81 protein-coding genes and 2 riboswitches (1 of these 83 cut by a window edge) are annotated in these 84,424 nt (G+C 40.0%); of the genes, 13 read left to right on the top strand and 68 right to left on the bottom strand.

Translation table 11 applies throughout. The features are described 5' to 3' along the window. Positions 1–191 (top strand): hypothetical protein (locus AC0NJP_RS13835; RefSeq protein WP_474700186.1); only part of this gene is annotated, 191 nt, incomplete at its 5' end. A 179-nt stretch (positions 192–370) separates the two neighbouring features. Further along, positions 371–2,350 (top strand): methyl-accepting chemotaxis protein, encoded by a 1,980-nt coding sequence (locus AC0NJP_RS13830; protein WP_474700185.1) that lies wholly within the window; start codon positions 371–373, stop codon positions 2,348–2,350. A gap of 72 nt (positions 2,351–2,422) precedes the next feature. On the opposite strand, the gene AC0NJP_RS13825 is transcribed toward AC0NJP_RS13830, so the two are convergent. The 3 genes from AC0NJP_RS13825 to AC0NJP_RS13815 all read right to left on the bottom strand — a co-directional run bounded on the left by AC0NJP_RS13825 (position 2,423) and on the right by AC0NJP_RS13815 (position 6,432). Next, complete coding sequence (locus AC0NJP_RS13825; protein WP_474700184.1) at positions 2,423–3,148, bottom strand: LytR/AlgR family response regulator transcription factor; 726 nt, start codon at positions 3,146–3,148, stop codon at positions 2,423–2,425. Further along, positions 3,138–4,826 (bottom strand): LytS/YhcK type 5TM receptor domain-containing protein, encoded by a 1,689-nt coding sequence (locus tag AC0NJP_RS13820; protein ID WP_474700183.1) that lies wholly within the window; start codon positions 4,824–4,826, stop codon positions 3,138–3,140. Before AC0NJP_RS13820 ends, AC0NJP_RS13825 begins: the two co-directional genes overlap by 11 nt. 133 nt (positions 4,827–4,959) lie before the next feature. Further along, a complete protein-coding gene (locus AC0NJP_RS13815; protein WP_474700182.1) occupies positions 4,960–6,432 on the bottom strand; it encodes a DASS family sodium-coupled anion symporter in 1,473 nt (490 codons plus the stop codon). A 259-nt stretch (positions 6,433–6,691) separates the two neighbouring features. Here AC0NJP_RS13815 and AC0NJP_RS13810 point away from each other — a divergent pair, with 259 nt between their 5' ends. Then, complete coding sequence (locus tag AC0NJP_RS13810) at positions 6,692–7,564, top strand: DMT family transporter (RefSeq protein WP_474700181.1); 873 nt, start codon at positions 6,692–6,694, stop codon at positions 7,562–7,564. A 39-nt stretch (positions 7,565–7,603) separates the two neighbouring features. On the opposite strand, the gene AC0NJP_RS13805 is transcribed toward AC0NJP_RS13810, so the two are convergent. The 3 genes from AC0NJP_RS13805 to argC form a co-directional block, all read right to left on the bottom strand. Continuing rightward, positions 7,604–7,798: a hypothetical protein gene (locus tag AC0NJP_RS13805; RefSeq protein WP_474040081.1), complete on the bottom strand. Its 195-nt coding sequence runs from the start codon at positions 7,796–7,798 to the stop codon at positions 7,604–7,606. A gap of 173 nt (positions 7,799–7,971) precedes the next feature. Further along, positions 7,972–9,699: an adenine deaminase gene (ade, locus tag AC0NJP_RS13800; protein WP_474700180.1), complete on the bottom strand. Its 1,728-nt coding sequence runs from the start codon at positions 9,697–9,699 to the stop codon at positions 7,972–7,974. Between the two features lie 179 nt (positions 9,700–9,878). Further along, positions 9,879–10,826 carry an N-acetyl-gamma-glutamyl-phosphate reductase gene (argC, locus tag AC0NJP_RS13795; RefSeq protein WP_474700179.1) on the bottom strand — a complete coding sequence of 316 codons (948 nt, stop codon included), beginning with the start codon at positions 10,824–10,826 and terminating at the stop codon, positions 9,879–9,881. Between the two features lie 844 nt (positions 10,827–11,670). Between argC and AC0NJP_RS13790 the strand changes: the two genes are divergently transcribed. Continuing rightward, a complete protein-coding gene (locus AC0NJP_RS13790; RefSeq protein WP_474700178.1) occupies positions 11,671–12,219 on the top strand; it encodes a helix-turn-helix domain-containing protein in 549 nt (182 codons plus the stop codon). Between the two features lie 4 nt (positions 12,220–12,223). Here the strand turns inward: AC0NJP_RS13790 and AC0NJP_RS13785 are convergent, their stop codons facing one another. The 6 genes from AC0NJP_RS13785 to AC0NJP_RS13760 all read right to left on the bottom strand — a co-directional run bounded on the left by AC0NJP_RS13785 (position 12,224) and on the right by AC0NJP_RS13760 (position 15,244). Continuing rightward, positions 12,224–12,631, bottom strand: coding sequence for a hemerythrin domain-containing protein (locus AC0NJP_RS13785; protein WP_474700177.1), 408 nt, complete (start codon positions 12,629–12,631; stop codon positions 12,224–12,226). 214 nt (positions 12,632–12,845) lie between these two features. Continuing rightward, positions 12,846–13,439, bottom strand: coding sequence for a MarR family winged helix-turn-helix transcriptional regulator (locus AC0NJP_RS13780; RefSeq protein ID WP_474700176.1), 594 nt, complete (start codon positions 13,437–13,439; stop codon positions 12,846–12,848). Positions 13,440–13,605: 166 nt separating this feature from the next. Beyond that, a complete protein-coding gene (locus AC0NJP_RS13775; RefSeq protein ID WP_474700175.1) occupies positions 13,606–13,749 on the bottom strand; it encodes a hypothetical protein in 144 nt (47 codons plus the stop codon). Positions 13,750–13,819: 70 nt separating this feature from the next. Continuing rightward, positions 13,820–13,984: a hypothetical protein gene (locus AC0NJP_RS13770; protein WP_474700174.1), complete on the bottom strand. Its 165-nt coding sequence runs from the start codon at positions 13,982–13,984 to the stop codon at positions 13,820–13,822. 450 nt (positions 13,985–14,434) lie between these two features. Beyond that, positions 14,435–14,845 (bottom strand): bacteriohemerythrin, encoded by a 411-nt coding sequence (locus AC0NJP_RS13765; protein ID WP_474040089.1) that lies wholly within the window; start codon positions 14,843–14,845, stop codon positions 14,435–14,437. Between the two features lie 15 nt (positions 14,846–14,860). Then, on the bottom strand, positions 14,861–15,244 hold the full coding sequence (locus AC0NJP_RS13760) for a bacteriohemerythrin (protein ID WP_474040090.1): 384 nt from the start codon (positions 15,242–15,244) through the stop codon (positions 14,861–14,863). A 289-nt stretch (positions 15,245–15,533) separates the two neighbouring features. Here AC0NJP_RS13760 and AC0NJP_RS13755 point away from each other — a divergent pair, with 289 nt between their 5' ends. Beyond that, positions 15,534–17,249, top strand: a complete 1,716-nt coding sequence (locus AC0NJP_RS13755; protein WP_474040091.1) for a methyl-accepting chemotaxis protein — start codon at positions 15,534–15,536, stop codon at positions 17,247–17,249. 136 nt (positions 17,250–17,385) lie between these two features. Here AC0NJP_RS13755 and AC0NJP_RS13750 read toward each other — a convergent pair whose 3' ends face one another. Continuing rightward, positions 17,386–18,900 carry a YifB family Mg chelatase-like AAA ATPase gene (locus tag AC0NJP_RS13750; protein ID WP_474700173.1) on the bottom strand — a complete coding sequence of 505 codons (1,515 nt, stop codon included), beginning with the start codon at positions 18,898–18,900 and terminating at the stop codon, positions 17,386–17,388. Positions 18,901–19,409: 509 nt separating this feature from the next. On the opposite strand from AC0NJP_RS13750, the gene AC0NJP_RS13745 reads away from it, so the two are divergent. Continuing rightward, complete coding sequence (locus tag AC0NJP_RS13745; protein WP_474700172.1) at positions 19,410–19,757, top strand: HAD family hydrolase; 348 nt, start codon at positions 19,410–19,412, stop codon at positions 19,755–19,757. A 278-nt stretch (positions 19,758–20,035) separates the two neighbouring features. On the opposite strand, the gene AC0NJP_RS13740 is transcribed toward AC0NJP_RS13745, so the two are convergent. From AC0NJP_RS13740 to AC0NJP_RS13725, 4 genes are all read right to left on the bottom strand, one after another. Beyond that, positions 20,036–20,944: a GGDEF domain-containing response regulator gene (locus tag AC0NJP_RS13740; protein ID WP_474700171.1), complete on the bottom strand. Its 909-nt coding sequence runs from the start codon at positions 20,942–20,944 to the stop codon at positions 20,036–20,038. A gap of 130 nt (positions 20,945–21,074) precedes the next feature. Continuing rightward, a riboswitch (cyclic di-GMP riboswitch) is annotated at positions 21,075–21,158 on the bottom strand. A 117-nt stretch (positions 21,159–21,275) separates the two neighbouring features. Then, a complete protein-coding gene (locus AC0NJP_RS13735) occupies positions 21,276–21,590 on the bottom strand; it encodes a carboxymuconolactone decarboxylase family protein (RefSeq protein WP_474040454.1) in 315 nt (104 codons plus the stop codon). A 68-nt stretch (positions 21,591–21,658) separates the two neighbouring features. Continuing rightward, the gene (locus AC0NJP_RS13730; protein ID WP_474700170.1) at positions 21,659–22,165 is read right to left on the bottom strand and encodes a ClbS/DfsB family four-helix bundle protein; all 507 of its coding nucleotides are present in this window, start codon (positions 22,163–22,165) and stop codon (positions 21,659–21,661) included. 146 nt (positions 22,166–22,311) lie between these two features. Further along, a complete protein-coding gene (locus tag AC0NJP_RS13725; RefSeq protein WP_474700169.1) occupies positions 22,312–22,731 on the bottom strand; it encodes a DMT family transporter in 420 nt (139 codons plus the stop codon). 398 nt (positions 22,732–23,129) lie between these two features. Between AC0NJP_RS13725 and AC0NJP_RS13720 the strand changes: the two genes are divergently transcribed. Next, positions 23,130–23,996, top strand: coding sequence for an EamA family transporter (locus AC0NJP_RS13720; protein WP_474700168.1), 867 nt, complete (start codon positions 23,130–23,132; stop codon positions 23,994–23,996). Between the two features lie 123 nt (positions 23,997–24,119). On the opposite strand, the gene AC0NJP_RS13715 is transcribed toward AC0NJP_RS13720, so the two are convergent. Together AC0NJP_RS13715 and AC0NJP_RS13710 are read right to left on the bottom strand one after the other, a co-directional pair. Beyond that, a complete protein-coding gene (locus AC0NJP_RS13715; protein WP_474700167.1) occupies positions 24,120–26,936 on the bottom strand; it encodes a PAS domain S-box protein in 2,817 nt (938 codons plus the stop codon). Between the two features lie 200 nt (positions 26,937–27,136). Next, on the bottom strand, positions 27,137–28,327 hold the full coding sequence (locus tag AC0NJP_RS13710; RefSeq protein WP_474700166.1) for an MFS transporter: 1,191 nt from the start codon (positions 28,325–28,327) through the stop codon (positions 27,137–27,139). A 294-nt stretch (positions 28,328–28,621) separates the two neighbouring features. Here AC0NJP_RS13710 and AC0NJP_RS13705 point away from each other — a divergent pair, with 294 nt between their 5' ends. Next, positions 28,622–29,572 carry a metal ABC transporter substrate-binding protein gene (locus tag AC0NJP_RS13705; RefSeq protein WP_474700165.1) on the top strand — a complete coding sequence of 317 codons (951 nt, stop codon included), beginning with the start codon at positions 28,622–28,624 and terminating at the stop codon, positions 29,570–29,572. 70 nt (positions 29,573–29,642) lie between these two features. Beyond that, complete coding sequence (locus tag AC0NJP_RS13700) at positions 29,643–30,599, top strand: Na/Pi symporter (protein ID WP_474700164.1); 957 nt, start codon at positions 29,643–29,645, stop codon at positions 30,597–30,599. Here the strand turns inward: AC0NJP_RS13700 and AC0NJP_RS13695 are convergent. The 42 genes from AC0NJP_RS13695 to AC0NJP_RS13490 form a co-directional block, all read right to left on the bottom strand. After that, complete coding sequence (locus tag AC0NJP_RS13695) at positions 30,585–32,975, bottom strand: SpoIIE family protein phosphatase (RefSeq protein WP_474700163.1); 2,391 nt, start codon at positions 32,973–32,975, stop codon at positions 30,585–30,587. The genes AC0NJP_RS13700 and AC0NJP_RS13695 overlap by 15 nt on opposite strands. Before the next feature lie 114 nt (positions 32,976–33,089). Continuing rightward, positions 33,090–33,941, bottom strand: coding sequence for a GTP pyrophosphokinase (locus tag AC0NJP_RS13690; protein ID WP_474700162.1), 852 nt, complete (start codon positions 33,939–33,941; stop codon positions 33,090–33,092). A gap of 85 nt (positions 33,942–34,026) precedes the next feature. Beyond that, entirely contained in the window at positions 34,027–34,389 is a 363-nt protein-coding gene (locus AC0NJP_RS13685; protein ID WP_474700161.1) for a YraN family protein, read from the bottom strand. An 18-nt stretch (positions 34,390–34,407) separates the two neighbouring features. Continuing rightward, positions 34,408–34,704, bottom strand: coding sequence for an EscU/YscU/HrcU family type III secretion system export apparatus switch protein (locus AC0NJP_RS13680; protein ID WP_474040105.1), 297 nt, complete (start codon positions 34,702–34,704; stop codon positions 34,408–34,410). 26 nt (positions 34,705–34,730) lie between these two features. Continuing rightward, complete coding sequence (locus AC0NJP_RS13675; RefSeq protein WP_474700160.1) at positions 34,731–36,881, bottom strand: hypothetical protein; 2,151 nt, start codon at positions 36,879–36,881, stop codon at positions 34,731–34,733. A gap of 288 nt (positions 36,882–37,169) precedes the next feature. Beyond that, positions 37,170–37,400: a prolyl oligopeptidase family serine peptidase gene (locus AC0NJP_RS13670; RefSeq protein ID WP_474700189.1), complete on the bottom strand. Its 231-nt coding sequence runs from the start codon at positions 37,398–37,400 to the stop codon at positions 37,170–37,172. Positions 37,401–37,515: 115 nt separating this feature from the next. Then, positions 37,516–37,986: a carboxylesterase family protein gene (locus tag AC0NJP_RS13665; protein WP_474700159.1), complete on the bottom strand. Its 471-nt coding sequence runs from the start codon at positions 37,984–37,986 to the stop codon at positions 37,516–37,518. A gap of 65 nt (positions 37,987–38,051) precedes the next feature. Beyond that, positions 38,052–38,861 (bottom strand): penicillin-binding transpeptidase domain-containing protein, encoded by an 810-nt coding sequence (locus tag AC0NJP_RS13660; protein ID WP_474700158.1) that lies wholly within the window; start codon positions 38,859–38,861, stop codon positions 38,052–38,054. A 199-nt stretch (positions 38,862–39,060) separates the two neighbouring features. Next, positions 39,061–40,863, bottom strand: a complete 1,803-nt coding sequence (locus AC0NJP_RS13655; protein ID WP_474700157.1) for a BlaR1 family beta-lactam sensor/signal transducer — start codon at positions 40,861–40,863, stop codon at positions 39,061–39,063. Positions 40,864–40,881: 18 nt separating this feature from the next. Next, a complete protein-coding gene (locus AC0NJP_RS13650) occupies positions 40,882–41,229 on the bottom strand; it encodes a BlaI/MecI/CopY family transcriptional regulator (protein WP_474700188.1) in 348 nt (115 codons plus the stop codon). 263 nt (positions 41,230–41,492) lie between these two features. Further along, on the bottom strand, positions 41,493–42,674 hold the full coding sequence (locus tag AC0NJP_RS13645; RefSeq protein WP_474700156.1) for a pyridoxal phosphate-dependent aminotransferase: 1,182 nt from the start codon (positions 42,672–42,674) through the stop codon (positions 41,493–41,495). 52 nt (positions 42,675–42,726) lie between these two features. Further along, entirely contained in the window at positions 42,727–43,860 is a 1,134-nt protein-coding gene (locus AC0NJP_RS13640) for a trans-sulfuration enzyme family protein (protein ID WP_474700155.1), read from the bottom strand. A 104-nt stretch (positions 43,861–43,964) separates the two neighbouring features. Then, a riboswitch (SAM riboswitch) is annotated at positions 43,965–44,068 on the bottom strand. A gap of 71 nt (positions 44,069–44,139) precedes the next feature. Further along, positions 44,140–44,979: a MetQ/NlpA family ABC transporter substrate-binding protein gene (locus tag AC0NJP_RS13635; RefSeq protein ID WP_474700154.1), complete on the bottom strand. Its 840-nt coding sequence runs from the start codon at positions 44,977–44,979 to the stop codon at positions 44,140–44,142. 25 nt (positions 44,980–45,004) lie between these two features. Further along, positions 45,005–45,673, bottom strand: coding sequence for a methionine ABC transporter permease (locus tag AC0NJP_RS13630; protein WP_474700153.1), 669 nt, complete (start codon positions 45,671–45,673; stop codon positions 45,005–45,007). Continuing rightward, a complete protein-coding gene (locus AC0NJP_RS13625; RefSeq protein ID WP_474700152.1) occupies positions 45,670–46,449 on the bottom strand; it encodes a methionine ABC transporter ATP-binding protein in 780 nt (259 codons plus the stop codon). Before AC0NJP_RS13625 ends, AC0NJP_RS13630 begins: the two co-directional genes overlap by 4 nt. 43 nt (positions 46,450–46,492) lie before the next feature. Further along, positions 46,493–47,275 (bottom strand): ABC transporter permease, encoded by a 783-nt coding sequence (locus tag AC0NJP_RS13620; protein WP_474700151.1) that lies wholly within the window; start codon positions 47,273–47,275, stop codon positions 46,493–46,495. 53 nt (positions 47,276–47,328) lie between these two features. Next, positions 47,329–48,000, bottom strand: a complete 672-nt coding sequence (locus AC0NJP_RS13615; RefSeq protein ID WP_474700150.1) for an ABC transporter ATP-binding protein — start codon at positions 47,998–48,000, stop codon at positions 47,329–47,331. A gap of 14 nt (positions 48,001–48,014) precedes the next feature. Beyond that, complete coding sequence (locus tag AC0NJP_RS13610; RefSeq protein ID WP_474700149.1) at positions 48,015–49,214, bottom strand: ABC transporter permease; 1,200 nt, start codon at positions 49,212–49,214, stop codon at positions 48,015–48,017. Then, positions 49,211–49,633 (bottom strand): DUF4418 family protein, encoded by a 423-nt coding sequence (locus AC0NJP_RS13605; protein WP_474700148.1) that lies wholly within the window; start codon positions 49,631–49,633, stop codon positions 49,211–49,213. The genes AC0NJP_RS13610 and AC0NJP_RS13605 overlap by 4 nt, the downstream gene beginning before the upstream one ends. A 14-nt stretch (positions 49,634–49,647) precedes the next feature. Beyond that, positions 49,648–49,794 (bottom strand): hypothetical protein, encoded by a 147-nt coding sequence (locus tag AC0NJP_RS13600; protein WP_474700147.1) that lies wholly within the window; start codon positions 49,792–49,794, stop codon positions 49,648–49,650. Positions 49,795–49,871: 77 nt separating this feature from the next. Further along, the gene (locus AC0NJP_RS13595) at positions 49,872–51,167 is read right to left on the bottom strand and encodes a homocysteine synthase (protein ID WP_474700146.1); all 1,296 of its coding nucleotides are present in this window, start codon (positions 51,165–51,167) and stop codon (positions 49,872–49,874) included. A 14-nt stretch (positions 51,168–51,181) separates the two neighbouring features. Continuing rightward, a complete protein-coding gene (locus AC0NJP_RS13590) occupies positions 51,182–51,547 on the bottom strand; it encodes a NifB/NifX family molybdenum-iron cluster-binding protein (RefSeq protein WP_474700145.1) in 366 nt (121 codons plus the stop codon). A 4-nt stretch (positions 51,548–51,551) separates the two neighbouring features. Continuing rightward, positions 51,552–52,286, bottom strand: coding sequence for an ABC transporter permease (locus tag AC0NJP_RS13585; protein ID WP_474700144.1), 735 nt, complete (start codon positions 52,284–52,286; stop codon positions 51,552–51,554). Between the two features lie 20 nt (positions 52,287–52,306). After that, entirely contained in the window at positions 52,307–53,308 is a 1,002-nt protein-coding gene (locus tag AC0NJP_RS13580; protein WP_474700143.1) for an ABC transporter permease, read from the bottom strand. Positions 53,309–53,382: 74 nt separating this feature from the next. Then, a complete protein-coding gene (locus AC0NJP_RS13575) occupies positions 53,383–54,225 on the bottom strand; it encodes an ABC transporter ATP-binding protein (protein WP_474700142.1) in 843 nt (280 codons plus the stop codon). A 24-nt stretch (positions 54,226–54,249) separates the two neighbouring features. Continuing rightward, positions 54,250–55,182, bottom strand: coding sequence for a cysteine synthase A (cysK, locus tag AC0NJP_RS13570; protein ID WP_474700141.1), 933 nt, complete (start codon positions 55,180–55,182; stop codon positions 54,250–54,252). 21 nt (positions 55,183–55,203) lie between these two features. Next, entirely contained in the window at positions 55,204–56,733 is a 1,530-nt protein-coding gene (locus AC0NJP_RS13565) for a nitrogenase component 1 (RefSeq protein ID WP_474700140.1), read from the bottom strand. Between the two features lie 28 nt (positions 56,734–56,761). Beyond that, on the bottom strand, positions 56,762–58,102 hold the full coding sequence (locus AC0NJP_RS13560; RefSeq protein WP_474700139.1) for a nitrogenase component 1: 1,341 nt from the start codon (positions 58,100–58,102) through the stop codon (positions 56,762–56,764). 271 nt (positions 58,103–58,373) lie between these two features. Next, positions 58,374–59,690 carry a nitrogenase component 1 gene (locus AC0NJP_RS13555; RefSeq protein ID WP_474700138.1) on the bottom strand — a complete coding sequence of 439 codons (1,317 nt, stop codon included), beginning with the start codon at positions 59,688–59,690 and terminating at the stop codon, positions 58,374–58,376. After that, positions 59,674–61,155 (bottom strand): nitrogenase component 1, encoded by a 1,482-nt coding sequence (locus AC0NJP_RS13550; RefSeq protein WP_474700137.1) that lies wholly within the window; start codon positions 61,153–61,155, stop codon positions 59,674–59,676. Before AC0NJP_RS13550 ends, AC0NJP_RS13555 begins: the two co-directional genes overlap by 17 nt. 28 nt (positions 61,156–61,183) lie before the next feature. Continuing rightward, on the bottom strand, positions 61,184–62,248 hold the full coding sequence (locus AC0NJP_RS13545) for an ABC transporter substrate-binding protein (RefSeq protein WP_474700136.1): 1,065 nt from the start codon (positions 62,246–62,248) through the stop codon (positions 61,184–61,186). 338 nt (positions 62,249–62,586) lie between these two features. Further along, a complete protein-coding gene (locus AC0NJP_RS13540) occupies positions 62,587–63,912 on the bottom strand; it encodes a nitrogenase component 1 (RefSeq protein WP_474040131.1) in 1,326 nt (441 codons plus the stop codon). Next, a complete protein-coding gene (locus AC0NJP_RS13535) occupies positions 63,905–65,362 on the bottom strand; it encodes a nitrogenase component 1 (protein WP_474700135.1) in 1,458 nt (485 codons plus the stop codon). Before AC0NJP_RS13535 ends, AC0NJP_RS13540 begins: the two co-directional genes overlap by 8 nt. 208 nt (positions 65,363–65,570) lie before the next feature. After that, complete coding sequence (locus AC0NJP_RS13530; protein ID WP_474700134.1) at positions 65,571–66,335, bottom strand: ABC transporter ATP-binding protein; 765 nt, start codon at positions 66,333–66,335, stop codon at positions 65,571–65,573. 10 nt (positions 66,336–66,345) lie between these two features. Next, positions 66,346–67,119: an ABC transporter permease subunit gene (locus AC0NJP_RS13525; protein ID WP_474040134.1), complete on the bottom strand. Its 774-nt coding sequence runs from the start codon at positions 67,117–67,119 to the stop codon at positions 66,346–66,348. Positions 67,120–67,137: 18 nt separating this feature from the next. Next, the gene (locus AC0NJP_RS13520) at positions 67,138–68,178 is read right to left on the bottom strand and encodes an ABC transporter substrate-binding protein (protein WP_474700133.1); all 1,041 of its coding nucleotides are present in this window, start codon (positions 68,176–68,178) and stop codon (positions 67,138–67,140) included. A gap of 147 nt (positions 68,179–68,325) precedes the next feature. Beyond that, positions 68,326–69,744: an FAD-binding oxidoreductase gene (locus AC0NJP_RS13515; protein WP_474700132.1), complete on the bottom strand. Its 1,419-nt coding sequence runs from the start codon at positions 69,742–69,744 to the stop codon at positions 68,326–68,328. A 107-nt stretch (positions 69,745–69,851) separates the two neighbouring features. After that, positions 69,852–71,033, bottom strand: coding sequence for a trans-sulfuration enzyme family protein (locus AC0NJP_RS13510; RefSeq protein WP_474700131.1), 1,182 nt, complete (start codon positions 71,031–71,033; stop codon positions 69,852–69,854). A gap of 224 nt (positions 71,034–71,257) precedes the next feature. After that, on the bottom strand, positions 71,258–71,464 hold the full coding sequence (locus AC0NJP_RS13505) for a hypothetical protein (protein ID WP_474700130.1): 207 nt from the start codon (positions 71,462–71,464) through the stop codon (positions 71,258–71,260). A 27-nt stretch (positions 71,465–71,491) separates the two neighbouring features. Further along, entirely contained in the window at positions 71,492–72,556 is a 1,065-nt protein-coding gene (locus AC0NJP_RS13500) for a uroporphyrinogen decarboxylase family protein (protein ID WP_474040139.1), read from the bottom strand. A gap of 407 nt (positions 72,557–72,963) precedes the next feature. Beyond that, entirely contained in the window at positions 72,964–73,368 is a 405-nt protein-coding gene (locus tag AC0NJP_RS13495) for an ExbD/TolR family protein (protein ID WP_474700129.1), read from the bottom strand. Next, positions 73,343–73,966 (bottom strand): MotA/TolQ/ExbB proton channel family protein, encoded by a 624-nt coding sequence (locus AC0NJP_RS13490; RefSeq protein WP_474040141.1) that lies wholly within the window; start codon positions 73,964–73,966, stop codon positions 73,343–73,345. Before AC0NJP_RS13490 ends, AC0NJP_RS13495 begins: the two co-directional genes overlap by 26 nt. A 320-nt stretch (positions 73,967–74,286) precedes the next feature. Here AC0NJP_RS13490 and AC0NJP_RS13485 point away from each other — a divergent pair, with 320 nt between their 5' ends. From AC0NJP_RS13485 to AC0NJP_RS13470, 4 genes are all read left to right on the top strand, one after another. Beyond that, a complete protein-coding gene (locus tag AC0NJP_RS13485) occupies positions 74,287–75,132 on the top strand; it encodes a sensor histidine kinase (RefSeq protein WP_474040142.1) in 846 nt (281 codons plus the stop codon). 7 nt (positions 75,133–75,139) lie between these two features. Then, complete coding sequence (locus AC0NJP_RS13480; protein WP_474700128.1) at positions 75,140–75,775, top strand: response regulator; 636 nt, start codon at positions 75,140–75,142, stop codon at positions 75,773–75,775. Positions 75,776–76,044: 269 nt separating this feature from the next. Continuing rightward, the gene (locus AC0NJP_RS13475) at positions 76,045–76,731 is read left to right on the top strand and encodes an energy transducer TonB (RefSeq protein WP_474700127.1); all 687 of its coding nucleotides are present in this window, start codon (positions 76,045–76,047) and stop codon (positions 76,729–76,731) included. A gap of 25 nt (positions 76,732–76,756) precedes the next feature. Next, positions 76,757–78,760, top strand: coding sequence for a TonB-dependent copper receptor (locus AC0NJP_RS13470; protein ID WP_474700126.1), 2,004 nt, complete (start codon positions 76,757–76,759; stop codon positions 78,758–78,760). Between the two features lie 86 nt (positions 78,761–78,846). Here the strand turns inward: AC0NJP_RS13470 and AC0NJP_RS13465 are convergent, their stop codons facing one another. The 7 genes in view from AC0NJP_RS13465 to AC0NJP_RS13435 are tightly spaced (at most 55 nt apart) and all read right to left on the bottom strand, a layout consistent with a single transcriptional unit that may run on beyond the window. Continuing rightward, positions 78,847–79,221 carry a NifB/NifX family molybdenum-iron cluster-binding protein gene (locus tag AC0NJP_RS13465; protein ID WP_474040147.1) on the bottom strand — a complete coding sequence of 125 codons (375 nt, stop codon included), beginning with the start codon at positions 79,219–79,221 and terminating at the stop codon, positions 78,847–78,849. 21 nt (positions 79,222–79,242) lie between these two features. Continuing rightward, positions 79,243–79,899, bottom strand: a complete 657-nt coding sequence (locus tag AC0NJP_RS13460) for a DUF1638 domain-containing protein (RefSeq protein WP_474700125.1) — start codon at positions 79,897–79,899, stop codon at positions 79,243–79,245. Beyond that, positions 79,896–80,957, bottom strand: coding sequence for a uroporphyrinogen decarboxylase family protein (locus AC0NJP_RS13455; protein ID WP_474700124.1), 1,062 nt, complete (start codon positions 80,955–80,957; stop codon positions 79,896–79,898). The genes AC0NJP_RS13460 and AC0NJP_RS13455 overlap by 4 nt, the downstream gene beginning before the upstream one ends. Before the next feature lie 18 nt (positions 80,958–80,975). After that, complete coding sequence (locus AC0NJP_RS13450; RefSeq protein WP_474700123.1) at positions 80,976–81,431, bottom strand: pyridoxamine 5'-phosphate oxidase family protein; 456 nt, start codon at positions 81,429–81,431, stop codon at positions 80,976–80,978. Between the two features lie 55 nt (positions 81,432–81,486). Beyond that, on the bottom strand, positions 81,487–82,803 hold the full coding sequence (locus AC0NJP_RS13445; RefSeq protein ID WP_474700122.1) for a nitrogenase component 1: 1,317 nt from the start codon (positions 82,801–82,803) through the stop codon (positions 81,487–81,489). A gap of 2 nt (positions 82,804–82,805) precedes the next feature. Next, complete coding sequence (locus tag AC0NJP_RS13440) at positions 82,806–84,275, bottom strand: nitrogenase component 1 (RefSeq protein ID WP_474700121.1); 1,470 nt, start codon at positions 84,273–84,275, stop codon at positions 82,806–82,808. Positions 84,276–84,297: 22 nt separating this feature from the next. Beyond that, positions 84,298–84,424, bottom strand: partial view of an ABC transporter substrate-binding protein gene (locus tag AC0NJP_RS13435; RefSeq protein WP_474040153.1) — the 3' portion only. Its footprint extends 884 nt past the window's final position; only the last 127 of its 1,011 coding nucleotides appear in the window; the start codon falls outside the window, past its right edge — the gene reads right to left on this strand; its stop codon occupies positions 84,298–84,300.

Here is an 84,424-nt window from a genome sequence, read left to right as displayed (position 1 = left end):
TCAAAGTTTCTTTTTTAACCGTTTCGCCTTCGTTTTTAGAAGCGATGATTCTTTTCTGTTTTCGTGTCGCTCAGCGGCGACTTGTATATAATAGCACAGCAGATTCACTTATGTCAACACTTTTTTCTTCACATTTTTATTCACTACTCTATTTCATTTTTATCTACGAAACCACTTATACAGCCATTTGAGTTTAAGTAATCTTAAACATTTTCATTCATTATATTAAATAAAACAGTATCTCACTTTTAATATCATTTTTCTTAGCTTTGATTCATAAAAATCAGCCTTTTAGCCTATGGATTTGAAACAATCCCTGTTATAATAAAAAAATGACCGATATAAATATGAATGAAGGAGGATGCATTTTATGAGTTTACGTACCAAACTTACATTGATTTTTTCACTCTTATCAGCAATCATTCTTTTAGTATCATCCTTAGCTGGGTACTTATTTACAAAGAATGAAATGACCGTACGAATTCATAGTGAATTAAAAAACAATGTAAACTCACAAGTAAATAGATTGGAAGGCTGGTTGCTGACTAAAGGAAAAATTCTTGAAACCACCGCCGGAACCATTCAAACTACTGTGGGTGATGGCGAAATCACGGTTCCAATGGTCGCCGGTTACAAAAATGTTGATCCAGGTGTTTCCGATCTATACTTTGGTAGTCAAGATGGCAAAATGATTGATGGCAGCGGTTGGGCTCCCCCTCCCGGCTATGATCCCCGAGCACGTGGCTGGTATAAAACGGGCATGGAGCAGAAGAAATTAGTCTTTACCGATCCCTATTTAGATTTAGTAACAAATCAAATGGCCGTATCTGTAGCCATGCCGCTAAAAACTTCTACAGGTCAAATTCGTGGTATTTTAGCTGAAGATATTTTACTTCAAACTCTTGTTGATACGATTAAAGAAATCAATATTTACGGCCAAGGATATGCTTTTCTCATGGATAGCAAAGGCATGATGCTGGCCCATCCCGACAACGAACTTCTATCTAAAAACGTCTTTGAAGTCGAAAAATTAAAACCCTATAGTGATATGATGAAAAAAATGCTTGCCAGCAATGATGGGTATAGCAGCTATGATTTAAACGGTACAACCTATTTAATGGTTTATCAAAAAGTTCCTTCTACTGGATGGACTTTGGCCATTACCGTACCGGAAAAGGTCGTTTTTGCTTCTCTCACCCATCTGAGTTGGCTTTTAACAATTATCGCTGTTCTTTCTATTCTAATTGTTATTGGCATTACCTATGTGACAGCCAATCGTTTGTCTAAACCGATCGAAGCCCTCGCTCAAGATGTCCAGGAAGTATCATCAGGAAATCTCACGGTTCAAAGTACCGTAACCGGAAAAGATGAAATTGGTATTCTTGCCAGCGGTTTTAACTCCATGGTGCAAAACTTAAGAGATCTGATTCTAAAGGTACATACAGGCTCCGAGCATGTTGCAGCATCATCAGAGGAACTGACAGCAAGTGCGGAAGAGTCTTCACAGGCTTCTAATCAAGTTGCAGTTTCGGTAACCAATATTGCAGAGAATGCAGCACATCAACTTCATGCAGTAGAAAGAACTAAGATTATTGTTGATAAAATGCTTGCCAATAGCAACGAAATTATCACAAATACCCGTGGCGCTGTTGATAAATCAGCGATAGCAAGCGAGAAGGCACAGGCAAGCGGCACATCGGTCTCACGAGCAATCAATCAAATGGAACTCATCGAAAAGACAGTAAATACTTCCGCAAAAGTTGTTGCCAATCTCGGCGAACGTTCCAAAGAAATCGGCCAAATTGTCGATACGATTGCCGGAATTGCCGGACAAACTAATTTACTTGCTTTAAATGCTGCTATTGAAGCTGCTCGAGCTGGCGAACAAGGCCGTGGCTTTGCTGTCGTTGCTGAAGAAGTTCGCAAACTAGCGGAACAGTCGCAAGAAGCAGCAAAACAAATTGCCGAATTAATCCATGAAATTCAATCGGATACGAATGAAGCTGTCACAGCAATGGATCAAGGCACACGGGAAGTTGCACTAGGAACGGAAGTCGTTGTATCTTCTGGTGAAGCGTTCCGGCAAATTGCCGAATTAATTACAGAAGTCTCCGGCCAAGTTGCTAACATTTCTGCCGCAATCGAAACAATGGGACAAGGAAGCCGTGAAATAGCTACCGCAATGACTTCCATTGATAATTTAAGTAAAACAACAGCTGCCGAGGCCCAAACTGTTTCCGCTGCAACAGAAGAACAATCCGCCTCTATGCTAGAAATTTCTTCAGCAAGTCAAAACCTAGCGGATATGGCGCAACAGTTACAGCAAGCTGTCAATCGATTCAAAGTTTAGTTAAAAAGCATATAAATTAAAATAAAAAGCACAGAAAGAAGGAATCTTCTCAATTCCTTTTTCTGTGCTTTTTTAACGAATCCCCAGAACGGTTTTCAACGCTTTTACTTTATTGCGGCTCACTGGCACTTCTTCATGCTTGCAATCAGACATACGCAAAAGAAAGGAACCGTGAAACCAGGGAACAACTTCCGCAATAAAATCGAGATTAATAATATATTGGCGATGCACGCGCATAAACGATCCATCGTTTAATGCGGCCTCGACCTCCTGCAAAGTCAGTGCAACAGGAAACTCCTTTTCTTTCGTGCGAATAAAAACGTCTTTATCTTTCACATAAGCTAAAACAATCGCTTTTTTATCAACGGGAACCAGATTTCCCTTTTCGATTGCACAGATCCTAGAAACAGGAGAAAGTTCAACTGTTTCCCGTGTTGATAACAGACGAATTTTATGCAATACCTTCGTAATTTTCGCCTGAGTCACCGGTTTCGTAATATATCCCACGGCTAAAGTGTTAAAAGCTTCGAGAGCATGCTCATGGAAAGCTGTTAAAAAAATGACGAGTGGCGGTTGACGCAACACATCTAGTTTTTGTACTAATTCCAGTCCAGTCATTTGCGGCATTTTGATATCAAGGAACAAAAGATCGCAATCGTTCTTTGCTAAGTAAGTCAAAGCATCCAAGCTATTGCAAAATTTTTGGGTCACTTCCATATCAATATGACTTTTTAATAGATATTCAATTTCATCACAAATTGGCTGCTCATCATCAACAATGACTGTTCTAAACGGCATACTGACGAGTCGCCTCCTTAAGTGGGATTTGCATTCGCACCGTAGTGCCTTGTCCGACTTTACTTTGAATCTGTAATCCTCTCTCTTTACCGTAAAGACCGATTAAGCGACGCTGGACATTCACAAGACCGATGCCATCTGTTTGTTCAGCGAAAACAGCCTCTACTTGCTGCCTTTCCATTCCTACGCCATTATCATAAACCTCGACAGACAATTCCTGCTGCGTTCGCCGAATTTCCACCTTCAAATGACACTCAGCAATTTTCGGAAACAGCCCATGTAAAATAGCATTTTCCACTATAGGCTGCAGAAATAGAACTGGCAGTTTCTCGCTTCCCTCACAATTAATTACATCAACACCCACAGTAAGCCTTGGTCCAAACCTCGCTTTGGCTATTTCTAAATAAGCATGAATCCCTTCTATTTCCTCGTTTAAGCTGATAAATTCACCATGTTCACTAAAATTGAACTGCATCATGGTAGCTAAATGACCAAGAAGTTCTCGTGCCATATTCGGATCGGTACGACAAAAAGAAATAATAATATTAATCGTATTAAAAATGAAGTGAGGATTAATTTGCGCCTGCAACGCTTTTAACTCGGCTCTTTCCCTCAGTTTTTTCTGTTGTTCAATTTCATCAAGCTCAATCTGCGCCGATAACAGACTTGCTAAGCCATCAACAATATGAGTGTCAATCGAAGTAACTGAATTTTTCTGCGTTTTAGCAATTTTTATCGTACCAACTACTTCGCTACCAACAATAAGCGGCGCCACAATCCCTGATTGCAGTGGACATTCGGGTACAATACAGCCTTGCTCTTCTGATGTGTTAAAAATAACGGGATGTCTACTGTCTAAGGCCGCCTGCGTGGAAGAAGCCAAAATTTTTTCACCCACTTTATGATGATCACTGCCTGATCCAATAAAAGCTAAAATATTCTCCTTATTGGTAATCGCTACCGCATCGACCTCAGCTAATTCATAAATAAACTGAGCTGTTTTTCCGGCCGATTGCACAGTAAGACCATTACGCAAATAGACACTGGTTCTCCGGGCGATATTTAATGCTAATTCGGCCGCTCTAGCACCTGCTAAATCCTGTTCAGCACGAATATCTTTAATGATAAGAACAAACACGACTGTTCCAATGACAGAAACAAGAGTTGTCGGAACAGCAATCGCTTTCTCTAACGCCCATGCAGCCTCAAAGGGTTTTGCAAAAGCAAGAACCATCAGTTTTTGAATCACTTCAACGAGAAAAGCAACCAAAGCCGCTGTTTTCCATGGCACCTGAACGATGCCAACTTTATGACGTACCCAACCTGAGATCAGACCTGCTAAAATAGTAGCAAAACCACAAGTTTCCGCCGTAAATCCGCCTAATACATAGCGATGAAAACCGCTGATCACCCCTACAGCAAAACCAACATAAGGGCCTCCCATAAACCCGCCCATTAAAGCGCCAACGGTTCGATTATTGGCCAAAGCCCCCTCTATTGGCATACCATTATAAGTTCCCATAATGGATAAACTAGAGAAAATTAATGTTAATACAAGTTGTGAAGAAAAAGTAGCCGGACGAATCATACAATTAACTAAGTACTTGTTACGCCCTATTAAATAAGCAACCATGGCAATTAAAGCCATTTCACTTAATAGTTCAGGAATTAATCCCATATTCCCCTCCCGTTTTCTTGAAAAAATCTAATCGATTTAAATTCTCTTTCGCCAAGAAAAATCCTGCTAATTCTGCAAAATAGGCCCTACTGTAACAGTAGGGCCTAGCACTTTCTATTCCGATAAAAAAGCCTTACACAATACCAATCCATTTCCAATAAGTTGCTCCGAGCAACAAAATTAAGCCGTAAGCAATTAAAGCTAGGGGAACTCCGGTACGAATAAAATCTTTTACTTCAAAAGTTTCCGTACCATAAGCAATCATATTCTGTGGTGCATTTACAGGAAGAATAAAACCAAAACTGATGACATATTGCAAGATCATAGTAAGACCAACTACGTTAATGCCAGTGATGGTGCTCCCTTGTAAAATTGAGATAATAATAGGAATCATCGCCGCTGCCAAAGCAGTCGCACTGGCAAATCCCAAATGAATAATGATCAAAAAAGCTGCCATAACTGCTAAGATCACCAAAGCGGGCATAGTCTGCAACCCAAAGAGCGTTACAATGATTTTCGCTAACCAAGCAGCTGCTTTTGTTGATAATAAAGCGGAACCCAAACTAATGCCAACACCGAATAAAATCAAAGTTCCCCAGGGAATCTTAGCCTGCGCATCTTTCCAGGTCATAATCCCGATCTTCGGTAACAACATTAAGGAAATCATTGCAATCGTTGTAGTTGACGTATCAAAAGGATGAGCAATCTTCTCCGTAGACCAGAAGAAAAGCAGAATAAAAGACATCGCCATTAACTTTTTCTCAGCAAGGCTCATGGGTCCAAGCTCAGCTAGAGCACGGGCAATGGCTTCTTTACCACCTGCGACTTCTTTTGTTTCCGGCGGCATCATTTTAATAAGAACATAATAAAGAACCACAGACATAATTGCCGCAAAAGGCGCAGCAGCAACAAACCAGTCCATCCAAGTAATATATACGCCTAATTGTTTTTCTATGAATCCAAGGGCAATCATATTCTGAGCCGCAGCTGTTTTAATCCCTACGTTCCATATACTATCAGCCTGTGCTACAGCAATCATCATAACGCCAGCAAAGCGGCTCTTCTTATCCACGCCAAAGGCGGTAATAATCCCCATAACAATCGGTACAAGACAAGAAACACGAGCTGTTGTGCTTGGTACAAAAAAGCTCAAAATAAAACCAACCGCAATAACACCCATTAAAACCCGATTTGTCTTAGCTCCTATTTTAGATAAAACAAACAAGGCAATCCGTTTGTCAAGCCCGGTTTGTGTCATTGCAGCGGCTAAAAATAAAGCACCGCCGACAAGGGCCAGAGCCGTATTAGAAAACCCACTTAACGCCGATGTCAATGCGGCATTTGTTCCAAGTAAAACATCAGGCTTTGCCGGGTTAGGCGCCGTCCCTAATAAAAAAGACATCAAACTTAAAATAACTGCCGCACTGACAGGATAGGAAATCGCATCAGTCATCCACACCACAATAGAAAATACCAAAATAGCCAACATCCGATGCCCCGCAACAGGCAATGTCGGCGACGGTGGCAACAGTAAGATAGCGATCATGGCAATAAGTCCAATTAGTAATCCATACTTCTTGGCAAAAGATTCTTGACTTGCATTCATTCGCTTATAAACCCCATTTCTATAGTTTTAAATAATTTATGGATTTAAGTATACTGTAATTTGCATAAAAGCACTATAAAAAGCGTCTCAACAGTTAAAATCTTTCACTGAGTGGCAAAAGATAAACACCGAAAAGTCCGATAATATTGATCAAATCAAATAGATAGTAAAATGCAAACAATTTTAAAACATCATAAAAACCCTGTTTTATAGTATAATCATTCATAATGATTCTTTACTAGAAAGAAGGTTTCCATCAATGAAAACATCTTATCTTGGCCCTTTTTATTTAACGATAGCAGCTAGCATCTGGGGTGGAACTTACGTGGTCAGCAAAGTAGTTCTAACAGTGATTCCAGCACTAGAGCTTATCTGGCTTCGCTATATAATCGCTCTAAGCGCCTTATTACTGCTCTGTTTCTTTTCGCGACAATCGCTTTCGATTCGCTGGAAAGACATTCCTCTCCTTTTTATAATTGGTTTTATTGGATATTTTCTTTCGATTTGGGCGCAATTTGTTGGAACTCATTTGGCCTCCGCTCAGATGGGAGCCGTAATCACAGCGGCAACTCCAGCACTCATGGTCGTCTTTGCTCGCTTTCTATTAAAAGAAACGATAACGTGGCGTAAAGGCTTATCCGTTCTTTTGGCCTCGGCTGGCGTTATCTTAATCGCTGGCTTTGGCAGTCAGCAAGATGCATCGCTAATTGGCGGATTGATTCTAGGCTTCGCTGCAATCACCTGGGCATTAATGTCCGTACTGATTAAGCTTGTCCCCGCTCGCTATTCATCTTTATTGATTACTACTTATGCTATTTTCACGGCTACTCTTACGCTAACTCCATTCGTATACGCTTCTTTGCCAAATATTCCTTGGCAGTTAATCCAAGAAGACCCTACCTTATGGAGCGGACTCTTCTACTTAGGCGTTATTTCTACGGCTGGCGCGTTTCATTTTTGGAATAAAGGCCTGCTGCTTGTGGAAGCAAGTAAAAGCGGCATATATTTCTTTTTTCAGCCGCTCGTGGGAACGTGTCTAGGCTGGTTGCTACTTGGCGAAGAGGTTACTCTTGGTTTTTGGGCTGGAACCAGTTTTATTTTATTAGGAGTGCTGCTAATTTTAAAAAAATAAGTCCGCCTGATTAACTCAAGCGAACTCGTTATTTCTTCTTTATTTTTGCATAAGATAAGGAAACTGCTCTTCTTTGCCCATTTCTTTTAACCGATCTTTCGCTTCCTGTACGGTATAGCCAATTCGCACAGGGCTTCCCGCTTTTAAAGGAATCAGCCAAAAGTCACCATTACCCAAAACAATTTTTTCTAAAGCATTTACGCTTACTAAAGGGTCCATCACTTGATCCATCATGATTTTCTCTCCTTCTCGCAAATTACTTGTAAATCAACACCCTTTATTTAGGGCACTAGTCAAAAAAGAAACATAAAACAATTATCTTATTATTTACTCTAATTCGATAATTCTACTTAATACTGCGATTTCCTTTTTCTTTCGTAAAAAATTTTTAGTCGAATCAACTGATCTTACAGTGAAACTGGTAGAATTTTGCCTTGCGCTACATCAACCAGACCACAATCCGTTAGTTTGACACTGGGAATTACTGGAAGACTTAAAAAAGCTAAAGTCATAAAAGGATCATAGACATCTCGAATACCAAGCTTTTTTGCTAAAAGCTGCAAAAATAAAAGCCTCTCTCTTACTTCTTCCACAGGAAGCTCTGTCATTAAACCTGCCAGCGGCAAAGCTAAAGATCCTAAAACTTTGCCATTATCTACAATGGCAAGCCCGCCTTGCAAGCGCTGTATTTCCTCTAATGCAAGCATCATATCATCATCGCTCGTGCCCGCAATAATAAGATTATGGGAATCGTGTGCTACAGTAGAAGCAATTGCACCTTGTCGTAAGCCAAAACCTTGCAATAAACCTACCCCAACATTTCCACTGCCATGATGCCTCTCCCATACGGCTAGTTTGATAATATCCTGTTTAACGTCAGGTAAAAACTCTCCCTTATAACTAGGAACAGGCAACGTCAATAAAGTGGTAACCAACTGCCTTGGTATCAGACCAATTACTCTAGCTTGAGTCGATTCAGCGGGAATTCTTAACTTCTCTTTTTTTATCGGACCTAAGCAAAGCGTATTCGTAACAACTTGCTGTTTCCTAACCAAATTATGAGATAAACAGGCGCCCTCTCTAGCAACAACTTTCCCATCCTTAATAACAACAGTCGGCTTCCAGGTAGTAGTATCAGAGAAAGCTAAAATATCGGCTCGATAACCAGTTGCTATGGCGCCAAGTTCTTTTAAGCCAAAATACCTAGCAGTATTGATGGTTGCCATTTTCAAAACCCAACTTAGATCAAGTCCTGCTTCAATAGAAAGCTTAATAAGATAATTGATATGACCAAATTCAATTAAGTCTTCCGGATGACGATCATCTGTCGCTAAAAGGCATTGTGGCAAAGTATGCGCTGTAACTGCCGCTAAAAGTGAACGAAGATTTTGGGCAGCGGAACCTTCCCGCAACATAATATACATTCCCTGTGCCAACCGTTCCATCGCTTCCGACGCAGTTAAACATTCATGGTCAGATTGAATGCCTGCAGCAATATATGCGGCCAAAGTTTTTCCCGTAACACCGGGAGCATGTCCGTCAATCATTTTCCCCTGCACCAGAGCTAGTTTAGCCAATACTTCTTCTTTACCAGTTATTACACCAGGATAATCCATCATTTCTCCCAAACCTAATACGCGAGGGTGATCGAGAAAAGTAGCAAGATCTGCTGCTAAGAGCTGGGCGCCAGCATGTTCAAACTCTGTAGCCGGTACACAAGAAGGCAGCATAAAATAAACATTGAGCGGTAGGTCTTCGGTTGCGTCGAGCATATACTGAATGCCTTCGCCACCTAATACGTTAGCAATTTCATGAGGATCAGCAATGACCGTCGTTGTCCCGATCGGAACAACAGCTTTCGCAAATTCACTTGGGCTGACCATCGAACTTTCTATATGCATGTGGGCGTCAATAAATCCAGGCGTTAAAATAAACCCCTTCATATCCAATTCCTCTTTAGCACGGTATTTGCCAATTCCAGCAATATACCCCTCAACAATTGCTATATCGCCTTCCATAAATTCGCCTGTAAAAACATTAAAAATTCTGCCATTTTTCAATACCCTATCAGGTTCCTCTTGGCCTAGTGCTGTAGCAATTAAGCGTTTTAACGGTTTTATATAAACCCCTCCCACATTACTCTTGCTATGATACAAGTCATAAATTATCTCTAAGCTTGCCTAAAATAAAGATAAAAGTCAAGCATTTGCCATAAAACCAAGTATTTTAGGTTTTGAATTACATAATTTCCCAGGAAATAAAATAAGAGATGCTATAAAAGCACCTCTTTACATACAAATAAAAACCAATAAAACTAAGCTTGAAGACCTGTATCCTCTGGTACACCGAGCATAATATTCATGCATTGGACAGCCGCACCAGAAGCGCCTTTCCCTAAATTATCAAAGCGAGTTGCAACTAGAATACGGTCATTATTGCCAAACACAAAAAGTTCTACCCGATTTGTATCATTGCAGTCTTCTACAGTAAAAAAGCCATTATCAAGAAAAGCGCTCGAATCGTAGGGCATAACCTTTAAAAAAGTTTCCCCAGAGTAGTAATCGGCAAAAAAGTCATGAACTTGTTCAGCCGTCATTTCTTTCTGCAACATGTGCGAATAGAGAGGCAGAGAAACTCCCATTCCTTTGAAATAATTTGCAACAATCGGTACAAAAACTGGTGGATAATTAAGACCGGATATAACCTGCATTTCTGGCAAATGCTTATGCTGCAGGGTCAACCCGTAAGGACGGGGACTATTCAATTGACCCGCTTCAGCACTTTCATATTTCCCAATTAAGCTCTTTCCACCGCCGCTATACCCTGTTAATGAGGTACAAGTTACAGGATAATCAGGCGAAACAATCCCCGCTTTAACCAGAGGATACATTCCCATAGCAAAGCCACTGGCATGACAGCCAGGTACAGCAACTCGTTTAGACTGTTTGATTTTCTCCCGATGCGCCGGGCTAAGTTCAGGCAACCCATATGCCCAATCAGGATTAGTTCTATGAGCAGTACTGGCATCAATTACTCGTGTATGATCATTTTCTATCAAAGCGACAGCCTCTCTGGCTGCGGCATCAGGCAGACAAAGAAAAACAATATCTGCCGAATTAATCAAGCGACTACGTTCTGTTGTATCTTTTCGTTTATCTGAATCAATACTGAGCCACTCAATATCGGAACGTTTCGATAAATATTCGTGAATTTTTAAGCCTGTTGTACCTTCCTGCCCGTCAACGAAAACTCTACTTTTCATTGTTTTGCCATCTCCTTATTTCATCTGTTTGTATAATTATAAGTCATTTTATATTTTTATTCAACGTAGCATTTTATACTTTTTTTAGCTCAAAATAAAAACTTCTGCCAAGGTTCTAGCAGAAGTTTTTAGGATTACTGGGATAACCTGATTTACTTATGTTTTCCTATTACCTATCCTATTGGCTTAACAAGTAGATGAACAGTCATCTGCACAACAGAATAAAAGCAATAAAATGATAATAATAATGATCCACCAGCTATTTCCGCGACCAAAATTCATAATACTGCCTCCTTATCACACTAGCCTTTATCAAGATCGGGGTTACTATAGACTATGTGCGCAAAGAAGAAGTGTTACAAAATTATGTTTTATTTATGCCGCAAGTGAATTTTTTCCATATGTGCTTTCCAACTATTATCCAATTAAAAGAAATCACAAAAAAATTATCGTTTATTATATTGAAAAAAACGCAATTTATGTTAGAATATATTTAACAAACAATTGTCATATTTTAGCGAAAGGAAGGAGAGAAAATGAATTTTTCAACTGTAATTACTTATTTTTGTAAAGACGGTTATCCCGCTTCAAAAGAATATGCATTCCGAAAACTAATTCGTATTTATGATCAAGACCAAAATCTATTTTCCTCCCGGCTAATTGTAAGGTTTTCCCTTACAGACGATTGGTAACAATACTCTTTCTATGGCATCGAATTGACTTATAATCGATGCCATTTTTTTATTTTCAACGCAACAAACAGGATTTTGGCCTTTTGGGTCATAATATTAATTTCATAGGATTGCCAAGATAAGTATTTCTTTATATAAACGGAGGCGATTTTTTGAATAAAATTAATATGATCATTAGCCAAAACCTGCTACGACTGCGCCAAGAGAAGAAAATGAGCCTTGATAAACTGGCTGAATCGTCAGGGTTAAGTAAAGCACTGCTGAGTCAGATTGAACACGGCGATGCCAATCCAACCGTAAATTCTCTATGGAAAATAGCTGTTGGTCTCAAAGTAAGATTTAAAGACTTAATTCAGGAAGCACAACCTCAGATCAGCGTCGCAAGGAAAAAAGAAATCATACCAATTATTGATCATCTGACAGGAATGAAATTATACCCCATTTTCTCCAATTCGAATAAGCTAATTGAAATTTTCATTGCTGAACTTGATCCAGGAAAAATCCACACAGCTCCTTCACATGGTGAAAATTCAGATGAATACGTATTTGTAATCGAAGGAATGTTATTGTTTAATATTAATGATGATGCTTATAAGCTGGAAGCTGGCGACACCCTATGCTTTCAATCAGATCAACCGCACTCCTATAAAAATATAGGTACGGAAAAAGTGCAATTTCAATGCACTTTACATCGCAAATAAAGTCTCATTTTAATAAGGGATATAAATCATGTTCTTCTTTATTCATTCTTTCGCGAATTGCTGCACAAATGCTCTGGGTTTCTTTTATAAAATTATCAGCCTGAGCCGCAATTTTACTGGCGCCCATATAAGACATCTTATAGGTTTCAAATGATTGTCCCAGCGTTCCCATTTCATTAATAAAAAGCTTAGCTGTTGTATGAATTGTTGCATCAGTATTTTGTAATAGCTTTGGATATAAGAATTTATCTTCAGAGGAAAGATGCATTTTTAATATCCCCGCTAATTGAGCTAAAGATTTTGCCACCGTAACCGCGTTATTTTGAAGTAAATCACCTGTTTTATACTTTTCAAGTTCTCCAACTAAAGCAAGAATATCATGATGCTGTCGTAATAAATTATCAATATCCATTTTTCTATTCTCCTTATAATATATTTTTAGCTGTTTTGCAAAAGAATCTTTCAATAACTAAAAATCATACTATAAATTTATCACCCTATAACTCTCCAAGCTGTAATAAATATCACATAATGAAAAAAATAAGCAGATTCTTATTTAAAAGAAAAAATAACCCAGCTACTACCATTGGTAATAGCTGGGTTTGTTATATATCGTATGGTTATTCTTATTTATGTTTCTGGTCGTCTTGACCTTCAAATTGATGATGATGCCAATGTTGCCCAGGATGGCCTTGACCGCCGCAATGATGGCCATGTCCTTCATGACATTCGTGACCATGATGTCCATGTGGCCCATGATGATGCTTTAACATTTCCTCTGCCTGCTCACCGAGTCCCTCTTTCAGTGATTCAATAAGCTTGTCCATATAGGAGGAAAGATTCGTTTTCTCTTCATCATTAAGGCAATCAAACAGACTGTTTTCTTTTTCCTGCGGTGTTTCGTCAGCAACAGCTGCCGCCAAACCTTGTTCGGTAAGTTCAATTTCCATTGCCCGGCGATCTTCTGCTGATTGGTTTCTTTTAATATAACCGGCCTGCTCCAATTTTCCCAGAAGTTCACCAATTGATTGGGGCCGAATCCCCAATAAAAATGATAACTTCTTCTGACTCATTTTAGGCTCCAGTTTCAGTAGAGAAAGAATACGACCTTGCCCACGATAAGGATTATGTGTTTGACAACCTTTCATATGATGATGTTTATGCATCATTAAACGGCTAAAAACAACAAACTGTTCAATTAAATTTCTATCTTGTTCCATAATTATCTCTCCTTTTCAAAATAATAAGGTACCTTCTGTTTTTAATTATATACAGGTACCTTATTAATGTCAAGGAACTTCTTAATTATTTTTCCAAGACGTTTTTATATCAATTAATACGATTTCGCAGCTTACTTTTCTAACCGCTTTGCAATTGGAACTTATTTTATTCTTGTTTATCCATTTTAGCAGCAATGCGTTTTAACGATTTTGCGATACTAAACAGCAAATATAAAAAACCGCCTGCAATCATTACATGAATAACCGCGCTAGCTATGCCCCAGATAAAAAAGCCGCCATGATGAAACATAAAATCACCTTCTTTATTTTGATACTTAAATCATACATAAAGATTGTGACTAACTCATGACAACTCTGTTTTATGCTCCGAGTAAAATTTTCTCGGACTGTGTGCCACAGCGCCGACACTTTACAGCTATTACAATCGTCTTACTATCATTTGAGACTCTGACAATCTCAAAATCAAAGCCTTCCATTTTGGCAGATAAACTCTCTGTATTTCCACACTTGCAGCTTAAACGCATAAAATTCCTCCCTTTAGTCGATTACTATGAACCAAATACCATTCTCATCAAACAGTTTGACTTTTTTATCGCAAATCCTGCAAGTCTATCGCATTCGTAAACGGTCAACCTTGATCAAAATAACCTCATGCGCCTCCATATCTTTATTATGTCCCGCTAATCCTTTTACAAAAACGCTTCCCGCCATATTCTATATTGTCATAAATTCTATAGAAACTTACAGGCAAATTTTTCTGCGCTATATCGCTTTTTCCTAAACAGAACATTTGTTCGTCTTTGATTATATGGCTTTTGATACAAAAAATCAAATGGAAGATATAAAAATAAAAGCAGCTACTAAGGAAATTGTCCTTCAATAGCTGCTTTTTAGGTTGTCTAATTGATTCTTTAACCATCTCACCTGCGGCAGATCGCCCGTAGTGTAAGGTTCTTCTTGTATCTAAATACACATCACTTTTCTTCTTTCATTGCCTTTAAGAAAAAACTAGAATAATGCATATCGGTATTACAAATATGATTGATCAACCACTCCCGTAAGATATTTAGAAGTTGATTTGCCTGCAACAAGTTTTGATCATGCAAACCACGAAGTTCTGTTACTTTTTGGGCAAATTCATCATGAATTTCTTTATGTTCTTTATATTTAGGGTAATTATACTGAAGCATCATTTTTTCTTCATGGGCAAAATGTTTTTGTGCGTACACAGTCGCTTTATCAAGTAAAGCAGCCATTGAATCCTTCCCTTTTCCGGATTTCATTGCCTCATGTAAAGAATTGATCATAGCAACCAATTGTTTATGTTCTTCGTCAAATTCAGAAAGATGCACACTAAAATTAGAGGTCCATTCGATTAAGGCCATATTGATACCTCCTCTTTATTGTTTATATTTCATATCCATTTGCATAATATGATTCAAAAACCAATTATTTAGAAATGGTAGTATCTGAATAGCTAAAATTGTATTTCCGGCCTCATAAGTTGATTTAAATTCATCAATTTTATTCAAAAAAGTGACATGTTGCTGTTTTTGAGTAGAAAGTTCCTGACTTGCTATTGATGATAAATATTTTTCTTCACTGGCGAAATGATCTTGAGCATAATGCGTTAAATCACTTAAAAGCGATGACAACATTGGTTTACTCTGGCCAGTCTTCATGGCTTGATGTAAATTACTAATCATTTCAATTAGCTTTTGATGATCCTTATCCATTACAGGAATATTAACGCTATATTTATTATCCCAACCTGACAATGCCATATTACCTCTCCCTTCCTGTTTACTTGTTTTTTCGACAAAATATACCATTTTCCTTCTTTTGTTTTAAAAATTTTTATCAATTTTTATTTTTACCTTTAATGATTGGCCTATTTTAGACATAATTAACAGATGAGTTAATCACTTATTTAGAAAACAAACAAAATCTAATTATATTTTAAAGCTCTTTTCCAGTTATTACGACAATAAATAACATTCGCATGTTAAAAATGTAGGTTTTTGATAATTACAGTCGAATATATGTAAGTAAAAATTATTTAGGAGGGGTACTATGAATTTTTTAAGGACTGTAACGGTTCGTTCTAAATTATTCCTTTTAAACGCAATCGCCTTTTTATCTTTAATTCTCTTCGGATATATTAGCTACGTCTTCCTACATCAATCAAACGATATGACAAACTATATCTATGATGACTGCCTTGTTCCCATAGCTCTCGTTAACGAAAATAGATCTTACATAAATAGAATGAATGCTGCCATTCTGGAATTAATGCTAACGACCGATGATAAAAAAAATTCAGAACTTAAAAACCTAATTGATCAACGAACTAGACAGCTCAATGATAATTTCGGATTAATTGAAAGTAAACCCCATGATACGCAGAGTCAAGAGTTACTCAACAAAGCTAAAATATCTCTCCAATCCTATTTAGCAAGCAGTCAACAAACACTAGCTCTTGCTCTGCAAAATAAAAATGAAGAAGCCTATCAACTTTATGTAAAAACTGTTGAAAAACAAGCTCAAGCTTCTATTGACGATATGAGACAAGTTTCAGAATACTATAATAAAGTATCATTACAAACGAAACAAAAATCCACGGATTCTTTTAATACATCAAATCGAATTACTATTTTTCTCGTTATGTTGTTAGGTTCTATTTTCTTAATAAGCGGATATTACATTTCCAAGCAAATTGTAAATCCTTTAAAAAGCATGGTGTCATTTTGTGAAGAACTCGCTGCCGGAGATTTTACGGATAAGCCTCGGCGCATCATGAATCAAGATGAATTTGGCCAAGTTTCAAACGCTTTACTTAACATGCGAATGAACTTACGATCCATCCTAAAACAAATCCATGAATCCTCGGAACAGGTGGCCGCTTCTTCTCAGCAATTATATGCTAGTGCTGAGCAATCTGCATTAGCTTCTACTCAAGTCGCCTCTTCAATCAATGATGTGGCTAAAAGCGCCGAACAACAACTACAAGCGGCATTAAAAACATCAAATATAGTAGATAATCTTGCAGGAAATATCCTAGAAGCAACGGATACAGCCTATACAGTTTCAACACAATCCGAAAACGCTTCCAATCAAGCAAACGAAGGAAATCACTCGGTAGAAAAGGCAATTACTCAAATGAATAATATTGAAAAAACCGTATTTGCCTCGGCTGAAGTTGTACAAAAACTTGGCGAACGTTCTAAAGAAATTGGGCAAATTGTTGATACAATCTCTGGCATCGCTGGCCAAACAAATCTTTTGGCCTTAAATGCCGCAATTGAGGCAGCAAGAGCGGGAGAACAAGGTCGAGGCTTTGCTGTAGTGGCAGAAGAAGTTCGAAAATTAGCTGAACAATCTCAAGATGCGGCAAAACAAATTGCTGAATTGATCACGGAAATACAAAATGAAACCGATAAAGCCGTTAATTCCATGAATTCTGGTACAAAAGAAGTAAAACTTGGTACTGAGGTTGTAACTCTCGCCGGGAAAACTTTCAAAAATATTGCAGAATTAATTATAGGAGTCTCTAATCAAATGAAAAGTATCTCTACAACAATGGATCAGATGTCAACGAATAGTGAAGAAATTGTATTTTCGGCCAAAATCATTGATGACTTGAGCCGTAAAACGGCAGAGCAATCGGAAACCGTATCTGCCGCAACAGAAGAACAATCGGCTACAATGGAAGAAGTTGCTTCTGCCAGCCAAGCCTTAGCAAGATTGGCAGAAGGAATGAGAAACGCCGTACTAAAATTCAAAATTTAATAAAGAGAGATAAGCCCACGAATACTCATAATAGTCTTGTTTCAAACTAGAATGGCTTGACAGTTTAAACGCTAAGATCTTCCTTATTTCGTATATTTGCGGAGATTTCGGGAACGTACCCATTACTAAACTATTTCTACGCTTTAAATAAAGGGTTGCGAAATTGAATTGCTTCAGCAATGTGACGATCTGTAATTTGTTCTTCTTGATCTAAATCGGCAATTGTTCGTGCTACTTTTAAAATTCGATCATAACCGCGAGCACTCAGCTCTAGTTTTTGAAAGGCGCCTTTAAGTAATTTTTGCGCACTTACAGTTAAACAACAAGTTTTTAACACCTGTTTATGGCTCATTTGTCCATTGCAAAAAATACTCCATGGTGCCAATCGCTCTTGCGTCAGATTTCTTACCGCGGTAACTCGTTTACGGATCGTTTCTGATGGTTCACCTTGCGATTTTAGGGATAAATCATCGTAAGAAACGGGTTCTACCCATAAATAGATATCAATACGATCAAGCAAGGGCCCTGAGATTCTATGTTGATATCGTCGAACCTCTTGTTCAGAGCAGGTACAGCGATCACTAGGAAAGAAGCCGCAATTGCATGGATTAGCTGAAGCAATTAATACGAATCTAGCAGGAAATGAAATAGTGGCATTTACTCTAGCAATAGTTACAATACCATCCTCTAAGGGTTGCCGCAATACTTCAAGCACCTGACGTGAAAACTCGGGCAGTTCATCGAGAAATAATACCCCATGATGAGCTAGACTTACTTCTCCCGGTCTAGGGATTCTCCCGCCACCAATCATGCTTGCAGCTGAAAGTGTATGGTGAGGGTGGCGAAAAGATCGTTTTCGTATAAGGCCTGAAGGCCTCTGCAATTCGCCGCTGACACTATAGATTTTGGTTACTTCTAATGCTTCTTCTTCTGTAAGCGGCGGTAAAATAGAAGGCAGTGCTTTCGCCAGCATTGTTTTTCCCGCTCCTGGTGGGCCGACCATAAGTAGATTATGGCCGCCAGCAGCGGCAATTTCCATAGCTCTTTTAGCAACAAGTTGCCCTTGAACATCAGCAAAATCGAACTCGTAATTTCCGCTAAGAAATGCTTCAGGCTCTGCCTCAATACAAGGCAGAGCCTGATTCTCTGTCAAATAGCCAACAAGCTGGCGTAATGTAGCGGCAGCTCCAACAAAAGGATTTCCCATAAGTAATGCTTCAGATCCGTTTTCCGGCGCTACATAAACAGCATTCAGTTCCTGATTTTTTGCGGCTATGACCATTGGTAAAATACCACTTATCGGCCGCAAACGACCTTCTAAAGATAATTCGGCCGAAAAAAGACAATTGTTAATTTTGTCCTGAGCGAGCTGTTCACTAGCGCATAAAATTCCCATAGCAATAGGCAAATCTAATCCAGAGCTATCTTTTTTGAGTTCTGCTGGAGCCAAATTTACAGTAATACGTTTTTGCGGATATATAAATCCAGAATTTTTTAAAGCAGACCGAACCCGTTCTTTTGATTCTCTAACAGCGGTGTCAGGTAATCCCACGATATCAAAACAGGGTATTCCGTTACTAATATCGACTTCTACGGTAATAATAATTCCGTCAAGGCCAAGCGTCGTAGCGCCAAAACTTTGTGCATACAATTTTGTCCCCCCAAGAAGTTCTTTATAGTTCTCTTTTCTTGCTTTCTTTTTTTTATAGAAAAAACCCTTTTTGTCAAACCTATAGCAATAGAGCATCTACTAGATGTTTTTTGGGTATACTTAGCGAATTTAACAATTCCTTGTCCTTAAAGAGCAACTAATATAACGTCTTCGATACCGGAATAAAGCGATTTTTCCTGAACAGATATTTAGTGACTTTGTGATGTAAAATTGTTACTAAAGTAGCCATTTCCAGAAATTCTTTTATCGATCGATTGGTAGAATAAGTAAGCTGAAAAGTAGCAAGGATTACAAATGCAAATAAAACTCTTATTAGAGAATTGCATAATACAATTCTCTAATTGTAAAGATAATTATCTGGGACAGTACCATAATGATTACTCTTGCTGTTACGAGGCTGTATATGTGCGGATGCCACAGCAAATACACTAGGTTCTGCCTTGCCCTGGGGGAAGTATTTCGAAATAAATCATAAGGAGCAAATAATAATGGTCAAAACCGTTGTACTTGATTTTGATGGTGTGATCCACAGCTATACAAGTGGATTTCAGGGAGTTGAAGTTATTCCTGATCCACCTGTTACGGGGATAAAAGAGGCGATTGAGGAGATTCGAAAGCATTATCGAGTTGTGATTGTGTCTACTCGCTGCCATCAAACTGGGGGAAAAGAAGCTATTAATACATGGTTAAAACAATATGGCATAGTCGTTGATGACGTAGCTGTACACAAGCCGCCCGCAATAGTGTATGTCGATGATAGAGCTATTTGTTTTGATGGTAATTCAAGGGGGTTATTAGGTAAAATAAGGCGCTTTAAAACCTGGTATCACAACTAAACTATCAAGCCATTTTTATTGTGAGAGACTATCCCGAATTCATTCCCAACTAGAAATATTTTGGCTGACAGACTTGAATACCTTGACAGCAAGGGGCTTTTCCGTATAATGCAAGCAAGGGACAACTAGCCAAGATGACTGTTTTTCCCCTATAAAAATATATACTCTTTTTATACCAGTTGCGTTTACACAAAATGAGGGACATTCCTCATATGCAATAAAAATCTCTAAGCTCATACCAGCTTAGAGATTTTTACAGAATTTAAGATATTCCCACTTCATTCTTCGATAGAAATATAGCAATTTCTTCCTTCTCTTTTCGCATTATAGAGTCCTATATCAGCGCGTTTAATGAGCTTAGCCGGTTTATAATCATCATTTGGTTTCAATGATGCAACTCCCATGCTAACTGTGATAAACTCACTTACATCTGACATCTCATGTTTTAAAGCTAATTTTTTTATATTTTCTTGAATCCTCTGGGCAACTACAATTGCACCACTAAGCGGTGTTGCTGGCAGTAAGACAACAAATTCTTCTCCACCATATCTACCGACAATATCGATTGACCTAGAAAGTGAATTTTTTATTGTTTGGCTAACTTTTCTCAAACACTCATCGCCTTCTAAATGCCCATAGATATCATTGTAGTTTTTAAAAAAATCTATATCAATCATTATCGCTGATAAATATTCATTATTACGATGTGAGCTAAGACATAATTTATTTAATGCCTCTTCTAAAAAACGACGATTATATATCTCTGTCAATTTATCAATCATTGACAAACTCACTAAAATGTCTCTTTGCTTTTTTAATTCAAGCTGACTCTCAATACGGGCTTTTATAACTGCTATGTCTGTGTTCTTCGTAATGTAATCAACCGCTCCCATTGAAAACCCTGTTGTTTGATGCTGCGGAGAGGAATTGGAAGAAATAAATATTACTACTATGTCTTGAGTAGCCGGATTTTCTTTGACTTGCCGACAAATTTCGTAGCCATCAATATCTGGTAGCATTATATCTAATAAAATAAGATCAATTTTTCGAGATATAATGATCTTTAAAGCCTGTGACCCGGAAGTTGCACAATAAACACTATAATTATCTTGCAAAATTTTCATTAATAAATTACAGTGAAATTTTTCATCATCAACAACGAGAACTGTCTGCTTACCAAAATTCATCTTATCGTCCTTTCTCTTCCACTTTAAAGTTCAGAAAACAAAGCCAACATGGAACGATAACTTTAGTGATAGCTACATCAATGATTTCTCATTTTATTGCAATAAAAAACCAGGTTATCATCGTAATTAATGATGTAACCTGGCAGTCTTAGAAAATTCCTTTAGACCCACGGCTTTGCGTCCCATCCTTTCGGGTGGTTTGCCTACCAAATATTTCTTTAATGAAAATTATACCATAATGATTCAAAATTTCAAAGGAGCCTGCCAAATGTATCCAATAATACATCTGACAGGTTTTCATTCCCTCATCTTGTTGAAATAAACAAAACGTCTACTTTCCTTTAAATTCACTATCATAGGCTTCAAGTGCTATCGGCAACGCAGTAATCACCTTATTTCCTACTGCGGGGAGCGCTAATAAAACTGCACTTTTAATCTCATCTCTAGTAGCACCTAACTCCTGAGCATGTTTTACATGAAAAGGAAGACCACTTAGCAGTCCAACCGCCGCTAAAACAGCAATATAAGCAATCTCTTCTGTTTTGGAATCAAGGCTGCTAGCCTCGTCTAATTTTTGAACAGTTTCTAACCATGTTTTCGATTGTTCCGGAGCTTCTTTTAAAAAGCAGTCAAATGCATTACTCATATTTTTCAAGTAAATCCCTCCCAAATAGCACATTATTTTGTTATTTATAGATTCCGATAATCGCTGGGTCAAACATTCTTTTTCCATTTCCTAATCTTGGTTCTAAAATTCTTAAAAGGCGCAACCGAATTTATATGTATCCACTTCCACATTGGCCAATTCGCTTTTGTTACTGTCCATTCACGCGCATTTGGAGTAAATAATTCTTCCTCACTTAATTGATCGATCCAAGCACACCATGCTGCAACGTTTTCCCCAAATAATTTGCGTAATTCCTGTAGCGAGTACCCGCTGTATTCATAATAAAATTTTTGATAAAGTTGTCCCAACTGATTCCATTTATAGTCCAGTGAGGGAGTAATAACTTTTTTCCCATTTAATTCATCTATTTCCCATCCCATAATAAGATTTAACCATCCGAGCTGATATGCTAGCATTTCCTGCGGCGTCTTATCCACTTGCGCAATGCGAACATTTCCTTTTTCATCTGGAATCTCATCAAATTCTTTGTCAAAAAGCAAATAAGTCTTTTGTATAGCGGCAATTAATTCAACTTTACTATTGTATTGTATCATTTATCATGGCACACTCCATTTTTTATAACCACTTCAAATTTAATAAGCAAAAAATATCTAAGGTAGATTAATGCCTCAAATTTGAACACGCTTTAAAACTAATTTGAAAAAAGTTACAGGATTTTATGAGCAGTTATTGACACTCTCTAAGATCTAGCTAGCCAATAAACCCCAGTCAGTATAAGTATGCAACTTCCTACTTTATTGTATGTTATCGGGGAAACTTCAACACCAACAAGTCCAAAATGATCAACGACAGCCGCAGTAATAATCTGAGCTGCTAATACTAAGGCAAATACCTTTAATGTTCCAATATTCGCTATAGAGTATGAAAAACCATACATTGCACAAATCCCCATCATTCCTGAAATCAAGGCTTTAGTAGATATTGTATCACTAATCTTTTGCTGATTATATAAAACAAATAATAATGCAAATAAAATCTGAAAAATAGAGACTCCTATAATCATAATAAATTGTCCCGATAACTTTCCTATTTGCGAATTAATAGCTCCTTGTATGGGTAAAATTATTCCAGTAATAATCGCCGCTAAGACGCTTAGCATTATGTTTCTCCCCTTATATTAGTAGTTTTCTCATTTCTTCTCTTTATATCTAAACCATATTTTGATTTACAAAATACTAACTCTATTATACAAAAAACAAATTATCTTAAAAATAGTCAACAGTTGAAACGGCTAAAAATTTAATTTTCTATAACGATCTACAATTTTTTCTTTCTGATTTAAATTCTGATATAAAGTGAATCATAAACCAAGTATTAACTATAATTCCCTTAGAATTTTCAGTTGTTGACGAACAAAAAGAAAACTGCTATGCTTAGATAAGCTTAAAACTGAATCATAAAACCATCTTTGGATGTGGATTTTTCTAGAGAAATCTATTTTCGCCACACAATATCTATTGGGATATTGTGTGGCGTTTTTTATTGGGAGGAGATATTTTGTCAAGAAATTCTTATGCATTTCTAGTATTTTTAGGTGGATGCAGTTATGGCATCCTTTCTACGCTTGTCAAGATTGCTTACGCAAGTGGTTTTACAGTAAATGATGTTTGTGGATCACAAGGATTTTTCGGCATGTTGCTTCTCTGGGCTGTCGTGTTGTTTCAGCGAAAACAATTTATCCCATGGAAAAAAACTTTGTTATTAGTTTTATGTGGTTCGCCGATTGGACTAACGACTGTTTTTTATTATACGTCATTACAAACGTTGGATGCCTCGTTAGCAATTATATTTTTATTCCAATTCATTTGGATTGGAGTATTATTGGAAGGAATATTTTTTCGGCGAATTCCTACATGGCAAAAAATTGTAGCAATTACTGTACTCCTTATTGGATCACTATTTGCTACTGGAATAAAAATGGGGACTAATAATGTCTTTGTTTCACCAGGAATGATCTGGGGCTCTGCAGCAGCATTCTCTTACTCTCTAGTGATTCTCAGTAGCGGAACCGTTGCGCGTGACGTTTCCCCCATTCTGAAAAGTGCACTTATGTCGATTGGCGCCACAGCAACCATCTTCTGTTTTCTACCACCATTTTTCCTCACAAATATACCTGTACTTTTACAATTGATGCCCTATAGCATATTACTGGGATTATTTGGTATTGCCCTGCCTCCATTGTTGTTCTCCATTGGGATTCCTAAAATTGGAGTCGGCCTTGGAAGTATCTTAACCTCATCAGAACTTCCTATAGCGATGCTTCTATCAGCCTTTGTATTGGGGGAGCACATCGCCACCTTGCAGTGGCTGGGGATTATCATGATTTTGGGCGGAATCATTGTAGGTAACCTACAAAAAACCTGATTGGTACTGGTTCAAATTAGTTGGCATTCCTGCTAACCATAGTTACACTTTAAAAAAGTTTCAGGCTCTGCCTCAATAGAAGGCAGAGCCTGATTTTCGGTTAAATAGCCCATGAGCTAGCACTCATCTAGTTAAATATTTAATTAGCATAACCTCATTCCCCTTGGCATTATAAATCATTTTATCAGTCCAAGATAACATAATTGGAATACCTCGTCCATTCTCACAGGAGATCACCTGTTCAAAAACCTGTGCTAAGCCACAATGGCGGTAGCGCATAATCTGTTCATTACCGCCAAATCCTGGCCCATCATCTTTTACCCGCATTACCAACGCTGCACCTACTTTATTCACTTTCACACAAATATTTGTGCCATAATGACAGGCATTACTGAGCGCTTCTCCTATAACGGCTTCTAACTTGCAAGCTTCGTCTCCTGCAACACGCTGAAAAATTGCTGATAATGCTATTAATATTTGCTCATATCTTTCTGCACTTTGAAATCGATATACGACAGGTAATTTTTCTAGAGTTCCTATTTTAAGACACAAAGCCGAGCAATCGTCTTCCCGTTGCGGCGAAGTAGAAATTGCCCGTAAACGTTCCATTGTAGCTGCAAAATCTCGCAAATCAGCCGTGGCTGCTTTAGGGTAAACATCATAAATACCATCTGTCATAAAATAAAAAGTATCACCTGATTGGATAGAAAAGGTAGTTGTTTCAAAATAGGGATTTTCTGCAGCCCCAAGAAAGAGACCAGGTACCGCAATAAGTCCCTTTTTCTCGGCAGTATCTGCTAATAAATAATTAATGCCGCAAGAAATACAAGTTAATTCCCTTGTGCTCAGATTTAAGGTAAAAGCGATCATTGCCGCAAAAGAATGATCTGGAAAATACTGATTTAAATAACGATTCAATCGAGTAATTGACTCTGTTGTCCAAGCCTCTGCCTTATCCATAATCTCATTTAACAAACTGCTAATCGCCGCGGTGTACAAAGCAGAAGCAACGCCGTGGCCAGTAACATCAATAAGATAGCCATGTAATACCGTCCCATTATGAAACCACCGATAGCCGTAGAAATCGCCGCTAATAAGGGTTGCTGGTTCAAAAATAGAACAAATCGTCACTTGATTCTTTTCATAATCAACTGGCAATAAGGATTTTTGGACTCGTCCAGCCATGTCAACTTGATGCTGTACTTCAGCCTGCAACCGCTGCTGTTCGGCTACGTCACGACACGATAACAGGATTAACTTTCTGTTGCGATGTCGAATCAATACGGCTGCTAATTCGACATAGATAACAGAAAGGTTCTGTTGTTGATAGCGCCAAACGGTATTGGGCGACCAACTTCCTCTTGTTTGTAACGCATGCTCGATCCCAGCCATATCGTTTGCTGTCAGAAGTCCAATCGTCTCGAATGATTTTTGAACTACGGTCTCAGCCGTACAGCTAAATAGTCGTGTAAAGGCTTCATTGACTTCAATAACCTGCTGAGTTTCCTTATCAATTACAGCAATTCCTTCTGACGATTTTTTCATTACGGCTTCATACCATTCCTGACTTTCTCGCAATAACTCTTCCGTCTTTTTACGTTCAGTAACATCTTCGCCAATTAAGGCCACATGACCGTTTTCCGGACTATAAATAGAAAAGCAATAATATCTTGCATGCATTTCTATATAGAATTCTTTCTGTGTCGCCTTACCGGACTTAGCTACATAACCAAGTACAGCAAACCAATCTTTCTCATTTTTTATTTTTGGTCTTACTTCCATAATTCTTTTGCCAATAATGTCTGCTGCCGTCAACTGAAATGCGTTTTCAAAAGATGAATTCACCTCTACATATTCTAAATCTGCTGCCTCACCTGCTTCATTAAAAACAACGCGATAATAGACAAAAATATTTGGCATATTTTCAAATAATCCACGATAACGCGCCTCGCTAGTAGCAAGAATATTACGACTATTTAACAGTTCATCCTGAATAGCCTGTCGTTCCATAACTTCTTCTTCCAACGTCGCATTGAGTTCTTGTAATTGACTGGTTCTTTCCTTGACTCGCATTTCAAGTTCATTGTTGAGTTGGTGTAAAGCAGTCTCAGCATTTTTCCACGCAGTGATATCATGATTAATTTCTAATATGGCAATAGGTTCACCATATTCATTTTTCCGCAGTGTCTGATGACTTTGCACAATAATTTTTTTGCCATCTTTAGCGGTATGAATAAGTTCGCCTTCCCAATGAGAATGCTCTTCGAGGACTTTCATAATCCCTTCGAGCGGCTCAGGAAAAACCGTCTGCAACAAATCATGCGTAATATTCCCGAGGGCATCCTTCGCTGTAAAACCATAGCCCTTCTGCGCTCCCTGATTCCAATAAATAATTCGGCTTTCTAAATCACGAACTAGAATAAAATCATATGCTAAATCAAGCAATTCGGCTTGAGAACGGTTATGTTCCTCAGCGTTGACCCGCTCCATACTCTCTTCCTCTAAGGCGGCATTCAGTTCTTGCAATGTAAAAGTCTGCTCTTGCAGCTTCACATTCAATTCTTGCAATTCTTGCAGTCCTATTTGAACTTTGATCCGATTCTGCAGCATAGTTTCGCAAATATATGAGATGGCTATACAAATCAGGAAAAATACGGCTAAAGAAATGCGATCAGCATTACTATTGATCACAAAAATTTGCCCAAAGGGCATTAACCAATAATAAGAAATTACGGCACTTGATAAAAAAGTAGTTGCTAAACCAGCCCAAAAGCCGCCATAAACAGCAACAACCATAACGGCTGGATAGAAAGTCAAATAAGGCACTGAAATTCCCAAATCACGCAAAAGAGAAAATCGCAAAAAAGCAGCGATAATTACGCTGACAGGGACTGCCATATATATCTTCCAATTCCCCCCACTTTCCCGGAAAGATCTCATAGCCCCCCCTCACTTTCCTCATATACTCAGTGAAAAAACTCTTATCTGTCACTGCACTTCCAATTAATACTTTCTTCGACATAATAAGTCGATATCTTGCAAGATCAAATTATTTTATTAAAATTATTTTCAAAGAAAAACCCGCAACTTTAAGTTGCGGGCTAAAAATTATTTTATATAAACAGTAGGAGTTATTCTTCCTATTCGACTTCACTTTGTTGTTGCAATGAAGCTTTTCTTGTCAAAACCATTTGTCCAACAAAAAACAGTAAAAAGAGCGCCATAGCTCCAGCAGAGAAAATATACATCTTTATAAAACCTATATGTTCTGCTACCATCCCCAGCAAAATTGCTCCGGCACTAGTACCAACATCAAGCATATTGTAAAAAGTTGCACTCGCCGCACTTCTACGGTCAGGCGCGACAATATTTAACATCCAGGTAATTAACGCAGGCAAGAGCAGCCCACCACCAAAGCCATATAAAACGGCTGCAGTCAGTAATAATGTAAAAGAATGTGTTTGAATCAAAATAACCAAGGCTGAAAATAACAAAATAGATCCCGGAATCATAATCCAGGCTGGCCCCTTAACATCAAAAATTTTACCGCCAATAGGTCGCGATAAAAATACGCAAAGGGTACCTACTACAAAAAAAGCTCCGGAATTATCAATATGCGCTTCTTGTGCCAACATAGCTACAAAAGTATTAATACTGCCGTAGCTCAGTCCAAATAGCATAGTCAGCAGAGAAGGCATCCCCGTCCCTTTTTCAAAGAGTTTATCTTTGAAAGAAACTTTTCTTCTCTGTTCGACTGGACGACTAGCAATAGCCGGTGCATGACAAAAACGTGTATTGATAACAGCAACCCCTGTTAATAAAGCAGAAAAAATAAACATAGCTATAAAGCCCTGTGCTTCCATGAGCCAAACACCTGTCGCTGGCGCCAACGCCATGGCAACCGTACTACCTAGGCCAAAATAACCAATTCCCTCACCACGTCGTGATGCTGGTATAATATCAGCAACAATGGCGGCTGAAAAAGTCGTAGTCAAACCGAACCCAATACCATGAAAAATTCTTGTAATGATCATACTTTCTACAGAATTAAACATGGCATAACTAATTGTGCAAAGAAAAGAAATAAACAAACCAACATAAAGACACTTTTTCTTGCCTAATTTTTCAACGCCCAAATCAGTAAATAAACGAATAAAAATTGCGGAAAAGCCAAAAATGCCAGTAATAAGCCCAATTTGTGAACCATTTGCGCCTTGTGCAGCGGCATAAACAGGCAAAGTAGGCAGTAAAATATGAAACCCGCCAAATAAAAAGGAATTTGCTAAAACAAGTAGTATAAAATTCTTGGTCCATAAACGAGTTGTATCCATATAAATCTCTTCCTTCCCATAGAAATAACAAACTGTTAAAATAATTCACTAGTTAACTAATTACTCAATAATTTGTATTTTACGCTCCTTTTAGCGCCTTGTCAATGAAAGCCTTTTATAGAAAAAGTCTATTGTTTTTTCTCCTTAACTGTTTTATACTAAATTTATTAGTAAAATTTAGCTCTAAAATAACTAAAGTCAATTAGTTATTTTTTCTTTGCATCCTAAATAAGAATATTCTTATTTAGGATGCGGCCCTACACTTCAAAATTCATCAAACAGGAGGCTCGTTTCATGAAAAAAATCTTACTTCCCCTACTTACTTGTCTGCTACTGACAAGCTTGCTATTAATAGCAGGCTGCAGCAGTAAGACAAATCAAAATCAAGCAACCCCCTCGTCAGAAAAAGTAAAGATAATTGCCACGGTTTACCCCGTCTATGATTTTACTCGCATTGTCGGCGGCGACAAAGTAGATCTTTCTCTTCTCGTACCGCCAGGGGCAGAACCACATGACTGGGAACCAAAAGCAAAAGACATTGCAGCATTAAAAACAGCAAAAGCCATTTTCTATCAAGGAAATGGTCTTGAACCTTATGCCGATAAACTCTTGACGCCAGAACAGTTGGGACAAACTAAGCCGTTTCAAATCGGCAAAGATATTACACTTCTACCAGCAAGCGAAGCAGAAGATGAAGATTCTGCTAAACACGAAAAAATTGCAAATGATCCTCACGTCTGGCTTGACCCTGTCAATGCCAAACAAGAAGTAAAAAACATTTTAACGGCATTAATTACAATTGATCCTGCCAATAAAGAATATTATCAAAAAAATGCTGATCAATTGACAGCAGACTTAGAAAAGCTTAATCAAGATTATACTACCACCTTGCAAGCACTGCCTAAAAAGGATTTTGTCACGACCCATGCTGCGTTTGCCTATTTAGCGAAGCGATATCAACTCAACCAAGTTCCCCTTATGGGACTAGCTCCTGATGCTGAGCCAACGCCTGATAAAATGGCTTCCATCGTACAATTCGTTCGCCAGCATAAAGTAAAAGTCATCTTTTTCGAGACTCTTGTCAGTCCTAAGCTGGCTGAAACAATTAGCAAAGAAACTGGAGCTACAACTCTTGTATTAAACCCGATTGAAGGGTTAACAGAAGAAGAAATGAAAGAGGGAAAAAACTATCTTACTATCATGCGAGAAAATTTAGACCATCTTAAAATAGCATTAAGTGAATAAATAAACTAAAAAACACGGCGCAAAGCCGTGTTTTTAGTTTTAAGCAAAGCACTCTTGTCATAAATTAAAGATGAGAGGAGATGAAAATATTTTTTACAGCTTTGCTTCGCTTTTTTTGGGTCTTTTACTGTTAATCAGTGGTTTGTTTTTGCTTCGTTTTAGCCTAAGTCAATTATTATCCCCAAGAATTAAAACATTTCTTGCCTGCCATCCCCTTAGTACCTGGCAGGGATTTTGTCTCGGAATCATCGCGGCGACGTTGCTACAAAGCAGTACAGCTGTAACACTAATTTTGCTTGGTTTCATCAGTGCTGGTTATCTCAGTTTTTTAGAAAGTCTCAGCATCATTTTAGGAGCCAATATTGGGACTTGCAGCACCGTTCAACTTTTTTCAATTTCCTTTCTACCGCAAAATCTCCTGTTTACAACATTCAGTATTTTATTAGCTTTTATCTTTGCTAAGATACTTCATTTACGGAAAACCACCTGGATTATGGCCGCTGCATTCGGTCTCTGTACCATGTTCAGCGGATTTTACGTGCTATCAACAGGGATTTCAGAAAAAACAGCCATAGCGGAATCCTTAACAGTCTTGCTACAAACCTATGATACTCCATTGGCGGGCATCTTATTAGGGCTTATACTAACCTTTCTGCTTCAATCCAGCAGCGCGGCAACAATTTTACTGATAGCCTTAGCAAAAAACACATCACTGTCACTTGTCATGGCAGCATACATCATCTATGGCAATAACATCGGTTCGTGCTTGTCTTCGCTTATTGTCAGCACAACAGCGCCAGTTAGTGCCAAACAAGCAGCTTTTTCACATTTTTTCCTAAATTTTTTGGGAATTTTATTTTTTTTTCCACTCACACCACTGCTCACAAACATAACGTCAGAGCTATTTTCTGATTATCCTAATCAAATCGCCTTCATTCATACTATATTTAATTTTATTTCTTCGTGTCTTCTTATCCCTTTTATAAAAAGCTATGCCAAACTGATCCAAATTTTAGTCCCCCGTTAGCCGCTTGATCAGGAGAACTTCATTGCCTTTTCGATTGTAAATTACCTGATCCATCGTTGAAAGCATAATGGGAATACCTCGACCATTTTCTTCTAAAAGCCGTTCCATAAAAACTGTTTCGATTCCACGCTTTTGAACCTCACGCACCGCTTCCTGCCCATTAAAACCGGGTCCGTTATCGCAAACCCTTACAACCATTTTATCGCCAAAGCGGCACAGTTTGACACGAACTTTTGTACCATATTGCAATCCATTCGTTACGGCTTCGGCAATTGCAATTCCCCAAACATGGTCATCTCTTCCCGTTAACTCCGTTAAAGTATGCAGCATGCGTAGCCGCATAACGGTCCGTTCTTGACTAGTATATTCAAAAATCAACGGTTTTTTCACTGTGTCCCTGATCTTGATGCAAATAGCCGAACAATCGTCATATTTTTGCGGATTATTTGCAGCCTGTCGCAAAAACTGAACGGTAGCATCAAAATCATGAACACTGACATTTTCGTGTTCAAAAATTAAATCAGCAATTCCATCTGTCAAAAAATAAAAAGTGTCGCCAAATTGGATTGGAAGCGTTATTTTACGAAAATCCGCTTGCTTGGAAAGCCCTAAAAATAAACCGGGCAAAGCAACCCAACCATTTTGCTTAAAAGTAGAAGACAAGAAATAATTAATTCCGCCAGAAATAATAGTAATCTCTCTTTTAGTAAAATCCAAGGAAAAGGTCATCATAGCAGCAAAAGATTCTTCCGCCAAATAATAGCTCAACTGAGAATTTACTTTTTGGAGCATTTTTAATGACCAAACTTGCTCTTTTTCTAAGGCTTCATTCAGTAAGGTACTAATGGCCATTGTCTGAATTGCTGTAGCAACGCCATGTCCCGATACATCGAGAATATAACCTGTCAACAATTGACCATCGTCACTCCATTTTATTCCGTAAAAATCACCGCTGACTAAATGCAAAGGTTCATAAATTGTTCGAATTAAAATTTTCTTACTTACATAATCGCTTGGTACCATAGCTCTTTGAACCTTGCCCGCTAATTTTACCTCTGACTGTATGACTTCTTGCAACCGTTTTTCCTTAGTCACGTCATGATAAGTAAAAATGGCCAATTTCTGTCCCTGATATTGAATTAAGGAACCGGTCCGTTCGGCAAAAATGAGATGACCTAACTTATGGCGATAACGAATAATTTCAGAAGGAACTAACTGCGTTTCCTCCAAAATTTTTTCTAAGATCTGATACTCTTTATCGGTGGTCTGAGAAAAATTCCGCCCGTTCATCATTAATAGTTCTTCTCGACTATAACCAAACATTTTTAAGCTGGCATCATTAGCGTCAATCACTTTCATAGAGGGAAAATCATAAATAATAATCGCCTCAGAAGCTTGTTTCACCAAAGTGCTATAACGGTGCTCCTCTTCATCTAAAACTCGATTTGTTCGCTTTGCTAAGAAAAAACAAAACAAAAAAATTACTAAACTTCCTAGACTTCCTAAGAAGATCAAATTTTCTTTGCGCTTTTCATAAGGTTCCAAGGCAACTTCCGTTGACTTTGATACTAAAATTACTAAAGGATATCCTGGTATAACGCGATAACTGGTAATACGCTGGATCTTGTCAAGGCCCGTATTAGAAATAAAGGTTCCTTCGGTTTGGCCACTCTGTACCTGCTGCCAAACATCACCCGCTCTTATATCCTGACCAAAATCCAGGTTGTCATCTATTTGGCGGGCGCGAACAAAGCCATCCATTCCCAATAAATTAATGATTTGACTCTTTCCTAAATCCATTCGTTTATAAAAGTCTAAAAAATATCCTATTTTAAGTCCCATAAAAACCACACCGCCGAAAGATCCGTCAGGTTTATTAATCCGTCGACTCAGTACAATAACGGAAGTATCAGTAGAACGTCCAACAAAAGGTTTACTTATAAACAAAACATCTTCCGAGTTTTCTTGGTGAAACCGGATAAAATCACGGTCAGAACTATCTATCCCCACCGTGCCGCTAAAGGTGCTAGCCCGGCTAACACCACTGGAATCAGCTATAGCTACAATATTGCGCGAAGGATCTTTTTCCTTAATAATTTTGTTGGCAATACCAGAAAATCCGATATTCCCCGCTTCCTCATAGGCCTTTCTTAAAATAAGCAAATCAGAATCATTTTGACTGATAATCCGGAAAACATGCTCTTCAAAAGCTTTGGCAAGATTCATGGTTTCCTTAGAATTTTCTGACAGCGTTCTATTATAATCATCACTTACTTGTTTCCAGATAAAACTCCATAAAGCAATAACCAAAACAATACCAATAAGCAAAATAAACCAAAGGTAGTTGGAGCACTTCAGAACATTCGGTTTTTTCAACTTATTCATCCCCCAAACGTCGCGCAATACAGTAATTATTACATTATATTCCCAAAAAGAACAAAAACTCCTGCTATCTTCCGAAAACAGGAAGAAGATAGTAAGAGTTTTTCTTTATACCATCGTATGACTACTAATAAACGCTAAAAAAAGCTTGGAATCAGAATGTAAAAAAGCTAAAAAGGAATGCCACATATAGACTTCGATCGGTTCATGAATCGCAAATATTGTAAGAATAATCCCCAGACAAAGATATGCCGCTACTTTATTTAAAGAAAAAATTTCCTGGAATGATGTGAACGATGCAGAAGAATCAACTGAAAGAGTAAAAGGAATTCTTCTTTGCCGCCCCGCAAAAGCGGCTATGGTTTTCTGCTCGCGACGCAATTTGCAAAATTCATCGTCAGCTACCTCTAACAAGCCAGCTACTCGGGAAAAACGGCGCCGTACCGCCGGAGAAACAGGAGTCTCGGTCTTATAAGCTAAATCATGTTCAATTTCCGCCCAGGCATGTTGTAAAACTGACCGAATTTGAATTTCCACTTTACAATTTTGAAAGCGCCTGTACGGCTCCTGCTGGATAACCTCGTCAGGCAAACTAGCTATAATATGTGACGACAAATAGCCAAATTGATTTGGTGCTAAAATCTTCCGCTTGTCAATAGAATTCACAGGATCAACCTGTAAAACCTTCGCAATAATTTTAGCCACTCGATCGATATCATCGGCAAAATATGTAATAATACGCAACCCGCAAACATCAGTAATATCTTCAAATTCTCGGTATTTGCCTCTTCCTTTATTAATTTTACCGCGCAAACTCTCTTCAGTTTTTAATCTTGATACTATTAAATGCACACTAATTTCCTCTTGCAACAGAAGCTGTTGAATGCGATCCTGTATATCTTGTATAAAAGCACTGCATAAATCGTAGTTTTCTCGATAAAAATCCAGGATTTCAGCCACAATAAAAGCCCCCTAAAATCAATTCTCACTATAAGATTTACTATAGAGGAAAATTGTGACAAACTAATGACAATAAATTTTGCAGCTAATTTTCCCCGAAAGCATCGGGAAGATGCTGAATCTTTACAATTTTTTCGTACAAAAAATATACTTCGATGATATCAAACCGCAAGGAAACATCGAAAAGCCCCTTACTTTGCAAATATAAACAAGCAGTTTGCATTATTTTTTTCTGTTTACGCCAATTTACAGCCTCACAGGGCTTACCAAACTTTTCACTATGACGGCTTTTCACTTCAACAAATACAATACTATTCTGCTTTTGGGCGATAATATCAATTTCGCCACACTTCCGCCGATAATTTCTTGCCAAAATCTGATAGCCCTGTCGCAACAAAAAAGAACAAGCTGCCGCTTCCCCTTCTTTGCCGAGAGCAATATGGTTCATGTTTATCCCTTCTTCACTTTAAAAAGGCAACGATTTGCTTTCCGGGTTTCTTTTTTGATCTAAACGATAAATAAAAGCGAGGACTTCCGCAACGACCTTGTATAGTTCTGGCGGAATTTCACGGTCTAAATCAACCGCCATAAGCATACTGGTAAGCGCTTGATTTTGATAAACAGGAATTAAATTTTGTTTCGCTGCAGAGAGAATATTTTCCGCAATAACGCCCGCTCCCTTAGCTACAACCCTTGGTGCTTGCTCTTTATCACGGTCATATTTTAAAGCAATCGCCTTTTTCAAACCTGTTTCTTGCTCCATAAGTGAGCTCCTTCACTAAATGATAATCACGCCGATAATACTTCAATATGCTGCAATGTAAAAACGCCATTCGCTAAAACCTGTCGGATATCAGGTAGCCACTCATAAAAATCATCGGCGGCTTCAGGATCAGAAAAGCCGACTTTTACTTCCACATCCTTTTGCCGTACATGAAATAAAAGATTTACTGTACCAGAGTAATCGGTTTTTATAAACATGCGCAACCACGTTTCCGATATCATTTGACCGCTACGTCTTTCTTTCTGACTCTGCTGAAAAATATGAATATGAGCTGGATACATCGTTTTCTCATCAAAAACTACTGGCATGAAAAAGCTAAATACTTTGCTACCGCTGCCACTTTCACTTTGAAAAGACTGAGAGGTTACTAGCGACTTTTGGAGTGATTCAGCCAATCGACTTACACTATCTTTAGCTGCTTTTAATTGATCCGCCGGTTCTTCCGTATACCGAGAAATCTCACTCATTTTTTGATATACATAAAGATCTTTCAATGCTGGAAATTGTTCAGCATGCTGACGAATAAGGCTGGGCAACTGTTGCTCAAATTGCTGCTTCATGCTGTCCATAATCAGCTGATCCTTCGCCGATAAATCATTAAAACGCGCTTGCCATGCTTTTAGTTCCTGTTGCAAAGACACCTCGACCGCGTCACCAGCATTACTTTGATACATCTGCTGGGCAATCCAATTAAAAAATTCATCGAGGCCTACAGAACTTTTGGGTAAGGGGGGATTATTCAGCATTGTTAAGGCTTGACCTGCTGCAGCTTGCAAAGATTTAGCCCCCTGTTCCACTGCCTCATCCTTGCTGTATCTACTCTTACTATCAGATTCTTGTCCTTCTAGGGAAGCTTCTTGTAACGCCGATTTTTGCGATGCTATCGTATCCACTTCATTGGTCATCGGCTTATTTGCCGTATTTGCTTCAATCTCAGGAGATCTTGTTCCTCCAAACTGAACCTCAGAACGCTGTGTAGCTGTTGTTAATACCTCGCCTTCAGAATCCATCAAAATGCCTTTTTGTTGAATAGCTTCGCTTGTTGGATCTTCTATCTGCTTACCTGTAGGTGAAACATTCTTTGGCTGATCTAGCTGCATTTCTATGTCTGACGTCATCGCTAAGTCTGCTGATAACTTTGGTCCTTGCTGCAATTTTCCTTGTTCTTGATCCTCGGCTAAAGGAATTGCAGAACCTTTAGATCCCAAAGCAAACTCAGAGTCATGTTTTGGTAAGTTTACGCTCTCATCCTGTGACGGCTGCTCCAAAGAAGTAGACATATTCTGATTCTTTAGACCCGCTTGCCCAAAGGAATCTTTTATTTCCTGATTAATCGATCCAGCCGTTTGTTCCGGCAAAACAGTTGTTTCTGTCTGTCCTGGTTGGGACGGCTGTTTTTGAACAAAGTTTTGCTGCGAGGAAGTATTTTTCAGGCCTTGCTCAACATTTTTACCTTGTGACTCTAGCTGATTTTTCTCAGGATTTTTTAGTTCAGGATTTTTTAGTTCAGGATTTTTCAGTCCCAGTTTTTGCAGCCCAGGCTCTTGCAGCAAAACATTTTCGCTCGCAGTTTCCCCGCTACTTGTTGGCTCTTCAAATAGAGTTTGTAAATATTGCATAAGCTGCTTAAGCTGCGGCTGTTGCTTTTGTAACGTTTGTTGCAACGTATCAGACATAATCATCTGATACGCTAATGCGGTTGAAAGCGCTTTGGATAACTGCGAAAAAGCATCTACCGTGTCTTTATTCGTCTTAAGCATAGCGATAAGCCCTTGCTCCATCTTATCAGGCGTCGAGGCCAGTAGCTTATCTGATAAAACTTGTTCTAAATCGGCACGAATAGAATCCGCTAGCATATCTGTCATTGTTTCCGGCATCGCTAAAAGTTGGTCAAGCTGCTCTAAAACACGCACAATGGTTTGTTCAATCATAATCTTTACATTAAAAGTCGGCCCAGCCGGATCTTGACTATCATCAAACAACCCCGTATTTACCTGGGACTTAGGCAACGAAACAGAAGATGCAGCTCCTGATTGAGCTGCCCCTACAGAACCAATAGCCTGCTGTTCGCTTTCCTCTCTTACCGCAGGCGCTTCCTTGCTAGCTGGTATTTTCGACACTGGCGATGTGCCGGAAGAAATTGTTGTTGCATCCATGCGTATTCTCCCTTAGATTGGATTCCGTTTATAAAAAAAGCTTCTATAGTAATATATCGTAAAATTAACTCAAAACGTTTACTCTTATTCAATATTTATTTGTAGTAACACCCATTCTAAGGGGTTCTTTCTTAATAGTCTTATTTCTAGATTATTCGGCTTTTTCCTACTCACTAAATAAAATTCCCTAGGACAACAAATAAAAGTACTAACACTGTTGATTTGATTATCCTCCCCAAAATGCCTGTTATAGTTTGTAAAAATCACTTTTCACAAGATCTTTTTGCATCAATGCTGACGAGTATTACTAAGAAACCAATCATAAAGTTCTTTGTTTTTATATATACCAGCAATATTATGTCCTTGGTCAGGCAGAATCGTGAAGCGAGGCGTACTGCCTTGATTCCGTAGTGCATGAATCATTGCTGCATCCTTTTTCAATGGAGCAATAGAATCTTCTGCTCCATGAAAAGCCCATATTGGCATAGAAATCATTTGCGAATTCCAAGTAGTAGGGATTATTGGACTAGCGGCGGCGATAGGAGCTATCGCTGCAAAATATTCTGGATGCTGACAAGCTAGAAACCAAGTACCACTCCCCCCCCAAACTTACCCCAGTCAAATAAACTCTATCCTAATCTATACGATATTTCTTGAAAATTTCATCAAGTAGTGCAACAAGAAGATCTGATTTATTTATCCAATCATCGTGTTCGGCACATTGCGGTGCAAGAACAACAAAAGGAAAATCACTGCGATGTTCTGAAAACCAAGTTGGCCCATATTCTTTCACTAAATCTAAATTTTGTCCACGCAGTGAACTGCCATGTAAAAATAAAATCAGTGGCCATTGATTTGTCAGTTGGGTATATTGCGCTGGAAAAATAAGCAGGTATTGAATTCTTTGACCTCGATATGTAAAAGTACTTCTTCTTTCTACAAAGTCATCAGATGGTTCGATATTTTTAGGTGTCTGTATCACTGCTGCTGGTGCAATAGGTACAGTCTTTATTTCATTATCCCTAAAGTCTTTTTGAAAAAAGTAACAGAACATGAGAAATATCAAAAAACTAGTAATACTAACTGCCTTCTTCAAGCTCAACAACCCTTTCTATCTCCTAGAACGCTCTTTGTTCTAATTTAATAATCCATCAGCCAGTGTCCTCACATTTACATATAAATTCGAAGATCTCTTAGTATTAATTTTGTAATTTCTCTGGCCTTTCCGCCAGTGGCACCATCCATTCCCTGAATATTAGTCGCAAAAAAATAACGATTTCCGTCCTTCTCGATACAGCCAACAAACCAACCTAAAATCCATTTGTCATCTTGAAATCCAGAACCCGTCTTCCCCATAAAACGCATGCCATTGCCTTCAGAGATCGTAATATTTCTTTTTACTATGGCCACATTTTCTGAAGCAACAGGTAACTTGCCAGCATATAATTTGTGCAATAAGTCGACTTGTTCACGAGCTGATATCTGTAAGGAAGATCGTAGCCAAAACGTGGTTAAACCGCCAGATATATCCTGATTCCCATACTGTATCTTGTCAAGAAACTCTTGCATTCTCTCCTTTCCGATCCGTCTGGCAAGTTCCTTAAAGTACCAGACAACGGAATCTCTCGTAGCCGATGATAATGTTTGATCATGATTCCAGGCAGGAAAATCATACCTCGTTCCATCCCATTTAAATAAAGTATATACATCCTCCTGATCAACAACGCCTGTTTCTAGCCCCGCAAGCGAATTATAAATTTTAAAAGTAGAACACGGCGATAAGCGCTGTACACTTTGCATTTTATTGAAAACGGTATACTGATTCTTCGCCTCATCATACAGAACAAAGGTGCCTGTAGTAAAGCCATTAAAGTACTTCCCCCAGTCTTCCCGTTCAACTAAATCTGCCGCACTCAGTTTAGTCATAGAGTTAAAACACAAAAAAGTAACGACCAAGCATACTAAAGGCCATTTTTTCATATCCAACATCCTTTCTTTGTCGGTGGTTCTATTTTTAACATCTTCCTTATCGCAATAAGACTACATTTGTAGTCTATAAGCAAAATATTACACTTGTAATCTATCTGTGTCAATGCAAATTCTGAGAAATTAAAAGTTCCGTCTACTAAGTACAGACAAAGAAAAAACGCAAGGTATACTGACCCTGCGTTTTAAAATTCTATAAAATATTTTCAGCTTTTAGGATAGCTAAAGTTATATTTTTAGCATTAGCGCCATCGGCTGCTTCTTTTCCTTGAATATTTGTTGCAAAAATATAGGTTCTGCCATTATTTTTCACAAAACCAACAAACCAGCCGTTAATGTTTTTGCCATTCACATTACCAGTACCGGTTTTACCATATAAAGCGAAATGGTCCTGCTCAAATAGCTTGATGGCATTTTTGACGATATCAATATTTTCCGGCGAAAAAGGCATGTCGTAAGTACATAATTTTTTAAGGATTTCAACTTGTTCTTGAGGAGAAATTTTCAGAGAAGATTCTATCCAAAAATCCTTAATGCCTCCAGAAAGATCGTGATTACCGTAACCAGTTTGCTTTAAATAGTTCTCAAGTCTCGCTTTGCCGACTGACGAATCAACCCGCTGAAAATACCAATTCACAGAGTACCTCATAGCCGAATTTAACGTCTGATCTCTATTCCATGGTTCAATCGGGAATAAAGTTCCATCCCAGGCTAACAGCGTATTGTCCTTTGTTAAAACTCCCGTCTCAAGACCAATTAAAGAGCTAATAATTTTATAGGTTGAATCTGGCGATACCTTTTCATTATTATTGTTGTCATGATATACCAGATAATGGTCTTTTTCTAGATCAAGTAAAACAAAAGCCCCATTATAACCTTGAAAATAACTGCTTAAATCCTTATAAACGATACTTTGCTTTTCTTGTGGCGGTTCGACGAATGAAGCTGCCCCAGATACATTATTGGCGCTTGTTAGAACAAAACCACTAAACAGCAAAAAGAAAAATACTTCCAAAATCAATTTGGCTGTAGTCCTTTTTTGATAGGATGCAATCCTTAATAATCGATTCTTAATATGTTTCTTGCCACTAATCAGTCCAGCTGTTGTAAAAGAGTACCCTTGGTAAGAGTATCTTTCCAAAAAAGCAATAATGGCGACACCATAATGGTGGCATTCTTCTGGTTTCAATAAACTGAGTACCGACGCATCGCAAGCTAATTCTCGATCCTGGCGCATTTGATAAAACGCATACCAAATAAGCGGGTTAAACCAATGAATGATCTGGAAAAACGCGATAATCCAATTGACATAAAGATCTTTGCGTTGAAGATGGGCTAGTTCATGGAGAAAAATATAGCGTAGATCCATCTTACTCAAAAACTGAACCATGCCCATTGGCAAAACCAAATGCGGCTGCACTACGCCAACAATTCTTGGACTTTGAAATGCTTCTGACTCGACCAAAATTGGATTGTGCCTTACCTTTACCACCTTCTTGCATTCAATCAATAGCTTTAGCACGTCTTTATCTCGAACTTGTGGACTATTCTTTATGATAGCTTGCAGTTTCATAGTGGATCGGATCATATAGCAAGTAAAAATAACTACACCAATGAGCCAAATTAGAAATATCATTTCATTTTCATTATCAAAGAAAGCCCTGTTCACTGATACATAATAATCATCACTATCGTTCGCGAATTTGTTTATGGAAAACTTTCTATTCACAGTCGACTCAACAGCTACAGATTCGCTAGGTTTAAAATAATCTGCACTTTGGGTAACTACATAGTTGAAAACATTAAATACACTTAAAGGGCTTTCTGGCGCAAAGGGGATTAACAATTTTGCAATCAATAGAAACCATATCAGGTACTGCCAATTTGCCCCTAAGCGATGTTTAGAGACCAAACGAACCACCAGTATTAAACCGACTAAACCACTCCCTAGCAGCGAAGAATATAGCAACCAATGAACAAAAGAATCGAGTCCCATAAAGAGACCTCCCTTGCTTTATTTTTTCTTTTGATCTAGGATGCGTTTCAGTTCAGCTATTTCTTCTTTTGACAATTGCTGTTCCTCTAAAAAATTGGCAAACATCACATTCAAAGCGCCAGAAAATACTTTGTCTAAAAAGGACTGGCTTTCCGCTTTTATACAATCGACTTCGGCCACAAGGGGATAATACACATATTCCCGGCCTTCGACATGAAAAGCGACGGCTTTTTTCTTTACCAGTCTTCCCAACATTGTTTTAACGGTCTTGGGCTTCCATGGCATAATCCCTTCGATTTGCTTAATGACTTGGTTGGCTGTAAGCGGTGCCTTTGCCCATAAAATCTTCATAACTTGCCATTCCATGTCCGAGATTTGCGGTAACGTTTTCAAAGCTTTCCACTCCTAAAGATTACAATTGTAATTATAAATAATATACCCCTTGTAAGACTTCCTGTCAAAAATCAAATATTGTTTAAACCAATGCACTATTTTTTTAAACACATAAGATGAACTGTTACGGTCAAATAAAAAACAACAGTAAAAGTTATGAATCAACCTGGACATAACAAAAGTGCATTTATGCCTTAGCGTAGGCACAAATGCACTTTTTATCAACAGTACGTTTTCTACTTATGCTGTAAACTTACTTTCTTCAATCTTGCTACAGCCGCTTCTAATGTTTCGATTTTTTTGCAGTAGCAAAACCGAATAAAAGTATGGGCATCAGCGCTGTCGGGACGATAAAAACTGGAACCAGGTACAGGCGCAACACCAATTTCTCGGGTCAGATAGAAGGAAAATTCTACATCATCGTACCACCCTAAAGAACGAATATCCGCCATAATATAGTAAGCTCCCTGCGGTTTTACACAACGAAGACCCACTGATTCTAACGCTCCTAGAAGCAAATCACGGCGTTCGGCGTAAAAATCTCCTAGCTCCTGATAATAGGAGTCAGGGAACCGCAAAGCTGCGGCAGAAGCAACCTGTAAGGGAGCAGCGGCGCCAACTGTCAAAAAGTCATGAACTTTACGAATCGAATCGGTAATTTCCGGCGAAGCAATCACATAGCCAATACGCCAGCCAGTCACACTATAAGTTTTTGAGGTGCTGTTAATAATAATCGTCCGTTCAGCCATCCCCGGCAGATTATAAAGCGGAATATGTTTAGCGCCATCATAAAGGATATATTCGTAAATTTCGTCAGTAATTGCCAAAACATCATACTTTTGACATAACTCAGCAATCACTTGCAATTCTTCCGCTGAAAACACTTTACCGGTAGGATTATGAGGCGTATTAATAATAATCGCTCTCGTCTTATCAGAAAAAGCTGCTTTTAATTCATCTAAGTCGAGGTGAAAATCCGGGGTATGGAGCGTCACATATTTTGGAGTCGCGCCGCATAGAACAGCATCAGCGCCATAATTCTCATAGAAAGGTTCAAAAACAATGACTTCATCGCCAGGATTAATCGTGGCAAGTAAGGTGGCGATCATCCCTTCCGTGGAGCCGCAGCAAACGGTAATTTGTTTTTCCGGATCAATTTCGATACCATATTCTTTTTTTACTTTTGCCGTAATGCCATCGCGTAAATCCTTTGTTCCCCAAGTGATCGCATATTGATTATGATCATTAAAAATTGCGTCAGCTGCAGCTTGTTTAATCGCGTCAGGCGCTGGAAAGTCGGGAAAGCCTTGCGCGAGGTTAATTGCGCCATGTTTTACAGCTACCCGTGTCATATCACGGATTACAGACTCTGTAAAATGACTTGCTTTTTCGGAAGCGTACTTTTGAATTCTCTGCATAATTTCTTCGTCTCCTTTTTCCTAACACCTATTAATAGTCATAAAACAATTTTTATTCCAGAGCCTGATCCAAATCGGCAATAATATCCGTCACATCTTCCACGCCAACAGAAAGGCGGAGCAAGCAATCATCAATACCTAATTTAGCTCTTGTTTCCACCGGAATATCGGCATGGGTCTGTTTCGCCGGAAAAGTAATCAATGTCTCAACACCGCCGAGACTTTCGGCAAATTGAATGAACTTCACTTTTTCGAGTACTTGCAGCACAAGTTCCGGTCGCTCCACCGTAAAAGAAACCATACCACCATAACCAGAAGCTTGCTTATCTTGAACCGCCTTGCCGGGATGCTCCGCTAGACCAGGATAATAGACTTTCGTTACATGACGATGCTGGTTAAGCCATTCAGCTACAGCCTGAGCATTCTCATTGTGACGCTGCATCCGAAGCGCTAAGGTTTTCATGCCGCGAATCAGCAGCCAACTATCGCCAGGACTTAAAATATTGCCTGTAGCGTTTTGGATATATTGAATTTTTTCAGCGAGTTCGGGATCATTAGCTACAACAAGGCCGCATAATAAATCATTATGACCTGCTAAATATTTCGTACCGCTGTGAAGCACAATATCGGCGCCCAGTTCTAAGGGGCGCTGTAGACAGGGCGTTAAAAAGGTATTATCAACAATCAAATGAATACCTTTCGCTTTCGTAAGCCTTGCTGTTGCCGCAATATCGACAATATTCATTAACGGATTGGTAGGCGTTTCAATCAAAACTGCCTTGGTATTAGCTTGGATGGCTGCCGCAATATTTTCTACGTCAGTAGCATCAACATAAGTTGCGGTCAAGCCAAAGGGAGCAAACACCTTATCAATGACGCGATAAGTTCCGCCATAACAATCCTGAATCACCACAATATGATCGCCCGCCTTGTACAGCATCAACACTGCCGTAATAGCCGCCATCCCAGTCGCAAAGGCATAACCGCCTGCACCATTTTCTAAAATTGCAATTCCCTTTTCTAAAACTTCTCTCGTTGGATTTTTTGTGCGCGTATAATCATAACCAGTACTTTGCCCCACTGCGGGATGGGCAAAAGATGCTGTTTGATAAATCGGCGTACTAATTGCTCCTGTTTTCTCATCGCTGCGTACACCAATGTGCACAATTTTCGAATTCAATTTCATGATTTTCCTCCATCCTGTTGTAAAACTCACTTTAGAAACATTTACTTTTACTGCAATGCATACAAAAAGTCCCTTTCCATGAGGAAAGGGACATAACTTCCTTTCTCTCATCTTTCAGGATTTCTCCTGCTGGATTTAGCACCTTACGCGTAAAAACGCCGGTTGCCGGGTGTCATCGGGCCAGTCCCTCGACCACTCTTGATAAGAGTTTCGCTATGAAATTGTTAATAGTGTAACATTGCTTTATCTTTCTGTCAATGGAATGGAGTATAATTTTTTCTAAAAAGCGGCAACTACGGCTACGCCATATTTATCTTGAATAAATTTCTTCACCTCTGGCGAAGTTAAATATTCAGCAATTTTTTTGATTTCCGGGCGATTTTCATCCCCTTTTCTTACGACAAGATCATTGGCATAAGGGGAATTAGCATCTTCACGAAATAAAGCTGTTTTAGGATCTATTTTTGCTTCTAGCACATAATTGGTATTGATAACAGCTCCGTCGACATCAGGCAAAGCTCTAGTCAGTTGTGCCGGATCGACCTCAACAAATTTTAAGTTTTTCGGATTTTCGACAATGTCACGCGGTGTCGCGGCAAAAGTAGCTAACCCTTCTTTTAATTTGATTAATCCATTGGCCTGGAGCAAAATAAGCCCCCGATATTCGTTGGAAGGGTTATTCGATATTGCAATAGTGGCGCCATTTTTCAACTCATCCTTTGATTTAACCTTCTGTGAATAAAAGCCAATTGGTTCTACGTGAACCTTAGCTGCCACTGTAAAGTCATAACCTTTTTCCTTCGCAACAGACTCAAGATAAGGCAAATGTTGAAAATAATTACCATCAATCTGTTTATTCTGCAGAGCAGGATTTAATTGCCCTTCATCATCTAAAACAACGACCTCTAAATTAATTCCTTCTGCTTTTAATTTTGGTTTAATAAAATTTAAGATTTCAGCATGAGGCACAACGGCTGCGCCAATTTTGACAGTTACTTCTGATTTTCCTGTAGTCTGAGTGCTTTCTTTTTTGTCGCTGCCGCAGCCTCCCATACTCGTGGCTAATGCAACAACACCAAGTATGATAATCAGTTTTTTCCAAACTTTCTTTGTGAACATCCCCATCATCCTTCTCTCTTATCCTTTATTCAAACTTATAACGTTTACGATTAATCCGCCTAGCGAGCCAATCACCTCCCCATTGAATGCCTTGTACTAAAATGACTAAAATAATAACAGTGGCAATCATCACATCATCACGATAACGCATATAACCAAAGCGAATCGCGAGACTTCCTAGACCGCCAGCGCCAATGGCGCCAGCCACAGCAGTAAAACCAGTAATCGCGATAATTGCCAGCGTGACACCCCGGACTAAAGAGGGCAGTGCTTCTGGAATCAGAACTTGCGTGATAATAGTAAAAGGCGTGGCTCCCATCGCTACAGCCGCTTCAATTTTTCCAATCCCCACCTCTTTTAAGCAATTCTCAATAATACGTGCTAAAAAAGGCGCTGCGCCAATCGAAAGCGGTACAATCGCTGCCGTAGCCCCAAGTGTCGTGCCAATTAATAAACGAGATAAGGGCAATAAAATTACAATCAGAATAATGGAAGGAAAGGATCGAAAAATATTAATAATCGTTCCTAATATTTTGTTAATCCTAGGCGATGCCAATAAATTTCCTTTCTCGGTAATCACTAAAATAACACCTAGCGGCAACCCCAAAACCAAGGCGGCTAAGGTCGACAGTAACACCATATAAACCGTATCGCCAAGACCGATAAATAATAAGTCTAATAAGTCATCATTCAAATGCCTTCTCCCTCCCGAAAAATCCGCTTTGATTGAAACCCTTGCAGAATCTGCACAAATTTTTTAGCCGTGTCACTTTCTGGATTCATAAAAAATTTATCCACAGTTCCTGTTTCTACGATCTTCCCTTGTTCAATGACAGCCATATGATTGCAAATATGCTTTAAAACATCTAACTCGTGAGTAATCAGTACAATTGTTAACCCCAATTTTTGATTAATAGCTTTCAATAATTCTAGAATAGAATAGGTTGTTTGCGGATCAAGGGCCGAAGTTGCTTCATCACTTAGAAGTACATCTGGTTCATTTGAAAGAGCTCTGGCAATCCCTACACGTTGCTTTTGTCCACCGCTCAATTGCAATGGATAGGCATTTGCTTTGTCTGTCAAATCAACGAGTTCCAGAATGGCGGCAACACGTTTGGCAATTTCTGTTTGCGAATAACCAGCCACCTTTAACGGAAAGGCCACATTATCAAAAACCGTCTTGGCATCAAACAAATTAAACTGTTGAAAAATCATGCCGATCTTGCGGCGAGCCAGTCGCAGCTGTTGTTTATCCATCGTAATAATATCTTGACTTCCAATTAAAATGCTGCCAGAATCCGGCTCTTCCAGTCGATTCAAACAACGAATCAGAGTTGATTTTCCAGCACCGCTAAACCCGATAATTCCAAAAATATCACCGTCATTAATCTCTAGATTAATGTCTTGAAGCGCATGAACAGTTGCTTGCGGTGTTTGATACATTTTACTTACATTCTGAATGCGAATCATCAGCTTTCAACTCACTTTACTTATAGTCAACTGCCTATGCTTTTCAGCTTCCGGTAACAGGATCTTCTTTCCAACGTGTCACGCGTTTTTCAAGAGCCACCAACGTATAATTTAGAGCCACGCCTAGCATTGACATGGTAATAATAGAAGCATACATTGTAGGGATTTGATATTTCACTTCTGCATCATAGAGTAAAAAACCGAGGCCGGCATTGGCGCCAATCATTTCCGCTGCAATCAAAATCAAAATAGAAGTGGTAGCACTTAAACGAATACCTGTAAAAATAGCTGGAATTGAAGCCGGCACAATGACTTTGCTAAAAATAGTCAATTGAGATGTCCCCATCGAGCGAGCCGATTTAATTAACAGCGGATCGACACTGCGAACCCCAGCAATGGTATTCAGTAAAATTGCCCACTGCACACCCCAGAAAATAATCGCAACCTTCGAAACTTCGCCAATCCCAAAGAGCAAGATAAAGACAGGAAACAAGGCTAACGTTGAAGTCTGCCGAAAAGTCTGCAGTAAAGGATCAATAAACCGTTCAAAACCTCTAAACCACCCGATTAAAAGTCCCAAAGGAATTGCAATCGCCAGACCAAGACCAAAACCAATGACCGAACGTCTAAGGCTCACGGCAATATGCTTAATTAATTCACCGCTAAGAAGCAAACTCCAAAAAGCAGCAAAAACTTTCGAAAAAGGCGGCAAAAAAGTCGGATCAGCCAGACCAATTCTTGGCGCCACTTCCCATAGCAGCAAAAAAAGCAAAACTGCTAGTAGCCGATAAAATACAGAAAAAATTCTTTTGAACCACTTTTTCACATGCGCCACTCCCTGTATACCAGTTAAAGAAAAGAAATATCATCACTTTGTACTCATATTAATTGAAGCAAGCCTTTTTTTAATTCAAATCTACGGTCAGCTAAAGCAGCCTGCCGACAATCATGGGTGACAATGACAACGCCGGCTCCGTTTCGTTGCGCCTTTTTTAGATATTCCATCACAGTGACAGCTGAATCTGCATCTAAATCATTTGTAGGCTCATCCGCCAAAATGATCTCAGGTTCTAAGAGCAGCGCCCTAGCCAGAGCAACACGCCGCATCTGCCCAATACTCAGTTGCTCCGGCAAATAGGTAAGACGATGTCCAAGCCCCAACTCGCGCAGCAAATGTTCAGCTCTAGCCGTTGTCGCCGTTTTTTCCGCTTTTTGCTGCTGAAATAGCCAAGAAGGAACCAGTACATTTTCCAGTGCCGTAAGCGATCCGACTAAACGCGCTCTTTGAAAAACAAAGCCAATATTAAAACTTCTCAGCTTTGCTCGCTCTGACGGGCTAAGCGCCCCGGCTTCTTGTCCTTTAAACCATATTTCACCTGCACTGGGGTTTTGCAATAAGCCTAAAATAGACAACAGTGTTGTTTTCCCTGTTCCAGATTCACCAACAATGGATATCATTTCGCCTTTTTCTAGCTGAAATGAAACATCATATAAAATAGTTTCTTGGCCATAGAATTTTTTAATCTGGCGAATTCCCAGTAAAGATTCCAATTTTCCATCTCCTATCAATCAAACTCTCCCCGTGTCATAACCAAACTTGGCTCCACTTTACTGCTCCGATATGCGGGAATCCACGCGGCTAAAAGACCAATCGCCAGCCAAACTAAAAAAAGCAGAACCCCTATTTTGCCAACGACAAGAAAATCCGGATAAATAAACGGGAAAGATTCATAGGTTAATATGAAGCGCACCGCTCCTAAATAAAAAAGGTAACCGCCAATGAATCCAATTAAGGCCCCTAGTGAACAAAGCAAGCTAGTTTCTACAATAATCATGCGGGCAAGCGCCTTCGTTGTAAGCCCAAGAGCTAAGTAAAGTCCCCATTCCCCCTGTCTTTCAAGCGTCAGAGAGTAGAGGCGGGAAAAAAGCTGAATGACCGCTGAAATTACAACAATTAGAGCCACTGCCCAGAGCAGTGATCCAATAACAGTAAGCTGTTCATAAGTATGACGCTTTGCCTCAGCAGCAGAATAGGCATGAACAGGTGCTATTTTTTCCAATTTTGCAATGATCTCACCAATATTAGCATCAGGCTCTACTTCCATTAAAATAGCAGAGATCAACTTGTCCGGCGTGCCTTTTTCTTGCCAAACAGCTTGTAGATATGGTGACTTTGCCGCAATAGCCCGTGCTGTTTTTTGATTCATCAAAATCGAATAATCGAGACCCGTGCCTGTCGGAGCCATAATTGCCGCAACAGTAAAGGTAGTCCCAAGCACATTAATCTTACGACCTTCAAAACTATTTACTTCTTTACCAATAATGATTTCATCGTCAGCAAGTTCTACCTTAGAAATATTTTTAAGCCATGGCTGAATCAGCCAGTCTGTTTGCGGATCAAAACCAATTAAGCGAATCACAGTGCCAATATCGCAGCAATCTTCTGTTAGACTTTGCGTAAAAAATTGACTAGTAATTTTTCTTACGCCTTTGATCTGAGATGCCGCGGCCTCCACCGATTGATTCATATAAATATTTTGCGGCGCTCCGCCATAAAGGATCTCTCCGGGATCTACAGCTACGCCATTTGGAACAACTAAAATATCAGCCCCTAAACGCTGCTTAGCTGTTTCCATTCCATTATTTACACCTTGTTCTAATAGAAAAACAGCAAAAACAAGTAAAATACCGACAGCTAAAGCACACACAAGCGACAAATTTTGTACACGCCGATACCATAATGATTTTAAAATGATTCGGATCATAACAAGTGATCCTCACGATCTTTGTCTTCTTCTTTTACCACCTGCCAAATCCCACTGATTCCAGCAAGAATTAAAAGAATGGCCGCTCCTGTTTCTACGTGAGCCGTCAAATGGCAAGGACTATCGCCATGATTGCAAAGTCCAATCGCCCAAGATTGCGGCAAAACAATGGCAAATAAACCTAGTATACTTAAAAAGAAGTGATTGAATTTCCTTGCTTCCCTTGTTTTGGTAATAAATAGACTTAGTGAAATGATAATCGCTAAAATAGCGAGAATATATTCTGCCTGAAAGGTATAATAGCAACGCATGGGAGGTTTTCCAGCTACGACTTCACATATAGGAAAAACCAAAGGTAACAGAAGCAAACTGATACTGACAAGCACGGAAATCCACTGAATGATTTTTTTCTGTCGCAAAGCCCCCACACTCCTTACTGATTATGATTGGTATGATTTTCCATGGTATGTTGTAAAACAGGAGCCTGGCTCTGGCTTGGGTGATTCACACCAAAACGCAACCCAATAATTCCCAAAAAAGCGATAAGAACTGATATAAAAATATAACTTCTAAAATTCAATATCTCACCCGCTCTCTATAAAGCTTCTGATCTGTTTTAAAGTAAGGCTCCTGCCAATTGAGACAGGAGCCTTACTATTACTGCTGGCTAATAGCAAGCGCCTCATCTAGATAATAGAGCAAATCATCAATATCTTCGAGTCCAATGGACAGTCGAATCAAATCTTCTGTTACACCGCTAGCAATCTGTTCCTCTTCACTCAATTGCTGGTGAGTTGTACTAGCCGGATGAATAATCAGTGATTTCGCATCTCCCACATTTGCTAAGTGGGAAAAGAGCCCAATATGATCAATCAATTTCGTTCCCGCATTTCGTCCGCCTTTAATGCCAAAAGTCAGGATTGCCCCAGGCCCCTTTGGTAAGTATTTACGCGCTTTCTCATAGGAATGACTTGTTTTAAGACCTGGATAATTGACCCAGGTAACTGCTGAATGCTGCTCTAAAAACTCGGCTACCTTTTGTGCATTCGCCACATGGCGGTCAAGACGCAAAGACAAGGTTTCAATTCCTTGCAAAAACAAAAATGAATTAAAAGGACTGATGGCAGCGCCTGTATCGCGGAGCAGCGAAACCCGCGCCTTAAGAATATAGGCCGCCGGGCCAAATTTTTCAACATAGGAAAGACCGTGGTAACTGGGATCAGGCTCGACGAGACCCGGAAATTTGCCATTATTCCAGTTAAACTTTCCGGAATCAACAAGGATGCCACCGATGGAAGTCCCGTGACCGCCAATAAATTTTGTTGCCGAATGGACTACAATATCAGCACCCCATTCAATGGGACGGCTTAAATAAGGGGTAGCAAAGGTATTATCAATAATCAAAGGAATATCATTTTCATGAGCAACTTTTGCTACATTTTCTACATCTAGAATGTCAATCCGCGGATTACCAATAATTTCAGCATAGAGCGCTTTCGTTTTCGGCGTAATCGCCTTACGAAAATTTTCCGGATCATCCGGGTTTACGAAATGAACTTTAATCCCCAATTTCGGCAATGTATGATGAAACAAATTATATGTCCCGCCATAAAGTGCTGTTGAAGACACAATCTCATCGCCCGCTTCGGCAATGGTCAGGATCGAATAGGTAATGGCCGCCTGTCCTGAGGCAACAGCAAGAGCGCCGATGCCGCCTTCAAGGGCTGCAATTCTTTCTTCAAATACCGTTTGTGTCGGATTAATCATGCGCGTATAAGCATTGCCTACTTCATCAAGCGAAAAAAGCCTGGCAGCCCGCTTAGTATCACCTAAAACAAAAGAAGTACTTTGATAAATGGGCACAGCCCGGGCGCCAGTCACCGGATCAGGCACCTGCCCTTCATGAACTGCAATTGTATCAAAACCATGCTGTCTTACTTGATTATCAGCCATATCGTTAACACCCCTTATCGTATCGATCTAGTCCGTTTTGGACGACTGCTTCGCGGTTTACGGTGAGTCCACCGTACCCAGTCAAGAGCTTGATCAATCGGTCCTTCGACTGTCACTGTCCAAATGCCTCGCTCTTCTAAGAGAGTGATAGCACCTGGGCCGAATTTACTTGCTAAAACAAATTCGCATTCATCTAACAATTTAGCTATTTTTATTAAATTTTCTTTATTGTTTTTGCTTTCATCGCAAGCAACTATTTTAGTTTCTTTAAATTCAAATTGATCACCAGAAAGTTCATAAACAAAAAATTGATTTGTTTTCCCAAAAGGCTGATCAATCTCTGTCCCACTAGCGCTTGCTATGGCAACCTGAATTGACATATGATCACCCCCTGCCGCTTTCCCAAATAACGACTCGTTTTTCAATCTGCTTCAATATAAAATCAATCATGACTCCAAGCAAAGCAATCACTATGGCACCTGAAAAAATCCACTCAATATGATAGTTTTCTTGACTATACAAAATGAACCAGCCAAGTCCGGAGCTAGATCCCATCATTTCCGTTACAATGAGTAAGAAGAAAGAATAGCCAGCACTCAGGCGAAGGCCTGTAAAAATGGCAGGCGCCGCCGCTGGCAAAATGACTTTATAAAAGAGCGACCAACGGTTAAGGCCAAAAGAACGGGCTGCTTTTACCAGTGTAGGATCCACTTGTCTAAAGCCCTGGGCTGTATTTAAAAGTATGGGCCACAAGCAAACCCAGGCAATCATGCTGATTTTTGCCGTTTCTCCAATCCCTAAAAATAAAATAATAATATGAAATAAAATAAAAGGATTTGCTTGCTCCGCTAGATTACATAAAGGCGACAAGGCAAGTTCAATTTTTCGAAACCAGCCGCCTAATAGCAGTCCGGCGGGAATTGCAAGTACTGCTGCCACTAAAAACCCGACAAGAGCCCGTTCCAAACTAATTAAAATATGAGGTACAAAAAGTCCAGAAAAAAGCAGATCAACAATAGCTACAAGAACTTTAGATAAAGGAGGAACAAATAGCGGACTGATCAATCCCAGTCGACAAATGATTTCCCATAAGCATAAAAAAATAATAATCGGCCGCACTTTGCATCCCCCTTTCCTCACTATTTTGCTTCCACGGCTGGCTTATAGGTAGGTACTGTCGGATGCTGCTCACCTGAATGGGCAGCACCTTGCTCCATGTGATGATGCTGCATATTGTGATGCTGCATCCCGCTGCCTGCTTCGCCTTGATTGCTCTGAATTGAACCGGTTAGTCCGCGCTGATTCACTTGCTGCACTTCATTACCGCCAAAAATAAGAATTCCAGCGACTACACCAATCAAAATTGGCATATAAAAAACAGTTGGTTCTTTTATTACCTTCTCTTGCCTAACCCGATCAAAGGATAGTGATGATTCACGCCAGAAGGAAACATCTTTTTCTACTTTTAATAAAAGCTGATTGATAAAAACACCTAGTAAAATAATAAAAACTCCAGCTGCATACATCCGTGGAATTTGAAATAACATAGCGGAATTATGAACAAGCCACCCGAGCCCGGCATGAGCTCCTAACATTTCGGCCCCAATCAGCATAAAGGTTGCCATTTGGGCGCCCACTCTAAGTCCTGTTATAATCGTGGGAAAAGCAGCAGGCCATAAGACATGGCGAATTAAAACAGAGAGAGGGGCATTCATAGAAGCAGCTGTTTTTAATAACAAAGGTTCTACGGTCCGCAGACCTGTGACAGTATGGAATAAAATAGGCCACAAGGCAACTAAGGTAATCGTTGCAATTTTTGCTGTTTCTCCCATGCCAAAAAATAGTAAAAAAACAGGAGCCAGGGAAAAAGGATTGACATGACTCAATAGGCGTAATAAAGGATCAAGTCGTTTACTATGACTTGGAAAAGAAGTTTCTAATAAAAATCCAAATGGGATTGCGATACTTGCAGCTAAGAATAAACTGAACAAGGCGCGCCACAAACTAACGACAATATGAATTGGCAAATCACCCTCCTGCCAGAGCCAGAGGATCGTTGCTGCAACCGTGCTGACAGCAGGGAGAAATTGCGAATCAGCCCAGCCGAGTCGCGGCGCAGCTTCCCACAAAAGTAAAAACACAAATATCCCGGAACTTCTAAGTAATAGTGCTCTCCAAAATTCGCGCGTACTGTTCATAAAAATCGCCAACAGCCTTACAACGCCGCTGATGAGGAAATTTCATCAGCTATATTTTGTTCAGCTGGAATTTCTTGTTTTGTTGGCAAATCGGTTTGCAGAAGCTCCCAGATTTTATGGCGAATCCAGCCAAATTCTGCGGAAGAGCGAATCCCGTCACGCGGCCGCGGTAAATTGATTTCCACAATTTCTTTAATCGTACCAGGGTTTGCTGTCATCACAGCAACGCGATCACCTAAAAAGACGGCTTCATCAATTCCATGGGTAACAAAAACAATCGTCTTCTTGGTTTTTTCCCAGATTCTAAGCAGTTCTTCCTGCAAAACTTCTCGTGTTTGCGCATCTACTGCCGCAAAAGGTTCATCCATAAGCAGCACTTCCGGGTCATAAGCTAGTGCCCGGGCGATGGCTACACGCTGCTTCATCCCGCCGGAAAGTTCATGGGGATAACGATCTTCAAATCCTTTTAATCCGACTAATTCAATATATTTTTGACTAATCGCCGGCCGTTCTTTGGCCGGCACTTTTTTTATTTCTAAACCAAATTCTACATTTTTACGAACACTGCGCCAGGGAAATAGTGCATAGCCCTGCAAAACAATCCCACGATCCAGCGCTGGTCCGGTAATCAATTTGCCATCAATAAAAATTTCACCGGAACTGGGGTGAGCTAGCCCTGCGATCATATCAAGAAAAGTGGACTTTCCGCAGCCGCTTGGCCCGACAATGACTAAAAACTCACCTTGTTTTACCGTTAAATTCAATTGTTTTAACGCTTCAAATTCAGTCGGTTTTTCGTCATTTTTTTGTTTGATTTGATAAACACGACGAATATTGGTTGCCACAATTTTATCAGGCATGCTCTCCCAACTCCCTATTGTTTTTTATTTGAAATCCTGAAATAAAGCTGTGCTAATATAACGCTCGCCCGTATCGGGCAAAATTGCTACAATTAATTTCCCCTTATTTTCTTGCCGTTTTGCCAATTGCAATGCCGCAAAGGCAGCAGCACCGGAAGAAATTCCAACAAGAACGCCTTCTTGACGCGCCAATTCTTTCGCCGTATCAATTGCTTCTTCGTTTTTCACTTTATAAATTTCATCAACAAGCTTCAGATCAAGAACTGTCGGCACAAATCCTGCGCCAATTCCTTGTATTTTATGCGAACCTGGTTTCCCGCCGGAAAGAACTGGGGAGTCGTACGGCTCAACAGCAACTGCTTGCACCTTAGGGTTACGCTGTTTTAATATTTGGGCAATACCAGTAATCGTACCACCAGTTCCCACTCCACCGACGACAATATCAACTTTGCCATCGGTATCATTCCAAATTTCTTCCGCCGTTGTTGCCCGGTGGATTGCTGGATTTGCCGGATTATTAAACTGCTGTGGTACAAAAGAATTCGGAATTTGAGCCGCCAATTCTTCTGCTTTGCGAACCGCGCCTTTCATTCCATCAGCACCGGGTGTTAAGACAAGTTCAGCGCCATAAATTTGCAGTAAACTGCGTCGTTCTACACTCATCGTATCAGGCATCGTCAAAATCAAACGATATTTCTTAGCTGCGGCAATGAGGGCCAAAGCAATACCAGTATTGCCGCTTGTCGGTTCAATAATTACCGTATCAGGCTGAATCAAGCCTTTTTCTTCGGCATCTTTGATCATGCTAAAGCCGATACGATCCTTAATACTCCCGCCAGGATTAAATAGCTCCAGTTTTACTACGACATCAGCTACGGCATCTTCCAACGTACTGGATAACCGCAACAATGGTGTATGACCAATTAATTCCGTAACACGATTTGCAATTTTTGACATTTCTAACACTCCCTCATTTGTTTAATCACGCGACGCTAGTAGTGCCGCTTCATCAATATAAGAAAAAGGATCCTTGTCATACCAGGCTTTGTGGTAAGGCAGTTTTACGTTATTTCCTAAATTATGATTGAAGGACGGATTTTTGAGTATTCTTGCCAGACGCCGGGCAAATTCGAAAACACCTGAATAACCGAGGAAAAGCTGGCTTTGATGAAACAAAGGAATCACCGGAATCCCCTGTTTTGCTGCCCAGGCATTCGTTCCCACATGACCGACATATATATCCGGCTTTAACTTGTGAATCAAATTATTCTGCTCAAAGGGCTGACCTGTTGCCACATTAAAGGTAGCTTGCTGAATTTCACCTTGTTCGCCTAGCATTTCATCACCGAATTCATCATAGTGATAGGCGCGTAGGCCGACAACTTCAAGGCCAAGATATTCCAAAAGTTCAGCATTAGCCAGCACACGAATTTCTCCACCGCCAACCAATACTCGCTTGCCTTTGAAAATCTGTCGATAAGGTTCTAAAGCCGCTTCGAGTGCTTTCACTTCTTGATCAATAAACCGCTTCGCTTCTTCCTCTATACCAAAAAATTGAGCGATATCATGAATCCAGCGATTCGTATACTTAACGCCAATCGGGATAGTCCGTAAAATATAAGGAATTTGATATTTTTCTTGTAGATGCCCTACAAAATAATCATCATGAGTTGCACAAATACTTACATTCAGCGCCGCCTCTGTTGCCTTTTTAAAATCATCTGGATGAGCATAGCAAGGCAAAATATTCAAGTTTAAATCCAGCGCTTTAAGCAAGCGTACCAGTTCATATTCATCAATCCGGCTCATTGAGGAAACATTGAGCACATTGACAGTCCGGCTAATACGGTACTTCTCTTGTAATAACTGCAGCTCCGTCTGTTCATCGCGGCGATACGCCGTTTCTACTTCTTCCGGCTCTACTAAATTTCGTAAAATCCCATGATAAACGGCATCATAGGCGCTAGCCATAATTTTAGTTTTAAAACCTTCGCAATGAACAGGCACAATTTTCGCTTTGACTTCTTTCTGCGCTTGTTCCACAACGCCATCAATATCATCACCAATAATGGCTGGTACGCAGCTATTTACAATAATGATAGCGCTGGGGCGAAATTCTTTTTCAGCATGTAAAATAGCTTCTCTTAGCCGCGATTCCCCGCCGTTAATGACTTCAAGTTCCCCTAAATTCGTATTAACCCAGATCAACCCTTTGGCCTGGCTGTCACGAAGCTTCTGGAAATTTTTATTAATCCCCGCTTGAGCCAAGCTCCCGCCGCCGCAGCCAACTGGTCCATGGACAATTACAACAGAATCGCGAATTGTATTTAAAATTGCTAGACTTAAATTAAGCTGACAGCCTTGCGTCTGTGAAAAAGTTCGTTTAATACCGTTCAAGCAGCCTTTTTTTGATTGATCTACTAAATTACTGCAAGATCCGCCATAAGTATTGCAAGCCTTCAGTCGATCTTCTCGTACCGGCGGCGCCTTTTCCCGAATATAATCCATGTCGTAAAACCCCTTCCCGCTTTGTCAATTATCGGTTTCCCACAAGCAAACCTAAAATGTCTTCTGTTAAACGCAGCGCCCCTTCGTAACCAAGATAAGCCCGATCTAGAACAATCCGATTTGAAATAGGATAAGCCACACTCAGATGTGGTGCGCCAATGGTATCGGCAAAGTCACGTTCCAAACTGCTGCCAAGAACAAATGCCGGACTGAAAGAATCAAAATACCGCGAATTGCTATTTTGCGGCCATACAGTCTGGAAATGCTTGCTGACATTTGACGTATCTGTATCGAAAACCACTTTAGGTTTCACACCTGATACAAAATGAGTAAACCCTTCTTTTACCTTCTCTTCTTCTTTTTCATCTAGTTGATCGGTAATCACAACAAGTTCAGGCAGCCAGCCTAAATCATCGGCTAGAAACCCTGTCAGCGCCGCCGCATAATTCGCATCAGCTACGACAACACTGTAACGTTGCAAATCAAGGTCATTATAGACATCGGCTAATCGGTCTAAATACCCGTAATAACGTGCTTTTTCCGAAGCAATAACCGCCTCCACCCGTTCTTTCGCCACCCCAAGAGCTTCACCGATAATTTGCAAAAAGCGTTCTGTTCCTGCTGCACCAATTGGCAGCGGTGCTACCACATAAGGGACACCGTGAACTTCTTCAAATACTTTAGCTGGCTCAATGCCATATACATCAGATACTACGATATTCAAGCTGGCAGCAGCAGACTGTTTCAAATTATCAATGGTTTCGCCTTCGCCAAAAAAGGTATTCACCTGATAACCTAACTTTTGCAGTAAAGCTTTTAAAACACTTAAATTTCCTTTCCAAAAAACATCTTGCACAGGCACAAGTCCAAAGAGATTCACGATATGTTTGTCTTTTACTGATTGTTTTTCTACAAATTCAGCAAAAAGTTTGCTTAGTACAATATCATAGCCTTTAAAAGAATTTCCTTTAAAACCGCCTGTTTCTGCTGCAAAAACAGGCTGATCTTGTTCTTTAAACCGTTTAGCCACTGAAATAGCGTCATCGCCGATGATATCAACCATGCAACCTGTCACCACAAAATATAGATCGCCGTCGACAATTTCTAAGGTATTCGAAATTTGCTCTGCCAGGCGTTCTTCACCGCCAAAAACAATGTCTTTTTCATAAACATTTGAACTAGGAAGCGCCTGCCCAGCGCAATAACCGCTTCCCAAATAACCGGCAGCGCCATTTAAGGCATTGGCAAAATTGCCGCCGCAGCCAGCTGCAGCATGAATAATCGAAATTGCTTTTGGTAGAGCCTTTAAAGTAGCCACTGCTCCCCCCATTGCACATAGATAGCGGGGTCTGTCAATAAAATGAGTCATCCAGCTTCCTCCATTACATTAAATTAATAAAAAAAGGCGAAGAATGAGTTCTCAAAAGAGAAACTCTTCTTCGCCTTCAGTCTTTCAACTGACCAGCTAAATAACATAGTAAGCAGTCATTATTACTGTTTTGACTCACTATAAATCAAAAAAGCCAAGGAATATCATTACGATATCCTTAGCCTTCAGTGCGTCTGATCAGCAAATGATAACTATGTTTTCTATTATTATAAGACATTGCCCTCATTTGTCAATATCTATTTGTAAATTTTTAACGATACGTATCGAGCACTCGGTCATATAGGTCTTCAATCAAACGAAGACCGCCATTATAGCCAAAATAACCGCAACTCAGCACAAGGCGATAAGCCACCGGCGGACTGATAATTAAAAGATCAGCGCCAATGTCTTTGGCCAAATCGCGCTCCCAACCGCTTCCTAAAATGAGAGAACGATGTTTTTGGTCGTCAGCTCGAATCACCTCCTGTACTTCACCAGCATCAATCGTAAAATCAACATCAACAGAACGGTACTCTGAGATGGCAGCAAATTCGCGGCGAATCGTTTCCTGAAATTCTTCCGGTGTATTATCAATAATAAATTGCTTGGCTGGAATAATCCCCAGTTCAATTAGTAAATATTTGGAAAATCCCAGGGCATAGGATGCGTCTAATAAAGAATAAAAACGCCGAGGAATACCATAACGAAACTCCAGCATAAAGTCCGCTGTTCGTTCAATATGAGAATAAAATCTCGTTTCTTCTTTTTCAATAAAAGCTTCTGTTACTGCTGGATCTGTTGGGACTACGCTGGCAACTTCTCGTAAGAATTTAGTTGTCTCTTTACCGCCAATGGGAAAGTAGGGAAAATGCAAATAGGGAGTCCCATATTTTTCTTTAAGATGCTGGGCAACCTTCAGTCCCGTCCAAGCGCTTACGACTAAATTATACTCGGCTTGAGGAATCGTTTTCCACTCTTCTACACCGCCGGAAGCCGTGCCAAATAAGATATTAACAGTAAGACCAATCCCTTCTAGGACTCGTTTTAATTCCTCTAAGTTACCATTCCAGTAGGGATCTTGATAGGGAATTGTGGAAAACACATTAACCAAACCTTTGACAGGCTGACGATTAACAGTAAATTTATCGACATATTGATCGATAATTGCCTGCACAACGAGTTCATGACTGACATAGTTATTGCTTTTAAAACCGCCTGTCTCCACATAAACTATGGGTTTACCCTGATCTTGAAAAGCGCCTGTTACCTGGCCAACATCATCACCAACAATATCAGAAGTACAACCTGTCAGCACAACATACAAATCACCGTCAATGACTTTAAATGCACCGTCAATCACGGTTTTAAGCCGTTCCTCACCGCCAAAGACAATTTCTGATTCACTGGCATTTGTACAAGGAATGGTATTCCCGCCAGCATAGCCTTCCCCCTGCCCTAAAAGCCGATGAATTTTACTGCCGCAGCCAGGACCGGAATGCATAATGGGAACAGCCTTTTTTATCGCTACAACCGACAATTCCGCCCCTAAGGCGCAACTATAGCGGGGCTGTTCAATAAACTTTGACATGGACGTCACCTCCGAGGAAGGAAAAAGGATTTTGTTCTAACCACCATTTGCTGTAGGGCATGGTGCTATGCTTCGCTAAGTTTGTTACGAATTCTTTATTATCCAAAGTTTCAATAATACGTTCTGCATAGTTAATAATTCCCTGATAGCCAAAACTAAATTGCTCATCACCTACAAGCAAAGTTGGAATACCTAGCTTTGCCCCCCATAAAGTCATGCCGCCATGGCGGGCGATCATAATATCGGGGCGAACTCGATTCAAAATATTAACAAGTTCATAAGCCTGTTTATTACATACATTATAATTTTTGACATCGCCATAATTTTTCACAGCATGATCGAGCGCATCGGCGGCAGCATCACCATTGTCATAAATTGGATCATGATGGAAAATAGCCGCCCCTTGTACTTCCATCCCTAGTTCACTCAGTAGGGCTATCAGTGCATGACCATGAGCTGCCCCAGCAGTAATATACGCTGTTTTTCCTGTCAAAATTTTTCGATAGGCTTCGATTTTCGGCAAAAATTCTTCATGATAGCGCGCGATCATCTTTTCTACTTCTTGCGTTTTTTTCAATACAGCTCCTAATTCACGCAGCCAGTTATCTGTACCGACTACACCGTATGCCGGCGGCGACTTGATCTCCGGCACACCGTAAACCTGTTCCAAGGCGGCGCCTAAATAAGTTCCAAGAGTTGGACAAATCTGAATCGTTGCTGCTGCTTCTGAAATTGTTTCAAGCTGAGCGACTGTCGAAAAAGGCACAATGTATTCCGCCTCATAGCCAAGCTCATTTAAGATCTCATCAAAAACATGGCTGCCCCAAAAATTAATAATATTAACCTTATTCGATTTCTTTTGCGGCGGTTTAACAATTTTGCGCGCAATGGCGTGATAGGCCGAATCAAAGCCTGTCGTCCATATTTTCGATTTAAAGCCTTCACAAAAACAGGCAACAATCGGAATGCCTAGTTCTTCTGTTAGTTCATTTGCGACGCCTTCCACATCATCGCCAATAATCCCTGAGGCGCAGGAAGTCGTTATAAAAATTGCCTTTGGTTTTACGCGTTCATAAGCTCCGCGAATCGTATCAGCTAATTTTTGCGTAGCCCCAAAAATAGTATCCTGTTCTTCAATATTTGTGTTAAAATAGCGGCCAATGACTGACGGCAAATTGCGCTCCATCTGACCAACGCGATAGACAAAATTATAAGTAAATACATCACCAGCGCAGCCAATTGGCGCATGATTGACAATGGCCGCATCTTGAATCATTGATAATTGACAAAAAGCGTTGCTCGCACTGCATCCCATGCATTGACTAAAACTTCGTCCGCTATCTTTTAAGGTTCCCGCTCTAGAGCAGGCAACTAGATCACTTGCCGATCCCTCAAATCCTGTGATCGATCCCAGTCGATTTTCTCTAGTTGGCACTTCCGGCGCTTTTAAATTTACTACACTCATAAACAAACCTCCCTGTATCAGCAGCTCACTACTTGATTTCCCCTGTATAATAAGGATTTAAATCATTTGTATATAAATCGGTCGATTTGACTTCGCCCGGTTTAAGCACACCGTTTTTCTCCATCATGTCAATCCAAACAGCAATTTTCTGATCATCAATATAATTATCAGGTGGATATACATTGCCTGCCATATCTTTTACGTCCACTTTCAGGTAATCCGCCGCTATTTGAAGCGCTTCGTCGTAATTATCATTAATCCAGTGCTGCGCCTTAATATCAGCGGCAACATAAGCCTTTACCACATCAGGGTAATCACGAATAAAATCTTCACTAAAGGCCCGAATTGCAAGTCCCCCTGCTTGCGGGCTGCCAGCAGCTGTACCAATGTCGTAACTTGTCGTAAGCACCTTTACACCGCCACGGTTTCGTGCTGACTTTTGATAGACATTATGCAACACCGCTACATCGATGAGTCCTTGTCTAAGAGCCTGTTCCTGCTGCGGATCAGGCATAGTGATCAGCGTAATTTCATCTTTATTGATCCCGTTTTGTCGCAGAAATTCCATATCAAGTAATTCAGCGCAACTGCCGAGTGAACTAACAGCAATCTTTTTTCCCACGAGATCTTTTGCTGAATTGATTTGCCCATCATCCTTCACAAGCCATGTCATATGAACTTTAGCCGAATCGGGATCATCCCACATACTATGAGTAACAATTTTAATTTTGGCCCCCGCTTTGCGAGCGTTAGCAATTGTGATTGGATGGCCGGAATTAAACAAATGATTATCGCCTTTGATCACAGACTGTGCCATAACACCGCCAGAAGATACTGTCCCGGTATATTCCAAAACAATGCCAACTTCTTTAAAAAATCCTTTCTTATCGGCAATAATGATTTCATTAAAATCCTGTAGAGTTGGTACTTTAAGATGAAATTCTTTAGTAAGTTTACCATTTACAAACTTCGGCTTATCATCTTCTGCTGTCGTCTCTGGTTTATTCCCGCAACCAGCTAATAGAAAAATTGCCATGAGTGTCAGAAATCCAGCTGTCATTTTCTGTTTTGTGAATCTCCCATTAAGAAACATTCTTTTCTCCTCCTTACTAAAAAAGACCGCTTCTCTCCTATTATGGAAAGAGCGGTCTTCAAGTCTCTACTTGACCAACACGTACTGAAAATTCATAAAGAAATCCTAATTCGCCTGAATTCTGATAGTTGCCTATCCCAAATTCATCAAACCACCTAACGAGATCACCTCATCCCCAAAATGGCATCATAAAAAAGGCTAACAGCGCTTTATTGCAAGATGCTGTTAGCCTTCAGTTTACTGATCAGCCAAAATAACACTTATTAAGTGTTATTTTCCTATAAACAAATTAAAATGTCAAGTCTTTTACCAGTAAAATTCCTTATTATGCTATAACCTTAATCACGATGCTTCGCTAAGAGACGAGAATAAATATCTTCGACCAGGTTCAATCCGCCATGATACCCCACGTAAGTACGATGCAAAATAAGCCGATCAATGACTGGCAAACCAACACTAAGATGCAACCCCCTTATGTCTTTCGCAATATCAAGTTCCCATGACGTTGCCAGAAATAAGGGCGTCGTTAAATGCTTTTCCGCAAGAATTTTTTCTTCGATCTCACCGCTATCTTGCGCAAAAATCACCTCAGAGGAAATGCCTGGCGCCAAATCCTCAAAATAACCGGCGATTCTTTCCTGGTATTCTTCCGGTACATCTTCTGTAATAAACTGGCGAATGGGAAAATAGCCCAGCTCATTGACTAAAAATTTGCTAAACCCTAAAGCATAAGAAGCATCATTGATATTATAAAAACGTTTCGGCTGATTAAGCTGGTATTCTGTCAGCACATCAGAAGCCCTTACTAGATAATGATAAAATTCAGCTTCTTGTTCTGCAATAAAACGTTCTGCCTGCGGTAATGAAACTTCGGCAAATTCAGCAACAATCCGTAAGAATTTTGATGTTTCCTCACCGCCAATAGGGAGTACTGGATAGTGCAAAAAGGGCGTTTGAAATTTTTCCTGGAGTAGCTCTGCTGTCTTAAGCCCCATATAAGGCGACACAACTAAATTGAACTGCGCTGCCGGAATCGCCTGGAATGCCTTAACGCCGCCGCTATTGTGCCCAAATAAAATATTAGCCGTAAGACCAATCCCTGCCAGCAATTTTTTCAGTTCATTCAAATCGCCCTCCCAAAACGGATCATGCCTTGGCACACTAGCAAATACATTTACGAGTCCTTTCTGCTTTTCAGCAACAGGCTTTACATACTGCTGAATAATTGCCTCTAGTAACAGCTCATGACCTTTGTAAGCATCCCCTCTAAATCCAGCTGTTTCAACGTGGACAATCGGCGCGCCTTGTCGGCTGAATTCATTGACCACACTTGTCACATCATCACCGATAATTGCAGCAGTGCAGCCTGTTAGAACAACAAATAGATCACCATCCATAATCTTTAAAGATCCTTCAATCACGTCTCGTAATTTATCGGCGCCGCCAAAAACCACATCTTTTTCAATCATATTTGTGCAAGGCATAGCATCAGCCCCGGCATAGCCAGCCCCTTGATAACCGCCGGCCCGTGATAAGCCCCGATGCAATTTAGAACCGCACCCCGGTCCCGCATGTAAGATGGGAATCGCCCGTTCAATCGCCACAACAGTCTGCAAAGCTCCCAGCGCGCAACCATGACGCGGCCCTTGAATAATATCAGTCATTTTTTTCGCCCCTTAAAAAAGAATATGTACCTTGATCTAACCACCATTTGGTGTAAGGCAGCTTGCTATGTTTTGCCACATTTTTAATATAGGCGGGGTTTGAAATTGCATCATCAATGGTTTGGCCAAAACGTATCAAGCCGTCATAAAGCATTTCACTCGGCTGGTTTCCCGCAAAAATAGAAGGAACGCCTAATTTTGCCGCCCACACTGTTTCAATATGTCTAGTGATTGCAATATCCGGTTTATAGTGATGAATCGCATTAGTCACTTCAAAAGCTTGTTTGTTGCAGACACCTACACGAAAATTTCCGTAATTTTCATGAGCGAATTTAAGAAAGTTAAGCCGTTCGTCATTATTATCATATTTTTGGTCATGATGCCAAACAGACGTCCCAACCACTTCCATCCCAAGATCTTTGATAATTGCGATAATACTATAAGCGAGCGGCCCACCCGCCGCGATATAAACTTTTTTACCAGCAAGCCGGTTTCTCAAACGATCAAGATCCTCAGCGATTTTTTCCTTTTCCGAAGCAATGACTTTCTCCACTTCAGCCTCTTTATGGAAAAGTCGACCAATTTCGCGTAAAAGCGCATCAGACGCTTTAATTCCGAAAGGAGCGGGCGCTTTAACTTCTGGAACGCCAAAATGTTCTTCCAAACCAGCCGCAAGGTAGCTTCCCAGAGTTTCACAATACTGCACAGTCGCTGCGGCCTCAGAAATCCGCTCAAGCTGATCAATACTAGAAAGCGGCACAATATGGTTTGGCCGAAGACCAAGCTGCTTAAACACGCTTTCATAGACAAAACGATGTTCAAAACTAATGACATTAATCAAGTCTGGCTGCTTTTTTTGCGCCGGTTTCACAATCCTACGCAAAATACTGTGATTTGCCGAATCAAACCCAGTCGCCCAAATATTAGTACGAAAGCCTTCGCAGAGCGTCGCAATAATGGGAATCTCGAGTTCTTCTTCTAACTCATTGCAAATTCCCGGTACATCATCGCCAATAATTGCAGAGGTGCAAGTCGTTGTAACAAAAATTGCTTTTGGCTTAAATCGGCGTTTTGCTTCGCGGATCGCTTTTTCCAATTTTGCCCCGCCGCCATAAATTGTATCTTTTTCATTAAGATTGGTATTAATATACTGTACATTATGTACGGGATAACCCATTCTACGATTTCCCATACGAAAAACACCATTTCGGTAGGAAATATCTCCAGCACAACCAGCCGGGCCATGTTCTACGACCGCCGCATCTTGAATCTGTGTAAGCAAATTCATAACCTGATCAGCACCGCAAGAACCGCATTGCGTAAAAACTCTTTCTCGATTGGGAATATCATTTTTGCTCAGTAAGTGAGCTGCATCGCCTTCATAGCCAGTAATCGTTTTTAACCGTGACTCCCTTAATTCTACTGCCGGGCCCTGCAAATTGATGCTCATTGCCTCTCCTCCAATTTTGTTTTCCCATAATTTTTATAACAAAAAAGATCATACACAAATTGTGTATGATCTCCAAATGGGCTCTGGCCAATCATGATCTGCAGACATATACCTATAAAATTATTTATAATACTTTTTTATTATGAAAAAATCATATACCCTAGAGCCTTGATATGTCAAGAAGGTTTATCATAGAAATTTTTCACACTTAAATAGCGTAGAGATCGGACTTTTGTAAGCCCACTTCTTCGTTTTGCATGATTCGGTTTAAAATCAGTTGTTCATAGTAGGCATAATTATTATCCTTAACACGTGGTCTGGCTAAAGGAATCACTTTATCAAAGGCAATGGTTCCATTTTCAATTAAAATAACCCGATCCGCTAAATAGACAGCTTCGCTGACATCATGTGTTACTAAAATGACGGTAAATTTTTGCTGTCGCCACAATTTTTCAATTAATATCTGCATTTGTATACGAGTCAAAGCATCAAGCGCTCCTAGCGGTTCGTCAAGCAACAAAAGTTTCGGCTCCCCAACTAATGCTCTCGCTAACGAAACTCTTTGCTTTTGTCCGCCAGAAAGAACTGACGGCCACTCATCCGCCTTATCGGCTAAATTCACCGCTTGTAAAGCCTCGATCGCTTTATCGCGATTACGATCTTTAGAACCGATAGCAACATTCTCCCATACAGTTTTCCATGGTAGAAGTCTAGCTTCCTGAAATAAATATCGTACTTCATTATCCATTTTTGTTACGACTTTCTGATTAAAAGAAATCTGTCCGCTCTGCGGCGTGTCCAACTGAGAAATCAATCGAAGCAAAGTACTTTTTCCGCAACCGCTTTGTCCGACTAAAGCAATAAATTCTCCCGGCGCTACCGTAAAATGAATGTCTCTCAATACTTCTGTTTTCCCAAAACTTTTACTAACGTTTTGAAGTGTTATCTCCATTCCCTGGATTTTGTCGCTCATCCTCTTCCTCCTATGCTTTTCGATAATTATCGTGCCAACGCAAAATTCGTTTTTCCAGCAAACTAGCGGCAAAATCAGAAACACTGCCTAATAAGGCGTAAATAAGCAGACTTAAAACAATAACATCCATTAGCATAAACTCTCTGGCATTTGTCGCCATAAAGCCGATTCCTGACTTTGCTGCAACTGTTTCAGCTACAATCAAAGTCAGCCACATACGACCTAAAGATTGCCGAATGCCGATCATAATGGAAGACATCGCTCCAGGAAAAATAATATCCCTAAATACTTCAAATCGGCTTAAGCCATACGTTTTTCCCATTTCGATCAACGTATGATCAACATAACGAATACCATGAAAAGTATTTAAATAAATTGGAAAAAAAGTTCCCAGGGAAATAAGTACAATTTTAGCGGTTTCCCCAATACCAAACCAAATTAATATAAGGGGCAGTAATGCCAGATGCGGTACATTACGAATCATCTGAATCGGCGTATTGAGAATTTTTTCTGCTAAAGGAATCTGCCCGTTGACAACACCTAGGAAAAAACCAATAGCGCCGCCAATGACAAAACCACTAGCAGCCCGCATTGTGCTAATTTTAATATTTTCCCATAATGAGCCGTCTTTAAGTAAACGACTAACAGCTCCAAAAACTTCTTCTGGCGATGGGAATAAGCTCATACTTGTCTGATGGAGTGTGAATCCATACCAAAAAACAAGTGCTACTATAGGAATACTCCAGGCTAGAAAAAGATCTGTCGCTAAAAATTTCTGTTTCATTTTCTATGCCTCCCGTAATTAATACTGTTTAATTTTGCTAATCTCTGCATCAAAAGAACGGTCAAACAGTCCGGTAATATCAATGCCGGTTTTCAACAATCCCAGCTTAGCAAAAACATTTGTAATATCTTGTTCCGAAGCAATTGTAGCGGCATCAATTGGTACAATACGTGTTTTAGCTTGTTTTTCTTCTTCCTGATACTGTTTCAAATAATCAGGGGCCTTTTGATTGATCTGAGGTCCATAGGCCTGCGCCCATTCATTGGGATGCTGTCTAGCCCACTCGTTGGCTTCATTAAATCGAGCTAAATAATCTAAGATAGCGGCATGCTTTTTCGGATCTTGAATGGCCTCCGGCGTAGCGTACCAATAAAAATCACCGGAAAGAATTTTATCGGCTGACTGCAAAGTAACGGCCCCTTTTGCCTTGGCCGATCGAATGGCATTGCCATAACTTGCCATCGCATCAACTTCGCCTGTCAATAAAGCCGACAAACCATCTGATGTCGACATAGCAATCGTTTCAACATCATTCCAACCAAGACCAGCGTTTTCCAGCATCTTTGCTAAAAAGTAGTGAGCTGTCGTGCTTTTTACATAGGCTATCTTTTTTCCTTTTAAATCAGCTACTGATTTGATAGGTGAATTTGCCGCGACAACCAATTCCTGTTCCAATGTTGTTGATTTTTTCGTAGCAATGATTTTCAAATTGCCGCCATTTTTGGACTGTGAAGCAAAAATTGGCGGAATCTGACTGCCTGTTCCTAAGTCTAATTGGTTCGCCGCCATGGCTTCCAGCACGAGATTCCCCCCCTGCATAACATGGAACTCTACTTTATAAGGCGTCTTGTCAAGGCCGGCTGCAGCCAAAATTGCCTGACCGTTTTTCCCTTCTGCAGCACCAATTCTTAGCACAACACCGGAAAAATCGACACCGCTTTTTTCATCAATAGCAGCTTTCTGATTTTTATTCCCATCATTTAAATCACCACATCCAGCTAATACAAATGATAGCAATAGGAATAATCCTAATAAAAATAACTTCTTTCCTTTTTGCACGCTTCATTCTCCTTCTCTTATCACATAGTTTCATAAAATGATAAAAAAAGAGACCAATCCCCGCAGGAATTGGTCTCTAGATATCTAGTCAACCAAATTATCATTTTTTATATACTAAACTATATTGTTTAATCTTGTCAAGTAATATTACCCAACAGCATCTATATCAAAAATTTTACCAGGATTCAGGATGTGATGAGGATCAAAAGATTGCTTAATCCGTTTCATTAGTTCCAACTCGCTAGAACTTGCTAACTCTTTTAAAAATCCTTTTCGTTTAAAACCAATACCATGCTCACCAGAAAGACGTCCGCCTAAGCTATAGGTAGCGGCATAAAGTTCCCGGCGTAATTTTTCCAAACTTTCCTGCCAAATTTTTTCCCCCTGTTCAATCGGTGGCAACAGCCGAAGATGCATATTACCATCACCAGCGTGGCCAGCTAGGCGGAAAAGAAAGCCCCACTTTTTTGTCAATGTTTCTACTACAGAAAAAAAAGCCATAATTTGATCAACAGGCACAACTAAATCTTCAGAAAAACCAATTGAATTTTTACTGCTAATTGCTTTTCCCCAAATTCTTCTGGCAGCCCAAATTTCATCGCCATCAAATTCTTGCAGAAAAAGGCATTGATTTTGCTGAGCAATTTTTGCCACCAAGTCTTTTTTTTCTGAAAAAGCTTTAGCCGATTCGGCATCAAACTGAATCATCAGACAATCACCATCAGGACTGCCAAACACAGGGCGTCCTTCGTAGTCTTCGATTGCAGCAATTGTATGACGATCAATTACTTCAAGTGAAATAGGATCAATTTGTTTATTGGCGAGAAGCTCGCCAACTAAAGCAATGACCCCATGTAAACCATCCGTCGCCGCCACATAACTTGTTTGAAAGGGGGCTAAAGGCTGAAGTTTTATCGTTGCTTTTGTAATAATGCCAAGAGTTCCTTCCGAACCCGCAATCAATCGTGTTAGATTATAACCTGTTGAATTTTTTTTAAGTCTGCCACCAATTGTAACAATTTCTCCTAAAGGTGTTACAATCTCCAGCTCATAAACCTGATCAGAGGTAACACCGTATTTGACAGCCCGATTTCCGCCTGCATTTGTTGCAATATTGCCGCCAATAACACATTGATCATTACTGCAAGGATCGCCTGCATACAAAAAACCTGCACGGTAAGCAGCCTGCTGCAAATCGACCGTCTTAACCGCAGGCTCTACGATCATATACTGTGCTATTTTATCAATAAGAATAATTTGATTCATCCTGCTTAAATCAAGCAAAATCCCGCCATATAAAGCTACAGCTCCACCTGCCAAACCACTGCCACCACCACGCGGTGTTACCGGCAGTAAAAATTCGTTGGCCAGTTTAAAAATCTCAGCAATTTCCTGTGCTGTTTTTGGCAGAACTACAGCTTCTGGATAATAGAGACTGCCATCTTTTATCGAAGCGTCTACAGCATATTCTGCCGAAATATTCTTGCCTGTAATAACAAAATTGTCGCCAACTATCTTTTGCAGCTTTTTTTGAATCGTTTCTGTAATTTTATTGTACTTTATCAATTTCGCTTCCCCCTTAACACTTAAATCTACTTATAAATAAAGATCATACACCATAAGATGTATGATCTCCGTTTATTCCGGTCAATCATCGACATAAAATAAATTTCTCACAGCAAACCGCACTGACGCAGCGCCTGTTCAATGTCCCGAATAATATCTTCAGGATCTTCCAACCCAACACTAAAACGTAAATGACCTTTTTTAAACTCAGATGGATAAAAGTGATTTCTTTCATCATCAGGTCCAGTATAAACAATCAAGCTTTCATCATGACCAATCGAAACGGCGGGAACAATAATTTTTAAAGAATTAACAAATTGATTATGCACAGCCACATCGGCTGTTAAACCAAAGGCAATCACGCCGGAAAAGCCGGACATTTGTCGTTTGGCAATTTCATGTTGAGGATGACTGGCAAGACCGGGGTAGGCGACAAACTCAACAGCTGGACTCGATTCAAGATATTCAGCAATCTTTAAAGCGCTAGCGCTATGCTGTTTCATGCGCAGTGGTAAAGTAACAACGCCTCGCATAATCAGCCATGCATTAAAAGGACTAATAACACCACCTAAATTGACCATAGCCTGTCGTTTAATTTGATCTATAAGTTCTTTTTTGCCAAGCACAGCACCGCCCATGGCATCACCATGTCCGTTAATATATTTGGTTAAGCTATGAATTACCAGATCAGCTCCTAGGGAAAGCGGCTGCTGTAAAAAAGGTGAAGCAAAAGTACTGTCAACAGAAAGTAACGCTCCCGCTTCTTTCGCAATAGCAGCAATGGCAGCGATATCACTGACACGAGTTGTCGGATTGCCTGGTGTTTCAAGGTGAATTAATTTTGTATTCGGTCTAATAGCCGCCTCAATTTCAGCTAAGTTCGCCGTATCAACAAGACTCACTTCAATACCATATTTTTCCGGAAAATACTCATGCAGTAGCCGATATACAGCTACATAGGAAACATTGGTACAGATAATATGGGTATTCTGATCTAAAAAAGTAAAAAACACTCCAGCTAAAGCCGCAACACCACTTCCCAGTACAACACAATCTTCAGCGCCTTCCAAGTTAGCTAGTTTCTCTTGCAAATAAATCTGATTAGCGGAAGTCGTTCTCGTATAAAGAAGCTGATTCGGATCACTCCAATTCAAATTTGACGCATCCTCTGGTAAAAGATAGCTGTTAGCCATCGTTAACGGTCGCCGGATCGCACCTGTCTCTTTATCAATCCCATTGCCACTATGAACACATCGTGTGGAAAATCCATTTTCTTCTTTAATTTTCATTATTCTCCTCTCCGCTGAAAATAAAAAGGCAAAGAGAGTTTTTTCACCCCTCTTTGCCTTCAGTAGTCTGATCAGCAACATTATTTATTTTATAATATCTTTATATTAACACGTTTTCAAAAGCAGAGTCAACCTTGGCTTTACTTTAAACCTTAACTATAGAAGCACTAGTAGACTCAAATAATTATTTTATATAAATCATTTCGAAAAAATTAAGCGGTTTATTACCCATGATGATGTTTATCTTTATCCTTGCAGCAATCGTCCTCATCCTCAGTCGTATTCCCTTTATCTTTGTCAACACTTAACTGTACCGCTGTTTGATTTGCCGTAATTCGCTCCAGTGTATCAGCCGGCGGATGAGCAGAGACGAAACTAGTAAAGTTCAAGCAAAGAACAAATGCACCACATACAATAAATTTCTTTAACATATTTTCTTCCTCCTATGACATTCTATTTTATAAACTAAACAAGCTCTCTCTATTTACGGGATAACCAATTTCCCGTACCGTATTTAACATGGCATCAATATTGGCGAAAGGTGTCTCTGTCGGCAAGCTGCAGCCTGATGCAATAATCAATCCTTTCGGATTGTCATAAGCCTCGCGCATACATTGAATAACAGCTTGCCTTACGTCTTGCGTCGTACCTTGCAGCATGGTCTCCGACGGTTTTACATTGCCCATTAACCGCACTTTATCACCTACCTTTTCTTTTGCTTCTAATAAACTGGCCGCATTATCTATACTTATACAATCGGCACCTGCTTCCACCATTGCTTCCCATATTTTTGATGTTTTACCGCAGATATGTAAAGTAACCGCTTTTCCCCGCGAATGAATATAGTCAATCAATCGCTTTAAATAGGGCAAAGAAAATTCTCTAAACTGCCTGGGACTGATAACAGTACTTGAAGACATCGCATCAGTTAAACTTGGCGTACAGCCGCAATCAATCACTGCTTTAGAGTAACGCAGCGTTGTCTCCAAGGCAATTTCACAAAGTTGGTGAACAGCCTGAGGATTTTTCCCCACTAGCCGTACAAGTTGTTCTGTGCCAATTAAAAAAGCGGCATTCGTAAACGGACCTGTAACAGCCCCAGTTACAGAAACCTCCTTCCCAACTCTATCAACCGTGATTTTCATAGCTTCAATATGCTGCGGCAAATTCCCATCTTTATAGGGATCTGCTGGAAGAACCCGCGAAATATCACTCAAAGAATCAATCGCCGGTGCTTCCAAATAAGCAGTCTCATCTACAGGGTAATGAACTTTCGCTCCCATTGCTTCTGCCTGTGTATAAAGATCAGTAAAAATGCGGATTATATCATAACCAAAACGCTCATAGGCAGCAATTTGCGCTTCTGCAATCAAGGCTCCATTACCGCGAAACGCTGATACTTTTACGCCAATCACTCGAGCTGCCGTATTTCCAACAATGGGAACACAGGGCAAACGATCAATCGCCTCTCCTTTACCATAAGCAGTTAATCGTTCAATTGATGTCATGTAATCATTAATCATCAAACAACACCTCCCACTAAACGATACACATATTCTAGCAAAGTATTTTTCCTGAAATTCGCAACAGATAAGAGACTTTGAGGGAAAGCATCTTGATTTTGCATCATATTTCGCGCTCCTCTCGTTGACAAAAAAAGCTGAAAGTCAAAATTTCTCACGACAAGAAATTTTGGCCTTCAGCTTTATAATCTGATCAACCAATATATTTTATATTGTGGGTATCATCATATAGCAAAAAACATAGATCTGTCAAGATCGTTTATTCGATTAGGCCGCAAGTAAGTGCCAGTTGCCCTCCGCGCCAATATGAAGCCCCCTAGTATGATATTAGCAAAGTATTTCGATGACCGACACTAATAATGGCAGAGTTGCCTGGTTTCTTCTGTCGGCCTGTCAGCTAATCGTTCTTACAATGGCATAACGGCAACAGAAATTTTAGCTATGCCACTCTGCCGGATCGCATCCATTAATTCAATCACTCGTCCGTGCTCCACAGTGCGATCTGCATTGATAATGACGGAAACTTGCTTATTCTCCTTGCTTTGTCGAGAAAGTTTCTCTGCTACGGCATGGATCGAATCAACTGGTTCTTTATTTAAAAAAAGTGAATCATCCTTTGTAAGTGTCAAAGTAACAATTTGTTGTTTTTCATTTTGCAGGCCCGCTGCGTGGGGAAGATTTACAGGCAAGCTATTTTGATTTGTCATTGACAAAGTAGCCACCATAAAAAAAACCAATAAAAAAAACATTGTATCAATCATAGGAATGATTTCAATACGTGCCCGCTTAGGCATACTTCTTGGTATTTTCATGTATCTCACTTCCTGGCAGCGCATCAATAATCAATTCTAATCGCGTTGCACATTGCTCTAAATGTTCTGTTTCGCCTTCAATCCGTGCAAGAAAATAATTATAAGGGATAAGCGTTATAGCTGCAATAGCAATGCCTGTTGCCGTAGCAATCAAGGCCTCTGCAACACCACCTGTTATTGCCTGTGGCTGTCCCATTCCCAAAGATCCCATAATTTGAAAAGCCTGGATCATACCAATAATTGTTCCTAATAGACCGAGCAACGGGGAAAGAGTAATAATTGTATCAAGCACTGACAACCCTCGACGCATAAGAGCTACCTCGGTAATCCCAGCAGCCTCCATTGCCTTTGCTGCGTTAGATCGTGAAGAAATTCCAGCTTCTAAAACACGCAAAACGGGCGTTTTCCTTTCTTTAAGTAATCGCTTAACTTCCAGCATATCGCCTTGCTCAATTAATCCTAAAACTTTGTCTACTAAGTCTAAAGCTCCAAATCGTTGAAAAAAAAAGAATCGGTCTACAATAATCGTAACTGCCACAACAGAACAAAGTACCAGCGGCAACATAATCCAGCCGCCCTTTACAAAAATATCAAACACACGAATCCCATCCTTTACTGAAAAATTAATAATTACCGGCTGATACGTCTTACTACTAAATATTTTTTATAAAAAAAGGCTAGAAAGCGATTGCTACCGCCTTCTAGCCTTTAGTTTCTTCTAACCAGCAAGAATATTTAATTTAAATTATAACTGCGCTAAATTCTTTGTCAACTAACTGAAAGAACTATTTTTCTATTTTTATATTGTCTGAACGAACCATTTTCAATTCTCCCCTTGATTGACAAAAGGTCGATTAAAGATTAAATTTAAAACAATTCAATCAGAATTTGATAATTTCGGGATAAGGAAGTGACTGGATGAATGTAACTCGGATGAAGTGGATTTCTACTTTACTGGCTACCTTATTTATTGGCGCCTTCGAATTTATCAGGCACCAATTTTTGCATTTTATTTCAATGGATTGGGGTAATTTATTAGTAGCTGCTTTAGCAGGTGTACTCTTTTTTTTATATTTTCATGGCATTTTTGCATTTTTAGGGAAGATTTATAAAAAATTACAAAAAGAACAAGAAGAAACAGCGGTTCTACAAGAGCGCTACCGTATCGCTCGCGAATTGCATGATAGTGTTTCACAAGCTCTATTTTTTATGAATATTAAAGCAATCGAAATTGAAAATGCCTTAAAAGAACAACGGCAACCCTTTCTTGAAGTAAAAGAATTAAAAGAAGCGCTTAAACTGACTGATTCTGATGTGCGGCAACATATTTTCGCACTGCAAAAAGTCACTTTGGATAACATAAATCTAGTAGAGGCAATCGAAGAATACACTGCAGCCTGCACAAAGAAAAATAATATTACAGTGACAGTAACGACTGAAGGAGAAATAAACAACCGACTTACTGCAAATGAAAAAAAGCAATTACTTCATATTTTTAAAGAACTTCTGGTAAATATCCGCAAACATGCCAAAGCAGACCAAATCAGCGTCCAGTTATGTAGTGACGAACAAGAATTCTCCCTGCAAATCTGCGACAACGGAAACGGATTCGATATCCAAAAAGCCAAAGAAAATAAATCTTCCTTTGGTTATAAATTAGTAGAACAAGCTATCCATGAAATTGGCGCAGACCTAAAATTACATAGTTCTCCTGGGCAAGGAACGACCATCCTTATTTGTTTAGATTTGAAAAAGGAGAAATGATACAAAAATGACAACAAAAGTATTAATTGTAGATGATCATTTATTATCGCGCAAAGGGATTGCCAGTATTTTATCGGCACAGCCACAATTTGAAATCGTTGGCGAAGCCACCAACGGCAAAGAAGCTTTAGTAAAAGCGAAAGAACTAATGCCTGACCTTATTTTGATGGATATACGAATGCCTGGTGGAAGTGGTTTGGAAGCGACAAGTCTAATCAAAGAAGAAATGCCTTATGTAAAAATCGTTATTCTCAGCGTATCAGACGATGTGCAGGATTTCTTTGAAGCGATAAAAAAAGGCGCCCAGGGATATCTGTTAAAAAATATGGAACCCGAATACTGGCTTGATTATATTATCAGTATTGTCGAAGGGGAAGCGCCTATCTCCCGCGCGCTAGCCACCAAGATACTACAGGAATTCTCTATGCCTAAGGTTACCGTTACAAACAATAAATTATCGGAAAGAGAAACGGAAGTATTGCAATTAGTGAGTCAGGGACTCAGTAATAAAGAGATCGGTAAAGCCTTATTCATTAGCGAAAGCACCGTTAAAAACCATTTGCGCAATATCTTGGCTAAACTTCATCTAGAAAATCGCATGCAGCTTATCTCGTTTGCCTATAAAAATGGCCTAATTCAGTAAATATTGCTACCATTCATCAATCCAAAAGCCTCAATAGTACTTTAGGGCAACCACATTAGTACTTTTAGCTAGTAGATGTTTCAAAAATATGGTTTATCATATAAATATAGCTGGTTAGCAAAAAATCTAAAGGCTACAAAGGTCGTTCGACCTTTGTAGCCTTTTTTATTTTGCAAAAGAAGGGAGCTGATTTTTAAACTAAAAGCCAGCTATTCTAGGATGGGCCGTCTGGTTTTCTTTTTTTGAAAATAAAGATACAGGTGATTGGATTGAAACGAGCATTTTTGATATCGACTATCATTCATTTAATCGTATTGCCGCTCTTGATTTATTGCTGGGTACACCCCTTTGCTGCTCCTTTAGCGCCGCAGCTTTTAGAAATTACTCTAGTTAACGAAGAGCCTTTAAAGGAAATGGCTGATACCATAAATGCCTCTGTGCCGCAAAATATTCCGGCACAAAACCAAGTTTTTCCTACTAAAGCAAATAGTGATCCCGCTGGTTCTGAAATGCCTACTAACAGAAGCAACCTCACTGCTTCAAATTCTACTGCAGCGTTCACTACACCCAATTTTTCTCCGAGTACTTCAGAAGATTTTCCTAACCCAGATAATTTTGCAACAGGCACCGGTACACCAGCAATTACAAAATCAATTGGCGCAACAACAGCTACCATTTCGATTAAAGCTCCTCAAATCCGCCACAAAGTAGAACCGGAATATCCGATGCAAGCGCGCCGCGATCATCTGCAAGGCTCTGTAATTTTAGAAACGACTATTTTAGAATCAGGGGAAGTAGCACAAGTTACCGTAGGTATATCTTCTGGTTCTGCTTCACTTGATCAAGCTGCAATTGTGGCTGTAAGCCAATGGTCTTTTCGCCCGGCTAAAGATGGCGCTAGCGGTTTGCCGATCGCCTGCGTTGCTAAGATCCCTATTACTTTTCATATAAAATAATACCTTAAATTGGAGGACTCTGTTTATGAAACAAATTCAATCAATTGGTCTTTATCTCTTATTATTTCAACTTGGTATTGCACCATTGACAGCTCAAACAGGGTTTGCAGCAGCTGAAACAACTACACCTGACAAACAAGCTAAAGAATCCTTTAATTTAGACGAAGTCGTCGTTACGGCTCCTCCCACGACGTCCCCCTTGACAGTAGAAACAGACCCTAAAGCACCACGTCAGCCAGTTCCTGCTGCTGACGGCGGCGGTTATTTGAAAAATATACCGGGCTTCTCCGTGATTAGAAAAGGCGGCAGCTCTGGCGATCCGCTCTTTCGCGGTCTAGGCGGCACGCGATTAAATATCTTACTTGACGGCGGCTATCTTCTTGGCGGCTGCCCGAATCGCATGGATCCGCCGACGGCCTATGTTTTCCCTGAATCCTATAGTAAAATCACCCTCTTAAAAGGCCCTGAAAGTGTTTTATACGGGGGCGGCAATGTATCTGGCACCGTTTTGTTTGAACGAAATACAGAGCCTTTCACCAAGCCAGAAACCCGCTTAACCAACAGCCTACTCTTTGGCAGCTTTGGCCGCCGCGATCAATTAATTGATGTAACTTCCGGCGACGCTAAAGGGTATGTCCGCGTTATCAAATCAAAGGCAGATGCCAATGATTATAGTGACGGCAATGGCCAAAAAATACATTCTGCCTACTCACGTGATAGCATTACTGGTATCGTCGGATTTACACCGAATCCAAATACCCTCTTAGAGTTTTCTATCGATAGCAGCACTGGCCAGGCAGCTTATGCTGATCGATCGATGGATGGTTCTAAATTTGATCGCACCAGCTATAATGTGAAATTTGAAAAAAGAAATATTTCCCCTTTCCTAAATACGATTAAATTCAATGCCTATCGCAGTTATATTGATCATGTAATGGATAATTACTCTTTGCGTCCGCTTAATGGCATGATGGCTATGCCTATGTCGATGGAAGTAGCTCGCACGACAACAGGCGGGCGGGTTGCCGCTGATCTCGCACTTTCTAATCAAACCCTGGCTACAGTCGGCTTTGATTATCAAAAAAATGAACACTCCGGCAACATGGTTATGGGAAGTAAAAACTATTCTTCGTTTCCTTTATCACCTGATATGACTTTTATAAATTACGGTTTATTTGCTGATTTCAAGCATAAATTAGATGATACCAATCGTCTTTTAAGCGGATTACGATTCGATGATTTAGATGTAACCTACGCTAAATACCCTGGTCGAACAGACACCAATAAAACACACGGCGCGTTCCTACGTTATGAACATGATTATGACAAACTGCCTCTTACTTCTTATGTTGGCATTGGCCATGCCGAGCGACCTGCTGATTGGTGGGAACGGAAGAAGACGGGCTGGGCGTCGCTTACACCAGAGAAAAACACACAACTTGATACAGGCCTGCTATATCATTCCGATAAAGTAACTGCCAGCGTCTCACTGTTTTATTCTAAGATTGATGACTTTATTTTAATAACAAACAGTGGCTCGAACGTAACAAACATCAATGCTTCTTTATATGGCGGTGAAGCCGAATACACGTATAACCTATCAGATCATTGGACCGCAACAGCAACCCTCGCTTACACACGAGGTAATAATGATACGAGTCATACTCCGTTACCGCAGGTTCCACCGCTAGAAGGAACACTAGGTTTAAAATATACAAATGAAAAATGGGAGTCTGGCTTATTATGGCGTGGTGTATCAGCACAAAAACGTTTCTCCGTAGGCAATGGTAATGAGATTGGCACTGATATCGGACCAAGTTCTGGATTTGGTACACTTTCGGCCAATGTAGCTTATCGCCCCAATAAAAGCTGGATAATCGCTGCTGGAATCGATAATATATTCAATAAAAACTATGCGGAATTTGTCAGCCGCACTGGCTCAGCAATTGCAGGCCTTGGACTTCCTGCCACAACTCGTGTCAACGAACCAGGCCGCAATATCTGGATTAAAACTAGCTACAATTTCTAAACAACCGAAGAATTGCTGTAAAGAAACTAAAAAGCTAAGACACCCAAAAATGTCTTAGCTTTTTAGTACTGTTAATTGCTACTTACTCAGTGGCAACCACCGACGCATTGACTGCAACCAGAAACATTCCCTGTATTATTGCGTAAAAACTTACCTCTTTTCCCATAAGCTTTTAATGCTTTATCAATAGGGCCATTAAAAGTCAAAGCAAGTACGCCCTTTTCCCGTAATTGACCTTCTGCCCCTGGACCGATTCGGGTTGACAATACAACTTCTACATCTTGAAGCAGCTCTGCTGTTTGGCTGTGGTGACCAGACTGATCACTAAGACTCGTTACACGTCGTTCAAGAAATTCATATTCACCCGTTTCCTGGACTTCATAAATTAAAAATTCCTGTGCTTTGCCGAAATGTTCATTAACCGTAATTCCATCTGTACTTGCAAGCGCTACTTTTGCCATAATACCCTACCTCTCTCTATTTTATAAATAAAACTCTCTTTCATTTATCGTTTCCCCGGGCTGCGTTTGAATGAAATCCCTTTTACTCCAAGGACCATTTACAATTTTCCGAAGAAAATCTTGTTGTCCCTTTACAATTTGATGTGTTAATTTCAATAAATCTTGAATGGCAAAAGATTTTTCCAAACGCTCTTCTTCCTGCAAACTGCCAGTCTGAATAAACAGCATCCGCTCATAGCCGCTATAGATTCTTCGAAAAACTTTTTCCGCTTTGGTGGGGCCGTACTTTTCAACGACACGTTGATACTCAGACAAAATTGAACGCTCGCCCTGCAACCAGCCGCTTGATAAATAAAGCGTACCAGCAATTTCTTGTCTATATTGGTCAAAACGCGCTCTCGATCCCAGCAACACGCTAATACAATCATGCACTCTTGGCACTAGAAGCAAAGAATCGCCTGCCCGTAAATCTTTTGCGGCGCCGCCGCAAAGCCCAAACCCTAAAATGATACGATCATAGCCCTGATTCAAAGTAATTAATCGCTGCAATTCTTGAGCAAGTTTATCTGGATAAAGATGCAGTCCCATCGAAATAAAATCAAAGGAAACGAATTGCGTTGGTTCAACTTGAAGCAACTCTTCCTTCATGACTTCGCAGGCAATAATTTTTATATTCATACTGTAGATCTGCCAAATTCCCGGGCGGCTTGAAACAAAGCATGAATATTCTCTGCCGGAGCCCCCATCGGCAAGCCGCACCCTAACGATAAAATATAACCTTTAGGATTGTCAGCGGCCTTACGCAAGCACTCGCGTGCATCGCGAAGAACATCGTCAGGCGTACCTAAATACATCGTTGCCGTCGGCCTAACATTTCCCAAAAGAGCAACGCGACTGCCAACTTCGACTTTTGCATCAAACAAATCGATTGTATCATCTAAGCTGAGTACACCAGCCCCCGTATCGGCCATATCATTCCATATTTTCCGTGTGTTACCGCAAATATGAAGAGACGGTGCGTGCCCTGTCAAAGAAGTTGTCACGGCAATAAGTTCTTTTAAATAGGGAAAAGCAAATTCGCGAAATTGTGCCGGACTAATCAGCGTCGTCGATGCCGTTGGATCAGCTACACTAATAGTTACGCCAAGTGAGGCTGCTTCTTTTACATAGGCAATCGTACTTTCCAGTGAAAAAGCTAGCACTCGGTGCACAAAATCAGGATCGAGGTAAAGTTCCCGCATCAAAGTCTCTGTTCCTCGTAAATTAGCAGCCGTTGTAAAAGGACCGGCCACATTACTGACGACCGGAACTTCTTCCCCTACCTGATTGACTAATATCTGCAGCGCTTTTAAATGGACTGGCAATCGTCCGCTATGCTTTGGATCAGGAATTTCTAGATCATCAAGGTCTTTTTGCTGCCTAATAGCGACCTCTGAAATATAGAGAGTGTTTTCTTCTTTTGGATAAACTACCTGACTACCAGCTGCTTCGGCGATCCCCTGTAATCCTGGACCATCGACAACGGACTCGACACCGAAAAGCCGCCGCGCTGCCAGCTGTGTTTCCGCCGTTTTTTCTGCAGAAAAATAGCATTCCCAATGAGCGATACCGATTGCTTTTCCTGCTTGATTACGAACATTTACCCCGCAAGGCACTCGATCATAAGGTTTACCTGCCAATACTGCTGCCAGCCGTTCTTTTGGTGTCATTTCATCACGAAATTGCAAATTACTCACCTAGTCACCTCCTGCTCGCTAAGGTTTAATAATTTCTACTGATTTAGGTCCAGCCCCCTTGCTCAAATCAACTATTTTGATTTCTTTTGGCTCAACTTTAAAAATAGCGATATCCCCTAGTTCATTTTTCTCGACCCGCTCTTTAAAACGAGGACTACGCGCTGCAAGCAGTGTAATGGCCTTAGACAAATCCTCTTCTGTCGTAAGTTCAAAAGCTTTACCGGAAATTGCTATATTAATAAAAGATTTCAATTCTTGGTTTTCATGTTGAAATAAAAGCGCTACTTCGGGATGGGCCTGAATCTGCGCTACTTTTGCTGTTGCTTTTCCTGTCGAAAAATAAACAGTAGTATTTTCTACCGCAAATGTAGCTAGTGACCGAAGAACAGGCTCTGCATTACTTGTAACTGTTGCCAAAACAATAAATTTTGTTTCATTTAAATAATCTGGAACTTGCTGTAAAAAATTAGACATTCCCAAACACTCCCTTAATATATTTATTATCAATAAAAAACAATAAGAAAAGCCATTACTGAAAATCTGCCAGGACTAAAGAGTAAATATCTTCAACAAGTCGCAGCGCACCATCATAACCAACATAAGAACGATCCAGTACGAGCCGATCACTGACCGGCATGGAAATTGATAATTGATAGCCGTTTACCGCTTTTGCTAAGGAGCGGTCCCAGGCACTACCTAAGATCAACGGCCGACTGCGAAATTTCATCTTATGAATTTCTTCATGAGCGGCCCCGCCGTCACTCGTAAAAACAACCTTCGCCTGAATACCATCAGCAAAATTACTAAATTCCGCCGCAATCCGTTCCTGGTATTCCGGCAAAACACCATCGGTAATATACTGCGTTTCCGGTAAAAGTCCTAAATCATTAATGAGAAATTTAGCAACTCCCAGTGTATAAAAACTATCAGCAATGCTCACAAAACGTCGTGGCAAGAGCCGCGTTTCTAAAAGAACATCAGCTGAGCGTTCAATATAGTAATAATACTTCGCTTCGTGGCGCGTGATAATCTCTTGAATTCGCTCTGGGGCCACTCCGGCATATTCGCCAAGACTTTTTAAAAATTTACCTGTTTCGGTAGGACCAATGGGCAATACCGGATAATGCAGATAGGGTGTACCGTATTTTTTTTCTAAATGCTGTACATTCTTCAACCCTACCCAGGGAGAAAGCAATAAATTAAATTGCGCTTCAGGCACCTTGTTTAAAGCAGGCAGACCTTTTTCCGGTCCAAAAATCACGTTAGGCACAAGACCTAATTCTTTGACTAATTTTTCTATTTCTTGTAAATTCCCCACCCAAAAAGGATCTTGGAAAGGTACTACAGACCAAATATTTACAAGCCCCGGCTGTACTTTAGTCACAGTTGGCAAATATTGATCAATAAGGGCGTCAATAAGGACTTCATGCCCCCACAAATTCGTTCCCTTAAATCCGCCTGTTTCCACATATACTAATGGTTTGCCCTGTTCTTGAAATCGTTTGGCTACTTCGCCCACGTCATCACCGACAATATCAGAGATACAGCCTGTCAAAATCACAAACAAATCGGCATCGAGTACTTTAAATGAATTTTCTACAATCCCCTTGAGTCTTTCTGTACCGCCAAAAATAACTTCTTTTTCGCCAATATTTGTGCAAGGGACAGAGTGCCCGCCTACATATCCAGACCCCTGACAACCGTTATAAAAGCCTACTGCTCCCCATAATTTTTGGCCGCAGCCTGGTCCGGCATGAAGGATTGGCACAGAACGGTCAATCGCGAGTACAGATTGCAATGCTCCCAGCGAGCAGACATGTCGCATTTGTTCCACATAGCCTGACATAATTACCCTCCTGTCGGAGCAAGAAAGGAAAAGCTTTCTTGCTCCATCCACCACTTTGTATAGGGAAGCTTTGCCCGCTTCGCCAGATTTTTAGCCAGACTACGATTCGTAATCGCATCAATCAAACGATAAGCAAAATCAATTAAGCCATAATAACCAAAAGCAGTATATTCATCGGCAACCATCACTGTAGGAATTCCCATTTTAGTTGCCCAAACGGTTGAGCCTGGATGACGGGCTACATATAGATCTGGCTGCATACGCCCGAGTAAATTGAGCAGTTCAAAATTTTGCTGGTCAGCCACACTGACGGGAATATCCTCGGGCAATTGAGCTAAACTAGTTGCCGCTTCCGGCGTAGTTCCGTGATCATACTGCTGATCAAAATGCCAAGTTGCTCCCCAAAGAACTTCTACGCCAAGTTCCTGAAGCGTTCGAATATAATTATGACCAAAACTAGGTCCCATTCCGACAACAGCTGTATGGCCTGTTAATACCCGCTTCACCTCTGCTAAGTCCAGGGCAATCTTTTCTTTTGTTTCGGTAATATACGTTTCCACAGCAGCTTCCTTGCCTGTAGCAGCTCCCAATCCGCGCAGCCAATTGTCCATTCCTTCTATGCCATGAGGCTGCATTGTTGTTTTAATATAAGGAACGCCGTACTGTTCTTCCAGCGCATTACCGATATAGCTGCCCAGTGTACCGCAAATACTAATCGTTGCCGCGGCCTCTGATAGTTTCGAAAGCTCTTCTACTGTACTAAAAGGCAAAACAAAAACCGGCTCTAAATCAAGGCGCGCTAAAATTTCAATGATTTCCTTTCTAGCACTGCTTGTAAAATTAATCATGTTCACTTTATTCGTTTTCTTCTGCGGCGGCTGAACGATTTTAGTCAGAACAGCATGAAAGGCAGCATCAAATCCAGAAGCCCAAATTTTCGACTTAAATCCTTCGCAAAAAACCGGCGCTAAGGGAATGGGAATTTCATCGGCTAATTCGTCAAGAACGCTTTGTATATCTTCGCCAATAATACCAGATACGCAGGAAGCTGTAACAAAGATAGCCTTCGGCTGAAAGCGCCGATAGGCTTCTTTCACTGCTTCTTTCAACTTTTGGACAGCTCCGAAAACCGTATCCTCATCAGTCATATTCGTATTGAGGACATGAATATTCTGCCGCTCCCATTGCCTTACATTTTCGCCCCATTTATTAGAAACATTGCAGCCAACCGAATCGGCAACACAGCCCAGCGGCGCATGATTAACTATCGCTGCATCGGCGATTTGCGTCAAAATAAATTGCGCGCAGCCAGAACTGCAGGCGCTTGTTTGCGTAAAGCAGCGTTCTTTATTTTGCAGCGAGCCGCAAGCGGCCTGTTTCACCAGGTCTTGAATCGTTCCAGTATAACCAGTAATCGAATTTAAACGATTTTCGCGAATAGGCGCTTCGGCTATTTTTAAATTAATCGTCATCGCCTGCTCCCCCTTTCATGAATTACAGATGAGACAGTAAATCTGCTGATTTCACCTTCCCCTTAGGAATCACTCCCGAATTTTCTAAATCATTAATCCAAGGATTGATGAAGGAGTCTATCAATTCTGTACTTGTAAAATAATAGTGA

Source organism: Pelorhabdus sp. sgz311002 (assembly GCF_056134285.1).
Note: the sequence above shows the minus strand (reverse complement) of the source record. Positions and strands in the feature narration are given on the sequence as shown.

What these genes read in the sequence shown, in the direction of transcription:
- AC0NJP_RS13625 (WP_474700152.1), bottom strand. Translation starts at nt 46,449, where the DNA reads ATGATTCGCATTCAGAATGTAAGTAAAATGTATCAAACACCGCAAGCA.
- AC0NJP_RS13510 (WP_474700131.1), bottom strand. Translation starts at nt 71,033, where the DNA reads ATGAAAATTAAAGAAGAAAATGGATTTTCCACACGATGTGTTCATAGT.
- AC0NJP_RS13730 (WP_474700170.1), bottom strand. Translation starts at nt 22,165, where the DNA reads ATGATACAATACAATAGTAAAGTTGAATTAATTGCCGCTATACAAAAG.
- AC0NJP_RS13680 (WP_474040105.1), bottom strand. Translation starts at nt 34,704, where the DNA reads ATGGAGCAAGAAACAGGTTTGAAAAAGGCGATTGCTTTAAAATATGAC.
- AC0NJP_RS13640 (WP_474700155.1), bottom strand. Translation starts at nt 43,860, where the DNA reads ATGAAATTGAATTCGAAAATTGTGCACATTGGTGTACGCAGCGATGAG.
- AC0NJP_RS13785 (WP_474700177.1), bottom strand. Translation starts at nt 12,631, where the DNA reads ATGGATATTGATAATTTATTACGACAGCATCATGATATTCTTGCTTTA.
- AC0NJP_RS13505 (WP_474700130.1), bottom strand. Translation starts at nt 71,464, where the DNA reads ATGTTAAAGAAATTTATTGTATGTGGTGCATTTGTTCTTTGCTTGAAC.
- AC0NJP_RS13465 (WP_474040147.1), bottom strand. Translation starts at nt 79,221, where the DNA reads ATGGCAAAAGTAGCGCTTGCAAGTACAGATGGAATTACGGTTAATGAA.
- AC0NJP_RS13545 (WP_474700136.1), bottom strand. Translation starts at nt 62,248, where the DNA reads ATGTTTCTTAATGGGAGATTCACAAAACAGAAAATGACAGCTGGATTT.
- AC0NJP_RS13675 (WP_474700160.1), bottom strand. Translation starts at nt 36,881, where the DNA reads ATGGATGCAACAACAATTTCTTCCGGCACATCGCCAGTGTCGAAAATA.
- AC0NJP_RS13595 (WP_474700146.1), bottom strand. Translation starts at nt 51,167, where the DNA reads ATGGCTGATAATCAAGTAAGACAGCATGGTTTTGATACAATTGCAGTT.
- AC0NJP_RS13685 (WP_474700161.1), bottom strand. Translation starts at nt 34,389, where the DNA reads ATGAACCATATTGCTCTCGGCAAAGAAGGGGAAGCGGCAGCTTGTTCT.
- AC0NJP_RS13485 (WP_474040142.1), top strand. Translation starts at nt 74,287, where the DNA reads ATGAATGTAACTCGGATGAAGTGGATTTCTACTTTACTGGCTACCTTA.
- AC0NJP_RS13765 (WP_474040089.1), bottom strand. Translation starts at nt 14,845, where the DNA reads ATGGCCTTAATCGAATGGACCTCTAATTTTAGTGTGCATCTTTCTGAA.
- AC0NJP_RS13610 (WP_474700149.1), bottom strand. Translation starts at nt 49,214, where the DNA reads ATGATCCGAATCATTTTAAAATCATTATGGTATCGGCGTGTACAAAAT.
- AC0NJP_RS13535 (WP_474700135.1), bottom strand. Translation starts at nt 65,362, where the DNA reads ATGAGCATCAATTTGCAGGGCCCGGCAGTAGAATTAAGGGAGTCACGG.
- AC0NJP_RS13525 (WP_474040134.1), bottom strand. Translation starts at nt 67,119, where the DNA reads ATGAAACAGAAATTTTTAGCGACAGATCTTTTTCTAGCCTGGAGTATT.
- AC0NJP_RS13775 (WP_474700175.1), bottom strand. Translation starts at nt 13,749, where the DNA reads ATGTTTCATCATGGCGGCTTTTTTATCTGGGGCATAGCTAGCGCGGTT.
- AC0NJP_RS13705 (WP_474700165.1), top strand. Translation starts at nt 28,622, where the DNA reads ATGAAAAAAATCTTACTTCCCCTACTTACTTGTCTGCTACTGACAAGC.
- AC0NJP_RS13650 (WP_474700188.1), bottom strand. Translation starts at nt 41,229, where the DNA reads ATGGAATGGCAAGTTATGAAGATTTTATGGGCAAAGGCACCGCTTACA.
- AC0NJP_RS13575 (WP_474700142.1), bottom strand. Translation starts at nt 54,225, where the DNA reads ATGCCTGATAAAATTGTGGCAACCAATATTCGTCGTGTTTATCAAATC.
- AC0NJP_RS13735 (WP_474040454.1), bottom strand. Translation starts at nt 21,590, where the DNA reads ATGAGTAATGCATTTGACTGCTTTTTAAAAGAAGCTCCGGAACAATCG.
- AC0NJP_RS13500 (WP_474040139.1), bottom strand. Translation starts at nt 72,556, where the DNA reads ATGATTAATGATTACATGACATCAATTGAACGATTAACTGCTTATGGT.
- AC0NJP_RS13710 (WP_474700166.1), bottom strand. Translation starts at nt 28,327, where the DNA reads ATGGATACAACTCGTTTATGGACCAAGAATTTTATACTACTTGTTTTA.
- AC0NJP_RS13645 (WP_474700156.1), bottom strand. Translation starts at nt 42,674, where the DNA reads ATGCAGAGAATTCAAAAGTACGCTTCCGAAAAAGCAAGTCATTTTACA.
- AC0NJP_RS13725 (WP_474700169.1), bottom strand. Translation starts at nt 22,731, where the DNA reads ATGCTAAGCGTCTTAGCGGCGATTATTACTGGAATAATTTTACCCATA.
- AC0NJP_RS13755 (WP_474040091.1), top strand. Translation starts at nt 15,534, where the DNA reads ATGAATTTTTTAAGGACTGTAACGGTTCGTTCTAAATTATTCCTTTTA.
- AC0NJP_RS13445 (WP_474700122.1), bottom strand. Translation starts at nt 82,803, where the DNA reads ATGTCAGGCTATGTGGAACAAATGCGACATGTCTGCTCGCTGGGAGCA.
- AC0NJP_RS13655 (WP_474700157.1), bottom strand. Translation starts at nt 40,863, where the DNA reads ATGGGACTCGATTCTTTTGTTCATTGGTTGCTATATTCTTCGCTGCTA.
- AC0NJP_RS13555 (WP_474700138.1), bottom strand. Translation starts at nt 59,690, where the DNA reads ATGTCAAAGTTTATTGAACAGCCCCGCTATAGTTGCGCCTTAGGGGCG.
- AC0NJP_RS13470 (WP_474700126.1), top strand. Translation starts at nt 76,757, where the DNA reads ATGAAACAAATTCAATCAATTGGTCTTTATCTCTTATTATTTCAACTT.
- AC0NJP_RS13540 (WP_474040131.1), bottom strand. Translation starts at nt 63,912, where the DNA reads ATGACTGATATTATTCAAGGGCCGCGTCATGGTTGCGCGCTGGGAGCT.
- AC0NJP_RS13450 (WP_474700123.1), bottom strand. Translation starts at nt 81,431, where the DNA reads ATGTCTAATTTTTTACAGCAAGTTCCAGATTATTTAAATGAAACAAAA.
- AC0NJP_RS13440 (WP_474700121.1), bottom strand. Translation starts at nt 84,275, where the DNA reads ATGACGATTAATTTAAAAATAGCCGAAGCGCCTATTCGCGAAAATCGT.
- AC0NJP_RS13810 (WP_474700181.1), top strand. Translation starts at nt 6,692, where the DNA reads ATGAAAACATCTTATCTTGGCCCTTTTTATTTAACGATAGCAGCTAGC.
- AC0NJP_RS13805 (WP_474040081.1), bottom strand. Translation starts at nt 7,798, where the DNA reads ATGATGGATCAAGTGATGGACCCTTTAGTAAGCGTAAATGCTTTAGAA.
- AC0NJP_RS13825 (WP_474700184.1), bottom strand. Translation starts at nt 3,148, where the DNA reads ATGCCGTTTAGAACAGTCATTGTTGATGATGAGCAGCCAATTTGTGAT.
- AC0NJP_RS13740 (WP_474700171.1), bottom strand. Translation starts at nt 20,944, where the DNA reads ATGAATTTTGGTAAGCAGACAGTTCTCGTTGTTGATGATGAAAAATTT.
- AC0NJP_RS13565 (WP_474700140.1), bottom strand. Translation starts at nt 56,733, where the DNA reads ATGGATTATATTCGGGAAAAGGCGCCGCCGGTACGAGAAGATCGACTG.
- AC0NJP_RS13660 (WP_474700158.1), bottom strand. Translation starts at nt 38,861, where the DNA reads ATGAAAAAATGGCCTTTAGTATGCTTGGTCGTTACTTTTTTGTGTTTT.
- AC0NJP_RS13530 (WP_474700134.1), bottom strand. Translation starts at nt 66,335, where the DNA reads ATGAGCGACAAAATCCAGGGAATGGAGATAACACTTCAAAACGTTAGT.
- AC0NJP_RS13715 (WP_474700167.1), bottom strand. Translation starts at nt 26,936, where the DNA reads ATGAGATCTTTCCGGGAAAGTGGGGGGAATTGGAAGATATATATGGCA.
- AC0NJP_RS13495 (WP_474700129.1), bottom strand. Translation starts at nt 73,368, where the DNA reads ATGAAAATACCAAGAAGTATGCCTAAGCGGGCACGTATTGAAATCATT.
- AC0NJP_RS13700 (WP_474700164.1), top strand. Translation starts at nt 29,643, where the DNA reads ATGAGAGGAGATGAAAATATTTTTTACAGCTTTGCTTCGCTTTTTTTG.
- AC0NJP_RS13820 (WP_474700183.1), bottom strand. Translation starts at nt 4,826, where the DNA reads ATGGGATTAATTCCTGAACTATTAAGTGAAATGGCTTTAATTGCCATG.
- argC (WP_474700179.1), bottom strand. Translation starts at nt 10,826, where the DNA reads ATGAAAAGTAGAGTTTTCGTTGACGGGCAGGAAGGTACAACAGGCTTA.
- AC0NJP_RS13550 (WP_474700137.1), bottom strand. Translation starts at nt 61,155, where the DNA reads ATGAGTGTAGTAAATTTAAAAGCGCCGGAAGTGCCAACTAGAGAAAAT.
- AC0NJP_RS13460 (WP_474700125.1), bottom strand. Translation starts at nt 79,899, where the DNA reads ATGAATATAAAAATTATTGCCTGCGAAGTCATGAAGGAAGAGTTGCTT.
- AC0NJP_RS13635 (WP_474700154.1), bottom strand. Translation starts at nt 44,979, where the DNA reads ATGTTCACAAAGAAAGTTTGGAAAAAACTGATTATCATACTTGGTGTT.
- AC0NJP_RS13770 (WP_474700174.1), bottom strand. Translation starts at nt 13,984, where the DNA reads ATGCGTTTAAGCTGCAAGTGTGGAAATACAGAGAGTTTATCTGCCAAA.
- AC0NJP_RS13745 (WP_474700172.1), top strand. Translation starts at nt 19,410, where the DNA reads ATGGTCAAAACCGTTGTACTTGATTTTGATGGTGTGATCCACAGCTAT.
- cysK (WP_474700141.1), bottom strand. Translation starts at nt 55,182, where the DNA reads ATGTCAAAAATTGCAAATCGTGTTACGGAATTAATTGGTCATACACCA.
- AC0NJP_RS13815 (WP_474700182.1), bottom strand. Translation starts at nt 6,432, where the DNA reads ATGAATGCAAGTCAAGAATCTTTTGCCAAGAAGTATGGATTACTAATT.
- AC0NJP_RS13480 (WP_474700128.1), top strand. Translation starts at nt 75,140, where the DNA reads ATGACAACAAAAGTATTAATTGTAGATGATCATTTATTATCGCGCAAA.
- AC0NJP_RS13830 (WP_474700185.1), top strand. Translation starts at nt 371, where the DNA reads ATGAGTTTACGTACCAAACTTACATTGATTTTTTCACTCTTATCAGCA.
- AC0NJP_RS13590 (WP_474700145.1), bottom strand. Translation starts at nt 51,547, where the DNA reads ATGTCAATTCAGGTTGCCATAGCAAGCGCTAGTGGGACAGAGATTGAT.
- AC0NJP_RS13560 (WP_474700139.1), bottom strand. Translation starts at nt 58,102, where the DNA reads ATGACTCATTTTATTGACAGACCCCGCTATCTATGTGCAATGGGGGGA.
- AC0NJP_RS13780 (WP_474700176.1), bottom strand. Translation starts at nt 13,439, where the DNA reads ATGGAACAAGATAGAAATTTAATTGAACAGTTTGTTGTTTTTAGCCGT.
- AC0NJP_RS13760 (WP_474040090.1), bottom strand. Translation starts at nt 15,244, where the DNA reads ATGGCATTGTCAGGTTGGGATAATAAATATAGCGTTAATATTCCTGTA.